The 113,222-nt window shown below is 66.4% G+C and carries 108 protein-coding genes and 1 pseudogene (1 of these 109 running past the window's edge); 64 read left to right on the top strand and 45 right to left on the bottom strand.

Annotated elements, in window-relative coordinates; translation table 11 throughout:
- Positions 1 to 263, bottom strand: partial view of a DUF3088 family protein gene (locus tag A7X12_RS13910; RefSeq protein ID WP_064312176.1) — the 5' portion only. Its footprint begins 49 nt before the window's first position; the window shows 263 of its 312 coding nt (coding positions 1-263); the start codon lies at positions 261 to 263; its stop codon lies beyond the left edge, outside the window.
- On the bottom strand, positions 260 to 781 hold the full coding sequence (locus A7X12_RS13905; RefSeq protein ID WP_064312175.1) for a nuclear transport factor 2 family protein: 522 nt from the start codon (positions 779 to 781) through the stop codon (positions 260 to 262). The genes A7X12_RS13910 and A7X12_RS13905 overlap by 4 nt, the downstream gene beginning before the upstream one ends.
- 101 nt (positions 782 to 882) lie before the next feature.
- Here A7X12_RS13905 and A7X12_RS13900 point away from each other — a divergent pair, with 101 nt between their 5' ends.
- Positions 883 to 1,254 (top strand): endonuclease domain-containing protein, encoded by a 372-nt coding sequence (locus A7X12_RS13900; RefSeq protein ID WP_064312174.1) that lies wholly within the window; start codon positions 883 to 885, stop codon positions 1,252 to 1,254.
- A gap of 116 nt (positions 1,255 to 1,370) precedes the next feature.
- On the opposite strand, the gene A7X12_RS13895 is transcribed toward A7X12_RS13900, so the two are convergent.
- From A7X12_RS13895 to A7X12_RS13845, 11 genes are all read right to left on the bottom strand, one after another.
- Positions 1,371 to 2,972 (bottom strand): carboxyl transferase domain-containing protein, encoded by a 1,602-nt coding sequence (locus A7X12_RS13895; protein WP_064312173.1) that lies wholly within the window; start codon positions 2,970 to 2,972, stop codon positions 1,371 to 1,373.
- Positions 2,973 to 3,105: 133 nt separating this feature from the next.
- Positions 3,106 to 4,260, bottom strand: coding sequence for an isovaleryl-CoA dehydrogenase (locus A7X12_RS13890; protein WP_064312172.1), 1,155 nt, complete (start codon positions 4,258 to 4,260; stop codon positions 3,106 to 3,108).
- A complete protein-coding gene (locus tag A7X12_RS13885; RefSeq protein ID WP_064312171.1) occupies positions 4,257 to 4,625 on the bottom strand; it encodes a Rieske (2Fe-2S) protein in 369 nt (122 codons plus the stop codon). Before A7X12_RS13885 ends, A7X12_RS13890 begins: the two co-directional genes overlap by 4 nt.
- A 157-nt stretch (positions 4,626 to 4,782) precedes the next feature.
- Entirely contained in the window at positions 4,783 to 6,060 is a 1,278-nt protein-coding gene (gene hmgA / locus A7X12_RS13880; RefSeq protein ID WP_064312170.1) for a homogentisate 1,2-dioxygenase, read from the bottom strand.
- A 124-nt stretch (positions 6,061 to 6,184) separates the two neighbouring features.
- On the bottom strand, positions 6,185 to 7,225 hold the full coding sequence (hppD, locus tag A7X12_RS13875; RefSeq protein WP_064312169.1) for a 4-hydroxyphenylpyruvate dioxygenase: 1,041 nt from the start codon (positions 7,223 to 7,225) through the stop codon (positions 6,185 to 6,187).
- Between the two features lie 51 nt (positions 7,226 to 7,276).
- Positions 7,277 to 8,626, bottom strand: a complete 1,350-nt coding sequence (locus A7X12_RS13870; protein WP_064312168.1) for an FAD/NAD(P)-binding protein — start codon at positions 8,624 to 8,626, stop codon at positions 7,277 to 7,279.
- A 25-nt stretch (positions 8,627 to 8,651) separates the two neighbouring features.
- Positions 8,652 to 8,918, bottom strand: a complete 267-nt coding sequence (locus A7X12_RS13865) for a DUF6356 family protein (protein ID WP_064312167.1) — start codon at positions 8,916 to 8,918, stop codon at positions 8,652 to 8,654.
- Positions 8,919 to 9,038: 120 nt separating this feature from the next.
- Positions 9,039 to 9,908, bottom strand: coding sequence for an NAD(P)-dependent oxidoreductase (locus tag A7X12_RS13860; protein ID WP_064312166.1), 870 nt, complete (start codon positions 9,906 to 9,908; stop codon positions 9,039 to 9,041).
- A gap of 58 nt (positions 9,909 to 9,966) precedes the next feature.
- Positions 9,967 to 12,513, bottom strand: coding sequence for a bifunctional lysylphosphatidylglycerol flippase/synthetase MprF (mprF, locus tag A7X12_RS13855; protein WP_232318508.1), 2,547 nt, complete (start codon positions 12,511 to 12,513; stop codon positions 9,967 to 9,969).
- Between the two features lie 142 nt (positions 12,514 to 12,655).
- Positions 12,656 to 13,372 (bottom strand): virulence factor, encoded by a 717-nt coding sequence (locus A7X12_RS13850; protein ID WP_232318507.1) that lies wholly within the window; start codon positions 13,370 to 13,372, stop codon positions 12,656 to 12,658.
- A gap of 124 nt (positions 13,373 to 13,496) precedes the next feature.
- Positions 13,497 to 14,549 carry a potassium channel family protein gene (locus A7X12_RS13845; RefSeq protein ID WP_332308544.1) on the bottom strand — a complete coding sequence of 351 codons (1,053 nt, stop codon included), beginning with the start codon at positions 14,547 to 14,549 and terminating at the stop codon, positions 13,497 to 13,499.
- A 145-nt stretch (positions 14,550 to 14,694) separates the two neighbouring features.
- Here A7X12_RS13845 and A7X12_RS13840 point away from each other — a divergent pair, with 145 nt between their 5' ends.
- The 29 genes from A7X12_RS13840 (at position 14,695) to A7X12_RS13705 (ending at position 44,106) form a co-directional block, all read left to right on the top strand.
- Positions 14,695 to 15,687, top strand: a complete 993-nt coding sequence (locus A7X12_RS13840; RefSeq protein ID WP_064312163.1) for a L,D-transpeptidase family protein — start codon at positions 14,695 to 14,697, stop codon at positions 15,685 to 15,687.
- Positions 15,688 to 15,691: 4 nt separating this feature from the next.
- Entirely contained in the window at positions 15,692 to 16,267 is a 576-nt protein-coding gene (locus A7X12_RS13835) for a M23 family metallopeptidase (RefSeq protein ID WP_064312162.1), read from the top strand.
- Between the two features lie 40 nt (positions 16,268 to 16,307).
- Positions 16,308 to 16,871: an elongation factor P gene (gene efp, locus A7X12_RS13830; protein ID WP_064312161.1), complete on the top strand. Its 564-nt coding sequence runs from the start codon at positions 16,308 to 16,310 to the stop codon at positions 16,869 to 16,871.
- Between the two features lie 119 nt (positions 16,872 to 16,990).
- The gene (locus A7X12_RS13825; RefSeq protein WP_064312160.1) at positions 16,991 to 17,806 is read left to right on the top strand and encodes an inositol monophosphatase family protein; all 816 of its coding nucleotides are present in this window, start codon (positions 16,991 to 16,993) and stop codon (positions 17,804 to 17,806) included.
- A 127-nt stretch (positions 17,807 to 17,933) separates the two neighbouring features.
- Positions 17,934 to 20,402, top strand: a complete 2,469-nt coding sequence (locus A7X12_RS13820; protein WP_064312159.1) for a methyl-accepting chemotaxis protein — start codon at positions 17,934 to 17,936, stop codon at positions 20,400 to 20,402.
- A 2-nt stretch (positions 20,403 to 20,404) separates the two neighbouring features.
- Entirely contained in the window at positions 20,405 to 21,811 is a 1,407-nt protein-coding gene (locus tag A7X12_RS13815) for a chemotaxis protein CheW (RefSeq protein WP_064312158.1), read from the top strand.
- A 129-nt stretch (positions 21,812 to 21,940) separates the two neighbouring features.
- Positions 21,941 to 22,315 (top strand): NADH-quinone oxidoreductase subunit A, encoded by a 375-nt coding sequence (locus tag A7X12_RS13810; RefSeq protein WP_064312157.1) that lies wholly within the window; start codon positions 21,941 to 21,943, stop codon positions 22,313 to 22,315.
- Positions 22,306 to 22,845 (top strand): NuoB/complex I 20 kDa subunit family protein, encoded by a 540-nt coding sequence (locus A7X12_RS13805; protein ID WP_064312156.1) that lies wholly within the window; start codon positions 22,306 to 22,308, stop codon positions 22,843 to 22,845. The genes A7X12_RS13810 and A7X12_RS13805 overlap by 10 nt, the downstream gene beginning before the upstream one ends.
- Positions 22,842 to 23,672 carry an NADH-quinone oxidoreductase subunit C gene (locus A7X12_RS13800; RefSeq protein WP_064312155.1) on the top strand — a complete coding sequence of 277 codons (831 nt, stop codon included), beginning with the start codon at positions 22,842 to 22,844 and terminating at the stop codon, positions 23,670 to 23,672. The genes A7X12_RS13805 and A7X12_RS13800 overlap by 4 nt, the downstream gene beginning before the upstream one ends.
- Positions 23,672 to 24,901, top strand: a complete 1,230-nt coding sequence (locus A7X12_RS13795) for an NADH-quinone oxidoreductase subunit D (protein WP_064312154.1) — start codon at positions 23,672 to 23,674, stop codon at positions 24,899 to 24,901. The genes A7X12_RS13800 and A7X12_RS13795 overlap by 1 nt, the downstream gene beginning before the upstream one ends.
- Positions 24,898 to 25,236, top strand: a complete 339-nt coding sequence (locus tag A7X12_RS13790) for a nuclear transport factor 2 family protein (protein WP_064312153.1) — start codon at positions 24,898 to 24,900, stop codon at positions 25,234 to 25,236. Before A7X12_RS13795 ends, A7X12_RS13790 begins: the two co-directional genes overlap by 4 nt.
- A complete protein-coding gene (locus tag A7X12_RS13785; RefSeq protein WP_064312152.1) occupies positions 25,236 to 25,904 on the top strand; it encodes a complex I 24 kDa subunit family protein in 669 nt (222 codons plus the stop codon). Before A7X12_RS13790 ends, A7X12_RS13785 begins: the two co-directional genes overlap by 1 nt.
- Positions 25,904 to 26,071, top strand: coding sequence for a hypothetical protein (locus tag A7X12_RS25585; RefSeq protein ID WP_157105594.1), 168 nt, complete (start codon positions 25,904 to 25,906; stop codon positions 26,069 to 26,071). The genes A7X12_RS13785 and A7X12_RS25585 overlap by 1 nt, the downstream gene beginning before the upstream one ends.
- Before the next feature lies 1 nt (position 26,072).
- Positions 26,073 to 27,377 (top strand): NADH-quinone oxidoreductase subunit NuoF, encoded by a 1,305-nt coding sequence (nuoF, locus tag A7X12_RS13780; RefSeq protein WP_064312151.1) that lies wholly within the window; start codon positions 26,073 to 26,075, stop codon positions 27,375 to 27,377.
- Complete coding sequence (nuoG, locus tag A7X12_RS13775) at positions 27,377 to 29,395, top strand: NADH-quinone oxidoreductase subunit NuoG (RefSeq protein ID WP_064312150.1); 2,019 nt, start codon at positions 27,377 to 27,379, stop codon at positions 29,393 to 29,395. The genes nuoF and nuoG overlap by 1 nt, the downstream gene beginning before the upstream one ends.
- Positions 29,392 to 30,441 carry an NADH-quinone oxidoreductase subunit NuoH gene (gene nuoH, locus A7X12_RS13770; RefSeq protein ID WP_064312149.1) on the top strand — a complete coding sequence of 350 codons (1,050 nt, stop codon included), beginning with the start codon at positions 29,392 to 29,394 and terminating at the stop codon, positions 30,439 to 30,441. The genes nuoG and nuoH overlap by 4 nt, the downstream gene beginning before the upstream one ends.
- The gene (gene nuoI / locus A7X12_RS13765) at positions 30,438 to 30,923 is read left to right on the top strand and encodes an NADH-quinone oxidoreductase subunit NuoI (protein WP_010545143.1); all 486 of its coding nucleotides are present in this window, start codon (positions 30,438 to 30,440) and stop codon (positions 30,921 to 30,923) included. The genes nuoH and nuoI overlap by 4 nt, the downstream gene beginning before the upstream one ends.
- 33 nt (positions 30,924 to 30,956) lie before the next feature.
- Complete coding sequence (locus A7X12_RS13760; protein WP_064312148.1) at positions 30,957 to 31,568, top strand: NADH-quinone oxidoreductase subunit J; 612 nt, start codon at positions 30,957 to 30,959, stop codon at positions 31,566 to 31,568.
- Positions 31,565 to 31,870: an NADH-quinone oxidoreductase subunit NuoK gene (gene nuoK / locus A7X12_RS13755; protein WP_064312147.1), complete on the top strand. Its 306-nt coding sequence runs from the start codon at positions 31,565 to 31,567 to the stop codon at positions 31,868 to 31,870. The genes A7X12_RS13760 and nuoK overlap by 4 nt, the downstream gene beginning before the upstream one ends.
- Positions 31,870 to 33,942, top strand: a complete 2,073-nt coding sequence (gene nuoL, locus A7X12_RS13750) for an NADH-quinone oxidoreductase subunit L (protein ID WP_064312146.1) — start codon at positions 31,870 to 31,872, stop codon at positions 33,940 to 33,942. Before nuoK ends, nuoL begins: the two co-directional genes overlap by 1 nt.
- A gap of 7 nt (positions 33,943 to 33,949) precedes the next feature.
- Entirely contained in the window at positions 33,950 to 35,515 is a 1,566-nt protein-coding gene (locus tag A7X12_RS13745) for an NADH-quinone oxidoreductase subunit M (RefSeq protein WP_064312145.1), read from the top strand.
- Positions 35,515 to 36,972, top strand: coding sequence for an NADH-quinone oxidoreductase subunit NuoN (gene nuoN, locus A7X12_RS13740; protein ID WP_064312144.1), 1,458 nt, complete (start codon positions 35,515 to 35,517; stop codon positions 36,970 to 36,972). The genes A7X12_RS13745 and nuoN overlap by 1 nt, the downstream gene beginning before the upstream one ends.
- A 5-nt stretch (positions 36,973 to 36,977) precedes the next feature.
- Positions 36,978 to 37,673, top strand: a complete 696-nt coding sequence (locus tag A7X12_RS13735; RefSeq protein ID WP_064312143.1) for a biotin--[acetyl-CoA-carboxylase] ligase — start codon at positions 36,978 to 36,980, stop codon at positions 37,671 to 37,673.
- An 18-nt stretch (positions 37,674 to 37,691) separates the two neighbouring features.
- Positions 37,692 to 38,474: a type III pantothenate kinase gene (locus A7X12_RS13730; protein ID WP_064312142.1), complete on the top strand. Its 783-nt coding sequence runs from the start codon at positions 37,692 to 37,694 to the stop codon at positions 38,472 to 38,474.
- Positions 38,475 to 40,112 carry a ribonuclease J gene (locus A7X12_RS13725; protein WP_064312141.1) on the top strand — a complete coding sequence of 546 codons (1,638 nt, stop codon included), beginning with the start codon at positions 38,475 to 38,477 and terminating at the stop codon, positions 40,110 to 40,112.
- Positions 40,113 to 40,121: 9 nt separating this feature from the next.
- Entirely contained in the window at positions 40,122 to 40,382 is a 261-nt protein-coding gene (locus tag A7X12_RS13720) for a DUF1467 family protein (protein ID WP_064312140.1), read from the top strand.
- Between the two features lie 60 nt (positions 40,383 to 40,442).
- Positions 40,443 to 40,628, top strand: a complete 186-nt coding sequence (locus A7X12_RS13715; RefSeq protein ID WP_064312139.1) for a hypothetical protein — start codon at positions 40,443 to 40,445, stop codon at positions 40,626 to 40,628.
- A gap of 106 nt (positions 40,629 to 40,734) precedes the next feature.
- On the top strand, positions 40,735 to 42,291 hold the full coding sequence (locus tag A7X12_RS13710) for an alkaline phosphatase D family protein (RefSeq protein ID WP_064312138.1): 1,557 nt from the start codon (positions 40,735 to 40,737) through the stop codon (positions 42,289 to 42,291).
- A 12-nt stretch (positions 42,292 to 42,303) separates the two neighbouring features.
- On the top strand, positions 42,304 to 44,106 hold the full coding sequence (locus tag A7X12_RS13705) for an adenylyl cyclase (protein ID WP_084445437.1): 1,803 nt from the start codon (positions 42,304 to 42,306) through the stop codon (positions 44,104 to 44,106).
- Here A7X12_RS13705 and A7X12_RS13700 read toward each other — a convergent pair.
- Positions 44,097 to 45,323 (bottom strand): MFS transporter, encoded by a 1,227-nt coding sequence (locus A7X12_RS13700; protein ID WP_064312137.1) that lies wholly within the window; start codon positions 45,321 to 45,323, stop codon positions 44,097 to 44,099. The genes A7X12_RS13705 and A7X12_RS13700 overlap by 10 nt on opposite strands.
- Before the next feature lie 235 nt (positions 45,324 to 45,558).
- On the opposite strand from A7X12_RS13700, the gene A7X12_RS13695 reads away from it, so the two are divergent.
- From A7X12_RS13695 to A7X12_RS13680, 4 genes are all read left to right on the top strand, one after another.
- Positions 45,559 to 48,549, top strand: coding sequence for a TonB-dependent receptor (locus A7X12_RS13695; RefSeq protein ID WP_064312136.1), 2,991 nt, complete (start codon positions 45,559 to 45,561; stop codon positions 48,547 to 48,549).
- 91 nt (positions 48,550 to 48,640) lie between these two features.
- Positions 48,641 to 49,375, top strand: coding sequence for a SapC family protein (locus tag A7X12_RS13690; protein WP_064312135.1), 735 nt, complete (start codon positions 48,641 to 48,643; stop codon positions 49,373 to 49,375).
- The gene (locus A7X12_RS13685; protein ID WP_064312134.1) at positions 49,368 to 50,399 is read left to right on the top strand and encodes a cupin-like domain-containing protein; all 1,032 of its coding nucleotides are present in this window, start codon (positions 49,368 to 49,370) and stop codon (positions 50,397 to 50,399) included. The genes A7X12_RS13690 and A7X12_RS13685 overlap by 8 nt, the downstream gene beginning before the upstream one ends.
- Before the next feature lie 28 nt (positions 50,400 to 50,427).
- The gene (locus A7X12_RS13680; RefSeq protein ID WP_064312133.1) at positions 50,428 to 51,483 is read left to right on the top strand and encodes a LacI family DNA-binding transcriptional regulator; all 1,056 of its coding nucleotides are present in this window, start codon (positions 50,428 to 50,430) and stop codon (positions 51,481 to 51,483) included.
- Between the two features lie 4 nt (positions 51,484 to 51,487).
- On the opposite strand, the gene A7X12_RS13675 is transcribed toward A7X12_RS13680, so the two are convergent.
- A complete protein-coding gene (locus A7X12_RS13675; protein ID WP_064312132.1) occupies positions 51,488 to 53,776 on the bottom strand; it encodes a hypothetical protein in 2,289 nt (762 codons plus the stop codon).
- Between the two features lie 91 nt (positions 53,777 to 53,867).
- Here A7X12_RS13675 and A7X12_RS13670 point away from each other — a divergent pair, with 91 nt between their 5' ends.
- Positions 53,868 to 54,161: a hypothetical protein gene (locus A7X12_RS13670; protein WP_064312131.1), complete on the top strand. Its 294-nt coding sequence runs from the start codon at positions 53,868 to 53,870 to the stop codon at positions 54,159 to 54,161.
- Between the two features lie 7 nt (positions 54,162 to 54,168).
- Here A7X12_RS13670 and A7X12_RS13665 read toward each other — a convergent pair whose 3' ends face one another.
- The 8 genes from A7X12_RS13665 to A7X12_RS13630 form a co-directional block, all read right to left on the bottom strand.
- Positions 54,169 to 54,867 (bottom strand): immunity protein Imm33 domain-containing protein, encoded by a 699-nt coding sequence (locus tag A7X12_RS13665; RefSeq protein WP_064312130.1) that lies wholly within the window; start codon positions 54,865 to 54,867, stop codon positions 54,169 to 54,171.
- Positions 54,864 to 56,042: a vWA domain-containing protein gene (locus A7X12_RS13660; RefSeq protein WP_064312129.1), complete on the bottom strand. Its 1,179-nt coding sequence runs from the start codon at positions 56,040 to 56,042 to the stop codon at positions 54,864 to 54,866. Before A7X12_RS13660 ends, A7X12_RS13665 begins: the two co-directional genes overlap by 4 nt.
- 74 nt (positions 56,043 to 56,116) lie before the next feature.
- On the bottom strand, positions 56,117 to 56,959 hold the full coding sequence (locus A7X12_RS13655; protein ID WP_064312128.1) for an AAA family ATPase: 843 nt from the start codon (positions 56,957 to 56,959) through the stop codon (positions 56,117 to 56,119).
- A 57-nt stretch (positions 56,960 to 57,016) separates the two neighbouring features.
- Positions 57,017 to 57,682: a DUF6975 family protein gene (locus A7X12_RS13650; protein ID WP_064312229.1), complete on the bottom strand. Its 666-nt coding sequence runs from the start codon at positions 57,680 to 57,682 to the stop codon at positions 57,017 to 57,019.
- Between the two features lie 204 nt (positions 57,683 to 57,886).
- The gene (rpoD, locus tag A7X12_RS13645; protein ID WP_064312127.1) at positions 57,887 to 59,917 is read right to left on the bottom strand and encodes an RNA polymerase sigma factor RpoD; all 2,031 of its coding nucleotides are present in this window, start codon (positions 59,915 to 59,917) and stop codon (positions 57,887 to 57,889) included.
- Positions 59,918 to 59,959: 42 nt separating this feature from the next.
- Positions 59,960 to 61,855, bottom strand: a complete 1,896-nt coding sequence (dnaG, locus tag A7X12_RS13640; RefSeq protein ID WP_064312126.1) for a DNA primase — start codon at positions 61,853 to 61,855, stop codon at positions 59,960 to 59,962.
- Positions 61,855 to 62,325, bottom strand: a complete 471-nt coding sequence (locus A7X12_RS13635; RefSeq protein WP_084445435.1) for an endonuclease domain-containing protein — start codon at positions 62,323 to 62,325, stop codon at positions 61,855 to 61,857. Before A7X12_RS13635 ends, dnaG begins: the two co-directional genes overlap by 1 nt.
- Before the next feature lie 63 nt (positions 62,326 to 62,388).
- On the bottom strand, positions 62,389 to 62,841 hold the full coding sequence (locus A7X12_RS13630) for a GatB/YqeY domain-containing protein (RefSeq protein WP_064312124.1): 453 nt from the start codon (positions 62,839 to 62,841) through the stop codon (positions 62,389 to 62,391).
- A 141-nt stretch (positions 62,842 to 62,982) separates the two neighbouring features.
- Here A7X12_RS13630 and carA point away from each other — a divergent pair, with 141 nt between their 5' ends.
- The 5 genes from carA to A7X12_RS13605 all read left to right on the top strand — a co-directional run bounded on the left by carA (position 62,983) and on the right by A7X12_RS13605 (position 69,332).
- Entirely contained in the window at positions 62,983 to 64,248 is a 1,266-nt protein-coding gene (gene carA, locus A7X12_RS13625; protein WP_064312123.1) for a glutamine-hydrolyzing carbamoyl-phosphate synthase small subunit, read from the top strand.
- Positions 64,245 to 64,607 carry a ribonuclease E inhibitor RraB gene (locus A7X12_RS13620; protein ID WP_064312122.1) on the top strand — a complete coding sequence of 121 codons (363 nt, stop codon included), beginning with the start codon at positions 64,245 to 64,247 and terminating at the stop codon, positions 64,605 to 64,607. The genes carA and A7X12_RS13620 overlap by 4 nt, the downstream gene beginning before the upstream one ends.
- Positions 64,607 to 67,936, top strand: a complete 3,330-nt coding sequence (gene carB / locus A7X12_RS13615) for a carbamoyl-phosphate synthase large subunit (protein WP_064312121.1) — start codon at positions 64,607 to 64,609, stop codon at positions 67,934 to 67,936. Before A7X12_RS13620 ends, carB begins: the two co-directional genes overlap by 1 nt.
- A gap of 284 nt (positions 67,937 to 68,220) precedes the next feature.
- Positions 68,221 to 68,697, top strand: a complete 477-nt coding sequence (gene greA, locus A7X12_RS13610; protein ID WP_064312228.1) for a transcription elongation factor GreA — start codon at positions 68,221 to 68,223, stop codon at positions 68,695 to 68,697.
- An 8-nt stretch (positions 68,698 to 68,705) separates the two neighbouring features.
- On the top strand, positions 68,706 to 69,332 hold the full coding sequence (locus tag A7X12_RS13605; RefSeq protein WP_064312120.1) for a rhomboid family intramembrane serine protease: 627 nt from the start codon (positions 68,706 to 68,708) through the stop codon (positions 69,330 to 69,332).
- Between the two features lie 211 nt (positions 69,333 to 69,543).
- On the opposite strand, the gene A7X12_RS13600 is transcribed toward A7X12_RS13605, so the two are convergent.
- Positions 69,544 to 72,156 (bottom strand): M1 family metallopeptidase, encoded by a 2,613-nt coding sequence (locus tag A7X12_RS13600; protein ID WP_064312119.1) that lies wholly within the window; start codon positions 72,154 to 72,156, stop codon positions 69,544 to 69,546.
- Positions 72,157 to 72,294: 138 nt separating this feature from the next.
- On the opposite strand from A7X12_RS13600, the gene A7X12_RS13595 reads away from it, so the two are divergent.
- Positions 72,295 to 73,518, top strand: a complete 1,224-nt coding sequence (locus A7X12_RS13595) for an SGNH/GDSL hydrolase family protein (RefSeq protein WP_064312118.1) — start codon at positions 72,295 to 72,297, stop codon at positions 73,516 to 73,518.
- A gap of 75 nt (positions 73,519 to 73,593) precedes the next feature.
- A pseudogene (locus A7X12_RS13590) lies at positions 73,594 to 73,932 on the top strand (DUF3470 domain-containing protein); the annotation flags it as partial.
- A 132-nt stretch (positions 73,933 to 74,064) separates the two neighbouring features.
- Here the strand turns inward: A7X12_RS13590 and A7X12_RS13585 are convergent.
- On the bottom strand, positions 74,065 to 75,135 hold the full coding sequence (locus tag A7X12_RS13585; protein ID WP_064312116.1) for a PA0069 family radical SAM protein: 1,071 nt from the start codon (positions 75,133 to 75,135) through the stop codon (positions 74,065 to 74,067).
- Positions 75,136 to 75,191: 56 nt separating this feature from the next.
- On the opposite strand from A7X12_RS13585, the gene A7X12_RS13580 reads away from it, so the two are divergent.
- Positions 75,192 to 75,527 (top strand): VOC family protein, encoded by a 336-nt coding sequence (locus A7X12_RS13580; protein ID WP_064312227.1) that lies wholly within the window; start codon positions 75,192 to 75,194, stop codon positions 75,525 to 75,527.
- A gap of 138 nt (positions 75,528 to 75,665) precedes the next feature.
- Here the strand turns inward: A7X12_RS13580 and moaB are convergent, their stop codons facing one another.
- From moaB to A7X12_RS13565, 3 genes are read right to left on the bottom strand one after another with little or no spacing between them, the layout of a single operon-like run.
- Positions 75,666 to 76,193, bottom strand: a complete 528-nt coding sequence (gene moaB / locus A7X12_RS13575; RefSeq protein WP_064312115.1) for a molybdenum cofactor biosynthesis protein B — start codon at positions 76,191 to 76,193, stop codon at positions 75,666 to 75,668.
- A complete protein-coding gene (locus A7X12_RS13570; protein WP_064312114.1) occupies positions 76,183 to 78,099 on the bottom strand; it encodes a lytic transglycosylase domain-containing protein in 1,917 nt (638 codons plus the stop codon). The genes moaB and A7X12_RS13570 overlap by 11 nt, the downstream gene beginning before the upstream one ends.
- A complete protein-coding gene (locus A7X12_RS13565) occupies positions 78,096 to 78,827 on the bottom strand; it encodes a uracil-DNA glycosylase family protein (protein WP_232318506.1) in 732 nt (243 codons plus the stop codon). The genes A7X12_RS13570 and A7X12_RS13565 overlap by 4 nt, the downstream gene beginning before the upstream one ends.
- 125 nt (positions 78,828 to 78,952) lie before the next feature.
- Between A7X12_RS13565 and A7X12_RS13560 the strand changes: the two genes are divergently transcribed.
- The 9 genes from A7X12_RS13560 (at position 78,953) to A7X12_RS13520 (ending at position 89,283) form a co-directional block, all read left to right on the top strand.
- The gene (locus A7X12_RS13560; RefSeq protein WP_064312112.1) at positions 78,953 to 80,605 is read left to right on the top strand and encodes an electron transfer flavoprotein-ubiquinone oxidoreductase; all 1,653 of its coding nucleotides are present in this window, start codon (positions 78,953 to 78,955) and stop codon (positions 80,603 to 80,605) included.
- Positions 80,580 to 82,166 carry a tetratricopeptide repeat protein gene (locus A7X12_RS13555; protein WP_232318505.1) on the top strand — a complete coding sequence of 529 codons (1,587 nt, stop codon included), beginning with the start codon at positions 80,580 to 80,582 and terminating at the stop codon, positions 82,164 to 82,166. The genes A7X12_RS13560 and A7X12_RS13555 overlap by 26 nt, the downstream gene beginning before the upstream one ends.
- Before the next feature lie 18 nt (positions 82,167 to 82,184).
- A complete protein-coding gene (locus tag A7X12_RS13550; protein WP_064312111.1) occupies positions 82,185 to 83,021 on the top strand; it encodes a 4-(cytidine 5'-diphospho)-2-C-methyl-D-erythritol kinase in 837 nt (278 codons plus the stop codon).
- 157 nt (positions 83,022 to 83,178) lie between these two features.
- A complete protein-coding gene (locus A7X12_RS13545) occupies positions 83,179 to 83,913 on the top strand; it encodes an enoyl-CoA hydratase/isomerase family protein (protein WP_064312110.1) in 735 nt (244 codons plus the stop codon).
- Positions 83,910 to 84,641, top strand: a complete 732-nt coding sequence (locus tag A7X12_RS13540) for an N-formylglutamate amidohydrolase (protein ID WP_064312109.1) — start codon at positions 83,910 to 83,912, stop codon at positions 84,639 to 84,641. The genes A7X12_RS13545 and A7X12_RS13540 overlap by 4 nt, the downstream gene beginning before the upstream one ends.
- Positions 84,642 to 84,652: 11 nt before the next feature.
- A complete protein-coding gene (gene ilvD / locus A7X12_RS13535; protein WP_064312108.1) occupies positions 84,653 to 86,374 on the top strand; it encodes a dihydroxy-acid dehydratase in 1,722 nt (573 codons plus the stop codon).
- Positions 86,375 to 86,480: 106 nt separating this feature from the next.
- On the top strand, positions 86,481 to 86,696 hold the full coding sequence (locus tag A7X12_RS25145; RefSeq protein WP_232318504.1) for a hypothetical protein: 216 nt from the start codon (positions 86,481 to 86,483) through the stop codon (positions 86,694 to 86,696).
- Positions 86,693 to 88,096 (top strand): bifunctional ADP-dependent NAD(P)H-hydrate dehydratase/NAD(P)H-hydrate epimerase, encoded by a 1,404-nt coding sequence (locus tag A7X12_RS13525; protein WP_064312106.1) that lies wholly within the window; start codon positions 86,693 to 86,695, stop codon positions 88,094 to 88,096. The genes A7X12_RS25145 and A7X12_RS13525 overlap by 4 nt, the downstream gene beginning before the upstream one ends.
- A complete protein-coding gene (locus tag A7X12_RS13520) occupies positions 88,093 to 89,283 on the top strand; it encodes a class I SAM-dependent RNA methyltransferase (protein WP_198162033.1) in 1,191 nt (396 codons plus the stop codon). The genes A7X12_RS13525 and A7X12_RS13520 overlap by 4 nt, the downstream gene beginning before the upstream one ends.
- Here the strand turns inward: A7X12_RS13520 and truA are convergent.
- Both truA and fmt read right to left on the bottom strand, forming a co-directional pair.
- Positions 89,273 to 90,019 carry a tRNA pseudouridine(38-40) synthase TruA gene (gene truA / locus A7X12_RS13515; protein ID WP_064312104.1) on the bottom strand — a complete coding sequence of 249 codons (747 nt, stop codon included), beginning with the start codon at positions 90,017 to 90,019 and terminating at the stop codon, positions 89,273 to 89,275. The genes A7X12_RS13520 and truA overlap by 11 nt on opposite strands.
- The gene (fmt, locus tag A7X12_RS13510) at positions 90,016 to 90,918 is read right to left on the bottom strand and encodes a methionyl-tRNA formyltransferase (protein WP_064312103.1); all 903 of its coding nucleotides are present in this window, start codon (positions 90,916 to 90,918) and stop codon (positions 90,016 to 90,018) included. The genes truA and fmt overlap by 4 nt, the downstream gene beginning before the upstream one ends.
- Positions 90,919 to 90,971: 53 nt before the next feature.
- Between fmt and recR the strand changes: the two genes are divergently transcribed.
- The 4 genes from recR (at position 90,972) to A7X12_RS13490 (ending at position 94,537) form a co-directional block, all read left to right on the top strand.
- On the top strand, positions 90,972 to 91,568 hold the full coding sequence (recR, locus tag A7X12_RS13505) for a recombination mediator RecR (protein ID WP_064312102.1): 597 nt from the start codon (positions 90,972 to 90,974) through the stop codon (positions 91,566 to 91,568).
- 31 nt (positions 91,569 to 91,599) lie between these two features.
- Positions 91,600 to 92,124 (top strand): peptide deformylase, encoded by a 525-nt coding sequence (gene def / locus A7X12_RS13500; protein ID WP_064312101.1) that lies wholly within the window; start codon positions 91,600 to 91,602, stop codon positions 92,122 to 92,124.
- 253 nt (positions 92,125 to 92,377) lie between these two features.
- A complete protein-coding gene (locus tag A7X12_RS13495) occupies positions 92,378 to 93,781 on the top strand; it encodes a DNA recombination protein RmuC (RefSeq protein ID WP_198162032.1) in 1,404 nt (467 codons plus the stop codon).
- 6 nt (positions 93,782 to 93,787) lie between these two features.
- Entirely contained in the window at positions 93,788 to 94,537 is a 750-nt protein-coding gene (locus tag A7X12_RS13490; protein ID WP_064312100.1) for an AAA family ATPase, read from the top strand.
- A 55-nt stretch (positions 94,538 to 94,592) separates the two neighbouring features.
- Here the strand turns inward: A7X12_RS13490 and A7X12_RS13485 are convergent, their stop codons facing one another.
- From A7X12_RS13485 to A7X12_RS13455, 7 genes are all read right to left on the bottom strand, one after another.
- A complete protein-coding gene (locus tag A7X12_RS13485; RefSeq protein WP_064312099.1) occupies positions 94,593 to 95,096 on the bottom strand; it encodes an META domain-containing protein in 504 nt (167 codons plus the stop codon).
- The gene (locus A7X12_RS13480; RefSeq protein WP_064312098.1) at positions 95,065 to 95,868 is read right to left on the bottom strand and encodes a TrmH family RNA methyltransferase; all 804 of its coding nucleotides are present in this window, start codon (positions 95,866 to 95,868) and stop codon (positions 95,065 to 95,067) included. Before A7X12_RS13480 ends, A7X12_RS13485 begins: the two co-directional genes overlap by 32 nt.
- Before the next feature lie 159 nt (positions 95,869 to 96,027).
- On the bottom strand, positions 96,028 to 96,300 hold the full coding sequence (locus A7X12_RS13475) for an HPr family phosphocarrier protein (RefSeq protein ID WP_064312097.1): 273 nt from the start codon (positions 96,298 to 96,300) through the stop codon (positions 96,028 to 96,030).
- Positions 96,297 to 96,701, bottom strand: coding sequence for a PTS sugar transporter subunit IIA (locus A7X12_RS13470; RefSeq protein ID WP_064312096.1), 405 nt, complete (start codon positions 96,699 to 96,701; stop codon positions 96,297 to 96,299). Before A7X12_RS13470 ends, A7X12_RS13475 begins: the two co-directional genes overlap by 4 nt.
- A gap of 1 nt (position 96,702) precedes the next feature.
- Entirely contained in the window at positions 96,703 to 97,635 is a 933-nt protein-coding gene (gene rapZ / locus A7X12_RS13465; RefSeq protein ID WP_064312224.1) for an RNase adapter RapZ, read from the bottom strand.
- Between the two features lie 38 nt (positions 97,636 to 97,673).
- Positions 97,674 to 99,248, bottom strand: coding sequence for a sensor histidine kinase (locus tag A7X12_RS13460; protein WP_064312095.1), 1,575 nt, complete (start codon positions 99,246 to 99,248; stop codon positions 97,674 to 97,676).
- Entirely contained in the window at positions 99,217 to 99,927 is a 711-nt protein-coding gene (locus A7X12_RS13455) for a response regulator transcription factor (RefSeq protein WP_064312094.1), read from the bottom strand. Before A7X12_RS13455 ends, A7X12_RS13460 begins: the two co-directional genes overlap by 32 nt.
- Before the next feature lie 201 nt (positions 99,928 to 100,128).
- On the opposite strand from A7X12_RS13455, the gene A7X12_RS13450 reads away from it, so the two are divergent.
- Both A7X12_RS13450 and A7X12_RS13445 read left to right on the top strand, forming a co-directional pair.
- Positions 100,129 to 101,736 (top strand): phosphoenolpyruvate carboxykinase, encoded by a 1,608-nt coding sequence (locus A7X12_RS13450; RefSeq protein WP_064312223.1) that lies wholly within the window; start codon positions 100,129 to 100,131, stop codon positions 101,734 to 101,736.
- Between the two features lie 68 nt (positions 101,737 to 101,804).
- Positions 101,805 to 102,185 (top strand): hypothetical protein, encoded by a 381-nt coding sequence (locus tag A7X12_RS13445; protein WP_232318503.1) that lies wholly within the window; start codon positions 101,805 to 101,807, stop codon positions 102,183 to 102,185.
- 36 nt (positions 102,186 to 102,221) lie between these two features.
- On the opposite strand, the gene A7X12_RS13440 is transcribed toward A7X12_RS13445, so the two are convergent.
- The 5 genes from A7X12_RS13440 to A7X12_RS13420 all read right to left on the bottom strand — a co-directional run bounded on the left by A7X12_RS13440 (position 102,222) and on the right by A7X12_RS13420 (position 104,119).
- The gene (locus A7X12_RS13440; protein ID WP_064312092.1) at positions 102,222 to 102,449 is read right to left on the bottom strand and encodes a DUF4170 domain-containing protein; all 228 of its coding nucleotides are present in this window, start codon (positions 102,447 to 102,449) and stop codon (positions 102,222 to 102,224) included.
- 74 nt (positions 102,450 to 102,523) lie between these two features.
- Complete coding sequence (locus A7X12_RS13435) at positions 102,524 to 102,829, bottom strand: hypothetical protein (protein ID WP_064312091.1); 306 nt, start codon at positions 102,827 to 102,829, stop codon at positions 102,524 to 102,526.
- A 4-nt stretch (positions 102,830 to 102,833) separates the two neighbouring features.
- On the bottom strand, positions 102,834 to 103,163 hold the full coding sequence (locus A7X12_RS13430; protein ID WP_064312090.1) for a DUF3618 domain-containing protein: 330 nt from the start codon (positions 103,161 to 103,163) through the stop codon (positions 102,834 to 102,836).
- Positions 103,160 to 103,501 (bottom strand): phage holin family protein, encoded by a 342-nt coding sequence (locus tag A7X12_RS13425; RefSeq protein WP_064312089.1) that lies wholly within the window; start codon positions 103,499 to 103,501, stop codon positions 103,160 to 103,162. Before A7X12_RS13425 ends, A7X12_RS13430 begins: the two co-directional genes overlap by 4 nt.
- 18 nt (positions 103,502 to 103,519) lie before the next feature.
- Positions 103,520 to 104,119 carry a hypothetical protein gene (locus A7X12_RS13420; RefSeq protein ID WP_064312088.1) on the bottom strand — a complete coding sequence of 200 codons (600 nt, stop codon included), beginning with the start codon at positions 104,117 to 104,119 and terminating at the stop codon, positions 103,520 to 103,522.
- A gap of 113 nt (positions 104,120 to 104,232) precedes the next feature.
- On the opposite strand from A7X12_RS13420, the gene eno reads away from it, so the two are divergent.
- The 4 genes from eno (at position 104,233) to A7X12_RS13400 (ending at position 108,474) form a co-directional block, all read left to right on the top strand.
- On the top strand, positions 104,233 to 105,513 hold the full coding sequence (eno, locus tag A7X12_RS13415) for a phosphopyruvate hydratase (RefSeq protein WP_064312087.1): 1,281 nt from the start codon (positions 104,233 to 104,235) through the stop codon (positions 105,511 to 105,513).
- A 75-nt stretch (positions 105,514 to 105,588) separates the two neighbouring features.
- Positions 105,589 to 105,891 carry an FtsB family cell division protein gene (locus tag A7X12_RS13410; RefSeq protein WP_064312222.1) on the top strand — a complete coding sequence of 101 codons (303 nt, stop codon included), beginning with the start codon at positions 105,589 to 105,591 and terminating at the stop codon, positions 105,889 to 105,891.
- 146 nt (positions 105,892 to 106,037) lie between these two features.
- Positions 106,038 to 107,087 (top strand): pyruvate dehydrogenase (acetyl-transferring) E1 component subunit alpha, encoded by a 1,050-nt coding sequence (pdhA, locus tag A7X12_RS13405; protein WP_064312086.1) that lies wholly within the window; start codon positions 106,038 to 106,040, stop codon positions 107,085 to 107,087.
- A 1-nt stretch (position 107,088) separates the two neighbouring features.
- Positions 107,089 to 108,474 carry a pyruvate dehydrogenase complex E1 component subunit beta gene (locus tag A7X12_RS13400; RefSeq protein WP_064312085.1) on the top strand — a complete coding sequence of 462 codons (1,386 nt, stop codon included), beginning with the start codon at positions 107,089 to 107,091 and terminating at the stop codon, positions 108,472 to 108,474.
- 60 nt (positions 108,475 to 108,534) lie between these two features.
- Here the strand turns inward: A7X12_RS13400 and A7X12_RS13395 are convergent, their stop codons facing one another.
- The 3 genes from A7X12_RS13395 to A7X12_RS13385 are packed head-to-tail and all read right to left on the bottom strand — an operon-like array spanning position 108,535 to position 111,787.
- Positions 108,535 to 109,296 (bottom strand): TadE/TadG family type IV pilus assembly protein, encoded by a 762-nt coding sequence (locus A7X12_RS13395; RefSeq protein ID WP_064312084.1) that lies wholly within the window; start codon positions 109,294 to 109,296, stop codon positions 108,535 to 108,537.
- Positions 109,293 to 109,865: a TadE/TadG family type IV pilus assembly protein gene (locus tag A7X12_RS13390; RefSeq protein ID WP_064312083.1), complete on the bottom strand. Its 573-nt coding sequence runs from the start codon at positions 109,863 to 109,865 to the stop codon at positions 109,293 to 109,295. The genes A7X12_RS13395 and A7X12_RS13390 overlap by 4 nt, the downstream gene beginning before the upstream one ends.
- On the bottom strand, positions 109,862 to 111,787 hold the full coding sequence (locus A7X12_RS13385) for a TadE/TadG family type IV pilus assembly protein (protein ID WP_084445430.1): 1,926 nt from the start codon (positions 111,785 to 111,787) through the stop codon (positions 109,862 to 109,864). Before A7X12_RS13385 ends, A7X12_RS13390 begins: the two co-directional genes overlap by 4 nt.
- A gap of 75 nt (positions 111,788 to 111,862) precedes the next feature.
- On the opposite strand from A7X12_RS13385, the gene A7X12_RS13380 reads away from it, so the two are divergent.
- Both A7X12_RS13380 and A7X12_RS13375 read left to right on the top strand, forming a co-directional pair.
- Positions 111,863 to 112,543: a squalene/phytoene synthase family protein gene (locus tag A7X12_RS13380; protein WP_064312082.1), complete on the top strand. Its 681-nt coding sequence runs from the start codon at positions 111,863 to 111,865 to the stop codon at positions 112,541 to 112,543.
- A 57-nt stretch (positions 112,544 to 112,600) separates the two neighbouring features.
- On the top strand, positions 112,601 to 113,092 hold the full coding sequence (locus A7X12_RS13375; RefSeq protein ID WP_064312081.1) for an EF-hand domain-containing protein: 492 nt from the start codon (positions 112,601 to 112,603) through the stop codon (positions 113,090 to 113,092).
- The last annotated feature ends 130 nt before the right edge of the window (positions 113,093 to 113,222 follow it).

Below are 113,222 nucleotides of genomic sequence, written 5' to 3'. Positions count from 1 at the left end.
ACGCTCTCGATGTCGTTCGCGAACCCACCCTCGGCGAAGGCGAGCGCGGGCAGGTTCTGGTTCGCTTCGCCCAGCCGATCGACCACCGCCGCGCGGGGGCGAGGCCAGGGGACGCGGACCACCTCGATGTTCGCGGCGCGCTCCGGGAAGGCGGCGAGCAGGCCCTCCACGGTGATGCAGTCCTTGCAGTAGAAGCGGCGCTCGCCGCCATAGGCCGGGTCGGCCCAGTCGGTGTCGAGGACGAACAGCGTGTCGCGGCTCATTCGGCACATCCCGTGGTGCGCGAGGTCCAGGTGAGGCTGGCGACCTTCCAGGCGCCGTTCTCACGCACCAGGCTGACATGATCGGTGCCGCAATGATGGACCTTGCCGTTCAGCCGGAACACATAGGGCGCCCAGACCATCGCGAGATCGCCGTCGATCTCGATCGCAGGGCCAGAGATACGCTCGTCGAACGTCTCGGGGCCGGGCTGGAAGCGGGCGAGCAGTTCGGCATTGGTCAGGGTGCGGACGGTGCTGGGTCCACCGGCGGCTTCGGTGACGATCGTTGCGCTCGCGCTCGGGAGGAGGACGGCGCCGATCGCCGCGGTATCGCGCGTGTTGATCCCGCCCAGCAGCTTGTCGACCGTCGCGAGCACCGCGCGTTCGTCGCTGCCGTCCGGCGGGGCGAGCGGGTTGGCGGGCGGCAGCTTGCTCGGGGAGGGCGTGCTGTGCGTGGGGTTGGCGGCGGGCGGGGGCAGGCCGGCGGTCTGCACGGTGAGGGCGAGGAGGGTGAGGAGCATGGGGTCAGCCTTCAGCGATCAGATCCTCCCCCAGCTTGCTGGGGGAGGGGGACCATGCGTAGCATGGTGGAGGGGCGCGCGAAGCGCGAAAGGGGGCAGCGATGCTCAAGGGCAACGGCAGATCGTATCGGCGAGCGAAGCGCTTGCGGCGGGAGATGACGCTGCCGGAGGTGCTGCTGTGGCAAGCAGTGCGCGGGCGCGACGGCGAAAAATGGCGCAAGCAGCATCCGGCCGGGCCGTATATACTCGACTTCTACTGCGATGCGGTGCGGCTGTGCGTCGAGATTGACGGCGAGATGCATGCGCACGGCACTGCGCCTGCCGCGGATGCGCGACGGGATGCGTGGCTCGCCGCCGAGGGGGTGGCGACGCTGCGGATACCGGCGGTGGAGGTGCTGAACAACCTCGACGGCCTCGTCATGTGGATCGGCGAGGTCGTGGCCGAACGGCGCAGGGATATCCGCGGGGGTTAGGGCGCGGCGCAAGGCTTCCGCCGCCTGCGGCGCCGGCCCCTCCACCACCGGCCTGCGGCCGGCGGTCCCCCTCCCCCAGCAGGGCTGGGGGAGGATCTTGGGATGCGCTTCCCCGCTCACATCCGGAACACGCCGAACTGCGGCCGCGCGGGGATCGGCGCGTTGAGCGTCGCCGCCAGCGCGAGGCCGAGTACGTCGCGGGTCTGCGCCGGATCGATGATGCCATCGTCCCACAGCCGCGCGGTGGCGTGCCAGGGATTGCCCTCGTCCTCGTACTTCTGCCGGATCGGCGCCTTGAAGGCCTCGGCTTCCTCGGGCGACCAGCGATCGGCGTCCCGATGGACCGTGGCCAGGACGCTCGCCGCCTGCTCGCCGCCCATCACGCTGATCCGGCTGTTGGGCCAGCTGAACAGGAAGCGGGGCGAATAGGCCCGGCCGCACATGCCGTAATTGCCCGCGCCGAAGCTGCCGCCGATCAGGATGGTGAGCTTGGGCACCGTCGCCGTCGCTACTGCCGTCACCAGCTTTGCGCCATGTTTCGCAATGCCTTCTGCCTCATACTTGCCGCCGACCATGAAGCCGGAGATGTTCTGGAGGAACAGCAGCGGAATGCGCCGCTGGCATGCCAGCTCGATGAAATGCGCACCCTTCTGCGCGCTTTCCGAGAAGAGCACGCCGTTATTGGCGAGGATCGCGACGGGCATGCCCCAGATATGCGCGAAGCCGCAGACCAGCGAGCTGCCGTAGAGCGCCTTGAATTCGTGGAACTCGGAGCCGTCGACCAGCCGCGCGATCACCTCGTGCACGTCGTACGGCGCGCGGACGTCGGTGGGGAGGATGCCGTACAGCTCCTCGGGCGCGTATTTCGGCGGGCGCGGGTCCTTCAGCGCGACATCCGGCACACGATCAGCGGGGAGGTGGCTGACGATGTCGCGGACGATGGTCAGCGCATGTTCGTCATTCTCGGCGAGGTGATCGACCACGCCCGAGCGGCGGGCATGAAGGTCGCCGCCGCCCAGGTCCTCGGCGCTGATCTCCTCGCCCGTCGCCGCCTTCACCAGCGGCGGGCCGGCGAGGAAGATGGTGCCCTGGTTGCGGACGATCACGCTCTCGTCGGACATGGCGGGCACATAGGCGCCGCCGGCGGTGCAACTGCCCATGACGCAGGCGATCTGCGGGATGCCCTGCGCCGACATGTTGGCCTGGTTGAAGAAGATGCGGCCGAAATGCTCCTTGTCCGGGAACACATCCGCCTGGTGCGGCAGATTGGCGCCGCCGCTGTCGACCAGATAGATGCAGGGCAGACGATTGGCCTCGGCGATCTCCTGCGCGCGGAGATGCTTCTTCACCGTCATCGGGTAATAGGTGCCGCCCTTCACGGTGGCGTCGTTGCAGACGATCATCACCATGCGGCCCGAGACGCGGCCGATGCCGGCGATCACGCCCGCGCCGGGGACTTCGCCGTCATACAGGTCGCAGGCGGCAAGCTGGCCGATTTCGAGAAAGGGGCTGCCCGGATCGAGCAGCCGCTCGACCCGCTCACGGGGGAGCAGCTTGCCGCGCGCGACATGCTTGGCGCGGGCGGACTCGCTGCCGCCGAGCGCCGCCTGTGCGACATCGGCGCGGAGCTTCTCGGCCAGCGCGCGGTGATGCGCGGCCTGGGCGCGGAACGGGTCGCTGTCCGGGTTGACGGCGGTGGGAAGGATAGGGGCGGTCATGCCTACTAGCCCCTCCCCTTCAGGGGAGGGGTTGGGGTGGGGAATGAGCTGGGAGCGAGTCCGGCGTTGGGGGAGCAGTGTCCCACCCCAACCCCTCCCCTGAAGGGGAGGGGCTTAAGAAGAAGTGCGCCCATCACGCCGCCCCCAGCAATTCGCGGCCGATCAGCATGCGGCGGATTTCGTTGGTGCCCGCACCGATGTCGAGCAGCTTGGCGTCGCGCAGGAAGCGCTCGACCGGCCAGTCCCTGGTATAGCCGGCGCCGCCCAGCGCCTGCACCGCCTCGCCGGCGACGCGGAAGGCGTTCTCGCTCGCCAGCAGGATCGCGCCCGCCGCATCGAAGCGCGTCGTCTTGCCCGCATCGCAGCTGCGCGCCACCGCATAGACATAGGCCCGGGCAGAATTGAGCGCGACATACATGTCGGCGATCTTGGCCTGCATCAGCTGGAAGCTGCCGATCGCCTGGCCGAACTGCTTGCGCTCGCGCAGGTACGGCAGGACCACGTCGAGGCACGCCTGCATGATGCCCAGCTGGATGCCGGCGAGCACGGTGCGCTCATAGTCGAGCCCGCTCATCAGCACCGCGACGCCGCCGTTGAGCGGCCCCATCACGTTGGCCTCGGGCACTTCGCAATCGGTGAACACCAGTTCCGACGTGGGAGAGCCGCGCATGCCCATCTTGTCGATCTTCTGGCCGATCGCGAAGCCGGGCATGTCCTTCTCGATCAGGAACGTCGTGATGCCGCGCGACCCTTCGCCCGTCTTCGCATAGACGACGAGGGTATCGGCGTAGGCCGCGTTGGTGATCCAGAATTTGGTGCCGTTGAGCACATAGCCGCCCTGCACCTTCTCGGCCTTGAGCTTCATCGAGACCACGTCCGATCCCGCGCCGGCCTCGGACATCGCCAGGCTGCCGACATGCTCGCCCGAGATCAGCTTGGGGAGGTACTTGGCCTTCTGGTCTTCATTGCCCCAGCGGGCGATCTGGTTGACGCAGAGGTTCGAATGCGCGCCGTAGCTGAGGCCGATCGAGGCCGAGGCGCGGGCGACTTCCTCGCAGGCGATGACATGTTCGAGATAGCCGAGGCCAAGGCCGCCATCGGCCTCCGGCACGGTGATGCCGTGCAGGCCCAGCTCGCCCATCGCCGCCCAGAGTTCATCGCGCGGGAACCAGTCCTCGGCGTCGATCCGCGCGGCGAGGGGGGCGATCTTGTCGCGGGCGAAGCGCGCGGTGGTGTCGCGGATCATGTCGGCGGAATCGCCGAGGGCGAAGTCGAAGTCCGGGGTCATTCTGTGTCCTCTCCAACGGTCACGATCATGCCGTCGATTGTTGTCACGGGCCATGGAAGCAGTCGCGCGCCGACGCAAGGGCCGCCGACGCACCGGCCCTCCTCCACGGTGTAGAGCGCGCCGTGCCAGCTGCACTGGATATGGCTGGCATCGGGGGTGAGATAGGCGTCGAGCGCTTGGCTGAGCGGTACCGGCATGTGGGCGCAGCGATCGACATAGCCGAAGACACGGCCGCCCTTGCGCACGACAAAGCCGTGGAAGCGGCCGGCGCGCATCTCCAGCACGAAGTTGCGCGCGGTGCCGTCGGGGATCAGATCGAGCGGGCCCAGCGTCACGCCGGCGGGGGTGGCGGTGAGGCGTTCCATCAGATCCTCCCCGGAACGGGGAGGGGGACCATCGCGCCAGCGATGGTGGAGGGGCCGCCGGCGAAGAACGGGGTGTGCCACCGCCGCCCCTCCACCCCGCACCCGCGGTGCGCGGTCCCCCTCCCCCAGCAGGCTGGGGGAGGATTTCCAGGATAGATCACGGCAACTGTGCCTTGGGGAAGCCTTCCCAGACCGCGTCATAGTCCGGCTGGGCGTGGGCGAGCGCATGCTCGGTCGGGCGATAGGGCCAGCAGGTCTCGACCATGAACGCCATGGTACCGTCGATCCTGTGCGGCTTGAGTTCGGCATTCGTCGCGCCGCGCCAGCTGGCGACGTCGGGGCCGTGGCCGGCCATCAGATTGTGGAGCGACAGGCCGCCGGGGGCGAAGCCTTCCGCCTTGGCGTCGTATGCGCCGTGGATCAGCCCCATCGCCTCGCTCATCACGTTGCGGTGGAACCAGGGCGGGCGGAACGTGTCCTCGGCCACCATCCAGCGCGGCGGGAAGATCACGAAATCGGCGTTCGCGCGGCCCGCGACGGTGCTGGGCGAGGTGAGGATGGTGAAGATCGACGGGTCGGGATGATCGAAGCTGACCGTGTTGATCGTGTTGAACCGGGCGAGATCGTAGCGATAGGGCGCAAGGTTGCCATGCCACGCCACCACGTCGAGCGGGCTGTGGGGCAGGGTGGTTATCCACAGACTTGCCAACGACTTCTGCACAAGCTGGAACACTTCGTCGCGGTCCTCGAACCAGGCGGCGGGCGTCTCGAAATCGCGGGGGTTGGCGAGGCCGTTGGCGCCGATGGGGCCAAGATCGGGCAGGCGGAAGGGTGCGCCGTAATTCTCGGCGACATAGCCGGTGGCGGCACCCTCGGGCAGCAGCACGCGGAAGCGCACGCCGCGGGGGATCACCGCGATGTGGCCGGGAGCGATGTCGATGCGGCCGAGTTCGGTCAGCAGCGCGAGCGCGCCGGCCTGCGGGATGAACAGCAGTTCGCCGTCGGCATTGACGAAGGCGCGATTGTCCATGTCGCGATCGGCGGCGTAGCGGTGGACGACCACGCCCTCCAGATCGGCCGGATCGCGGGTGGCGAGCATCGTCTCCATGCCGTCGATCCAGTCGACGGGCGCGGTGGGGCGAGCGATGGGGTTCCAGCGCAGCCGATTGGGCGCGAGCGGCGTGTGCGGCGTGTGCGGCGTGAACAAGGGGGCGCCGTCATAGGGCCGGTAAGGCGGATGCTCGGCGCTCGGGCGCAGGCGGTAGAGCCAGGCGCGCCGGTTCTCGGCGCGCGGCGCGGTGAAGGCGGTGCCGGAAAGCTGCTCGGCATAGAGGCCATAGGGCGGGCGCTGCGGGCTGTTGCGGCCGATCGGCAATGCGCCGGGCACCGCTTCGGTGGAGACGTGGTTGCCGAAGCCGGGGAAATACTGGGTCACGTGGCGCGTCCTCTCCAGCGCGTCTCCCCTTTTGGATCAGGACGGGGAGGGGGCGTTCGGTGGGGCCGGGGTATGCCACATGTTCCTGCGGCGGCACCCCCGGCTCTCTCCCTCTCCGAACGTGTCAGGCGTCGACCTTGATGACGCCGCGGCGGATCTGGTCGAGCTCGATGCTCTCGAACAGCGCCTGGAAATTGCCGTTGCCGAAGCCTTCGTTGCCCTTGCGCTGGATGATCTCGAAGAAGATCGGGCCGAACATGTTTTCGGTGAAGATCTGGAGCAGGATGCCCTCATCGTTCTCCACCGAACCGTCGATCAGGATGCGGTTCTTGCGCAGCCGCTCGAGATCCTCGCCATGCCCGGGGACACGCTTGTCGACCAGTTCGTAATAGGTCTCGATCGTGTCCTGCAGGCGCACGCCACGGGCGCGCAGACGCTCCACCGTGTCGTAGATGTCGTCGGTGGTGAGGGCGAGGTGCTGGATGCCTTCGCCCTTATATTCGCGGAGGAATTCCTCGATCTGGCTGTTGTCGTCCTGGCTCTCGTTGAGCGGGATGCGGATCGCCTTGTCGGGCGCGATCATCGCCTGGCTGAACAGGCCGGTCGCCTTACCCTTGATGTCGAAATACTTCTGCTCCTCGAAGCCGAAGAGCGTCCGGTAGAATTCGCTCCACACCCGCATCTGGCCGCGGCGGACATTGTGGGTGAGGTGGTCGAGCAGGTCGAGCCCGACGCTGTTCGCCGCCTCGGCGTCGCGCCAGCCGGGGAACTCGGCCCAGTCCGCGTAGAGATCGATCTCGTCCTGGATGAAATAGAGATAGGAGCCGCCGATGCCCTGGATGACGGTGTCGTCCTCGTCGGTCGGCTTGGCACCGTGGGCGAGCGCCCATTCCATCGCCTTGTTCGGGTCCGCCACGCGGAACGCCATCGCGCTGGCCGAGGGGCCATGCTCACCACGGAAGGCGGCCACACGACCGGCGTCGTCGCGGTTGAGCATCAGGTTGATGCGTCCCTGCTTATATCTTGTAATATTCTTGCGCGGGTGACGATGGGTGGGGACGAAGCCCAGCTGCTCGAACTGACGCGCCATCGCGTCCGGATCGGGCGAGGTGAACTCGACGAACTCGAAGCCGTTGAGGCCGAGCGGATTGGCGGTATCGGTCATGGACGACCTGATACCGCACTTCCCGATTTAGTGTCAAATGTTACCAGTTCGTCATAAACCCTCGCCGCCTACCCAATGGGCGTTCGACAGGCGGCGGGCGACGGCCCAGGTCTGGGTGCGAATGTCCGGTACCGCGACGATTTCCCAGAAGGCGCCGCGGGTCATCGGGCCCAGCGCGTAGAGATTCGCGTTGGCGCGGCCGTCGGCGGCGATGGTCTGGCCCTGGTTGTCGACATCAATGCCGATATGGGCAGCATCGGGCCGGATCACACCGCGTGCGGCGAGGCGCTGCAGGAGGGGCTCGCGCGAGCGGGCGAGGTCGCCGAGCGGGCCGGTGCAGTTGACGATACGCTGGGCGCGAATCGTTTTCGACGCGTCCTGCCCACGCGGGCGGAGGGTGACGGCGATGCCGTCCGGTCCCTCGGCAAAGCCCAGCGTCTTCGCGGCGACCACTTCGAGCTGCCCGCGATTGATCAGCGCCTGGAGCCGGGCATCCACCTCGGGAGCAAGGCGGTGCCGGTGAACGTCCCACCAGGGCCGGAGGTGGCGGAGGAAGCGTGCGCGCTCGTCCTCACCGGCATTGGCCCACATCGGCTGGGTGAAGGGGCGAAGCTCGTCGACCGCGTTGCGCCAGCCGACCAGCGCCGCGCGTTCGCGGACGGCGCGCACCAGCGCGGAGGCGCGCGTGCAGGGGCGCTCGCGGATCTTGTCCCAGTCCTGGCCGGCAGCGTGGGCGCGCGGCAGCAGGCCGCGCCGCGAGACCGCGACGATCTTGCCGCCAAATCCGCGCGCTTCCAGCAGCAGCGCGACGTCGACCATGGTGAGGCCGGTGCCGATCACCAGGACCGTATCGCTGTCCGAGAGCCCCTCGGGTACGCTCGGGTCCCAGGGGTCGCCCTTGTAGCGGGCGCTCGATAGCGTTGCGGGATCAAGCCCTGGCGGATCGTGCGGCGGCAGGTTGCCGACCGCGAGCACCGCCGCATCGGCGCGCAGCGTGCCGTCGGAGAGCTGCAATGTCACGCCCGCCGCATCGAAGGTCGCGTCCTGCACGTCGCCGCGAACGAGGCGCAGCCGGTCGGGATAACGCGCCAGCGTATGGTCGAGCATTTCGCGGAGATATTCGCCGTAGACCCGTCTCGGCACGAAGCTGGCGGCGGCATTCGCCACGCCACGCCCTTCGAGCCAGCGGACAAGATGGGCCGGATCGTCCGGGAAGGCGCTCATGTTCGCGGCGCGGACGTTGAGCAGGTGGGACGGGTGGGCTGCGCCATAGGCGAGCCCGGTGCCCGCCACCGGCGCGCGCTCGATCAGCGTCGCGCGCGGGCCTTCATGGCGGATGAGGTTGATGGCCTGGAGCGTGCCCGAAAAGCCCGCGCCGATGATGGCGACGTGTTCGATCATGGTTGCGGCTCCCCCGATGCCGGCGTCAGATTTCGTAGTCGAGCTGCCACTCGGGCTGTTGGAAGGCGGGCTTCTGCTCGGCGAAGGCGGGCTGGCGCGCCTTCATCTGGGCGTAGAGCCGCTTCACCGAGTCGCTGGCCGTTCGTACGAACAGGAACGGCAGCACGGCATGGACGAGGCATGCGGCGCCCCCGGCGATCATCGTCACGCCGAAACGCGCCGCCGTGGCGGCATGCTCGCCATAGCTTTCGCCGACGCTGCGCGGGTGCGAAAGGAAAAGCCTATCGATCATGTGGGAAATGTACGCGGGATCGGGCCGGGGGGGAAGGGCATCCGTCCCGAATCCCTCTCCCCCTGTGGGAGGGGGGTACGCCCGGTGTTCCCCTCCCGGTTGCGGGAGGGGCGCACGAGTTCAGAGCTTGGCGATTGTCTCCGCAAGCGCGGTCACGTCGACGTCGCTGCCCTCCGTGGCGACCGTCTCGGTAAGATGCGCGCGGACCAGGTCGAGCAGCGGCAGCTTTGCGCCGACCGCTTCGGCGGCCTCGGCGGCGAGGCGCATGTCCTTCAGGCCGAGCGGCGCGGCAAAGCCGGCGGGGCGGTGGCGGCGCTCGGCGATCGGCGGGCCATAGACCTTGTGGATCGCGCCGTCGAAGATCGTGCCGGCGAATACCTCCAGCATCTTTTCGCGGGCGACGCCGCCCTTCTCGCCGAGCGACATCGCCTCGCCATAGGCCTCGACCGTGGCCATGATCATGAAGTTGCCGGCGAGCTTGACGAGGTTCGCCGCCGACGGCTTGTCGCCCATCGGAAAGGTGATGCGCCCGAGCGCATCAAGGATCGGCGCGGCGGCCTCGATCGCTTCCGGCGCCCCGGCGGCGACGACGGCGAGCTTGCCCTGCGCGGCGACCGGCGGGCGACCGAAGACCGGCGCCGAGACGAACCGGTGGCCTGCCTCGCCATGGAGCTGGGCCAGCTTGTCGGCCGTAGCGACCGCGATGGTGCTGTGGGAGAGATGCAGCGCGCCCGGCGCCATGCCCGCGAGGATGCCGTCCTCGCCCGTGAGGATCGCTTCCAGCGCGGCATCATCCGCCACCATGGTCAGCACGGCCTGCGCGCCGTCGGCGGCTTCGCGGGGGGTGCGGGCAAGGCGCGCGCCGCGTTCGGTGAGGGCGGCAGCCTTGTCGGGCGAGCGGTTCCAGACGGTGAGCGTGTGTCCGGCATCGAGCAGCGCGCCCGCCATGCCGATTCCCATCTGTCCGAGCCCGAGAAATGCGAGGTCCATGCGTGTCTCCCTGAATTGCGGTGCAGCATGTGGGGTGCGAACCCCAGAACCCAATAGGCTATCCGCCGATCAGCACTGCCGCGTCGATCAGTGCCCGCGGCACCGAGACGCCCGGCGTGGTGCCGATATAACGCGGCACCCAGCGCGGGCCGAATTTCTGCTTGAAGGCGCGCAGGCCGGAAAAGCCGTAAATTCGTTCGCCATGGCCGTAGACGGCAGCGCCCAGCCGCGACCAGATCGGCGCCAGGGGACCAGGCTTGAGGCCGGAGAGCGGGGCCATGCCGAGGTTGAACCGATCGAAACCCTGCGCCGCGCCATATTGCAGCAGCCGGACGAACAGCAGGTCCATTGCGCCATAGGGCGTATCTGGCAGATGGCGCATCAGATCGACGGAAATCTCCTCGCGATTGGGGGTCTCCCAGATGTTGGCGAAGGCGACGATTCGCCCCTCCAGCCGAAGCACGGCGCAATCGAAGCGCGAAAGATAGTCTGGATCGAAGCGACCCAGGCTGAAGCGTTTTTCCGCGCCCGGCTTGTCCGCAAGCCAGGTGTCGGAGACGTGCTGCAGTTCCGCGAGCAGGGCAGGGATCTCCGCTGCGGGAATGACTTCGAACGCCAGTCCTTCGCTGGTTGCGCGCTTTACCGAGTAGCGCAGCGACTTGAACGGGCCGCCTTTCAGGTCATAGCCCTGCCGGAGATCCACCACCGCCTCTTCGCCATATTTCAGTGGCTGGAGCCCCAACTCGACCACCAGCGGCAGCATCGCCGCGCTGACCTGGAAAAGGCAAAGCCGCCCGCGCGCAGCGTCGCAGCGGCGGCGGATCTCCCAGATCAGCTCCGACCAGGCCTCTTCCGGGCCGACGGGGTCTCCCATCACGATCCAGGTGCGGCCCTGCACCCGATACATCAGGAAGGCATCGCCCGAGGTGGACACCAGAAAGTCCTTGTCCCCGGTATAGGCAAGCATTGCGTCGGCGCGGCTGGACACGGCGATCGCGCGCGAGGCTACGTCCGGATCGAGCGCCTGATGCTCGCGCACGCGCGGCGCGGCGGACATCAGGCGCCAGAATGCCCAGCCGATGAGCAGCATCGTTGCGCCCAGCGTGGCGCGGAGGAAGCGGGGCGCGTTGCCGCGCCAGGCGAAATCCCACCAGAGATCGTCCGAATAGGGCACGCGCTTATAGGCGAAGAAGCCGGCCCAGGCGCTCAGCAGGAGCGCGATCAGCGCGGCCGCCCACCACCAGCGCGCGACCGGCGCCGATCCGATGCCGGCGCTTCGATAGAAGCCGGGCCGGGCATATTGCAAAAGCCCGGCCACGATCAGCAATACCGTCGCTTCCTCGTAATCGATGCCCTTGGCGATCGAGAAGATCGCGCCCGCCAGCAGCAGCAGCCGCGCGGCGTAGAAACCGCTCTTCAGCCGGGCCTGCACGGCGGGAGCGATCAGCAGCAGCGCGGTGCCGACCAGACTCGCCGCGAAGTGCGAACCTTCGACGAAGGGCAGCGGCAGAATGCCGTGCAGCGGATGCATGCGGCCATGCGCGGGCGGCAGCGCGCCGGAGACGAGCAGCACCAGCCCGCCGCCGAACACCAGCAGCGCGAGCAGTGGGGGTACCAGCGCCTGGCCGATACGGTGCGCGATGCCCAGCCCGGCCGCGATCGGATGGCGCAGACGCCGGCCCTCGATCCCGACGAGCAGCGCGCCGGCCACCAACAGCGGGAGAAGATAGTAGATCACGCGATAGAGGAGCAGCGCCGCGAAAAGGTCGCTCCGGCCGAGCGGCACCAGCGCGAGCATCACCGCTTCGAACACGCCGATGCCGCCGGGCACATGGGTGATCAGCGCGATGACGATGGCAACGGCATAGGCGAGGAAAAAGCTGCCGATCAGCGCCGGATCGGCATGCGGCACCAGCACGAACAGCGCCCCCGAAGCGCAGGCGAGATCGAGCGCGGCGATTCCGATTTGGCCTGCCATCAGCGGCACGGGCGGTAGCGGCAGACTGGCCGCGCCAAGCCGGAGTTCGTTGTGGCCGCGCGCGCGCAGCACGAACAATGCGGCGAAGGCGAGCGCGACCACGCCGCCCGCGCCGTGCAGCAGCGGCAGCGGCAGCATCTGGCCGAACAGGATCAACGGATGCTGGGCGACGAGCAGCGCCACCGCGGTCACCGCGAATACCCCGCCCCAGAAAGTACCGCTGGCGATCAGCGTAACCCGCGCGACGTCCGCGAAATCCAGCCCGGCGGCGCCATACGCCCGCAGGCGCGCCGTGCCGCCGGTGAGCAGGGACAGGCCGAGGTTATGGCTGATCGTGTAGCTGGTGAACGAGGCCAGCGCGGCTGTCCGCCAGGGCAGGCGATGGCCGATCGCGCGCACGGCGAACCAGTCGTACAAGGTGAGCGCGCAATACGAGGCGGAGGTGAGGCCGATCGCGATCGCGAGCCGCGCGCCGTCGATCTGATGAAGCGCGTGGCGCACGTCGCGCAGGCGGACCTCGCTGAGGATCGTTCGCACGGCTTCGAAGCCAAGCAGGGTAACCGCCAGTGCGAGCAGCGCGAGGATGAGGCGGCGTCGGGCATCGAGCCAGGCACGGAGACCGGCCACCGGCCTCGTCTCCTCCTCCGGCGCCATCATATCGTCCACCTGTATCCAGCTCCCCGCCGACCCCTGCCATTCGCGGCGTCGATGGCCCCGCCTTTATCGCCGCGACCTGCGGGGAGCAATCAACCGCCCGAGGCCAGCGCCATTATGGCGCAGGCGCGTCCAAATGCGTGCCGAGCACGGGTGCCAGGGCGGCGAACACGGTGCGCACCAGCAGGTCGTGATCCATCCGCAGATAATGGCCGCCGGGCAGCGTGATCCGCCGCACATTGGGCGCGAGCAGGGTGGGGCATAGGCTGTCGGTCTCGTCTTCGCCGCGAATGCAGGTGACGGGCAGCCAGTCGAGCGACCGGGCGGCGGCAGCATCTGCGTCCGGCTCGCCGATATAGGCGAAGCCCAGCGGATCGGCCCGGAAATAGGCGGTGGCGCCCGGCACCACGAGAACCAGTGCCGCGACCCTGGCGCGCAGCTGCGGCGGGAGGGCGGCGACGCCGACACGCGCCATATCCGCGCCGAAGGACTGGCCGATCACCACCACTTTGCCCGCGCCCGATCGGCGTTGCGCCTCCCGGATGGCGTCGGCGAGCATCGCCTCCACCTCCGCATGGGTCTTGCGCCGGGCGAAGGCGGTCGAGCTTGCAATGGCGTAGACGGGCACGCCGGCGCCCGCCAGCGCCTCTACGACATAGGAGCCCATGCCGTAGCGGATGCCCATGTCACCGGAGAGGAACACGGCCGCCACGGGTGGCGCACCGGGACGTTCGGGCATGCCGTAGAGATGGACGGGGTCGCGGTCGAGAAAGCCTGCACTCCAGTAGACGGCGAAGGCGAGGGCGAGGAGGAGGGCGGCGAGGGCTGCCACCCACCGTTTCCAGGCGATGCGAGCGTCTCGGAAGGAGTAGGCAGGGGTCGCCATGCAAAGCCCTTAGTCGGAGGAAGCTGAAGCTGGGGTGAAGCGGGAAAGTCTGAGAAGCGGACCCGTTCCTTCAGAACTTGTTGCGTCCGGCGCGGACTTGCTGGCGCGTCGTGAAGAGCGCTCGCGCGCCTGCCGCCACGTCGCGCATGACGACCACGGCCTTGTCGCCTGCCTCCAGCCGCTCGTCGCGCGCGGGGCGGGGGATCGAACGGCCGTCGGCACGGTCGATCTGGACGATGAATACGCTGCCTTCGGCGCGGCGCTCGGCCTCCTCTACGGTCAGACCGGCCATGGTCGCGCCCCTGGCGACTTCGATCAGTTCCACCTCCAGTCCCAGCGCGCCGAGCTCGCGGCGGAGCCGCGCGAGCTGCTCTTCGCCGTGCACCTCCTGGCGGTGCGGATAGAGGATCATCCGCGCCATCGCCTCCGCGCCGATATGGGTCGGGAACACGACGCGGTTGGCGCCCGCGTGGATCAGCTTCCGCTCGGTGGTCGGTGCCTCGCCGCGGGCGATGATTTCCAGCCCGGCGTTGAGGTTGCGCGCGCTGAGCGTGATGAAGACGTTGGCGGCATCGTCCGGCAACACGGTGGCAAGCGCACGGGCGCGCTGGATGCCGGCGGCGATCAGCACCTCTTCCTCCGTGGCGTCGCCGGCGAGGGTGCACAGTCCGGCCGCCTCGGCCTCGGCACGACGTTCGGGCCCGCGCTCGATCACCACCACCGGCACCGCGGCGCGGCTAAGGTCGCGGGCGAGCATCACGCCGATCCGGCCATAGCCGCAGATCACGACATGGTCCGAAAGCTTGTCGATCCGGCTCTGCATGCGGGTTGCTCCGAAAATACTCTGCAATTGCAGGACGGTGAAGAACTGGACGAGCGCGCTGGTGAGCAGGATCATGCCGGTGCAGCCCAGCACCATCGTCCCCATGGTCAGCGCATGGAGATAGGGGGTGTCGATCGGGCGGACCTCGCCATAGCCGACGGTGTAGATCGTCAGCACGACCATGTAGCTCGCATCGGCGAAGCTCCAGCCGGCGGCCATGTAGCCGATCGTGGCGGCGACAGCGACGGCGAGCACGAACAGCAGGATCGAAACCAGGTTGCGCACGGGCGAGCCGAGCACTTGTTCCGCTTCTGAAAGAATCCCCCGCATCGCGTTGATAAGGGCACGGGAGGCGGCACTTGTCCATCGGGCTTTCCCCGATCCGCAACCGCAACCGTGGCGCGAACGTTTAGCATGGATCTGGTGAAGGATCGGGAGAGACTGTGTGCGGAAATGGGTATTCGGAACTGCCGTGTTGCTCGCCGCCCCCGCACTGGCGCAGACTCCCGCCCCAAAGCCATCGATCGATCTCAACATCCTTCACGCGCAGGTGATCCTCGACCATCTCGGCTTCGGGCCGGGCATTCTCGACGGTCGCGCGGGGCAGTCGCTGACGGCGGCGGTGCGCGGGCTGCAGGAAGCGCGCGGGTTGAAGGTGACCGGCGTAATCGATCCGGCGACGCTCGCGGTGCTGCACCAGTATCGCGCGCTGCGGCCGGTTCGAATCCTGGCCGTAGGCGCAGAGACGATGCAGGGGCCGTTCGTCGATCCGATCCCGAAGGATCTAGGCCAGCAGGGCAAGCTCAAGGCGCTCGGCTATCGCAACCCGCTCGAGAAGCTGGCCGAGATGTTCCACACCACGCCGGAGGTAATCGGTGCGCTCAACCCCGGCGTGACGACCATCAAGGCCGGCACGATGCTGCGGCTGCCCAACGCGCTGCCGGGCTCGCGGGCCTATCCGGCCGAGTGGAAGCCCGAATGGCGCCAGACCCTCAACATGCTCAACGTCGATCCGCGCCAGCCCCAGGCGGATCACATCGTCGTCGACAAGTCCGAGGGTGTGCTCAAGGTTTTTGGCGCAGGCAACCGGCTGGTCGCGCAGTTCAGCGCGACGATGGGCAGCGAGCATGATCCGCTGCCGATCGGGAGCTGGAAAATCAACGGCGTCGATACCAATCCCAAGTTTCACTACAACCCGAAGCTGTTTTGGGATGCCAAGAAGGGCGACGATCCCGCGATGTTGCCGCCGGGGCCGAACGGGCCGGTGGGCGTGGTCTGGATCGATCTTTCCAAGGAGCATTACGGCATCCACGGCACGCCCGAGCCGCAGACCATCGGCCGGACGGAGAGCCATGGCTGCATCCGCCTGACCAACTGGGATGCAGCGCGCGTTGCCCTGATGGTGAAGCCGGGCACGCCGGCGCGCTTCCGGGAATAGCCCCATGCGGCGTATGGGCCTGATCGCAGGGCTGGTCGCGGTGGCGCTGGTGGCGCTGCTGGTGTCGCGCGTCCGCTTCGTGCCGGCCGGGCAGGCGCCGCGAGTCGAGACCGCCGGCCCGCCGCCGGCCGTGCCGATGGCCTCCGGGCTGGTCATTCCAGTCCAGGGCGTCCCCGCGTCCGCGCTCCACAGCAACTGGGGCGAGCCGCGCGGCGACGGCACGCGCGCGCATCACGCGATCGACATCCTCGCAGCCAAGGGAACGCCGGTGCTCGCCGCCGCCGCCGGCACGGTCGAGAAGCAGTTCGAGAGCGATCTCGGCGGCCACACGCTCTATATCCGGACGGCCGATGGCGGTACGGTGCACTATTACGCCCATCTCGATACGATCGGTGTTTCCGAGGGCACGGCCGTGCGCCAGGGCCAGCCGATCGCCACCGTCGGCACCAGCGGCAGCGCCGATGGCGGGGCGCCGCATCTCCATTTCGAGGTGAAGCGGATGGCACCCGGCGAGCGCTGGTGGGAGGGGGCCAACGTCGACCCCTATCCGCTGCTTGCGGGAAAGCCCGGGCGGAGCTAAAGGGCCCCGCTCAGCTCTTTCTCACATACAGGCACGATCCATGAAGATCAGCGGCGTGGACATCCGTCCCGGCAACATCATCGAATATGAAGGCGGCATCTGGCGCGCCGTCAAGATTCAGCACACCCAGCCCGGCAAGGGCGGTGCCTATATGCAGGTCGAACTCAAGAACCTGCGCGACGGCCGCAAGAACAATGTCCGCTTCCGCTCGGCCGAGACCGTGGAGCGCGTGCGCCTCGACACCAAGGATTTCCAGTTCCTGTATCCGGAAGGCGACATGCTCGTGTTCATGGACAAGGAAACCTACGACCAGACGACGCTGCCGCGCGACCTGCTCGGCGAGGCCGCGGCCTTCCTGCAGGACGGCATGGACGTGGTCATGGAACTCTATGACGACGAGGCCATCAGCGTCCAGCTGCCCGACACGATCGAAGCCACGATCGTCGAGGCCGACGCGGTGGTGAAGGGCCAGACGGCCTCCTCCTCGTACAAGCCCGCCGTGCTCGACAATGGCGTGCGCGTGATGGTGCCGCCGCATATCGGCAGCGGCACGCGCATCGTCGTCGACGTGTACGAGCAGACCTACGTCCGGCGCGCGGACTGATCTGCCGGCTTCGGCCGATTTTATGCTAGGGAAGGGGACGGCAGGCCTGCGTCCCCTTTTCCCGTTTTCGGGTCAGGCCTTCCTAGTCCCCCGCAACAGCGGCAGGGAGAGAGATTGATATGGCAGCCTTTTCCGGCCTTCTCACCGTCATGGACCGTGCCGCACGCAAGGCGGCGCCCCGCCTGCGTCGCGACTTCAACGAGGTCACGCACCTCCAGGTCAGCCGCAAGGGCCCGGCCGATTTCGTGAGCATGGCCGACAAGCGCGCCGAGCAGACGCTGATCGAGGAACTGCGCAAGGCGCGGCCCGACTGGCGGATCCTGGCCGAAGAGGGCGGCGAACTGCCGGGCGATCCCGACAAGCCGCGCTTCATCGTCGACCCGCTCGACGGCACCACCAACTTCCTCCACGGCATCCCGCATTTCGCCATTGCGATCGCGGTCGAGGATCCGAACGGCAGCCAGGGCAAGCCCGAGATCACCCACGGCCTGGTCTACCAGCCGCTGACCGACGAGAGCTTCTGGGCCGAGAAGGGCCGCGGCGCCTGGCTGCAGGACCAGCGGCTGCGCGTCTCGGCGCGGCGCGATCTCTCGGAATCGCTGATCGCGACCGGCATTCCGTTCATGGGCCATGGCAACTTCGCCGAGTGGAGCCGCATCTTCGGTGCGGTGGCACCCGAAGTGGCGGGCATCCGCCGGCTGGGCTCGGCCGCGCTGGACCTCGCCTGGGTCGCCGCGGGCCGGTTCGACGGCTATTGGGAGTCGGACCTGAAGCCGTGGGACGTCGCGGCCGGCATGCTGCTCGTCAAGGAAGCGGGCGGCTTCGTCACCGACTATCGCGGGCAGGACATGGCGATGCAGCGCAACCAGTTCCTCGCCGCCAATGACGGGCTCCACTCGAAGCTCCACAAGCTGGTAGCCAACGCGCTGCGTTGAGGCTTTCCGTACGATTACGGATTGGGGAAATTAACTCTATTTCCCCGCCGTTTCCGAGGGTTTGCGCCCTATAAGTCCCTTAAAACGCTCACGGCTATCAGGCCGGGCGAAATAGGACGAACGGCGCATGAACATGGAAGCGGGTGGCCTGGGCAAGGGGCGGCGTGGAGAGGCATCGGACGAGGCGTTCTGCCACGATGTTGGCTCGGTGCTCGACCGCCTCTATGCGGTGGCCGAGTTCAGCCCGGACGGTACGCTTACCCGCGCCAACCAGCACTTCCTCGACGCGATGGGGTGCGTGCTGTCGACTGTGGTCGGGGAACACCATCGGTTCTTCTGCGACCAGGAATATGCGGCCAGTCCGGCCTATGCGGCCTTCTGGGACCGCCTGCGCGCCGGAGAGACCATCGAAGAGACGGCGCGGCGCAACGGCTGCGAGGGGAAGGATGCCTGGCTCGCCGGCCATTACGCGCCGGTCAAGGACGAACACGGCAGGGTGAAGAGTATCGTTCTGATCGCGCGCGACGTACGCGGCGCGCAGATCGAGGCGGCGCTGAACCGAAGTGTGCTCAACGCCTTCAGCCGCGCGACCGCGATGATCGAGTTCGATCTTTCGGGCCGCGTGCTCAGCGCCAACGAGAATTTCTGCGACCTGCTCGGCTACAAGGCCGAGGAAGTGGTGGGCCAGCATCACCGCATTTTCTGCACGGCCGACTATGCGCGCTCGCCTGCCTATCGCCAGTTCTGGGAGCGGCTGGGCCGCGGCGAATTTGACGGCGGGCTCTACAAGCGCGTTGCAAAGGACGGTTCCGAGCGGTGGATCCACGCGACGTACAATCCGATCCTCGATCATCAGGGCCTGCCCGTGAAGGTCGTCAAGTTCGCCATGGACGTGACCAAGCAGCAGGTCGAAAGCGCCGAAGCCGCGGGCAAGCTGGCGGCCATCGACCGCTCTACGGCGGTGATCGAGTTTGACACCAGCGGCCATGTCGTCGCGGTGAACGACATGTTCCTGCAAACCATGGGCTATGAGCGCAGCGAGCTGATCGGCAAGCATCACCGCACTTGCTGCGAACCCGCCTATGTAAAGACCGAGGACTATGCCAATTTCTGGCGTGCGCTTTCGGCGGGTGAGTTCCAGGCGGGCGTCTTCCCGCGGATCGGCAAGGACGGTCGTCGGGTCTGGATCCGGGCGACCTATAACCCGATCGTCGATGTCGACGGCAAGCTGATCAAGGTCGTGAAATACGCCTATGACATCACCGAGCAAAAGCTGCGCGCCGCGGACGCCGAGGGCAAAGTGGCGGCGATCAGCCGCGCGCAGGCGGTCATTGAATTCACGCCGGACGGCATGATCCTGGAAGCCAACGACAATTTCCTGACGGCGACAGGGTATCGTCGCGAGGACGTAATCGGCAAGCATCACAAGATGTTCTGCGATGCAGAGGTGATCAATTCTCAGGAATATGCCCGGTTTTGGACGGACCTGGCGCATGGCGAGCTCGCTGCCGGAGACTTTCGTCGACGGAACAAGGCGGGCGAGGAAATCTGGCTTAACGCGACGTATAATCCGATCTTCGACGGGCTGGGTAACGTCGTGAAAGTGGTCAAGTTTGCCACCGACATCACCGAGCGAAAGAAGGCGGCCATCGAGGGCAAGAGCCGTGCGCAGGCGGTGGACCGGAGCCTCGCCACGATCGAATTCAATCTCGACGGCGAAATACTGACCGCGAACGAGAATTTCCTGTCGACCATGGGGTATTCGCTGCGCGAGATCCAGGGCCGCCACCATTCGATGTTCTGCGATCCCGCGCATCTGAAATCGAAGGAATATGGCGACTTCTGGCGCGCTCTGAACAACGGCGAAGGTCGTTCGGGGCGCTTCCATCGCATCGGCAAATATGATCGCGACGTGTTTATCCAGGCGAGCTACTCGCCGGTCTTCGATCTGCAGGGCAATCCGTCGCGCGTGATCAAATATGCCTATGACGTCACCGAACAGGTGATGCTGGAGCGCAAGATCGCGGCGAAAACGGAGCAGATGCAGGCAGTTGTCGGCAGCCTTTCGGACGCCATACAAACCATCAGCGAGGGTGCGCACAGTGCGACCGCTCTTGCCAGCGAAACGCAGGCCGCTGCGGATCGCGGCACCAGCGCGATCGAAGGAACGATCGAATCGATGGAGTTGATGGCGGCCTCGTCCAAGAAGATTGCCAGCATCGTCGACGTGATCGGCGATCTCGCCGGCCAGACCAACCTGCTCGCCTTCAACGCCGCGATCGAAGCGGCGCGCGCCGGAGAGCACGGCGTCGGCTTCTCGATCGTCGCAGAGGAAGTCCGCAAGCTCGCCGAGCGCAGTGCGTCCGCGGCGGAGGAGATCAACCGTCTGATCGGCGAGTCCAGCGAGCGGGTTTCGCAAGGCACCGATCGCTCACGATCGGCACGGGACGCGTTCGAGGCGATCGCCGGCTGCGTGGACAAGACCACGGGCGCCATCTCGGGCATCGCGGTATCGGTCGGTGCGCAGCGCGAAACCTCCCGCCAGGTGGTCGCGATGATCGACGAACTCGCGACCTCCACCCACAGCGTGATCTGACCATGGCGGGGGGATTCGAGCCGGGCGCGTCGGTCGTCGAGGGGGTGCGCCGGCATCTCGATGTCGGGCTGTTGCGCCTCTGCGGCATCGAACTGGCGGTGCCGGTCGACTGGGTCCGCGAGGTGGTGCCGTGCCCGGCGGCGGTCGGCCCCTGTTTCGGCACCCATCCGGCCCTCATCGGCTCGATCGGCGTGCGCGGCGACGTGATTCCGGTCGTGGACGTCAGTGTGCTCCTCGGGTTTTCCGACCGCACGGGCCGCGGCGGCACGATTGTCGTGCTGCGTCGGGACGACGTATTGCTGGGCCTGCGGGTCGATACCGTATCGGGCCTGTATCGGGTGCCTGTCTCCGCGGTTCGCGAGCTGGTGGATTCGTGCGGAACGGCGCGACTTGTCGACCGGGCCTTTGTGCGTGAGGAGCATCTGGTCGGCATCCTCGATCCCGCGACGCTGTTCGCGTTGCCCGGCCTCCCCCTGGTTCGCTGCCAGGCGCGTGACGAAGACGGTGCTGCGCTAACCCGCGCGCAGCCGTTTGTCCTGGTGACCGTGGCGGGCGTGCAGATCGCCATCGACAGCCAGTTGGTGGAAAGCACCGCGCCCGCCGTCAGCCTGCGACGCTGCGCGGTGCCGGCGCCGGGTTGGGCGCGCTCCGTCAATTATCTTGGACGCGACGTCCGGGTGTTCGACCAGCTCGCCACCCTGGGACTGGACGGCGTAACGCCGGACGATTCGCAGGGGCCGGTCATCCTGTTGCGGATCGCGCCGAACCAGTTGGTCGGCTGGCATGTCGAAAGCGTCCGAAGCGTCGCGCGCATCGCCGCCGACAAGCTGGGCCCGCTTCCGGCGGGGCTTGCGGCGCGCGCGTCGCTGTTCGCGGGTATCGCCACCGATCGCGATGGCGGGCAGAATCTGGTATTGGACAGTGACGCGGTCCGTCGCGACGCGTCGATCCGGGCCATGGCGGCACTTTGTCGCCAATCCGCTCAGAACCCGGAGCGGTCGCTCGCTGCCGAGCGCGGAAGCGCCGACGTTACCAGCGCCTTCCTGATCTTCGACACCGGCGAGCGCCTGCTGGCGACCCCGCTCGATGCGATCCGCGAAGTCGTGCCGTTCCATGGGCTTTCCTCGCGAGTCGAGGATTATTCGGGGCTTTGCGGCCTCAGCGATCACCGCGGCGCCCCGGTATCGGTCTATGCGGTGGAGCCGGGCGGGGATCCCGAAGCGGCCAAACTGCTGATCATCGCGCGCGACGAGGAGGGGCAGGGGCCACGCGGCTTCCTCGCCCAGCGTCTCGCGACGATCATCAACGCGCCCGCCCTGCCTGTCCCTGGGGGCAGCCCGGGCGCGCGTTTCGTGCCCGCCACGATCGAAGGAACGGCGCATTCCATCCGAATTCATACGCTTGGGTAAAGCCCCGCCGGACATGTTCAGCGCGGCTTAACAATTGCGAATGATTCTCACCGGTTCCAGGCCTTGCCGCACCGGGATCATGGTCCTAGAAGCCCCCCAAGATTCCGCAGTCGCGAGAAGAGAAGGCCATTGGTCGACCTGTCACAATATCTGCCGATCCTGATATTCCTCGGGATCGCCCTGTTGCTCTCGGGCACGTTCGTGTTCCTGCCGATGCTCGTGTCGCGCCTCACCGGCACGAACAAGCCGTCGCCGGAAAAGCTCACCGAATATGAGTGCGGCTTCCCCGCCTTCGAGGATTCACGCAGCCAGTTTGACGTGCGCTTCTACCTGGTCGCGATTCTGTTCATCGTGTTCGATCTGGAAGCTGCCTTCCTGTACCCCTGGGCGGTGAGCGTCTTCAAACTCGGTTGGACCGCCTGGTTCTCGATGATGATCTTTGTCGCTGAGCTTCTGCTCGGCCTAATTTATGCCTGGAAGAAGGGAGCCCTGGAATGGGAGTAGAGCTTTCGTCGGCGCCCCCGGCCGGTACGCTCCCGGACGTCGGCTTCCTGAACGACATCAATGCCGAGATTTCGGACAAGGGTTTCCTGGTCACCTCCACCGAGGAGCTGTTCCAGTGGGCCCGTACCGGCTCGCTGTGGTGGATGACCTTCGGCCTCGCGTGCTGCGCGGTGGAGATGATCCACGTCAACATGCCGCGCTACGACATGGAGCGGTTCGGCGCCGCCCCGCGCGCTTCCCCGCGCCAGTCGGACGTGATGATCGTCGCGGGCACGCTGTGCAACAAGATGGCTCCGGCGCTGCGCCGGGTCTATGACCAGATGTCGGAACCGAAATACGTGATTTCGATGGGCAGCTGCGCCAATGGCGGCGGCTATTATCACTATAGCTACAGCGTCGTTCGCGGCTGCGATCGCGTGGTGCCTGTGGACATCTATGTCCCAGGCTGCCCGCCGACCGCCGAGGCATTGCTCTATGGCGTGATGCAGCTGCAGCGGAAGATCCGCCGCATCGGGAGCCTGGACCGGTGAGGGCGCCGGCTCCCCGCTATGCCGCAAATGACGGCGTGATCGAGGCGGCCAAGGCTGCGCTCGGTGGCATGCTGGTCGAGGCGAAGGACGCCGTGGGCGAAGTGTCGCTCACCGTCGTCCGCGAGAAGCTGTGCGACGCGATGATCGCGTTGCGCGACACGCCGGGCCTGGAATACCAGCAGCTCAGCGAGATCGCCGGTGTCGATTATCCGCAGCGCGCGGAGCGCTTCGATGTCGTCTACCAGCTGCTTTCGTTCACCCGGAATCACCGTATCCGCGTCCGCGTCACCACCGACGAGGAAAAGCCGGTGCCGAGCGTGACGGGCATCTGGCCGGTCGCCGGCTGGCTCGAGCGCGAGACGTACGACATGTACGGCGTGCTGTTCGAGGGCAATGACGACCTCCGTCGCATCCTCACCGATTACGGTTTCCAGGGCCATCCGCTGCGCAAGGACTTCCCGATGACCGGGTATGTCGAAGTCCGCTATTCGGAAGAGGCGAAGCGCGTGGTCTATGAGCCGGTCAGCCTGGCGCAGGACTTCCGTAACTTCGACTTCATGAGCCCGTGGGAAGGCGCCAAGTACGTCCTCCCGGGCGACGAGAAGGCGCCGCAGCCGGAGGCAAAGGGTGCGCCGACGCCGGCCACTGCCGCGCAGGGTGCCAAGGCCGATTCGGCGCCCGCTGCGAGCCAGGCTGCGCAGGGCAAGGACACCAAGACCAGCGAGAACACGGCCCAGACCGGCGCCGGTCAGCCGCATCCGGGCAACCAGCCCGGCGAGAAGCCCAAGGATCCGGATGTCCCGGCCAAGGGCGAGGGGCAGAAGTGATGACCGATACCGCAGTCAAGATCCCCGAGCGCGAGATCGACCCGGCGACGGGCGATACCTCGATCGCGAACTATACGATCAACTTCGGCCCGCAGCATCCCGCGGCGCACGGCGTGCTCCGTCTCGTCACCGAACTGGACGGCGAGATCATCGAGCGCATCGATCCGCATGTCGGCCTGCTGCATCGCGGCACCGAGAAGCTGATCGAGTACAAGACCTACACCCAGGCGCTGCCCTATTTCGATCGCTTCGATTACTGCTCGCCGCTGGCGATGGAGCACAGCTATGTGCTCGCGGTCGAGAAGCTGCTCGATCTCGAGGTGCCGCTGCGCGGCCAGTATCTGCGCGTGCTGTTCGCCGAGCTGACCCGCATCTGCAATCACATGCTGAACCTGGGTTCGCACGTCATGGACGTCGGCGCGATGACGCCGAACCTGTGGATGTTCGAGATCCGCGAGGACTGCCTGAACTTCTTCGAGCGGGCCTCGGGTGCGCGCATGCACTCGAACTATTACCGCGTCGGCGGGGTTCGCCAGGACGTGCCGGTCAAGCTGCTGAACGACATCGCGGAATGGCTCGACACGCGCCTGCCGCGGCTGTTCGGCGACGCGATCAGCCTGGTCGCCGAGAACCGCATCTTCAAGCAGCGCAACGTCGACATCGCGACGGTGAGCCGCGAGGACGCGATCAAATGGGGCTTCTCCGGCCCGATGATCCGCGCCGCCGGCATCCCCTGGGATATCCGCCGTTCGCAGCCGTACGATGTGTACGATCGCGTCGACTTCGAGATTCCCGTCGGCACCCGCGGCGACTGCTATGATCGCTTCATGGTCCGCGTCGAGGAAGTCTATCAGTCGGCCCGCATCATCAAGCAGTGCATCCAGGACATGCCGGAAGGCCCGGTCCTGACGCTCGACCGCAAGGTCGGTGCGCCCAAGCGCGGCGAGATGAAGCAGTCGATGGAAGCGCTGATCCATCACTTCAAGCTCTTCACCGAAGGCTATCACGTGCCGGCGGGCGAAGTGTATGTCGCGACCGAAAGCCCCAAGGGCGAGTTCGGCGTGTATCTGGTCTCGGACGGCACCAACAAGCCGTATCGCTGCAAGGTGCGCCCGACCGCGTTCAGCCACCTGCAGGCGATGGACTTCATGTCCAAGGGGCACATGCTCGCCGACATCACCGCCATCCTGGGCGCCATGGATATCGTGTTCGGGGAGTGCGACCGGTGAGCGCGGATCGTATCGCCACCACGCATGCAATGATCGCGCGCTATAACGCGCAGGATGCCGACGGCTATGTCGAACTGATGACCGAAGGCGCCTGCGAGGCGACCTATCGCGGCGCCGTGCTGCGCGAGGGCCGCGAAGGCGTGCGGTCGGGCCTCAAAGCGATGTTCGCCGAGTTTCCGAACAACCGCGCCGACATCCTGTCCTCTTATGCGCTCGGCGAGACCGTCGTGCTGCACGAGAAGGTGTCGCGCTCGCCCGAGGCCGAGCCCTTCGAGGTGATGTCCATTTATACGTTCTCCGACGACAAGGTCGATCGGGTGGAGTTTATCCGCTGATGGCTGACGCACCCCAACTCCCCGACGAAGCGGAAGTCCGCGCGCGCTGGGGCAACTTCGCTTGGACGCCGGCCAATGCCGAAAAGGCCCGCGAGATCATGGCGCGCTATCCGGCGGGTCGCCAGATGTCGTGCACGATCCCGTTCCTCGACCTGGCGCAGCGCCAGGTGGGTGCCGAGACGAACACGCAGGGCTGGCTTCCGGTTCCGGTGATCGAGTTCGTCGCCCGCGAACTGGACATGCCCTATATCCGCGTGTTCGAGGTCGCGACCTTCTACACCATGTTCAATCTGGTGCCGGTCGGCCGCTACCATGTGCAGGTCTGCGGCACGACGCCGTGCATGCTGCGCGGGTCGGACGACGTGATGGCCGCGTGCAAGTCGCGCGGGCTGAAGAAGGGCCACACCACCGCGGACGGGCTGTTCACGCTCACCGAGGTCGAGTGCATGGGCAATTGTTCGTCGGCGCCGATGGTGCAGATCAACGACGACAATTTCGAAGATCTCGATTTCGATCGCACGCTCGCGATCCTCGACGCGCTGGCCAAGGGCGAGAGCCCCAAGACCGGCACGCAGGAGCCGGGCCGCCACACGGTCGAGCCGCTGGGCGGGCCGACCTCGCTCACCGCGATGGTGAACGAGAACCATGACTATCGGGGCGAATGGTGATGCGGGGCAACAGCCTCATCGTCACCATCCTGGCCATCATCGGCGGCATCGTCGTGCTCGGCTGGGTGCTCAAGCTTGCATTTAACTTGATCGGGACGGTGGTCCTGATCGGTCTGGCCGTAGTCTTCTATCTGTTCGTACAGAAGCTGGTCGGGAAGGGACGCTAAGGTGCTTCAGGACAAGGACCGCATCTTCACCAATCTCTACGGCTACCAGTCGTGGCATCTCGATGCCGCGCGGGCGCGTGGGGCGTGGGACAACACGAAGGCGCTGCTGGATCTGGGGCCGGACACGATCATCGACCGCATCAAGGCCTCGGGCCTGCGCGGGCGTGGCGGCGCCGGCTTCCCGACGGGCATGAAGTGGAGCTTCATGCCGAAGAACCCGACGCCCGAGCGTCCGAGCTTCCTCGTCATCAACGCCGACGAGTCCGAGCCGGGTTCGTGCAAGGACCGCGAGATCATCCGCCACGATCCGCACCTGCTGATCGAAGGCGCGCTGGTCGCGGGCTTCGCGATGCGGGCGCGCGCCGCGTACATCTACATCCGCGGCGAATATATCCGCGAGGCCGAGACGCTGTTCGCGGCGGTCGCCGAGGCCTATGCCGCCGGCCTGCTGGGCAAGAATGCCTGCGGTTCGGGCTATGACTTCGACGTCTTCGTCCATCGCGGCGCCGGCGCCTATATCTGCGGCGAAGAGACCGCGATGATCGAGAGCCTCGAAGGCAAGAAGGGCCAGCCGCGCCTCAAGCCGCCGTTCCCGGCGGGTGCGGGCCTCTATGGCTGCCCGACCACGGTCAACAACGTCGAATCGATCGCGGTCGCCCCGACGATCCTGCGTCGCAGCCCCGAATGGTTCGCCAGCTTCGGCCGTGAGAACAACAAGGGCACCAAGCTCTTCCAGATCAGCGGCCATGTCGAAAAGCCCTGCGTCGTCGAAGAGGCGATGAGCATCACCTTCCGCGAGCTGATCGAGAAGCATTGCGGCGGCATTCGCGGTGGCTGGGACAATCTGCTGGCGGTGATTCCCGGCGGTTCGTCGGTGCCGCTGGTGCCGGCCGCCGAGATCATGGACGTGCCGATGGACTTCGACGGTCTCAAGGCGGTCGGTTCGGGCCTCGGCACCGCGGCGGTGATCGTCATGGACAAGTCGACCGACATCGTCCGCGCGATCAGCCGTCTCAGCTACTTCTACAAGCATGAGAGCTGCGGCCAGTGCACGCCGTGCCGCGAAGGCACCGGCTGGATGTGGCGCGTGATGGAGCGGCTGCGCACCGGTGACGCCGACATCAGCGAGATCGACACGCTGCACCAGGTGACCAAGCAGGTCGAAGGCCACACCATCTGCGCGCTCGGCGACGCGGCGGCGTGGCCGATCCAGGGCCTGATCAAGCATTTCCGCCCGGAAATGGAGCGCCGTATCAACGAGCGCCGTTCGGGCGGCATCGAAACCATGCAAGAGGCGGCAGAGTAATGCCCAAGCTCAAGGTTGACGGAATCGAAGTCGAGGTGCCGCAGGGCGCCACCGTGCTCCAGGCCTGCGAGGCCGCGGGCAAGGAGATTCCGCGTTTCTGCTATCATGAACGGCTGAGCATCGCCGGCAATTGCCGCATGTGCCTGGTCGAGGTGAAGCCCGGGCCCCCCAAGCCGCAGGCCAGCTGTGCGCTGCCGGCCGCCGAGGGGCAGGAGATCCGCACCGACAGCCCGATGGTGAAGGCTGCGCGGGAAGGCGTGATGGAATTTCTGCTGATCAACCACCCGCTCGATTGCCCGATCTGCGATCAGGGCGGCGAGTGCGATCTGCAGGACCAGTCGGTCGCCTATGGTCGTGGCCAGTCGCGCTATGAGGAAAACAAGCGCGCGGTCACCGAGAAATATATGGGCCCCATCATCAAGACGGTGATGACCCGCTGCATCCAGTGCACCCGCTGCGTCCGCTTCGGCGAGGAAGTGGCCGGCGTGGAGGATATCGGCGCGATCTATCGCGGCGAGAACATGCAGATCACGACCTATCTCGAAAAGGCATTCAAGAGCGAGCTTTCGGGCAATGTCGCGGACCTGTGCCCGGTCGGCGCGCTGACCCACAAGCCGGTTGCGTTCGAATATCGCCCCTGGGAGCTCAAGCGGAACCTGTCGATCGACGTCATGGACGCGGTCGGCACCAATATCCGCCTCGACAGCCGCGGCCGCCAGGTGATGCGCGTCCTGCCGCGGATCAACGAGGACGTGAACGAGGAGTGGGCGCACGACAAGACCCGCTACCATGTCGACGCGCTGGTCCGTCGCCGTCTCGACCGCCCGTTCGTCCGCAAGAACGGCAAGCTGGTCCCGGCGACCTGGGAAGAAGCGTTCGACGCCGTGGCAGCGGTGGCCGCCAATGCCGGCTCGAGCGTAGCGGCGATCGCCGGCGATCTTCTCGATGCCGAGACCATGTATGCCGCCAAGGCGCTGGTGAAGGCGTTCGGTTCGGACCTGCTCGAAGGCCGCCAGACCGGCATGGCCTATGACACGTCGAGCCTGTCGGCGGTGGCGTTCAACACCACCATCGCGGCGCTCGAAGACGCCGATGCGATCCTGCTGGTCGGCACCAACCTGCGCTGGGAAGCGCCGCTGGTGAACACCCGCGTGCGCAAGGCGATCAAGCGCGGCGCCAAGGTGTTCGCGATCGGGCCGCAGGTCGACCTGACCTACAAGGTCGAGTGGCTGGGCGACGATCTGGGGCTGCTCAACAGCCTGCCGGAAAATCTCGCCCAGGCGATCGATAATGCCAAGAAGCCGGCGCTGATCCTCGGCCCGGGCGCGCTCAAGAACGGCCATGGCGCCGCGCTCGCGATCGCGGGTGCCTTCCAGCGCGCCGCGACCGAGACCGAAGCGGCGTGGAACGGCTTCAACGTCGTCCACACCGCGGCGGCGCGGATGGCCGGCCTGATGCTCGGCTATGCGCAGAAGGGCGGCATTGCCGACATCGTCGCGGCCGCGCCGAAGCTCGCCTTCTTCCTGGGCGCCGACGAGGTGGACTTCTCGAAGTTCGCCAATAGCTTCAAGGTCTATATCGGCCATCATGGCGACCAGGGCGCGCATCATGCCGATGTGATCCTGCCGGGCGCCACCTATGCCGAGAAGCCGGGCACCTATGTGAACCTGGAAGGCCGCGTGCAGCGCGCCGATCGCGCGGTGTTCGCACCGGGCGAGGCGCGCGAGGACTGGACGATCCTGCGCGCGCTCTCCGAGAAGCTCGGCCGCACGCTGCCGTTCGACAGCTTCGACGAGCTGCGCGCAGGGATGGCGAGCGAGGTTCCGGCGCTCGGCCAGGAAGGTCTGGCCGCGTTCGCATGGAACCCGCCGTCGCTGGCTAGCCAGGCTTCGGGTCCGGTGACCTATCCGGTCGCCGACTTCTATCTCACCAACGCCATCTGCCGTGCGTCGCCGACGATGCAGCGCTGCTCGGCCGAACTTCTCCATGGCGAAGACTTCGCAGAGGCCGCAGAATGACCTCCTGGTTCACCTATCTCGGCCTGCCGTACGAGCTGGCCTGGACCGTCGCCACGGTTATCGACATCCTCGTCATCGCGCTGCCGGTGATGCTGGCCGTCGCGATGATCATCTACGCCGATCGCAAGATCTGGGCGGCGATGGCGCTGCGTCGCGGCCCGAACGTCGTCGGTCCGCTCGGCCTGATGCAGTCCTTCGCCGACGGCCTGAAGGTGTTCCTGCAGGAAACCATCGTGCCCTCGGGCGCGAACAAGGGCCTGTTCCTGCTCGCGCCGATCATCACCTTCACGGTCGCGCTGATCGTGTGGGCGGTGGTGCCGTTCCAGGCGGGCGTCGCGCTGTCGAACATCAATGTCGGCCTGCTCTATGTACTCGCGGCCTCGTCGCTGGGCGTGTACGGCATCATCCTCGCCGGCTGGTCGTCCAACTCGAAATATCCGTTCTACTCGGCGATCCGCGCGGCGGCGCAGATGGTGAGCTACGAAGTCTCGATCGGCTTCGTCATCATCTCGGTCGTGCTCTGGGCGGGCAGCTTCAACCTCGGCAGCATCGTCGAGGCGCAGAAGGGCTATTACGGCTTCGTCAACGGCAACTTCATCAACCCGCTGCTCTTCCCGATGGCGATCGTGTTCTTCATCTCGTCGCTCGCCGAGACGCAGCGCGCGCCGTTCGATCTGACCGAGGCGGAGTCGGAGCTGGTCGCGGGCTATCAGACCGAATATTCGTCGATGGCCTTCGCGCTCTACTGGCTAGGCGAGTACGCAAACGTCATCCTGATGTGCGCGCTCAACGCGACGCTGTTCTGGGGCGGCTATCTCCCGCCGTTCGACTGGGCGCCGCTCTATGCCGTGCCGGGCATTCTCTGGCTGTTCGCCAAGATGCTGTTCTTCTTCTTCTGCTTCAGCTGGGTGAAGGCCACCGTCCCGCGCTATCGCTATGACCAGCTGATGCGCCTGGGCTGGAAGATCTTCCTGCCGCTGTCGCTTCTCTTCGTCTTCCTCGTTTCCGGGTATCTCATGCTGACCCGGGTTGGAGTGCCCGCATGAGCGTCGCAAGTTTCGTCCGCACCTGGACTCTGTGGGAGTTCGTGAAGGCGCACGCCCTGACCTTGAAGTATTTCTTCAAGCCCAAGGCGACGATCAACTATCCGTACGAGAAGAACCCGCTCTCGCCCCGCTTCCGCGGCGAACATGCCCTGCGTCGCTATCCCAATGGGGAAGAGCGCTGCATCGCGTGCAAGCTGTGCGAGGCGGTGTGCCCGGCTCTGGCGATCACGATCGAGGCCGAACCGCGCGACGACGGCAGCCGCCGCACGACGCGCTACGACATCGACATGACCAAGTGCATCTATTGCGGCCTGTGCCAGGAAGCGTGCCCGGTCGATGCGATCGTCGAGGGGCCGAATTTCGAATTTTCCACCGAAACGCGTGAAGAGCTGATTTATCAAAAGGATAAGCTGCTCGCGAACGGCGATCGCTGGGAACGCGCCATCGCGGCGAACCTTGCCGCCGACGCGCCGTACCGTTAAGCGCCGCACCATTCAAAGGGGCCATCCGATTCCGTGATCCAGCTTCTCGCCTTTTACCTGTTCGCGATCATCGTGTGCGTCTCCGGCGCCTGCACGATCCTGTCGCGTAACCCGGTACATTCCGTCCTCTGGCTCATCCTGGCGTTCTTCAATGCCGCGGGCCTGATGGTGCTCGTGGGCGCCGAATTCATCGCCATGCTGCTGGTGATCGTCTATGTCGGCGCGGTCGCGGTGCTCTTCCTGTTCGTCGTGATGATGCTCGACATCGACTTCACCGAGCTCCGCGCGGGCGTGATGAAGTACGCCGCTGTCGGCGCGTTGCTTGCGCTGGCGCTGGTCGCCGAGATCATCGTCGCGGTCGGTGCCTGGAGCGCTGGCAAGCTTGCACTGGGGCGTCGTCTGGCGCCGGTGGAAGACGGCGTGCCGAACATCGAAGCGATCGGCCAGCTGCTCTACACGCGCTACCTGTTCGTGTTCGAAGGCGCCGGTCTGGTGCTGCTCGTCGCGATGATCGGTGCGATCGTGCTGACCTACCGCAAGCGCAGCGACGTGCGGCCGCAGAACATTGCGCGCCAGAACGCCCGCCGCGCCAAGGATGCCACCCGTAACATGAACCCGGCGGTCGGGCAGGGGATGGAGCTGTGATCTCGCTAACCCATTATCTGGTCGTCTCGGCGATCCTGTTCACCATGGGGGTGCTCGGCATCTTCATGAACCGGAAGAACCTGATCGTCATCCTGATGGCGATCGAGCTCATCCTGCTTGCCGTGAACCTCAATTTCGTCGCCTTCTCGTCGTTCCTGCACGACCTGGTGGGCCAGGTGTTCGCGATGTTCGTGCTGACCGTCGCCGCCGGTGAGGCCGCGATCGGCCTTGCGATCCTGGTCATCTATTTCCGCGGTCGCGGCACGATTTCGGTCGACGACGTCAATCGGATGAAGGGCTGATGTCGTCCATTCTGATCATCGTATTCCTGCCGCTCCTCGCGGCAGCCGTTGCGGGGCTCGTGAACAAGTCGTTCGGCGCCGCGCTGCCCAAGATCGTCACCACGGGCGCGCTGTTCGTGGCGTGCGGTCTTTCCTGGCCGATCTTCCTCTCGTACCTCAGCGGCTCGGCCGCGCCGACCGTCACCCCGGTGCTGCACTGGATGACCTCGGGCACGATGAGCTTCGCCTGGGAGCTGCGCGTCGACGCGCTGACCGCGGTGATGCTGGTGGTGGTCACCAGCGTCTCGGCGCTCGTCCACCTCTATAGCTGGGGCTATATGAGCGAGGAGCCGGACCAGCCGCGCTTCTTCGCGTACCTGAGCCTGTTCACCTTCGCGATGCTGATGCTCGTGACCGCGAACAACCTGGTGCAGATGTTCTTCGGCTGGGAAGGCGTGGGTCTCGCGTCCTACCTGCTGATCGGCTTCTGGTTCCGCAAGCCGAGCGCCAATGCCGCCGCGATCAAGGCCTTCGTGGTCAACCGCGTCGGCGACCTCGGTTTCATGCTTGGCATCTTCGGCGTGTTCCTGGTGTTCGGCACCGTCGATATCCCGACGATCCTGGCGGCGGCGCCGAACCATGCCGGTTCGACGATCGGCTTCCTCGGCCACCGCTTTGACACGATCACCGTGCTCTGCCTGCTGCTGTTCGTCGGCGCGATGGGCAAGTCGGCCCAGCTCGGCCTGCACACCTGGTTGCCGGACGCGATGGAAGGCCCGACCCCGGTGTCGGCGCTGATCCACGCCGCCACCATGGTGACCGCGGGCGTGTTCATGGTCTGCCGCATGTCGCCGCTGTTCGAGCAGAGCGCGGTCGCGATGCACGTCGTGATGGTGATCGGTGCCGCAACCTGCTTCTTCGCCGCCACCGTCGGGACGACGCAGACCGACATCAAGCGCGTGATCGCCTATTCGACCTGTTCGCAGCTCGGCTACATGTTCTTCGCCGCAGGCGTCGGCGCGTACGGCGCGGCGATGTTCCACCTGTTCACGCACGCCTTCTTCAAGGCGCTGCTGTTCCTCGGTGCCGGCTCGGTGATCCATGCGATGCACCACGAGCAGGACATGCGTTACTATGGCGGCCTCTGGAAGAAGATCCCGCTGACCTATACGGCGATGATGGCGGGAACGCTCGCGATCACCGGCGTCGGCATCCCCGCGCTGTTCGGCAATCCGGTGGCGTTCGGCTTTGCCGGCTTCCACTCGAAGGACGCGATCATCGAGGCGGCGTTCGCCTCGGGCAACACCGGCGTGTTCTGGGTCGGCGTGGTCGTCGCGCTGCTGACGAGCTTCTACTCGTGGCGCGTGGTGTTCCTGACCTTCCACGGCAAGCCGCGCTGGGCCGCTTCCGAGCACATCCAGCACGCAGTGCACGACGCGCACGGCCATGGTCATCATGACGAGCATGCGCACGCGCACGCCGCGCACGGCCATGACGATCATCATGCGCACGATCACGGCGACGGCACGGCGGGCTATCACCCGCACGAGAGCCCGCTGGTCATGCTGATCCCGCTGATCCTGCTGTCGATCGGTGCGGTTGCCGCAGGCTTCGTCTTCCACGGCGCGTTCATCGAACCGACCGCGGGCGAGACCTATTGGCACGGCGCGCTGGCCTTCAACGAGCACCTGATGCACGCGATGCACGAGGTGCCGGTGTGGGTGAAGCTCTCGGCCACGGTGGCAATGCTGCTGGGCCTGGGCACCGCGGTCTTCGCCTACATCGTTTCGCCGGGCTTCCCGGCGGCCTTCGCCGAGCAGGTGCGTCCGCTGTATCTGTTCCTGCTCAACAAGTGGTATTTCGACGAGCTCTACAATCTGCTCTTCGTGCGTCCCGCATTCGCCATCGGGCGGCTGTTCTGGAAGCGCGGCGACGAGCAGACGATCGACCGGTTCGGCCCCAATGGCGCGGCGCGCCTGGTGCAGATCGGCAGCGTAGGCGCCGTCAAGCTGCAATCGGGGTATCTCTACACCTATGCCTTCGTCATGCTGATCGGGCTCACGGCCGCGCTCACCTGGGTCATTGCGGGGTGATGGAAAAATGACCGGCTTCCCGATCCTTTCCGTCCTGCTAGCGATCCCTGCGGTCGCCGCAGTGCTCTGCCTCTTCGTGGGTGCCCAGGGCGCCCGCTGGACGGCACTCCTTGCGACGCTCGCCAATCTGGCGCTCGGTGCCTGGCTATGGACCCAGTTCCAGCATGGCGACGGTGCCCCGCAGTGGCAGTTCGTCGAGCATGTCACGCTGTTCAAGATGGGCGGCGTCGAGTTCTCCTGGGCGCTCGGCATCGACGGCTTCGCCTTCCTGCTGATCGAGCTCTCGCTGTTCCTGATGCCGATCTGCATCGGGGCCAGCTGGCTCTCGGTCACCAAGCGCGTGCCCGAGTATATGGCGGCGTTCCTCGCGACCGAAGTGCTGATGATCGGCACTTTCGCCGCGCAGGACCTGTTCCTGTTCTACGTCTTCTTCGAAGGCGGCCTGATCCCGATGTACCTGATCATCGGCATCTGGGGCGGCGTGAATCGCATCTACGCGTCGTACAAGTTCTTCCTGTACACGCTGCTCGGCTCGCTGCTGATGCTCATCGCGATGATCGCGATGGTGCTGAACACCGGCACGACCTCGATCCCGGTGCTGATGGCGCATGACTTCCCGGCCAACTGGCAGACCTGGCTGTGGCTGGCCTTCTTCGCCTCGTTCGCGGTGAAGATGCCGATGTGGCCGGTCCACACCTGGCTTCCCGACGCGCACGTGCAGGCGCCGACCGCAGGCTCGGTCATCCTGGCGGGCGTGCTGCTGAAGCTCGGCGGCTACGGCTTCCTGCGCTTTTCGCTGCCGATGTTCCCGGTCGCTTCGGTGCAGTTCATGTGGCTGGTGTTCGCGCTGTCCTGCGTCGCGGTGGTCTACACCTCGCTCGTCGCGCTGGTGCAGAGCGACATGAAGAAGCTGATCGCCTATTCGTCGGTCGCGCACATGGCGATCGTCACCATGGGCCTGTTCGCCTTCAACGCGAACGGTATCGACGGTGCGATGATGGTGATGCTGGGCCACGGTGTGGTCTCGGGCGCGCTGTTCCTGTGCGTCGGCATCATCTATGATCGCCTGCATACCCGCGAGATCGACCGGTACGGCGGCCTTGCGATCAACATGCCGCGCTACGCCGTGCTGTTCCTGCTGTTCACCATGGCCTCGATCGGCCTGCCGGGCACCAGCAACTTCGTCGGCGAGTTCTTCAGCCTCGCCGGTGTGTACCAGGTCTCGACCTGGACCGCGCTGATCGGCACCACCGGCATCATCCTCGGCGCCGCCTATATGCTCTACCTGTTCCGTCGGGTGGTGTGGGGCGACCTGACCAAGGACGATGTGAAGGCGATGCCGGATCTCGACGGTCGCGAAGTCGCGATGCTCGTCGCGCTGGCCGCCGTGGTGCTGTGGATGGGCGTGTACCCGACCAGCTTCACCGCACCGATGCGCGCCGACGTCGCGCGGCTGACGCAGCGCCTCGACAGCGCCGCGCACACCCTGTCGATCAGCGACTCCAAGCCCACGCCGGGTTCGCCGCAGGCGGCCCCCGCTCATGAAGCCTCCGCGCACGGGGAGGCGCACTGATGTCCTATTCCATGCAACTCCTCATGACGCTGCCCGAGCTGGTGCTCGCGGTCGGCTCGATCGTCCTGATGCTGGTCGCCGCCTGGGGTGGCCAGGCATCGACCAAGCTGGTGAGCTGGGCCTCGGTGGCGTTGCTCGCCGGCGCCGGCATTGCGCTTACCGGCCCGTCGTCGACCGGGGGTATCGCGTTCGGCGGCCTCTATCGTGCCGACGCCTTCGCGACCTTCGCCAAGGTGGTGATCTATGTCGCCGCAGCCGTGTCGATCCTGATCGCGCCGAAGTTCTTTCAGCGCACCTCGGGTGAGGATCTGCGTCCGGAATATCCGGTGCTGATCCTGCTCTCGACCGTGGGCATGGGCATGATGGTTTCGGCGGGCGATCTGCTGAGCCTGTATGTGGGCCTCGAGCTGCAGAGCCTTTCGGCCTATATCCTCGCCAGCTTCATGCGTCGGGATACGCGTTCGGCGGAAGCCGGGCTGAAGTATTTCGTGCTGGGCGCGCTCGCCTCGGGCATCCTGCTCTACGGCATCAGCCTGGTGTACGGTTTCGCCGGCACGACGCTGTTCGAAGGTATCGCTGGCGCCTATCATGCCGGCCTGGCCTCGCCCCAGCATACCGGTCTGCTCTTCGGTCTGGTGTTCGTGTTCGCCGGTCTTGCCTTCAAGATCTCGGCGGTGCCGTTCCACATGTGGACGCCGGACGTCTATGAGGGCGCGCCGACCCCGGTCACCATTTTCTTCGCGTCCGCGCCGAAGGTGGCTGCGGTGGCGATGGCAGTGCGTGTCGCGGTTGACGCGATGGGGCCGGCGATCTTCGAATGGCGCCAGATCGTGATCTTCGCCTCGCTCGCGTCGATCATCTTCGGTGCCGTGGCGGCCATCGGCCAGACCAACATCAAGCGCCTGCTTGCCTATTCGTCGATCAACAATGTCGGCTTCGCGCTGATCGGCCTTGCCGCCGGCGGCGAGGAAGGCGTGGCGAGCGTGCTCGTCTACATGGCGATCTACGTCGTGATGACGATCGGCAGCTTCCTCGTGGTGCTGCAGATGCGGGACGAGAAGGGCGAGTCCGTGGAGACCATCGCGAGCCTGGCCGGCATGTCGCGCACGCGACCGGGCCTGGCGCTGGCAATGGCGATCTTCATGTTCAGCCTCGCCGGCATCCCGCCGCTGCTCGGCTTCTTCGCCAAGCTGGGTGTGTTCATTGCGGCGATGCATTCGGGCCTGGTGGTGTTCGCGGCCGTCGGTGCGGCGGCGTCGACGATCGGTGCCTATTATTACCTGAAGATCGTCAAGACGATGTACTTCGACGAGCCGGCGCCTGCGTTTGGCGGCAAGACGGACCTGGTGGAAGGCGGCCTGATCGCGATCAGCGCGGTCGTCATCTCGCCGATCGGCTGGCTGGTGTTCGGTGCGCTCGGCACCTGGTCGCTGGTCGCGGCGAAGGCGCTGTTCTGATCCCTGTGATCCGGACCGTCGCCGAGACGGGGTCTACCAATGCCGACATCCTTTCCCTGGCGCTTTCGGGCGCCGGGGAAGGGCTGTGGCTCCGGGCCGAACGCCAGACCGCCGGCAAGGGCCGGCAGGGGCGTGCCTGGGTTTCGCCCTCGGGCAATCTCTACATTTCCACGCTTGTCCGGGTACGCCCGACCGACCCTTCGCCGGCAACGCTGGCGTTGCTGTCGGCGGTCGCCCTGGAAGAGGCGGTGCGCGCGTTCGGCATCGAGCCCATGCTCAAATGGCCGAACGACCTGCTGATCGGCGGCGCCAAGCTTTCGGGCATCCTGCTGGAGCGGGCAGGGGATGCGATCGCGGTCGGCATCGGCGTCAATCTGGCGGCAGCGCCCGAGGGGCTGGACCGTGCCGCGACCAGTCTCGCCGCACATGGGGTTGCCGTCACCCCCCCTATCTTTGCCGAGGTGCTCGCCGAGAGTTTCGGCCGCTGGCTGGAGCGCTGGCGGGGCGAGGGCATGTGGCCGGTGCGCGAGCGCTGGCTCGCCAAGGCGCATCCCGAGGGAACGGCGCTCACCGCCAGGCTCGCCGATGGCTCCAGCTTCGACGGGCTTTTCGGGGGGCTGGATTCGAGCGGCGCGCTGATCCTGCGCTTGGCCGATGGGACGACCCGTGCCATTCACGCGGGCGACGTGTTCCTGCTGTAACGAGAAGAGGGAAGGGCGATGCTGCTCGCGATCGACGCCGGCAATACCAATGTCGTGTTCGCGCTGGTCGACGGCGGCGAGATCCGCGCGCGCTGGCGCATCGCCACCGACCCGCGCCGCACCGCCGACGAATATGCCGTTTGGCTCAGCCAGCTGCTGGCACTGGAGGGGTTTGACCGAGGCGCGGTGACCGGGGTGATCATCGGCACCGTCGTGCCCCGCGCGCTCCACAATCTTCAGGTGCTCGCCAGCAAATATTTCAAGACCGAAGCGGTGATCGCGGGCAAGGGCAGCGCCGAATGGGGCTTTCCGCTGGACGTGGACGAGCCGCAGAACCTGGGTGCCGATCGCGCGCTCAACGTGCTTGCCGGGCATGCACGTCACGAAGGCGACCTGCTGATCATCGACTTCGGCACCGCCACCACCTTCGATGTCGTCGACTATCGCGGGGCGTACAAGGGCGGGATCATCGCGCCGGGCATCAACCTGTCGCTGGACGCGCTGGTAACGGCCGCCGCCAAGCTTCCCCGGATCGCCATTTCCGCACCCGAGACCGCCAGCGTGGTCGGCCGCAACACGGTCGATCAGATGCATATCGGCATTTATTGGGGCTATATCGCGATGATCGAGGGGCTGGTCGCGCGGCTCAAGGCCGAGGTGGGGCGCCCGTCCAAGGTTATTGCGACGGGTGGGCTGGCGATTCTCTTCGAAAAGCATACATCGGTGTTCGATACGATCGAGCCCGATCTTACCATTCAGGGCTTGGCGATGCTGTGGGAACGCAGCCAGCAAGGAAATTAAGTGACCCCAAGAAACGAACTGCTCTTCCTGGCCCTTGGCGGCTCGGGCGAGATTGGCATGAACGTCAATCTCTATGGCTGCGAGGGCAAATGGGTGATGGTCGATTGCGGCATCACCTTCGGCGATGCCAGCTACCCGGGCATCGACGTGATCCTGCCCGACCTCCAGTTCATCGAGGACCGGGTCGACGACCTGCTCGGCATCGTGCTGACGCACGGGCATGAGGACCATATCGGTGCGCTGCCCTATCTCGCGGCCGATCTCGGCGTACCGCTCTATGCGACGCCGTTCACCGCGGGCCTGATCCACGGCAAGCTGGCCGAGGAAGGCATCGAGGACCGGATCGAGCTCAACGTGGTCAAGGAAGAGGGTCCGTTCGACATCGGCCCGTTCACGATCACCTACACGCCGCTCGCCCACTCGATCCCCGAGGGCAATGCGGTGTTGATCGAGACGCCGTACGGCAAGGTGTTCCACACCGGCGACTGGAAACTCGACGAGGCGCCGTCGCTGGGCGGTTCGGCGACGGCCGAGGAACTGACGGCGATCGGCGACAAGGGCGTGCTCGCGCTGGTGTGCGACTCGACCAACGTGTTCAACCCCGAAGCCTCGGGCTCGGAAGCGGACGTGCGCACCGGGCTTGACCAGGTGGTCGCGGCCGCGAAGGGGCGCGTGCTCGTTACCACTTTCGCTTCGAACGCGGCGCGGCTGCAAACGCTGGGCGATGTGGCGCGCGACACCGGGCGCGAGCTTTGCGTCGCCGGACGTTCGCTGGATCGGATCATCCGCGTCGCCAAGGCGACCGGCTATCTGCGCGACTTCCCCGAACTGATCGACTTCGACAAGGCGATGACGCTGCCTGCTTCGCGCGTCCTGATCGTCGCCACCGGCGGCCAGGGTGAGCCGCGCGCCGCGCTCAACCGCATCGCCGAGGGCAGCCATGTGCTCAAGCTCCATCAGGGCGACCTGGTGGTGTTTTCCTCGCGCCAGATCCCGGGCAACGAGATCGCGATCGGCAAGATCATGAACACGCTCGCCGACAAGGGCGTCGACATCATCACCGATCGTCAGGCGTTCGTCCACGTCTCGGGGCACCCGGGGCGGCCCGAACTGGCCGAGATGTACAAGTGGATACGGCCCGAGATCATCGTGCCGGTGCACGGCGAGATCCGCCACATGCACGAGCAGGCCCGCTTCGCGCTGGAGCAGGGTGTACCCAAGGCAGTGAAGCAACAGAATGGCGAAATCATCCGCCTCGCGCCGGACGGCCCCGCGAAGATCGGCCATGCGCCGGTTGGCCGGTTGGTGCTCGATGGCGACGTAATCCTGCCTGCCGATGGCGCGACGATGGGCGAGCGGCGGCGGATCGCGCTGTACGGCCAGATGTCGGTCGCGGTGGCGATCGATCGCAAGGGCAAGCTGCTTGGCGCGCCGCAGATCCGCGTCCAGGGCGTGCCGGTGGAAGAGGACCGCGAGGACCTGATCGAGGCCGCTGCCGAGGCCGCCGCCGAGGCAGTCAGGAAAGACTGGCGTGATCGCGAGAAGCTGCGTGAGTCGCTGCGCCTTGCGGTACGGCGGGTCGCGGTGCGCTTCACCGGCAAGAAGCCGGTAGTGGACGTGCTGCTGATCGAGGCGTAACCTCTCCCCATGAAGTGGCAGTCGGCGCTCGCGATCTATACGCTCTTCTGGGCGATGTCGGTGTTCTTCGTGCTGCCCTTCGGGGTGCGGACCAGCGAGGAGGCGGGCGTGCCGCTCGTCCCCGGCCAGGCGCCGAGCGCGCCGCACAGCTTCAACCCGACCAAGATCGTGGTGCGCACCACCATCCTTTCGGCGGTGCTGTTCGCTGCGTTCTACCTCAACTATGTCTATGGCTGGGTGACGGCCGACATGCTCGACTGGACGCAGTAAGCATCAGCAAAACAAGCTTTTGTTGAGATACAGGCGTGTCCGGCCGCCTATAAGAGCCGGATGGAAGACCTGCGCCGCCACCACACCCAGATGCGCGCCGAGCTTGACGAACTCGAGCGGCTCAACCAGTCGCCCTGTTGCGACGACAAGGTCGTGACGGCGGTCCGCTACCGGCTCACCCGCGCCAGCAGCGCGCGACGGCGGGAAATAACGACGCTAGCTCCGCATTTCGCCGTCATTATGTGAACGTTCACATTTCTGTCATCTTCGCTTGCCATGCGCTGCAAATGCGGTTTGCATCCCTCCAGTGATGGAAGCGGGCGCCTGCCGCACGGCGCGAGGGAGACAAAGGATGCACACGACACGACGCGAACTGTTGCTGGGGGCTGCAGGATCGCTGCTGGTGCTGGGCACGCCGGGCATCCTGCGCGCCCAGCAGATATTCCGGGCCTATCCCTTCACGCTGGGCATCGCGGCCGGCGACGCGTCCGCGGACGGGTTTGTGTTGTGGACGCGGCTCGCACCCGAGCCGCTGGAGCCGCATGGCGGCATGCCGATGGCGCCCATCGCTGTGGAATGGGAAGTCGGCGCCGACCCCGGCTTCAAGACGGTCGCCGCGAAGGGCGAAGCACTGGCCCGGCCCGAACTGGGCCATTCGGTGCATGTCGAGGTGGCGGGGCTCCAGCCCGATCGGCCCTATTGGTATCGCTTCATCTGCGGCCGCGAACGCTCGATGCGTGGCCGGGTCAAGACGCTGCCCGCTGCCGGCGCGTCGGTGGAGAAGGCGCGGTTCCTTGTCGCCGGGTGCCAGCATTACGAGCAGGGGCTGTACACCGCCTATGCCCATGCCGCGCGCGAAGAGGCCGACTTCCTCTTTCACTATGGCGATTACATCTACGAGGGCCGCGCAAGCCCGGTGGCGTTCGATTATGGCGGCAATCCCAGGAAGTTCATCCGCGCGCATGTCGGGGAGGAGCCGTTCAGCCTCGACGATTATCGCCGCCGCTATGCCCAGTACAAGACCGACCCGGACCTTCAGGCCGCGCATGCCGCGACCGGCTGGTACGCGACCTTCGACGATCATGAGATCCAGAACAACTGGGTCGGCGACCGCGACCAGAACGGCACGCCGCCCGAGGCCTTCCTGCTCCGCCGCGCCGCCGCCTTCCAGGCCTGGTACGAGCATATGCCGGTGCGCAGCACCTCGATCCCCAAGGGCGATTCGATTCAGGCCTATCGCCGCGCCCGTTTCGGCGACCTGCTCGACCTGCACCTGCTAGACACCCGCCAGTTCCGCACCGACCAGCCCTGCGACGACGGGTTCAAGGCGAAGTGCGCGGGCTGGGATGCCGCCGATGCGCAGGTGCTGGGCAGCACCCAGGAAGCATGGCTCGGCCGCAATCTCGCCGAGGGCAAGGCACGCTGGAACGCCGTCGCCCAGCAGGTGATGATGATGCCGCTCGATCGCCGCATGGGCGACGAGCCGGCGCCGATCCGCAACATGGACAGTTGGGGCGGCTATGATCGCCCCCGCGAGCGGCTGTTCTCGAAATTCGCCGGCCACGGCAACGTCGTGGTGCTGACCGGCGACGAGCACCAGAACTATGCCGGCGAGCTGCGCACCCGCGGCGGGCAGGGCGAGGCGGTGGCGGTGGAGTTCGTCTCCACCTCGATCAGCTCGGGCGGCGACGGCGCCGACGTGCGGGCGGGCAGCGACAAGATTCTCGGGCACAATCCCTACCTCAAATATATGAACGACCGCCGCGGCTATCTGCTGTGCGAGGTCACGCGGAATGAGTGGCAGGCGCGGTTCCGCACGGTGGATCAGGTGACCGATCCGGGCGCGCCGGTGAAGACGGCGCGCACCGCTATCGTGTCGCATGGCCGGGCCCAGCTCGATTTCGCCTGACGGGGACGCTGGTTGAACGACAGGGAGCGGGGCGGTCCCCCCGATGCAGGCCGGCGCGCGGCGGTCCGTCGTGTGGGCGACATCGGGCTTATCGCGGCGGCAATCGCTTCGGGGGCGCCGCTGACGGCGGATGCGGAGGTGCGGATGGAGCCGGAAATGGTGCCCGATTTCGGGCCGAACGTGCTGGTAATCGATCCTTCGATGCCCGCGCCGGCGATCCAGGCGCGGATCGATGCGATCTTCGCGCAGCAGGAGGCGGCGCATTTCACGGACCGGCGCTTTGCTATTCTGTTCCGGCCCGGGCGGTACGCGGTCGATGTGCGGGTGGGCTTTTTCACCCAGGTGCTGGGGCTTGGCGAAATGCCCGGGGACGTGACGATCGACGGCCCTGTCCGCGTCGATGCGGAGTGGCTGAAGGGCGATGCGCTGGCCAATTTCTGGCGCGGTGCGGAAAACCTGACGGTGCGCCCACCGGAAGGGTGGAATCGTTGGGCCGTATCGCAGGCAGCGCCGTATCGGCGCATCCAGATGTTCGGCGATCTGCTGCTCGACGATGGTGGGTCTTCAAGCGGCGGCTTCCTCGCCGATTGCCGGATCGAGGGCGTGATCCGCGCCGGTAGCCAGCAGCAATGGTATAGCCGCAGCAGCCGGATCGGCGGCTGGCGGGGCGTGAACTGGAACATGATGTTCCAGGGCGTTGACGGTGCGCCGGCGACAAGTTTCCCGCATCCTGCGGTGACGAGCTTGCTGCGCGTGCCGCTGCTGCGGGAAAAACCGTTCCTGCAGGTGGACGGGGCGGGCCATTGGTCCGTCTTCATGCCCGCGCTCCGCCGTGACGGCGTAGGACCCAGCTGGGGAGAGCGCGGCACGAGCGGAAGTGCCGTGCCGCTCGCCCATTTCTTCCTTGCGCGACCGGACATGGATGCGGCGACGCTCAACGCCGCGCTGGATCGGGGGCAGCATCTGCTGTTCACGCCCGGCGTCTACCGGCTTGATGCGCCGATCCGGGTGCGGAGCGCCAATCGCGTGCTGCTCGGTATCGGCCTGGCAACGTTGCAGGCAGTGGCGGGCACGGCGGTGCTGGAAGTGGACGATGTTCCCGGCGTCACGGTCGCAGGCCTGATGATCGACGCGGGTGCCGAGCGCTCGCCGGTGCTGATGCAGGTCGGGCCGCGCGGCTGTGCGGGCGATCACCGCCACAACCCCGTGCTGCTGGCGGACCTGTTCTTCCGTGTCGGCGGCGTCGAGACAGGCAAGGTCGAGACGTGCCTGGAGATCAACGGCCACCACGTTCTTGCCGACCATCTGTGGATCTGGCGTGCGGATCACGGCGATGTCGACGGCACCCGCGTTCACGTTGGCTGGGACGAGAGCACCGGCGATCACGGACTGGTCGTCAACGGCGACGACGTGACGGCCTATGCGCTGTTCGTCGAGCATTTCCAGCGCTACCAGACCTGGTGGCGCGGCGAACGCGGGCGGACCTATTTCTACCAGAACGAGCTGCCGTACGACCCGCCCGTCCAGTCCGCCTGGATGGCCGGCGCGACGCGCGGCTGGGCCGCCTATAAGGTGGACGACCGGGTGCGCGAGCATGAGGCTGTGGCGCTGGGCATCTATGTCTATTTCCGCACCAACCCGCAGATTGTGCTGGAAAGCGCGATCGAGGCGCCGGGGCGGCCGGGCGTGCGCTTTCGGCATGTGACCACCATGTCGCTGGGCGGCGGGGTGGGTACGATCGAGCATCTGGTCAATGACAAGGGCCCGGCAGCGCGGCCCGGTGCTTCGATGCAGCGGTTGCTCGCTTATCCCTGAGCACCGGCGGATGGTTCCCGCACGCTGAGCATCACCAGCCCGCCGGCAAGGGTGAGGCCGGACAACAGGAACAGCAAGGGCGCGAAGCTCCCCGGGGTTGCGACGATCCAGGCGATGCCGGTGCCGACCAGCGCGGGCAGCGTGTTGGTGAGGTTCAGAATGCCGAGATCGCGCCCCCGATGCCGTTCGCTCGGCAATTCCTGCATCCAGAAGGCGCCATGCAGCGCCATGAACAGCTGCGCGCCGACGGCATAGATCAGGAACCCTGCCACCGCGATCGGCCGGGCATCTGCAAGTCCCATCACCAGCAGGCCGCCGGCGGTGACTGCGGCGGCGCCCAGCAGGAACGGCTTTCGCCGCGCCATCCGGTCGGAAAGCCTGCCGAGCAGCAAGGTGCAGGGCAGCGGCAGCAGATATGCGAGGACCAGCGTGCGCCCGACAAAGTCCGCTGCTTCGGCAGCATTCTGCCGGGGCGGGAGGTCGGCGAAATAATAATATAGGTAGAGGGTCAGCCCGTTGCCCGCCGCCTGAAGCAGGAGTCGCGCGACCCAGGCGGCAGCCAGGTTGCGGCGCGCCAGGCTGCGGGCGAGGGGCGGGGGCTGGGAAGGGAGCCTGCGCGCGGCGGAGAAGGCGAGCGGCGCGATCAGAAGCGCGATCGCGAGCGAGAGCAGGCCGAGCCGCCCGGTTTCGGTCATCCCCGGCAGCTTCACCAACGCCCAGGCGGTGGCCGCGCCGATCGGATTGGCCAGGGCAAGCAGGCCGCCGGTAAAGCCCTTTTGCGCGTCTGGTATTTCGTCCGCCATCAGCGCGAGCAACGGCGCAAGCACGGCATTGGCGGCGCATTGCACGGCCACGACGGCGATCAGCACCCCCACCGGCGATTGTGCGCGGGCGAACAGCGCATAGGCGACAGCCAGCCCGACGATACCGAGCAGCAACCAGCCTCGTCGGCCCCGGCCGCGCAGGTGCGACCGGTCGCTCAGCCAGCCGAAGCCGATATTGGCTGCGATGGCGGCGATCGTTCCGATGGCGGCGACCAATGTGAACAGGTTCAGTCGATCCGCGCCGGCGACGGCTTCCACCTTGATCGGCAGGAATACCGTGAACAGCGGGAGATACCCGATGGTGCCGCCCGCGTTCGCGAGCGCGAAAAGCAGCAGGAAGCGCCAGTTCCGCGCGGCGCTCTCGGTTGTTACGGGGGGCGTCGGCGCGATCATGCGCGCCTGCGGATACGGCTTTCAGCCCGCCATGCCAACGTCGTTCCTACCTATTCGGGGCGGCAGGAGGCTTGCGGCGCGTTGTGCGTCCATCGCCACAAATAATGACAGTTTAGAGAACGATATCAGCGCTAAATGCTACGAAAATGTGACTTGTTGACCCCGATACGAATGTTTGTATGTGAACGTTCACATCATGGCATTCCATGATTCATGCACATTGCGGGGAGCCGATATGACACGTGAACATGCAGGGAAGTCGACGCTTTGGCGTGCGGGGATCTCGTCCCTGGCGCTGCTGGCGATGCCGGGGATCGCTGCGGCGCAGGATGCGACCGGCGCGCCCGAGGTGGAAGCCAATGGCGATATCGTCGTGACCGGGGGCATTCGCGCATCCCTGCGCGAATCGCTTGCGCTGAAGCGGGATGCACAGGGCGTGGTCGACGGCATCACCGCAGAGGACATGGGCAAGTTTCCGGACACCAATCTCGCCGAATCGCTTCAGCGCATCACCGGCGTCTCGATCGACCGCTCGATCGGCGAGGGTTCGACGGTTACCGTGCGTGGCTTCGGCCCCAACTACAACCTGGTGACACTCAGCGGCCGCCAGATGCCCACGTCGACGCTCGACGGCGGCGCAACCGCGCCGACCTCGCGCCTGTTCGACTTCGCCAATCTTTCGTCCGACGGCATCGCCGTGGTCGAGGTCTACAAGACCGGCAGGGCCGATATCGAGTCCGGCGGCATCGGCTCCACGATCAACATTCGTACGCCGCGGCCGCTCGACAAGCCGGGTCTGCACGGCAGCGTCGCCGTCTCGGGCATGTACGACAGCTCGGGCAACAAGCGCACCACGCCGATCACCCCCGAGGTCTCCGGCATCGTCAGCGACAGCTTCCTCGACGATCGCATCGGCATCCTGCTCACGGGCACCTACCAAAAGCGCAAGGCGGGCAACAACGAGGCCTATGTCGGCTGGAAGAACGGCCGCACCGGATCCGACAAGGCGGGCGAGCTCGCCCAGCCGGGCGATCCGCGCTACGCCAATATCACCAACCGCCCGACCGGTGATCAGATCTATACCGTGCCGCAGAATGCCGGGATCGGCATCAACGACATCGAGCGCGAGCGGATCAACGGCCAGGCGGTGCTGCAGTTCAAACCGTCCGACGCGCTGACCGGCACGATCGACTACACCTATTCGCGCAACCGGGTGACCGTGCGCAGCAACAGCATCGGCGTCTATTTCAACAACAACGACACGGTCAGCAGCTGGACCGGCGGCGCGGTGGCGAGCCCGATCTTCTACACCGAGCGGTTCAAGGCGAGCGAGGGCAAGGACGTCTCCTACGTCAGCAACCTGAGCGCCAACCAGAGCGAAAACAATTCGATCGGGGGCAATCTGCAGTGGAAGCCGGAGGGTGCCTTCTCGTTCGAGGTGGACGGCCATCATTCCCTTGCGCGTTCTGCGCCGACCAACAAATACGGTACCAGCACGTCGGTCAGCACCGCCATCTTCGGTGCGGCCAGCCAGACGATTGATTTCACCCATTACATGCCGGTGCTGTCGATCCAGATGCAGCCGGGCATCGATCTCCTCGACGCCTCGCGCATCCAGGCGACCGGCAATTCCTTCCGCAACGGCCTGTTCCGCGACCGGATCAACCAGGTCCAGTTCAAGGGCCGTTACGAACATGGCGGGCTGCTCGACAGTGTCGACTTCGGCATCTCCTATGTCGATAACAAGGTGCGCTCCGCCTATGGCTATCTGCAGAACAATACCTGGGGCGGCGCGGGTCCGGCGTCCGACCTGCCGGACAGCCTCTTCTCGATCGCGACCATTCCGGACAAATATCCGGGCCTGAAGACCGACGGCAGCCTGCTCATCCAGAAGATCTTCACGAAGAACTTCGAGAGCCTCGTCGGCTCGCTGGAGAACCTCTACAAGATGTGCTCCAAGCCGCAGAGCGGCACGCCGCTCGGGCCCGACACGTGCCTGGCGCGATATACGGTCGATCGGAACATCCAGGAAAAGACGCTCGCGCCGTATCTCCAGGCGAATGTGAAGTTCGACGCCTTCGGTCGTCCGGCACATTTCTATGCCGGCCTACGCTATGAGAAGACCTGGGTCGACAGCGCCGCGCTGGTACCGGTGGCGACCGGCACCAAATGGGTCTCGGCGAACGAACTCAACGTCGTTTATTCGGGCAAGAGCGATTACACGACGCTCAGCGGCGCCTATCAGAACTGGCTGCCGTCGTTCGACTTCGACATCTCGCCGCTCAAGAACGTCAAGCTGCGTGCGTCCTACGGCCACACCATCGCGCGGGCCGACTATGGCAGCCTGCAGGGCGGCCAGACGATCGATTCGCTGTTCCGGGTCGACGGCGGCACCGGCAGCCAGGGCAATCCGGGCCTGCTGCCGTACAAGTCGAAGAACATCGATTTCTCCGCCGAGTGGTACTACCAGCCCGAGAGCTACATTTCGGTCGGCTATTTCCACAAGTCGGTGGTGAACTTCATCGGTACCGGCCAGGTAAAGCGTCCGGTATTCGGCCTGACCAACCCGGCGGATGGCCCCCGGTATCGCGCGGCCGTGGCGGCGCTCGGCGCGGCGGCGACGTCGAACGACATCCGCCAGTACATCTTCAAGAATTATCCGAACTCGGTGGTGATCACCGGCGGTACCCCGGGCGCCTATACCGGCGACATTCTGGGCCTGCCGGAGGACGCGCCGGTGCAGTTCACCGTCAACACGCCGGTCAACAACGATCAGACCGCCAACGTGCACGGCTGGGAATTCGCCATCCAGCACGGCTTCTGGGACACCGGCCTGGGGATGATCCTCAACTACACGATCGTCGACGGCGACGTGCACTACAAGAACAACGTGCCCGCAACGGTGAACCAGTTTGCACTGGTAGGCCTGAGCGACACGGCGAACGTCATCGGCTATTACGACAAGAACGGTATCCAGGCGCGTGTCGCGTATAACTGGCGCGCGGAGTTCCTGTCGGGTGCGGGATCCAATCCGAGCTACACCGAAGCCTATGGCCAGATCGACGCCAGCGCGAGCTGGGAAGTGCGGCCGCGCACCTCGCTGTTCTTCGAGGGCATCAATCTCACCGGCCAGGGACGGCGTGCGCACCAGCGGACGGATCGTTACGTGACCGTCACCGCGCCGGGCTATGCCCGCTACACGGTGGGCTTGCGCTACCGTTTCTGACGATACCGGCCTTGGGGAGACTATACCCCAAGGCCCTTCCGCCCCGCCGCGCGACGTGCCAACGCCGCCGGTGGGGCAAGGGGGACTTCGCATGACCGATCACCAGCTCGTGACCGCGGAGGCGCATCGCGCGATCCGGATCGACCGGCGCCGGGGAGCCGCGCTTGGCGACGCTGTCCAGCTCTGTCTCGTCGTGCCGGACGAGTTCCGCCAGGTGCAGAATGCCTATCCGATTCTGTTCCAGCGCAACGCTGCCCGCGACGGCTTCCAGGCGGTGGCCCTGTTCGGCTTCGCGCCGGAGGACAATCTCTATCTCGACGGGGACCGCTGGGATGCGCCGTATCTGCCGCTGGCGATGGCGACCCGGCCGTTCCTGATCGGCCCGCCACCGGCTGGAGGCGAGGTGCCGCAACTGCACCTCGATGCCGCTAGCCCGCGCGTGCTGGTGCCGGGCGCAGCGGGCTATGACGCCGCTTCCCCGTTGTTCGACGCCGGCGATGTACCGAGCAACTATCTGGCTGCCGTGCTCGACGGGCTGGGCAGGCTTGACCGCGGCTATCGCGCCGCACCCGATTTCTTCGACGCGCTCGAACGACATGACCTGATCGAGCCGGTGTCGATCCGCTTCGACGATGGCGCGGGGAATGCCCGGCAGATCGTCGACTTCCACGGTATCCATGAGGAGCGTTTCGCCGCGCTCGACGGGCAGGCGCTCGGCGATTTGCATCGGGACGGGCATCTTCTGCCGATCACCATGGCACTGGCATCGCTCGCGAACCTGGCGCCGCTGATCGCCCGGCAGCAGCGCGGGACAGCCGATGCCTGATCCGGCCGATCTGTTCGACGGGCTGCGGCCGGTGGCGGAGATCGCGGTTGCGGACTGCTGGGCGCTCGACGCGGCGCTGACGCGCAGCGACAATCCCTTCGTGGTTCGCGGCCTCGTGGCCGACTGGCCGCTCGTCGCAGCGGGCGTGAAGGGTGCGACAGTGGCGCGCGCCTATCTCGCCGGCTTCGCCCGCGACACCGATTGCACTTATGCCGAAGGAGTGCCCGGGGCCGGCGCCCGCATCTTCTACGATGCCGACATGGCGATGAACCACCGTACCCGCCGCGGCCGCATCGATGCCATCCTTGCGGCGATGGAAGCGGACGAAGGGCAGGCGGATGCACCGCTGCGCTACATCGCCTCAACCGATGTGCCGCGCTTCTTCCCCGGGCTGGCCGAGGCGAACCGGGTGCCGCTCACCCCCCGCCAAGGGCTGGCCGCGACGATCTGGATCGGCACCGCTACCCGCGTCGCGGCGCATTGCGACGAGCCGGACAACCTCGTCTGCACCGCGGTGGGGCATCGCCGCTTCACGCTGTTCCCGCCGGACCAGTTCGCCAATCTCTATCCCGGGCCGCTCGACAACACGCCCGGCGGCCGCGCGATCAGCATGGTCGACTTTCACGCGCCCGATTTTTCGCGCTTTCCGCGATTTCGCGAAGCGCTCCGCCACGCCCGGACGGTGGTGCTGGCGCCGGGCGATGCGCTGCGCATCCCCAGCCTGTGGTGGCACCATGTCGAGGCGCTCGACCAATTCAACGTCATGATCAACTATTGGTGGCGTACACGCGCGGTCTGGCTCGCCGAGCCGCACGATGCGTTGCTGGCGGCGCTGCTCGCGATCCGGGACCTTCCGCCCGCCGAACGCGCGCATTGGCGCAGCGTCTTCGATCATTATGTCTTCGACCCCGGCGACGAGGTGACCGCGCACATCCCGCAGGGCGGGCGGGGCATTCTCGATCCCCTGACACCCGAAACCGCAGGGCAGCTGCGCGCCTATCTGTTGCGGCAATTGAACCGCTGAGCAAAGAAGATGCAGGAGAGGAATTCGCATGTCTCGTAGGCGCCAGTCCGTGACGATTCGCCATGTCGCGGCCGATGCCGGTGTCTCGCTGCAGACGGTGAGCCGGGTCATCAACAAGGAGCCCGGCGTGCGGCCGGAGATGCTCCACCGGGTGCAGGCATCGATCGCCAAGCTCGGCTATGTACCGTCCCTCGCGGCACAGCGGATGAGCGGATCGCGCTCCTACCTGATCCTGGCGCTGAACGATCGGGAGCGGACCATCGCCGATTGGCGCGCGCGCGAGGGGCGCGATTGGGTGGACCAGATGCTGCTGGGCGGCATGCTGGCCTGTGCGGCGCACGGCTATCGCATGATCGTCGAACTGGTCGACACCCAGAGCGACCAGATTGAGCGCGAGATCAGCGCCGCGATCGCCGCGCTTCAGCCGGACGGGGCGATCCTTACCCCGCCGCATTCGCAGAACCCCGTGATCCTGCGCCTGCTTGCCGACAAGGGCATCGAGATCGCACGGATCGGGTCGGTTGCCGAGGGGCCGGGGCATATGCTGGTGCAGGATGATCGCGGCAGCGCGCGGCTGGCGACCGAGCATCTGCTGGCGCTTGGCCATCGCCGCATCGGCTTCATCGCGGGACCCGACGAATATGAGCTAAGCGCATGGCGGGTCGAAGGCTGGCGTGCGGCGATGGCGGCGGCGGGGCTCTCCTCCGAGGGACTGCTGGAGAAGGGGGATTTCTCCTACGACATGGGGCTGGTCGCCGCGCGAACCCTGTTCGACCGTGCCGAGGTGACGGCGGTGATCGCCGCCAACGACCAGACTGCCTTGGCGACGCTGGCGGCAGTGCGGGGGCGGGGACTGAGCGTGCCCGAGGACGTATCGCTGATCAGCTTCGACGATACGCCGATCGTGCGGTTCGCGACCCCGGCCTTCACCGCCATCTCCCAGCCGATCGCCGATATCACGGCCAAGGCGGTGGAACGGATCATCGACGCGTGCGCCGGCCGTGCAGCGGCATCGGCCGAACCGGTGGTGCTGCCCTCGACCCTGATCGTCCGCGAATCGACCCGCCGCCCGCCGACGCGGTGACAGGTCAGCTGCGCAGGCGTTCGATCGCCTGGGCCAGCGCCACATAGAGCTTGCCCGCATCCGAGGAGAGCAGGGTCACCGCCAGGGGATTGCCTTCCCGCAGGCCGAGAACCTGGCGCAGCATGGTCTCGAAATCATGGACATAGCGGTGGACGTTGTCGCGGAACGTGTCGTCGTGCTCGTAGAGCCGGTGGATCTCGCGCGCTTCGTGCGGGGCCAGTAGCCGAACAGCGCGCCGGGTGAACACCCCGCGATCGCCCTTCAGATAGGCGCCCCAGGCCCCGTCGGTCACTTCGGTCGAGAAGGTCTTGGCGATGTCGATCGAGGTAGAGTGCAGGGCGTCGATCAGCAGCGCCATGCGATGCGCGAAGCCGTCGCTTTCGGCGCGTTCCTGCGCGTCCTGCGCCTCGGCGATGCGCGCTTCGGCGAGGCGGTTGGCGTCTTCCAGCACGGTCATCTGGGCCCGAAGATGCTCGGCCGCACGCGCCGCAGCGCCGATGGCCGCATCGGCCGCTCGGGAAAGGGTGTCGACCTGCTGGCGAACGGAAATCTCGACTGCCCGCTCGATCGCGGTGTCGGTCGCATCCTGCAGCACGCGATCGACGGCCGGCACGATGCCGTCGATGGCTTCGCGCGCATGATCGGCCGCCTTGTTGGCGCTGTCCCGCACCCGCAACAGGGTCTCGAGCAGCTCGGGCGCCGCTTCGCGCGTGAAGCTGTTCGCATGTTCGATCGCGCCGTCCACTGCCCGGCTGAGCGTCTCGGCCTGTTCCGCGGCCGTGGCCAGCGTCTCCGCCAGGGCGGCGCGGCCGCGCTCCAGGGCTGCCTGTTGCCGGGTGACCGAGCTGGCGATGCCTTCCACCGCGTCATGCGTCGCCTCGGCTGCGGTGACGAGCCCGAGCAGTTCCGGCTTGGAGGCGGCAATGCGCTTGCGGGTCGCGTCGATCCGCGCATCGAGCCGTTCGAGCGCACCGGGCATGGTTTCGTCCAGTTCGCGGGCGGCGGCGTCGAGTGCCGTCAGCAGCTCCTCGCCGGTAGCGATCACGCCGCGCGCTGTGGTTTCGCCCGTACGCATCGATTCGGTCATGCCGTCCATCGACTGGTGCAGGCCGTGGATCGCGCTTGCCAGCGCTTCGGTGCGACGCGTGCCGGCGGCATGAAGCACCTCCAGCTCCTGGTCGAACGCTGTCGCGCCGTCGGAGAGGCGGGCGAACAACGCGTCGCTGCGGCGCTGCTCCTCGCTCAACCGCGCGGAGATGCGGATGATGGCATCCTCGATCATCGCCATCCGCTGCGCCATCAAGGCGCTGCTGTCCTCGCTTGCGCGTTCGAGCGCGGCCTGGTTGGCACCCAGCATCGCCAGCATCGCATCGCCCTGCGCGGCGATGCCCTGGCGCGACTGGTCGACCGCGGCGGCGGCGCGATCGAGCACCGCGTCCACTTGCGCGGACATCTGGTCGGTAACCTGCTCCAGCCGGCTGCTGGCGGCTTCGCTGGTCGCTTCCATGCGGGAGATATGCGCGGCGAGCCGCTCGGCGGCACCGCCGGCGATCCGGTCGGCCTCGCGGCCGCGATCGGCGAGCACGCTGAGCTGGATGTCGAGGGCCGCGGCCGCCTGGGCGGCCTGCAGGCCCGCGGCGTCGACCCGCTCGGCAAGACCCCGCATCTCGTCATGCGCCCTGGGCAGCGACGAGAGGATGACGGCAACGCTCTGCTCGGCCCCGCTGGTCACAGCACTCAGCCGCTGGGTGCTCGCGACGATCGTCTCAGCCTGGCGGCTCGCGCTCGCCGCGGCGTTGGCGAGGCGCTCGGCCGCGGCATCGCTGAGCACCGACAGGCTGGTTTCCTGCTCGGCGAGCGCATGCCGCTGGGCGACAAGACGATCGGTTAGCGTGGCGGTCCGCATCTCCAGATGTTCCGCTTCCTCGCGCATGGTGCGGGCGGTGTCGGCAAAGCGGCGGGCCTCGCTGGTGCTGGTGCGAACGGCGATCAGATAGAGCAGCGCCACCACGGCGCCTGGTATGCACACGGATGCGAGCAGCTGCACCCGCTGAAAGTCGCTGAGCGGTTCGTACCAGGCGGGCATGGCGAGCGAGGCCATGCCATAGGTCGCACCAACCCCGGCGATGATCGCCACCAGCGGCGCAATCCATGCCGCTGGGGCGCCGTGCGTATGTGCCGGGAGCGCCTCGGCCATGGGATCGTCGATCACCAGGCTCTCCGCCAAAGCCGGCGGCTCGGCAGGCAGGGTTTCGGTACGTGCGGCGGATTCAGCGGTGGAGCCCCCAGTCATCGCTGCACTCTACCAGTTTTGCCGCGCGGACCAAGGGCAGGATAGCAGCTTGGCAACGAACGATTAACGATTGTGGCGATAGGCCGGCGGCATGGCCTATGATCCTGGTGCAATCGATACGAGCTTGGCAGCCGCCGTGGGCGACGACCCCGCGCTCATCGCCGAGCTTCGCGACGCGTTCCTGGAGAGCGTGCACCGTTCGGTGGACATGATGAAATCGTCCAAGGGCGCCGAGGAATGGGCCGGGGCTGCCCTGCGCCTGCAAAGCCTGGCGGGCAGCTTCGGCGCGACCAGCCTGATGGGATTGGCCGAGGAAGCATTTCGACGCAGCGCCGGGGATGGCGCGCTGCTGCGACGGATCGACAAGGCGGTCGAACGGCTTTGACCTTCCCTCAGTCCGCTGCCGCGGACTCCGGTTCGAACCGGCCATTTTCCCAGTTCCGCACATAGGCCGAACCGGTAGGCGCATCGATCAGGTGCACCCAGCTGTCGTCGATGTTGAGCACTCGCCCGAGGGGCACGCATTCAATTTCGCGTGCGCCGATCACGTCGTCCTCCAGGCCGCGGTAATCGCCGCGGATCCGCCAGCCGCTGTCCGGCTCGTCCCCGGCCGCCGGCGGGAGGGGAAGCTCGCGGTACAGATAGTGGACCGCCGCCCCGTCCTCTAGCACGCAACTATCGACCAGGCAGCACGCCTCATAATGGCGGCGTGCGGGGGCCGAAGGCGGTCGAACCGCGCGGTTCTCACCCCACCGCAGATCGATCACGTCGCCGCGCCGGAAGGCGATCTCGCGCCCCGGGCGCAGCTGCGGCATATCGATCGGGGCGTTGTCCAGCCGTCCCCACAGCCGGTCGCCATCGGCGCGCACGATCTCCACCCACATTCGCTCGGCCGCATATTCACGGGAGGGCGGCGTCGACTGGAAGATCAGCTTGGCGAGGTCGCCGGGGCGCAGCGCCAGCACCTCATTCTCGCTGGGCAGGAAAAAGGTGTAGGGCGCGGCCTCGGCCATCGGCCTGGGGTCGGTGATCGTGTAGGAGCCGAACAGACGCCGGCGCCAACGGTAGAGCATGTCGCGGATCGTACTCATCGCTTCCGACTCAACTCGCGCATCGCTGCATCGATCCCTGCAATCGTCAGGGGAAACATGCGATCGCGCATCAGGCTGCGGATCATCGTCACCGAATGGGAATAACCCCATTGTGCCTCGGGCAGCACATTGAGCCAGACGGTAGCCGGGTAGGCATCTACCACCCGCTGCAGCCAGATGGCACCCGGCTCTTCGTTCATATGCTCGACCGAGCCGCCCGCATGGCTGATCTCATAGGGACTCATCGAGGCGTCCCCGACAAAGATCACTTTGTACTCCTGGCCGTATTTGTGGAGGATGTCGGCGGTCCGGATACGTTCGGCGACGCGGCGGCGATTGTCCTTCCACACGCCTTCGTACAGGCAGTTGTGAAAGTAGAAGAATTCCAGGTTCTTGAACGCGCTGGTCGCGGCAGAGAAGAGCTCCTCGCACAGCTTCACGAACGGATCCATCGACCCGCCGACATCGAGAAACAGCAGCAGCTTCACCGCGTTGTGCCGCTCCGGCCGCATCTTCACGTCCAGCCAGCCCTGGCGAGCCGTGCCGGCGACCGTGCCGTCGATGTCCAGTTCCTCCGCCGCCCCCTCCCGCGCGAAGCGCCGGAGACGACGCAGCGCGACCTTGATGTTGCGGGTGCCGAGCTCGCGCGTGGAATCGAGATTGCGGAAGTCGCGCGCCTCCCAGACCTTCACCGCGCGCTGGTGCTTGCTCTCCCCGCCGATGCGTACGCCTTCAGGATTGTAGCCGCCATTGCCGAAGGGAGAGGTGCCCCCGGTGCCGATCCACTTGCTGCCGCCCTGGTGGCGCTCGTGCTGCTCGGCAAGGCGCTGCTGGAGCGTCTCCATCAGCTTTTCCCAAGAGCCGAGCGCCTCGATCGCCGCCTTTTCCGCTTCCGTCAGATATTTCTCGGCGACCGCGCGAAGCCATTCCTCCGGAATGTCGGCCGGCGCGACGCCGTAGCTCGTCGCAATGCCCCGGAAGACCTTGGCGAAGACCTGGTCGAACCGGTCGAGCAGGCCCTCGTCCTTCACATAGGTGGCGCGGGCGAGGAAATAGAAGGCTTCGGGCGTCGGCTCGATCACCTGCGCGTCCAGCGCTTCGAGCAGCAGCAGATGTTCCTTCAAGCTGGCGGGAATGCCGGCTGCGCGCAATTCGTCCAGGAAGGCGAGGAACATGGGGCTAGAATACGCCGCAGGACAAAGCAGCGTCCACTACGTTGACCGCCTTAGGGGATCGACCGGCCGCATACTCATTTCTGCCGCCGCGCCATGAAGGCGAGCCGCTCGAACAGCATCACGTCCTGCTCGTTCTTGAGCAGCGCACCATGGAGCGGGGGGATCGCCTTGGTGGGATCGCGGGACTGGAGCACTTCCAGCGGCATCTCCTCATGGAGCAGCAGCTTGAGCCAGTCGAGCAACTCGCTGGTCGACGGTTTCTTCTTGATGCCGGGAACTTCGCGGATCTCGTAGAAAAGGTCCATCGCGCGGCTGACCAGCAGCTTCTGAATGCCGGGGAAGTGGACGTCGACGATCGCCTGCATCGTATCGCGGTCCGGGAACTTGATGTAATGGAAAAAGCAGCGGCGCAGGAACGCGTCCGGCAGCTCCTTCTCGTTGTTCGAGGTGATCACGACGATCGGGCGCTCGACCGCGCGGACATTCTCGCCGGTTTCATAAACATGGAATTCCATGCGATCGAGTTCCTGAAGCAGGTCGTTCGGAAACTCGATATCCGCCTTGTCGATCTCGTCGATCAGCAGCACGGGCAGGGTGGGGCTGGTGAACGCCTCCCACAACTTGCCCTTGCGGATATAGTTGCCGATGTCGTGGACGCGGGGATCGCCGAGCTGGCCGTCGCGCAGCCTTGCGACCGCGTCATACTCGTACAGGCCCTGCTGGGCCTTGGTCGTCGACTTGACGTTCCATTCGATCAACGGCGCGCCCACCGTCTTGGCGATTTCGGTTGCGAGTACCGTCTTGCCGGTGCCGGGCTCCCCCTTGACCAGCAATGGGCGTCGCAATGTAACGGCGGCGTTGACCGCGACCTTCAGGTCCGCGGTCGCGACATAGCTTTGGGTGCCTTCGAAGCGCATGGCGGCAAGGTGGGACGAAAGGTGGCAGGTTGCAACCCGCCTCGCCATGGGCTCCCGTCAGGCGCGGCTGCGGGCGCTCGTCCGTGCTTCCAGCAGATCCCACAGCCCGCGATGCTGGGCGAAGACTTGCTGCGCGCCGAACAGCATCGCGCGTTCGTGCGCGGCCTCCCGCGCCAGGGCGTCGACGACGCTGACGGTCTCTTCCGGGATGGGGAGACGGGCGGGAAGCGGGTCGAGGCCGAAACAGGCGGCGGCGCGGTCGAGAACGGCGCGGATCGCTACCCAGTCGATCGCCAGCGCCAGCGCCGCGCCGGTTGCGCAGCCCGCTCGATCGGACTGGGCGAGCATGTCCAGCGCATGGCGCTGCGCGGCTGCGGCGGCTTCGCTTTCCGCATGGCCCGGAGTGCTGGGCAATGGGCCCGCGGCGGCGACGAGCCGGGCGAGATTGGCGCGCTCGACGACAAAGGCTTCGGCGCCGGCTTCCAGCCAGTCACATTCGACAGGGCGACGTCCATGCGCGGCGGCATAGTCGATCAACCCGGGATGGCGGCCATGCAGCCGGGCAATGTGGTGCACGGCATCCGCAAGATCGCGGAGCGGCAGCGAGCCTGTGCGGAGCTGATGCAGATGCGGATGTCGAGCGCTGCCATCGGTATCCGCAAGCGCGCCCATCGGGCCCCATGCGCCCGACAAATGCTCAATAGGTGCGGTATCCAAGAGCATGACCTTCCTCATCTGGACAGTACCGGTCCGTAACCGGCCGGTCCGAAGGAGATCGCATAGGGAAAATACCGAAGCGCGTAGAAAGATGGTTACGTCGAAATTAATCTTGAAAGACGCAGATTGCGCTTCCCACGCGACACCGCATAACGAAAAACGGCCCCGGCGGGTGCCGGAGCCGTTGTATATCGTCGCTATCGTAAAGGCTTACTGATCGAGGAAGCTGCGCATCTTGCGGCTGCGGCTCGGGTGCTTCAGCTTGCGGAGCGCCTTGGCCTCGATCTGGCGGATGCGTTCGCGCGTCACCGAGAATTGCTGGCCGACTTCTTCCAGCGTGTGATCGGTGTTCATCCCGATGCCGAAGCGCATGCGCAGCACGCGCTCCTCGCGCGGGGTAAGGCTCGCCAGGACGCGGGTGACCGTTTCCTTGAGGTTTGCCTGGATCGCCGCGTCGACCGGGATGATCGCGTTCTTGTCCTCGATGAAGTCGCCGAGATGGCTGTCTTCCTCGTCGCCAATCGGCGTCTCGAGGGAGATCGGCTCCTTGGCGATCTTCATCACCTTGCGCACCTTCTCGAGCGGCATGCTCAGGCGCTCGGCCATTTCCTCCGGCGTGGGCTCGCGGCCCTGCTCGTGGAGGAACTGGCGGCTGGTGCGCACCAGCTTGTTGATCGTCTCGATCATGTGCACCGGGATACGGATGGTGCGCGCCTGATCGGCGATCGAGCGGGTGATCGCCTGGCGGATCCACCAGGTCGCATAGGTGCTGAACTTGTAGCCGCGGCGATATTCGAACTTATCCACCGCCTTCATCAGGCCGATATTGCCCTCCTGGATGAGATCCAGGAACTGCAGGCCGCGATTGGTGTATTTCTTGGCGATCGAGATCACGAGGCGGAGATTGGCCTCGACCATCTCCTTCTTCGCGATACGCGCCTCGCGCTCGCCCTTCTGCACCATGTTGACGATGCGGCGGAACTCGGTGAGCGTCATGCCCGTCTGCTGGGCGATCTCGCTCATCTCCGTGCGGATACGGTCGACCGAGCTGCTCTCGTTCTCGACGAACGCCTTCCACTTCTTGTCGACACCGACCACGGTCGGCAGCCAGTTCTCGTCCAGCTCGTGATCGACATAGCGGTCGAGGAAGTCCTTGCGGCTTACCTTGTGGCGCTCGGCCAGACGCAGCATCTGGCCGCCCAGCGCGGTGAGGCGCCGGTTGAAGCTGTACAGCTGGTCGACGAGATACTCGATCTTCGCCTGGTGGAACTGGACGCTTTCCACCTCGGCGGTCAGCTCCTCGCGCAGCTTGTTGTACTTCTTCTCCTCGGCAGCCGGGAATTCCCCGCCGGCCGACATGGTGTCCAGCCGCTGCTGCTGCACCTTCCCGAACTTCTTGTAGATCGCGGTGATGTTCGCGAACTTCTCGAGCGCCTGCGGCTTGAGCTGCTCTTCCATCTGGGCGAGCGAGAGGGTGTTGTCCTCTTCCTCGTCGTCCGAAGGGCGGCGCGCGCGGCGCTCGGTCATCTCGTCGTCCTCGTCGTCCGAGACGACCTCTTCGGGCTCTTCCTCCTCCTTGAAGGTCGGGCCGGTGCTGGATTCGCTGATCTCGCCGTTATCGTCCTCGGCGCCCTCGACCTGCTCGGCCGACGGGCCCTTGGAGAGCATCGCGTCGAGATCGAGGATCTCGCGCAGCTGCATCGTGCCTTCGTTGAGCGCAGTCGACCAGCCGATGATCGCATTGAACGTGATCGGCGACTCGCAGAGCCCCAGGATCATCGTGTCGCGGCCGGCCTCGATGCGCTTGGCGATCGCAATTTCGCCCTCGCGGCTGAGCAGCTCGACGGCGCCCATCTCGCGCAGGTACATGCGCACCGGATCGTCGGTGCGATCGACGGTTTCCTTCTTCTTCGCGATCTCGAAGGCAGGCGCGGAATCGTCGCTCGTGTCGGCGCTTTCCGCATCGTCGGCCGAATCGTCCTCGGACTCGGCGTCCTCGCCGGCGTCCTCGTTCTCGACGACGTTGATGCCCATGTCGTTGAGCGCGGCCATCACGTCCTCGATCTGCTCGGAGGACATCTGGTCCTGCGGCAGCATCTCGTTGAGCTGGTCGACGGTGATGTAGCCGCGCTTTTTCGCACGCGCGACCAGCTTCTTGATCGAACCTTCGTTCAGATCGATCAGCGGCGCGTCACTCGTGTCTGCCGTGTCCGTGACGTCTGCCATGTTCGCCTTCGCCATCAAATCCCTCGAAACTCAGATGGCGGCAATTTTACACCGCCTCTATTCCTCAAAAACATCGTCTTCCGCAAGCATCAGATTGGCAAGCCGATCCAAAAGCTCCTGCCGCTGCCGTGAAAGCGCCACCTGCCGGCCGAACGCTTCCTCTGTGCCGTCGCGCATCAGCGCAGCGGTTGCCTCGGCGAGCGCCACATCGACGGCGGGCTGCGCCGCCATCACCGCGATCGCCTCGCCCAGATCCTCGCGCGCCTTCGTCACGTCGGCCGCGGGCCGCGTGAAGGAGAAGGGGAGCGTGTCTGCGCGAAGCAGTTCGCTTGCCACTGAATCGAAACCGGACCGCGCCAATATGGTGAGGAAATCCTCGCTATCAAGTTGACGAAGTTGCGGGTTGGTGAGGGCAACCTCGACAACGGCTTCGAATAGCCGCCCGAGCGCCCCCGACGCACTACGCAGACTCCCCAGTATTTCCATGTGGCGGGCGATCTCGACGGGGTGGCGGATCAGCCCGGCGAGCACGGCGCGTGCCAGGATGGGATCGAGCCCGCTCGCCTGGACGCCCTTGATCAAATGCGAGGGCGGGGCCTCGGGCGGCTGCCAGCCGCCGCGGGCGTTGCGGGTGCCGCGCTGCTGCGGTCGGGCGGGGGCGGGGCCGCGCTGGTCGCGGCGGAACTCGCGCGGGCCGCGGCCGAACTGCTGGTCGGCACGCGCGCGGAATTCCGCGATATATTCGTGCTTTACGTTCGGGTCTTGGATCTGCTCGGCGAGCTCGCTGAGACGACGCTTCAGGCCGGCGCGCTGCTCGGGCGTGTCGAGCGGGCCGGCGGCGACCTCGCTCGTCCAGAGCCGATCGACCAGCGGCTCGGGGCGGCCAAGCAGCGCCTCGAACGCGGCCGGTCCCTGTGTGCGGACGAGGTCGTCCGGGTCCAGCCCCTGCGGCAGCGTAACGAACGCGAGGCTGCGGCCGGGCGCGAGCATCGGCAGCGCGCGGTGGGCGGCGCGCAGCGCAGCCTTCTGCCCGGCGCTGTCGCCGTCGAAGCAGAGCAGGGGCACTTCGGAAAGCCGCCACAGCCGTTCGAGCTGGTGTTCGGTCAGCGCGGTGCCTAACGGCGCCACGACCTCGCCGAACCCTGCCTGGGCGAGGGCGATCACGTCCATATAGCCCTCGACGGCGATCACGCGGTCGGCCTTGCGCGCGGCGGCCTGGGCGCGATCGAGATTGTAGAGCGTGCGGCCCTTGTCGAACAGCGGGGTCTCGGGCGAGTTGAGATATTTCGGCTCGCCCTCGCCGATGATGCGGCCGCCGAACGCGATGGTGCGACCGCGCACGTCGCGGATCGGAATCATCAGCCGGCCGCGGAAACGGTCATAGGGCTCCTTGCCCTCGACGGCGATCAGCATGCCGGATTCGACCAGCATCGCATCGCCGTAGGATTTCAGCGCTTCCTTGAGCTTGCCGCGCGAATCGGGGGCGAAGCCGAGGCCGAAGCTGCGGGCGGTCTCGGGCGTGATGCCGCGGCGCTGGAGCACGGCGCGCGCCTCGGCGCCCTCGATGCCGTTCAGGCGGTCGCTGAACCAGGTCGCCGCGTCGCCCATCAGCTCGTGCAGGCCACGCGCGCGCTCGGCCTTTTCGGCGGCGCGGCGGTCCTGCTCGGGCATGTCGAGCCCGGCGGCCTGCGCCAGTTCCTTCACCGCATCGATGAACGGCAGGCCGCGCTGGTCGGTCATCCAGCGGATCGCATCGCCATGCGCGCCGCAGCCGAAGCAATGGTAGAAGCCCTTGTCGTCGTTGACGTAGAAGCTGGGGGTCTTCTCGTTGTGGAACGGGCAGCAGGCGCGGAACTCCTTGCCCGCGCGCTGCAGCTTCACCGACTTGGCGATCAGCGTGGACAGCGTGGTGCGGGTGCGCAGTTCATCGAGAAAGGCGGGGGTGAGGGACATTACCTGCTCACCCGGGGGGGCTTGGGCAGCCCATCCCCCAACCCCTCCCGCAAGCGGAAGGGGTGCGCAGGCTGCGACGCTTCGGCTCCATCGCACCCCTCCCGCTTGCGGGAGGGGGTGGGGGAGGGGCGTTCACCACCGGATCCTGTCTGTCGCGCGGGCCGCGCCGTCGCCGTCGTCTCGATCACGCGCTCGATCTCGGCGACTACCCCGTCCAGATTCCCCAGCACATCGTTGTTCCAGAACCGCACCACGCGATACCCCTTCGCCTCCAGATATCGCGTTCGTCGCGCGTCGTCGGCGGCATTCACCGACTGTTGCCCGCCATCCACCTCAACCAAGGGCGGGACCTTCACCTGCCGGTTGAACCGGACCCCGCCAACCTTTCGCGCGCTCAGCACCTGCCACAGCGCCAGTTCGGCGTCGGTGGGGTTGTTTCGCATGTGGCGGGCGTGTGTGCCTAGTTCCATTCCCTCCCCCGGCCCCCTCCCGCGTGCGGGAGGGGGAGCGCAGAGCGGACCCCCTTGTCCATCCTACGACAGCGCCGCCTTCACCAGCGCGCTCGCCTTGCTCATGTCGAGCTGCGCCGCGTGGCGGCTCTTCAGCTCGGCCATCACCCGGCCCATGTCCTTCATGCCCGACGCGCCCAGCTCGGCCTTGATCGCCTCGATCGCCGCCGTCGTCTCCGCCTCGCTCATCTGCTGCGGCAGGAAACGCTCGATCACCACCACTTCTGCCGCCTCGGCGTCGGCGAGTTCCTGCCGTCCGCCCTTCACATACATCTCGATCGATTCGCGGCGCTGCTTGACCATCTTCTGCAGCACCTCGACGACCAGCACGTCGTCGTCCTCCGGCGCCTTGCCGGTGCGCGCCTCGATGTCGCGGTTCTTGATCGCGCTCTGGATCAGGCGGATCGTGGCGGTCGACGCCTTGTCCCCGCCCTTCATGGCAGTCACCAGCGCAGCCTTGATGTCGTCGCGAATCATCGTTTCTCTCGATCTTTTTACGGTAAGCCGGGAACCATAGCGGAGGCCCGGAAAACTTAACAGATTGACGCTGCGGCCATCGGGGTCTAGCGGGCGGCCCTTAGCAACATCGCAAACCCAAAGCAGGAGTGCCCGCCCCAAATGGCCGACGCCAAACCCTTGTCCATGCCCGTTGGAGCCACGGGCGTTCTGGTTCTGGCGAGCGGCGAGATATTGTGGGGTCGAGGATTCGGTGCCGAAGGCGATGCCGTCGGCGAGGTGTGTTTCCACACCGCGATGACCGGCTATCAGGAGATCATGACCGATCCGAGCTTCGCCGGTCAGATCATCAATTTCACCTTCCCGCACATCGGCAATGTCGGCGCCAATCCCGACGACATCGAGGCCGATGACCCGCACGCGCTGGGCATGATCGTCCGCCAGGACGTGACCGAGCCGTCGAACTTCCGCAGCACCGAGCATCTCGATGCCTGGATGGCGAAGCACAAGCGGATCGGCCTGTCGGGCATCGACACCCGCGCGCTCACCCGCCGCATCCGGCTGGGCGGTGCGCCGAACGGCGTGATCGCGCACTCCAAGGAAGGCAAGTTCGACCTCGACGCGCTGCTCGAAAAGGCGCGCGCCTGGCCGGGGCTGGAGGGCATGGACCTCGCCATCACCGTCTCGTGCGAGACGCATTTCGGCTGGGAAGGCGGCGTGTGGAAGCTGGGGGCAGGGTATGACCAATCAAAGCCCCTCCCCTTCAGGGGAGGGGTTGGGGTGGGGGACTTCGCCTCGGCCGAATCGCCAGCGGATCCGTCAGGCCCCACCCCCAACCCCTCCCCTGAAGGGGAGGGGCTTAAGAAGCGCCCGCAGGTCGTCGCGATCGACTATGGCTCGAAGCGCAACATCTTCCGTAACCTGGTGCAGGCCGGCGCGGACGTGACCGTGCTGCCCGCCACCGCGACCTTCGAGCAGGTGATGGCGTTCAATCCGGACGGCTTCTTCCTCTCCAACGGCCCGGGTGATCCCGCCGCGACCGGCGAATATGCCGTGCCGGTGATCCGCCAGCTGCTGGAGACCGGCAAGCCGCTGTTCGGCATCTGCCTCGGCCACCAGCTGCTCGGCCTCGCGGTGGGTGCGCAGACCACCAAGATGTTCCAGGGCCATCGCGGCGCCAACCATCCGGTCAAGCGGCTGGAAGACGGCGCGGTGGAGATCACCAGCATGAACCACGGCTTCGCCGTCGAGCGCGAGAGCCTGCCGGCCAATGCCCGCGAGACGCATGTGTCGCTGTTCGACGGCTCCAACGCCGGCATCGAACTCACCGACCGCCCGGCGTTCAGCGTGCAATACCATCCCGAGGCCAGCCCGGGCCCGCAGGACAGCCTCTATCTGTTCGAGCGGTTCGTGGGGATGATGGCGTGAACCTGCCGCCGTTCGATCCCGCCCGCTTCGACGAAGAATGGGCGCAGGATCAGGACGTGCTGCAGAATCTCGCTGCCAACGGCGACAACCCGGCGATTGCCCGCCCCGTGGACGTCAGCTTCCACGGCTCGGGCAAGGCGCTCGCCGCGCTTGAAGAGGCTGCGGAAGACCTGGGTTTCACCGTCCTCGGCGACGAACGAAGCGAAGATGGGAGCCTCTGGCTCTTCCTTGAACGTGAACAACGCACCGACGAAGCATCGATACGCGCTCTGACCGAGCTCTGCCTGCGGATAGAGACGTATTTCGGCCTGGAATATGACGGCTGGGGCTGCGTCGCAGAAACTGGAATGAAACACTGATGCCCAAGCGCACCGACATCTCCTCCATCCTCGTCATCGGCGCGGGCCCGATCGTCATCGGTCAGGCGTGCGAGTTCGATTATTCGGGCACGCAGGCGATCAAGGCCCTGAAGGAAGAGGGCTATCGCATCGTCCTGGTCAATTCGAACCCGGCGACGATCATGACCGATCCCGAGCTGGCCGACGCGACCTATATCGAGCCGATCACGCCCGCGGTCGTCGCCAAGATCATCGAGAAGGAGCGGCCCGACGCCGTCCTGCCGACGATGGGCGGCCAGACCGCGCTCAACACCGCGCTCGCGCTGTTCCGCGACGGCACGCTGGAGAAGTTCGGCGTGACGATGATCGGCGCAGATGCCGATGCGATCGACAAGGCCGAGGACCGGCTGAAGTTCAAGGACGCGATGACCAAGATCGGGCTCGAAAGCGCCCGCTCGGCGATCGCGCATACCGAGGCCGAGGCGCTGACCGCGCTCGACTATGTCGGCCTGCCGGCGATCATCCGCCCCAGCTTCACCATGGGCGGCTCGGGCGGCGGCATCGCCTATAATCGCGAGGAATTCATCGCGATCGTGCGCTCGGGCCTCGACCTGTCGCCGACCACCGAGGTGCTGATCGAGGAGTCGCTGCTCGGCTGGAAGGAATATGAGATGGAGGTCGTCCGGGATCGGAACGACAATGCCATCATCGTCTGCTCGATCGAGAATATCGATCCGATGGGCACGCACACCGGCGATTCGATCACCGTCGCGCCGGCGCTGACGCTGACCGACAAGGAATACCAGATCATGCGCAACGCATCGATCGCGTGTCTCCGGGAGATCGGCGTCGAGACCGGCGGTTCGAACGTGCAGTTCGCGGTCAACCCGAAGGACGGTCGCCTGATCGTGATCGAGATGAACCCGCGCGTCAGCCGCTCCTCGGCGCTGGCCTCCAAGGCGACCGGCTTCCCGATCGCCAAGGTCGCGGCCAAGCTGGCGGTGGGCTATACGCTCGACGAGATCGACAACGACATCACCGGCGCCACCCCGGCGAGCTTCGAGCCGACGATCGATTACGTCGTCACCAAGATCCCGCGCTTCGCCTTCGAGAAGTTCAAGGGCGCCGAGGCGGTGCTGGGCACGGCGATGAAGTCGGTCGGCGAAGTGATGGCGATCGGCCGCTCGATCCACGAATCGATCCAGAAGGCGCTGCGCGGGCTGGAAACCGGCCTCAGCGGCTTCAACGATGTCGACCGGCTGGTCGGCGCGCCGCGCGACGTGATCGAAGCGGCGCTGACCGTCCGCTCGCCCGACCGGCTGCTGATCGCCGCCCAGGCGATGCGCGAGGGCTTCAGCGTCAAGGACGTGCAGCGTTTCACCAGCTACGACCCCTGGTTCCTCGAGCGGATCGCCGAGATCCTCGACGCCGAGAAGGATGTCGCGACAAACGGCCTGCCGCAGGACGCAGCCGGCATGCGCCGCCTCAAGGCGATGGGCTTCAGCGACAAGCGGCTGGCCTATCTGGCGCTCAAGTCGGTCAACCTGCGCGCGGGCAGCGAAGTCATGGCGCGCAGCTCGGGCCTGATCGGCGAGATCGCCAACGCCATCTCCGGCGGTGTGACCGAGGCCGAGGTGCGCAAGCTGCGCCACCGGCTGGGCGTGCGGCCGGTGTTCAAGCGGATCGACACCTGCGCGGCCGAGTTCGAGGCGAAGACGCCGTACATGTACTCGACCTATGAGGCGCCGAGCTTCGGCGAGCCCGAGAACGAGGCCGAGCCGAGCGAGCGCCGCAAGATCGTGATCCTCGGCGGCGGCCCGAACCGGATCGGGCAGGGCATCGAGTTCGACTATTGCTGCTGCCATGCCTGCTTCGCGCTGGCCGACGCGGGCTATGAGACGATCATGGTCAACTGCAACCCGGAGACGGTGAGCACCGACTATGACACCTCGGACCGGCTCTATTTCGAGCCGCTGACCGCCGAGGACGTGCTCGAGATCCTCGAGGTCGAGAAGTCGAAGGGCGAGCTGGTCGGCGTGATCGTCCAGTTCGGCGGCCAGACCCCGCTCAACCTCGCCAAGGCGCTGGAGGATGCGGGCATCCCGATCCTCGGCACCAGCCCCGACGCGATCGACCTGGCCGAGGATCGCGAGCGCTTCGCCGATCTCGTCGCCAAGCTGGGCCTCAAGCAGCCCGCCAACGGCATCGCGCGCAGCCGCGACGAGGCGGTGCGCGTGGCCGAGCGGATCGGCTATCCGGTGCTGATGCGGCCGAGCTATGTGCTGGGCGGCCGGGCGATGGAGATCGTCGACAGCCTCCAGCAGCTCGACGACTATATCCAGACCGCGGTGCAGGTCTCGGGCGACTCGCCGGTGCTGATCGACCAGTATCTGCGCGACGCGATCGAGGTGGACGTGGACGCGATCGCCGACGGCACCGATGTGGTGGTGGCCGGCGTGCTCCAGCATATCGAGGAAGCCGGCGTCCATTCGGGCGACAGCGCCTGCTCGATCCCGCCCTACAGCCTGCCGGCCGACATCATCGCCGAGATCGAGCGCCAGACCGTCGCGCTGGCGCGGGCGCTCAAGGTCAAGGGGCTGATGAACATCCAGTTCGCGGTCAAGGACGGCGAAGTCTATCTGATCGAGGTCAACCCGCGCGCCAGCCGCACGGTGCCGTTCGTCGCCAAGGCCATCGGTGCGCCGATCGCCAAGATCGCCAGCCGGGTGATGGCGGGCGAGAAGCTGGCGAACCTGCCGGTGATCGATCGCGACATCGATTATATCGCGGTGAAGGAAGCGGTGTTCCCGTGGGCGCGCTTCCCCGGCGTCGATCCGGTGCTCTCGCCCGAGATGAAGTCGACCGGCGAGGTGATGGGGATCGACAAGGACTTCGCCACCGCCTTCGCCAAGTCGCAGCTGGGCGCCGGTACGATCCTGCCCGATGGCGGCACGGTGTTCGTCAGCGTCAAGCAGGGCGACAAGGCGGTGGTGCTGCCGGGGGTGAAGATCCTCGCCGATCTCGGCTTCAGGATCATCGCGACCAGCGGCACCGCCGAGTTCCTCGCCGCCGAGGGCATCGCGGTGGAGACGGTGAACAAGGTGGCGCAGGGCCGCCCCCACATCGTCGACCGCATCCAGGACGGCGACGTCGCGCTGATCTTCAACACCACCGAAGGCTGGCAGTCGCTGAAGGACTCGATGAGCATCCGCGCCTCGGCGCTGGCGCAGAAGGTGCCGTATTTCACCACGGCGCCGGGCAGCGTCGCGGCGGCGCGGGCGATTGCGGCGATGCGGAGCAACCCGATCGAGGTGCAGCCGATCCAGGCCTATTTCGCCTCGCGGGGGTGAGGGGTCGAACCTAAGCCCCTCCTCCTTGGAGGAGGGGTTGGGGGTGGAGGGATTCCAGAACGTTGGTCGGTCTCTGTGAGACTCAACCCCACCCCAACCCCTCCCCTAAAGGGGAGGGGCTTAGTTGGCTAAATCTTGCGTTTTCCGCCCCCCGCCTTGATGTTTTTCGTGCTCCGACTTACTATTCGCGTTCGCACAATGGATTTCCCCAACCGATGTAAGTGTGCGGACGTCGTTTTTGGGCGACGGTCGGTACCGGGGGTGTATTGAAGGACAAGGGCGTTATGGCGACCGTCGAGAAGATGCCGATGCTGGCGGAAGGCTATCAGAAGCTCAACGAGGAGTTGAAGCGGCTGAAGGCCGAGCGGCCGCTGATCGTGGACGCGATCGAGGAAGCGCGCGCCCATGGCGATCTTTCGGAAAACGCCGAATATCATGCCGCCAAGGAGCGGCAGGGCCAGGTCGAGGCGACCATCGCCGACATCGAGGACAAGCTGAGCCGCGCCCAGATCATCGATCCCAAGGAGCTCTCGGGCGACAAGGTCGTATTCGGCGCGACCGTGACGCTGCTCGACGAGGACGACAAGCCGGTGACCTACCAGATCGTCGGCCAGACCGAGGCGGATGCCAGCAAGGGCCGCATCTCGTACAACTCGCCGATCGGCCGCGCGCTGATCGGCCGCAAGGTGGACGAAGAGGTCGAGGTTTCGGTGCCGGCGGGCGATCGCTATTATCTGGTATCGAAGGTCGAGTTCATCTGAGCCCTGCCATGCCGAAGTTCAGCGCCACGACGGTGATCGTCGCCGTCACGGTGGCGGTGAGCCTGATCGCCAATTTCGCGCCCAACGCGGTGCAGATTCAATATGCGGCGGGGTTTATCCCCGCCCGGGTCTCGGGCGGGCTGATCCTGTCGGGGCCGGTGGTTACGGTCTGGTTGACACCGCTCAGCTCGGCGCTCATCCATGGCGGCCTCTCCCATCTCGGCATGAACATGCTGATGCTGGCGTTCACCGGCAAGGAAACGGAGCGCGCCATCGGCGCCAAGGGCTTGGTGGCGCTCTATCTCATCGGCGCTTACGCGGCGTGCGGCGCCCAGTGGCTGGCAGGTCCGATGGCGACCGTGCCCATGATCGGCGCAAGCGGCGCAAGTTCTGCGGTGGTCGGCGCCTATTCGCTTCTCTATGGCCGCCAGCGCGCAAAGGCGGTCGGTCCGATTCCTGCGCAGGTGGTTCATATCGCCTGGCTGGCGGCTGCCTGGGTCGGTGTGAACCTGCTGATGGGCTTTGCCTTCCTCCAGGGCGGCGTTTCCGTCGCAATCTGGGCGCATATCGGCGGCTTCCTGATAGGGCTGGCGCTTGCCCGTCCGATGCTTCTCTGGCGCTGGCGTCACGCCTGAGAGGCGTATTTAAGCCCCTCTCCACAATATCGGACGATTGCGTAAGCGGGCTGGTTAGGACGCCCAGGGGCATCGCTGGTCGCCGAAAGTGGGGCTGTCGCGGGCGCTTTACCGCGCCGATATTTGCCCTAGCGCCGCCAGCGTTGCAGGAAACCGACGGCGGCTGCCCACAGAATCCAAGGGGAGGCCGCTGGCCTCCCCCCGACGCTACTCACTTTCCAGCGATAATCGCCGCGCTCACTTCGCCGGCCTTGGCATCGCGGAAACGCGCGCAGGTGCGGATCGTCTCGATCGCCCGATCGAGATTGAGCGTGCTTCCCTTGGTGGTCGGCCGCAGCTTGGCATCCACCGCATCGGCCTGTGCTTTCGAGCACAGCGCGCCGAACATCTGCGCCGCACGACCCGAGAAGACGCCCCCGCCGCCGCCATTCTTCACGAAATCGTCGAAATGGGCGATCATGAAATCGCTGGCGAGATCACGGGTGTAAGGCGATTTCAGGAAGCCGGCGACGGTGAACAGGCGCTGGCGGGCGTCGACGCGCGGGTCCTTGAAGTCGTTCAGGAACCAGCGTGCAACATCGGGATTGTTCGACGCGGTGATGCCCTGGCCGAGCGCCTGGAACAGCGCAGGCTTGCCAACACTCTTTGCCAGCAGTTGCTGTGCGAAGGGCACGCCGCGCTCGCTGAGCGCGATGCCCGCCGCCATGCCGCGCCAAGCCGGGTCGAGCGCCTTCTCCTCGCCTGCCACGAAGGCGTCGAATGCCGTGAGGAGCTTGCCGCGGGTCGCTGTATCCTGTCCCGCCACCGCGACGAGGCTGACGAGGTCCCGGCGCAGTTCCTGCTGATCGGCTCCCTCCTTGGCATAGGCATCGGCTGCGGGGTCAAAGCCTAGCTTGGCGAGCATCGGTCCATAGAGCTCGACGAACAGCTTGCGGTAGGCCGGCAGTGCGTCTGCGGAGATCAGGCCTCTCTTCTCCAGGTCGCGCAGGCGATGGGCATTGTCGAATACGATCTTGGTCGAGGGATGGTTGGCCGCCGCGCGCGTGAGGGCAATGGTGCGGGTGACGGGACTGCGGCCGGCATAGAAGCTCGCCCAGGTGCTGTCGTCGACCGCAATGGCCTCGGCCGCGGGCAGGCTGGGGGTGGCGGCGATCAGCGCATCCCAATCCGCCGGATCCAGCTCGAAGCGGTAATAGCCCCAGCCGCCGGCATTGGGGACGAGCGCGCCGCTGCCTTTGGCGGAGACGGTCATGCTCGGCTTGTCGAGCAGCGTGCAGCCCTTCACGTCGCCCTGGCGGAGGCAGAGCGGCACCAGCCACTGCTCGGCCGGCAGGTTGGCGCCGAAGAAGCCGTAACGCGACTGGGTGGCCGTGAGGGCATTCCCCTCGCGATGCAGCGTCACCAGCGGCACGCCCTGCTGATCGACAAAGCTCTTGAGCGCGCCCAGCACGCGTGGATCGTGCGCGGCATCGGCCAGTGAGGCGAAGAACTGGTCGGTGCTGGCATTGCCATAGGCATGGCGCTTCATGTGGAGCCGAACGCCTTCGCGGAAAGCGTCGTCGCCCATGTACGCCGCGATCATCGCCACGACCTGTCCACCCTTGCCGTAGGTGATCTGGTCGAAGGCGGCGTCGATGTCGCCATCGTTCTGGATCGGCTGGTGGATCGGACGGCCAGCGGCGAGCGCGTCGAGGTCCATGGCCTCGAAGCCTTCCTCGATGGCGTTGAGCTCGATGTGCAGGCCCGGGCGCCATTCATTGCCGATGCGATAACCCATCCAGTTGGCGAAGCTTTCGTTCAGCCAGATGTCGTCCCACCAGGCGGGCGTCACCAGATCGCCGAACCACTGGTGCGCCAGCTCGTGCGCGACGACCATGCCGAATTCCTGCTTGCGCTCGCTCGAATCCTTCTCGGTGAGGAACAGGATGCCGTCGCCATAGATGTCCGCGCCAGCATTCTCCATCGCGCCCGGCATGATCGGCGAGCCGATCTGATCGAGCTTGGGGAAGGGGAAGGACTGGCCGAAATAGTTTTCGAGCAGCGACACGATCTTGCCGGATTCGTCGCGCGCGAAGGCAAGCTCGCCGGCATTGGGCTTGGTGCCGACCACGCCCAGCTTCATGGGCGTGCTACGCTGCGGGGTTGGCGGGATCATGGTGGACGTGGTGGCGAACGGGCCGGTGACGAGCGCGACGAGGTAGGTTGGCAGCGGCTTGGTCGGCGCGAACTGGTGGCGAACCAGCGGGCCGGCCTTGCTGGTGCCGGCTTCGGGCGCATTGCTGACTGCAGTAAAGCCGGGCTTGGTCGTAATCGAAACGGTGAAGGGAGTCTTGTAGCCGGGCTGGTCGAAGGACGGGAAGGCGGCGCGCGCCTCGATCGATTCAAACTGGGTCCAGCTGTACCAGGCGTCGTCGACCTTCACATGGTAGAGGCCCTGCGTGCCGGTACCGAACGCCGCGTCGTAATCGAACACCAAAGTGAGGCGGCCAGGGGGCAGGGGCTTGCCGAAGTCCAGCTGCGCGAGGCCGGTGGGGCTCTTCTGGGTGAAGGTCGCGGTGAAGGATTTGCCGCCGCTGCGCGCAACCGCCTTGGCAATATGCAAACCGCGACCATGCATCCAGATGCTGCTGGCCGGCGTCTTCAGGTCGACGTCGATTTCCGTATGGCCATTGAACCGATCCTGATCGGGCAGGATAGTGAAATCGAGCCGATAGGCGACGGGGGTAGCTGCATCGGGCAGCTTGCCGGTGGGCTGGGCGGCTGTCTGGGCGAAGGCGGCGATGGGGAGGAGCAAGGCAGAGGAAGCGAAGAGAAGCGCGCGCATCGGGTGTCCTTGGTCGATGAAGGCGATTGCTTAGGTCTCCAGCTGCCTTGCCGCAATAGCACAGCGCGAGGGTGGAAACGGTTGCTCCGTGGCACTTCGAGACTATGGTACCGCTATCAACGTTTTGGGAGAGGTTGCATGGCAAAGATGCTGCGATGGGTCGCGGTGGGGCTGCTCGCGGCGGCGACGGCGCAGGCAACGCCGATGGATCGCTGGACGACCACGTGGTGGACCTCGCAGTTGGCGCTCGACGCACAAAATGCGTTGCCAGCGGCCGATCTTGCGGATGCGACGCTACGGCAGATCGTTCGCCTGCAGGCGCCCGCGACGCAGATGCGCGTCCGCTTTTCCAATCGCTTCGGAAGCGCACCGCTAGCCATTGATGGTGCGACGATCGCCCGCGCGGTGGATGCGGCGAGCCCGCGCATCGACACGACGACGTTGCGAACCTTGCGCTTCGGCGGCGCGACCGCGGTGATCATTCCGGCCGGCGCGGATTATTGGAGCGACCCTGTCGCGTTGAAAAGCGCTGGCGGTTCAGACTTGGCGATCTCCATCCATTTCGTTCAGGCGCCCGCGCAGCAGACCGGCCATCCGGGCTCGCGCGCGACGTCCTATCTGGTGCATGGCAGTCACGGCGGCGATGCGGACCTGACAGGGGCAAAGACGTTCGACCACTGGTTTCAGATTGCCGGTATCGAGGCGGTGGCCCCCAAGGCGCGCGCGATCGTCGCGTTCGGGGATTCGATCACCGATGGCTATGGCGTGAAGCCCAACACCAATGCCCGCTGGACCGACGCGCTCCAGCGCCGGCTGCGCGCGGCGCCGGGGATGGGCGAGGTTGCGGTGCTCAACGCGGGCATCGGCGGCAACCGGCTGCTCAACGACGGGCTGGGGCCGAACGCGCTTGCTCGCTTCGACCATGACGTGATCAGCCAGCCGGGCGTGACGCACCTGATCGTGCTGGAAGGCGTGAACGACCTCGGCACGCTGACCCGTGACGCGCCGGTTCCGGCCGAAGCCCATGCCGCGCTGGTGGTGCGGATGATCGACGCCTATCGACAGATCGTCGCGCGCGCGCATGCCCGCGGCATCAAGGCGATCGGCGCAACGATCATGCCCTATGCGGGTTCGGGCTATTATCATCCCGATGCGCAGAACGAGGCCGACCGGCAGGCGGTCAATCGCTGGATCCGCACGCCCGGCAATTTCGACGCGGTAATCGATTTCGACGCGGCGATGCGCGACCCTGCGGACCCAAAGCGGCTGCGCAAGGACTATGACAGCGGCGACGGGCTGCATCCCTCGGTTGCGGGCTATGCCGCGATGGCGGGGGCGGTGCCCTTGGCGCTGCTGCGCTAGCCAGGGCTGCTTGCCGAACCGGCGTGGCGTGGTGCAACCTCCTCATCCTAGGGCGAGAAGAGGGGCGGTTGCACCATGACCGGGGTGATCACGGATGCCTGCATCAAGTGCAAGTACATGGATTGCGTGGAAGTCTGCCCGGTCGACGCCTTTTATGAAGGTGATACGATGCTGGTGATCAATCCGCGCGAATGCGTGGATTGCGGTTGTTGCATCGAGGCCTGTCCGATCGATGCGATCGTGTTCGACAACGAGCCGCGTGCCGCGCCTTGGCTGGAACTCAACGCCACCTATTCCGAGATCTGGCCCAACGTCACCATCAAGGCCGGCCAGACACCTGCGGACGCGGCGGACTTCCACCACGTCGCCGACAAATATCCGCGCTATTTTTCGGCCAATCCCGGATCGGGCGACCCGGACGATCGCGTTGCCGCTGTGCGTGCGGCGTGTGGCTATTGCCGCCGCGAGACGCTGCTGGATCACTGGAGAAAGACTATCCGGCGCTGGTTCGGAGCGACGGGCTAAGGTCTCTCTGCTACCCTGCCGCTAGAATAGCTCCCCCTGCGGCCCGGCGGGCGGGCGAAACAGGTCGGTGCGCAGCCGCATCCGCTCGCCGTCGAGACCGTAGCGCTTTACGGCGCGATTGAAGCGCGTGCGCAGCAGTTCGGCCCAGGGACCCTGGCCGCGCATCCGGGCGAAGAAGCCGGGATCATTGTCCTTGCCGCCGCGGATCGACTGGATCGTCGCCATCACCTTGCCCGCGCGATCGGGGAAATGCGCGTCGAGCCAGGCGCGGAACAGCGGGGCGACTTCCCAAGGCAGCCGCACCGGCAGGAAGAAGGCGCCGCGCGCGCCCGCTTCCGCCGCGCGCTCAAGGATATGCTCCATCTCGTGATCGGTGACGTGCGGAATCACCGGCGACATCGAGACGAACACGGGCACACCCGCATCGGTGAGCGTGCGGATCGCCGCCAGCCGGCGCTCGGGATGCGGCGCGCGGGGCTCCACCGTCATCGCGATCCTGGGGTCGAGCGAGGTGACCGACAGCATCACCGCCGCCAGCCCCTGCGCCGCCATCGCCGCGAGCAGGTCGAGGTCCTTGACCACGCGGTTGGACTTTGTGGTGATCGTCACCGGATGACGGCATTCGGCGAGCAGTTCCAGGCAGCCGCGGGTGATCCGCCAGGTCGATTCGATCGGCTGATAAGGATCGGTGTTGGTGCCGAAGGCGATCGGCTTGCAGACATAGCCGCGCCTGGCCAGTTCGGCGCGCAGCAGATCGGGCGCGGTCGGCTTGGCGAACAGCTTGCTCTCGAAGTCGAGGCCGGGGGAGAGATCGAGATAGGCGTGGCTTGGCCGCGCGAAGCAGTAGATGCAGCCATGCTCGCAGCCGCGATAGGGGTTCACCGATTGCTCGAAGCTGATATCGGGCGACTGGTTGCGGCTGATGATCGTGCGCGGCGTTTCGACCGTTACCGTGGTGCGGAGCGGCGGCGGGGTGCCGTCGATCGCTTCCTGCGCGTCGAGCCAGTCGCCGTCCGCCTCGCGAGCGGGGAGATTGAAGCGCGCGCTCGCGTCGTTGAACGTGGCGCCGCGAACGGGGCGACTCTTTGCCATTGCGCGATGCTAGGCTGCTCGGTAGAACGAAGCAAGAACATTGAGGGGAATGGATGATGGCGCGGCTGAACTATCTCGAACTGCCTGCGGGCGACGTCGGCGTGCTCAAGGGCTTCTATGGCGCGGTGTTCGACTGGCAGTTCACCGATTTCGGGCCGAGCTATGCCGCGACGATGAGCGGCGATACGGACGTTGGGCTCGATGGCGATGCGCAGGGGCGGACGCAGCTGTTGCCGGTAATCGCGGTGGACGATCTGGAGGCGACGCTGGCGGCGGTGCAAGCTGCAGGCGGCACGGTGACGGTGCCGATCTTCAGCTTTCCCGGCGGGCGGCGGTTTCACTTCCGCGATCCGCAGGGGCATGAGCTCGCGGCGTGGGTGATGGTGGATTGAAGTGTGGAGGGTGATCGCCGCACCCGTGCCCTTGCGGCAGCAGGGGCCAGGGTAGGATAGGACGTCGCTCGTGGCCCTGGGCCCCTGCTTTTGCAGGGGCACGATCAGAACAAGGGCACGGCTGGAGGCGGGAGCGGCTTACCGTTCCTGCAGCCGCCCCATCAGCTCGACGAAGTTGCAGGGCTTGTGGCGGATGTCGAGCTGGGTGGCGAGGATGCCGTCCCAAGCGTCGGTGACCGCGCCGGTCGATCCCGGCAGCGCGAAGATATAGGTGCCGCGGGCGACTCCGGCGGTGGCGCGCGACTGAATCGTCGAGGTGCCGATCTTCGCATAGCTTAGCCAGCGGAACAGCTCGCCGAAGCCGGGGATCTCCTTGTCCCACACCCGCGCCAGCGCCTCAGGCGTGACGTCGCGGCCGGTCACGCCGGTGCCGCCGGTGGCGAGGATCACCTCGACGCCCGGTGCCGCGATCCAGGCTTCGAACTGTGCCGCGATGGTATCGACATCGTCGCGCAGGATCGCGCGGTCGCTGAGTAGGTGGCCCGCCTCGGTCAGTCGTTCGACCAGCCGGTCCCCCGAGCGATCCTCCGCCAGCGTGCGGGTGTCGGAGACGGTGAGGACGGCGATGCGGACGGGGCGGAAGGCGATGCTCTCGTCAATTGCCACGCGCGACCTCGTTCGGCAGCTTGGCGGCGCTGATCGCAACGGTGGCGCCGGTGGCGGGCAGCTGGAACTGCTGCTGGATCGGCGAAGGTTCCACCGGCTGCGGCGCCGGGAAGGTCAGCGCAGGTGCGCGCCGGGTCTTGAGCTTGAGGGCCTTGGCCCCGGCCATGCCCGGGAACCGCGGCCACATGCCCGCGGCGAGCGCTACGCGGCTCGGCGAAGGCTTGCCGTCGTGCAACTCGTACATCCAGTAATTGCGCAGCACCGTCACGACATAGCCGCGCGTTTCCCAATAGGGGATGCTCTCGATATAGAGCAGCGGGTCGCCGCCGTCGCGCGAGGCCTGATTCCAGGCGTCGACCGGGCTGGGCCCGGCATTATACGCCGCGATCACCTTGGGCAGCAGGCCCTGCGTCTGCGGCATGTCGCGCAGCTGCTCGAGATAGGACTGGCCGATCTCCATGTTGACCGAGGGCTTGGTCAGGTCGCTGGCGGCATAGGTCACGCCGCGCCGGCGGCCCACGTCGATAGCGGCGCCCGTCTTCACCTGCATGAGGCCCATCGCACCCGCCGCGCTACGGACCTCGGTGCGAAAGCTCGATTCCTGCAGCGTATGCGCAAATACCAGCGAGCGGTCGACGCGCCAGCCGCCATCGGGCGACCAGTTCGGCACCGGATAGCGCGCCTCGACGATCGGCTTGGCGCCAGCAGGGCCGTTATGCGCAAGCCACAGCTCGGTCTGGGGCAGGCTCAGTTCGGCAGCGAGGCGGGTCAGCGCACCATGATCGTCCGGCGTGCAGAATTTTGCTTGGTGTCGAAGCACCTGGTCGGCGAGCGAGGTTTCTCCGATTTCCGACAGCGCGGCGGCGACGCGGATGTTCGGCCGGCGCTCGAGTGCGGCCCAGTCCTTGCTGACCAACCGGTCGCCCTCGAGACGCTGTTCCTCGAGGCCGAGGCTGGAGCGGGCGAGCAGGCCGTAGAAGGTCTCGCCATATTGGCTGGCGGCGCGCAGCTTGGCAGCGACGCGATCGGGGCGGCCGCACGCCATTTCGGCGCGCGAGCCCCAGAACAGCCCGGCGGCCCGCAGCTCGGTATCGCTGGCGCGAGTGGCGACGCGTTCGAAAGCCGCGGTAGCGCCGGCGCAATCCTGCTGGCGCCACGCGGCGAGGCCATCGGCCCAATCGGCCTGCGCGGCCCATTCGCCCAGGCCCTGCTCGGCCTTGGCCGCCATGCGGCGGGCATTGGCGTCGTCACCGGCGACATAATAGATCCAGGCGACCTTCTGCTGCCATTCGGTCAGCGCCTCGGGCGTCAACTCGTTGGCGAAGCGCGCCACCACCGCCTCGGCGGCGGGGCCGTTGTCCGCTTTCACATAGGGCGACATAAGGATGGCGACTTCGGTCGCGGCATTGTCGCTGCGGACCGAGCGGGCGCGCTTGCGGATCGGCGCGCCGTCGAACCAGATCAGCCGCTGGGCGACCGGCAGCGTCGGCAGGTCGCTCACGCCGCGCGTCTTGGCAAGGCGGGCGAGCTGTTCGGCCTGGGGTAGCTCCGGCGCTTCGGTGATGAGCGCGACCAGCTGGTCGGCCTCGACGCGCGGCGAGCCCTTGGCGGTGTAGAGCTGGGCGCGGGCGATCGCGTGGAGCGGGCCCGGCTTCATCGAGTCGAGCTTGATCTGGGCGTCCGCCCAACGGCCATTGCGAATGGCATCGAAGACGAAGCGGTAATCGGCGCGCTGATCGGCATCTAGCTGCGGCGGGATGCCGTCGCCCTTATGCTTGGCGGCAGCGGGGGTAGGGGCGTCCTCGTCGATGACCATGGGGCCGGTGTCGTCGGGCAACGCGGCCAAGGCCGGCGTGGCGATCGGCGCCGTCATCAGCGTGGCGGCAAGCAGGATGCGCAAGGTCAAAGGCTCGGTCCCCGGCTCAGCAGCAACAGATGTTTCCAGGTTTCGCTCTTGGCGGCCGGTCGCTCGATCAATGAGCGCGGATGGTAGGTCGCCACCACCTGGGTATTGGCTTCGTAGCGGTTAACGTCGTGCAAACGAAGTTCCGGCGGCCAGGCTTCCGCCCCGAGAACCGCACGGGTCGCCGCATGGCCGAGCAGCAGCAGCTTCTTTGGCCGGACGAACGACAGGAATTGGCTCGCGAGTTCGACGAGTGTCGATGCAGCATTGGTCGGCATCTGGCCGGTCAAGGGGCGCGCGAAGCAAAGCGGCACGAGCTGCACCGAGTCGCGTGACAGGCCCACTGCTGCGAGCATTCGGTCGAGCAGGGCGCCGGCCGGGCCGCCCCAAAGCGTATCGCTGTCTTCGGGTTCGGGCATATCGATCAAAATAGTCCAGACTGCGTCCGGCACGATCGCAGGCGCTACGAACGGCCTGTGCCAGCCTGCTTCGGGCGCTGCGTCGCCGGTGCGCCAAGCGACGAATTCCTGGAATGTCTGCGGAAACGCTGCGGGCAGGGGCGCCGCTACGGCAGGCTCGGGCTGCGGCGCAGTGCGGTGCGGCGCGGGCTTGGCGAACCAGTCGCGCACTTCGTCCTCGACAAGCACGTCGACCCCGGCGGAATCCCACCATTCGAGTGCGCTTGCGAGCGACCTGTGCCAGCTATTGTCTGGTTCTGCCCCCATACCCATTCTTTGAATCCCAGTTGACGGCGGGGTCAATCTGGCTTCATCGCCGGATAGACGGAACGTTGCGCGGGCACGACGACAGGTGGCCGCAAGGGCCGTGTTAGTACGAAGGACTTAGGGGAACAAGGATGAGCGAACGGGAGTCGATGCCCTATGACGTCGTGATCGTCGGCGCGGGGCCTGCCGGTCTTTCCGCGGCGATCCGGCTCAAGCAGCTGGCGAACGAGGCGGGTGCCGAGCTCTCGGTGTGCGTGCTGGAGAAGGGCTCCGAGGTCGGCGCGCATATCCTGTCGGGCGCGGTCGTCGATCCGAAGTCGCTCGACGAGCTGCTGCCGAACTGGCGCGACGATGGCTGCCCGCTGGCGCGCACGCCGGTGACCGAGAACCATCACTGGGTCCTGAGTGAGAAGGGCAAGTCCGCCTATCCGGAGTTTCTTACCCCGCCCTATCTGCACAACAAGGGCACCTACACGGGCAGCCTGGGAAATCTCTGCCGCTGGATGGCGGAGAAGGCCGGCGAGCTCGGCGTGGAGATTTTCCCGGGCTTCGCCGCCGCAGAGGTGCTCTACAACGAAGACGGCAGCGTGAAGGGCGTCGCCACGGGCGACATGGGCGTAGCCAAGGACGGCGAGCACAAGCCGGACTATCAGCCTGGTCTGGAGATCCACGCCAAATACACCTTCCTGTCCGAGGGCTGCCGCGGACACCTGTCCAAGCAGATGATCCGCCAATTCGAGCTGGACGCCGAGAGCCAGCCGCAGGTGTATGGCATCGGCATCAAGGAGCTGTGGGACATCGACCCCGCCAAGCACGCGCCGGGCCGGGTGATCCACACCCAGGGCTGGCCGCTGACTGACGGCAGCAACGGCGGGGGGTTCATCTATCATCAGGCGGACGGCCAGGTCGCGATCGGCTTCGTCGTCTGGCTGGGGTACAAGAACCCATGGCTGTCGCCCTTCCAGGAAATGCAACGCTGGAAGACGCATCCGGAGATCGCCGAACTCCTGAAGGGTGCGAAGCGCGTGTCTTACGGCGCGCGGGCAATCTCCGACGGCGGCTGGCAGTCGGTGCCGAAGCTGGTTGCGCCGGGCCTTGCGCTGATCGGCGACAGTGCCGGCTTCCTCAACGTACCGCGGATCAAGGGCACGCATACCGCGATGAAGAGCGGGATGATGGCGGCCGAGGCGGCCTTCGCGGCAATCCAGGCCGGTCGTTCGAGCGACGCACTAACCGCCTATCCGGAAGCCTATGAGGCGAGCTGGGTCTACAAGGAACTCCGCGGCGTCCGCAACGTGGCGCCTTTGGTCAAGAAGTTCGGCGACACGTGGGGCACGCTGCTAGCGGGCGCGGCGATGTGGAGCGAGCATCTCGGTCTGCGCTGGCCGCTGACGATGAAGCATAAGCCCGACAATGAGGGGCTGCTCCGTGCCGACCAAGCGCCGAAGATCGACTATCCCAAGCCCGACGGCGTACTCACCTTCGATCGGCTCTCCTCGGTCTTCGTCTCGAATACCAACCATGAGGAGGACCAGCCGGTCCATCTGACGCTGAAGGACAAGGATATTCCGATTGGGTACAATCTGCCGATGTACGCCGAGCCTGCGCAGCGTTATTGTCCCGCGGGTGTGTATGAGGTCGTAGGGGAAGGCGATGATCTGCGTTTCCAGATCAACGCGCAGAATTGCGTGCACTGCAAGACCTGCGACATCAAGGATCCTACCCAAAACATCAACTGGGTGGTGCCCGAAGGTGGCGGTGGTCCCAATTATCCGAACATGTAGCGCCGGTTTCGCGCTGCTGCTGGCCCTTCCTGCAGCGGCGCAGACGGCCGACCTTACCGACTATGTCCGCGCCCGTGCCGCCGATGCTTCGGGGGCGGCCGCGATTGCAGCGCAGGGCTATGGCCGGGCGCTGACGGTGGCGCCCGACGATCCGGTAATTGCGCTTCGTGCCTATCGCCAGGCGCTGATGGCCGGCGACGTACCGCTCGTGACCCGCGCAGCGGCGGTAATGGAGAAGGCGGGCGCCCCCCCACCCGATGCCGCGCTGGTCGACATGACCGTCGCGCTCGCGGCGGGTGATCAGCCCCGTGCAGCCGATGCCGTGAAGCGGCTGAAGGGTACCCCGTTCGATTTCCTTATGCCCATCTTCGCCGCGTGGCTGGCGCAGGCGCGCGGGCTGGACGGTGTTGCCGTACTCGACCGCGCCGATATGGGTGCGCTCGCCCGCCGTTATGCTGCCACGCAGCGGGCGCTGCTGCTGATGGCGCAGGGCAAGGACGACTCCGCCGCGCTGGCGGCGATGGCGGCGCTGGCCGGCGACGGCGACGAGGACGCTCGGATCGACCTCGCAACGGTGCGCGGCCGGGAAGGCGGCCGCTTTCTGCTGGATGCCGCCGGGCCCGAACTGGAGGCGGTGGCGCGAACCCTGGGGCCGGCGCGGCCGGTAACGATCAGCTACGGCATTTCCCGCCTGTTTCGCGCCATGGCGAGCGATCTGGGGGGCGACCGCATGGCGGTGCTGACTATCGTGCTCAGCCGCTGCGCGCTGATCCTCGACCCCAACGAGCAGCGCTCGCGCATCCTGCTGGCCCAGGCGCTGCATGGCGCGGGCGCGGAGGACCTCGCGCTGCAGACGCTGGCGGCTGTCCCCAAGGATAGTCCGTTCGCCCGTCGTGCCGCCGGGGTGCGAATCTCGGTGTTCCGCGATTCTGGTCGCGCGGAAGCAGCGCTGGCTGACGCCAAGGCGCTTGCCGAGGATCGCCGGGCAACACCGATGGAAGTGGAGCGCTATGCCGAACTTCTGAACGATACCGGCCGCCACGATGCCGCGGCCCGGGTCTATGGCGAGGCGCTGCGGCGCGGCGGCGAGGGGAGCGCCGATCTGCATCTCGATCATGGCCTGGCGCTGGAGCAGGCGGGGCGCTGGGACCAGGCCTTGCCAGAGCTCCGAAGGGCGGCCGAGCTTGCACCGAACCGCGTCGAGGCGCTTCGGACGCTGGGCGTTGCGCTGATCGAGCATGGCGGAGACGCGGGGGAAGCGGTGCGCCTGCTCGAACGCGCCCGGAGGATCGCGCCCCAGGACGCAGAGGTCGCTGACGCGCTGGGCTGGGCCTATGTTCGGCAGGGCGATGTAGTGCGCGGGGTTCCGCTGCTGGAGGCGGCGACACGAAACGATCCTGCCGGCACTGCCGCAAACGAGCATCTGGGCGACGCCTATTGGCAGTTGGGTCGCGCGTTCGAGGCGCGGTATGCTTGGCGTGCCGCAGCGGTTCATGCTGCGCCGGCCGATGCCGCGCGTATCGCCCGCAAGCTGAACGAGGGGCTGACGGGCGCCTCGTGATCGCGCTAGTGGGGCTCGATGCCAGACCTTCGCACCGTCATCGAGCCTGCGCGCGCCAAGCTCAACCTCGCGCTTCATGTCCGCTGTCGCCGACCGGACGGCTATCATGAGCTGGAGACGCTGTTCGCCTTTGTCGAGTACGGTGACAGCGTGCAGGTGACGCCAGCGGAGGCGGATTGCTTCCGCCTTACGGGGCCGTTTGCTGAGATATTGGCGGGGGAGGGCGACAATCTCGTCACCCATGCTGCGGCACGGTTCCGCGACGTCTTCGGTGGCGGCGCGCATGGCATCGTGCTGGAGAAGTACTTGCCGGTCGCATCCGGCATCGGGGGGGGCTCTGCCGACGCCGCTGCCACCCTACGCGCGCTGGCGACGCTTCACGACGTGGATCTTCTCGACCCGCGCCTGTTCGCGATTGCCGACAGCCTCGGTTCCGACGTGCCCGCCTGTTTGCTCGGCCGAACAGCACTGGGGCAGGGGCGTGGCGAGCAGCTGGCGCCGCTGGAGGGTCTGACAGGCATGCCGGTACTGTTGGTCAATCCGGGCGTCGGTGTTTCCACGGCCGCGGTGTTCAACGCCTGGGACGGCGTAGACCGCGGGCCGATCGGCGCGGGCGACCTGCTGTCGATGGCACAAGCGGGCCGCAACGATCTTGAGCTTCCCGCTCGAGGGATCGCGCCCGAAATCGATGCGGTGCTGGCGGTGCTTGGCAAGCAAGCTGGGGTGTGCCTCGCCCGGATGTCGGGATCGGGGGCAACCTGCTTCGCACTGTTTGACTCTGATGCCGCACGGGACGCCGCCGCGACGGCATTGGCGCGACCCGGCTGGTGGTTGGCCGCGACCCACCTTGTGTGAGACGGTAAGCGAATCTTTACCGTTTTGAGACACATAGGTTTCGGCGGATCTGACGCAGCGCGAACGTCCGCCCTTGGCCCGCGGGTGCGCTCCCTTGCCGGAGTCCACCCGCGCGCCATCGCGTGACTTGGCTGCTGGGATCGGGCACAGCCTCCTCATGATCGAAGTTCGTTGGGATGGGCCGATCGCCACGATCGCGCTCGCACGGGGATCAGCGCGCAACGCCGTGCGAATCGCCGGTTGGGAGCAACTCGCCGCGGCGGTTGCCGGCTTGGGTGCGGCGCGCGCGGTGATCCTGCTATCGGACATGCCGGGAACCTTCTCGGCCGGCGCCGATATCGGCGAATTTCCAGGCCTTCAGGCGAATCCCGCGGAGCGGACCCGCTTCCGGCGCGCCATGCGCGGTGGGATCGAAGCGCTCGCGGCGCTGCCGATGCCGGTGCTGGCGGCGATCGACGGTGGCTGCTTCGGCGCTGCAGTGGCACTGATCCTAGCGACTGATCTGCGTATCGCAGGGGACGCCGCGCAGTTCGCGGTTCCGCCGGCGCGCCTGGGGCTCGGCTATCCGCGCGAGGATGTCGTCCGGCTGGCGGCGCAGATTGGACATGGGCAGGCGAGTGCGCTGCTGTTCACCGGTGAGACCGTCGATGCCGATGCCGCGGCACGTCTTGGCTTGGTCGAGCGCCGTTCGCCCGACGCCGCGGCCGCGGCGGCCACACTGGCGGAACGGATAGCGAGCAACGCGCCCGCTGCGATCCGCCAACTGAAGCGGGCGCTTCGCCATCCCTCGGACCTCGGGCTCGATACTGCCTTCGACGCAGCCTTTGGCGGTACCGAACTCGCCGAAGGACTGGCGGCGTTTCATGCGCGTCGTCCGCCGGTGTTCGCGTGAGCGTGGCGGAACAGCTGCCGGGCGCTGCCAGCGATGTGCTCCTGCTGTGCGATCATGCATCGAACGCAGTGCCGCCGGATATCGACCTGGGGATCGACCCCGCGCTGCTGAATTTGCACATCGGCGTGGATATTGGTGCTGCCGACGTGACGCGGGCCCTGTCGGCGCGTCTCGGCGCGCCGGGCATCCTCGCCACGGTATCGCGGCTGGTGATCGATCTTCATCGCGAACCCGACCACGCTGGCCTGATTCCCGCGACGAGTGACGGCCATCGCATTCCCGGTAACGCGGATGCGGACCGGCGCGCGCGTATCGCCCGCTTTCACGCGCCCTATCACCGGTTGTTGCGCGACCAGGTCCGGCGCCAGCGACCCCGACTGATCCTGTCGATTCACAGCTTCACCCCGCGACTTGAGCAAGGCGGCATCGAGCGCCCTTGGGAAATCGGCATCCTCTACAATCGCGATGCACGCGCTGCCCGTCCGGCGGTGGCGTGGTTGCGGGGCCTAGGGCTGGCGACCGGGGATAACGAGCCTTATTCCGGGCGCCTGCTGAACGCGACGCTGAATCGCCATGCCGAAGCGCAAGGCATTCCCTCGATCGCGATCGAAATCCGCAATGACCTTATTCGCGACGATGTTGGTGTGCAGCGATGGGCGGAGAGGCTAGAGGCACTTACGCTTTTTCTGCGCAACACTCTTGCGCGAAAGGGTGTTCTCGCGACATAGGCTTGCGCGCCATGACCAACCGATTCGATAAATCCAAGCTCCCCAGCCGCCATGTTTCCGTGGGGCCTGAGCGCGCACCGCACCGCAGCTATTACTATGCCATGGGTATCCCGGAAGAGGATATCGCCAAGCCGTTCGTCGCCGTGGCGAGCGCGGGCAACGATAGTGCCCCTTGCAACACCACCCTGGATTTTCAGGCCGATGCGGCCCGTCAGGGCGTGATCGCCAATGGTGGCATGCCGCGCCGCTTCAACACGATCACGGTGACCGACGGCATCGCCATGGGCCATCAGGGGATGAAGTCCTCGCTGGTCAGTCGCGAAGTGATCGCCGATTCGGTCGAACTCAGTGTGCGCGGTCACTGCTATGACGCGCTGGTCGCCTTTGCCGGCTGCGACAAGTCGCTGCCGGGCATGATGATGGCGATGCTGCGTCTCAACATCCCATCGATCTTCGTCTATGGTGGCTCGATCCTGCCGGGCCGTTTCGAGGACCGCGACGTCACCGTTGTCGACGTGTTCGAGGCTGTGGGCAAGTTCGCCGCCGGCAACTGCCCGCTCAAGGATCTTACCGCACTCGAAAAGGTCGCCTGTCCGGGACACGGCGCTTGTGGCGGCCAGTTCACCGCCAACACCATGGCCTGTGTGGGTGAAGCAATGGGATTGTCGTTGCCGAACAGCAACATGGTCCCGGCACCGTATAAGAGCCGCGAAGAGATCGCAATTGCCGCCGGCGCGCAGGTTATGAACCTGCTCGAGATGAACCTGCGGCCGCGCGATATCGCCACGCGCGCCGCCTTCATCAACGCCGCCCGCGTCGTGGCGGCGACCGGGGGGTCGACCAACGCCGCGCTCCACCTGCCGGCAATGGCAAATGAAGCGGGTATCGACTTCGATCTGCACGATGTAGCCGAGGCATTTAAATCAACCCCTTACATCGCTGACCTCAAGCCTGGCGGTACGTATGTCGCCAAGGACATGCATGCGGCAGGCGGTGTCTACATGCTGATGAAGACGATGCTGGCGAATGGCCTGCTCGACGGCAGCTGCATGACGGTGACGGGCAAGACGCTCGGCGAGAACATCGATCAGGTCACCTGGAACCCCGACCAGAAGGTGATCTACGACGTGAAGACGCCGATCACCCCCACGGGCGGCGTCGTGGGCCTGCGCGGTTCGCTCGCGCCCGAAGGGGCGATCGTGAAGGTGGCGGGCATGCATCGGCTTCAGTTCACCGGTCCGGCGCGGGTGTTCGACTGCGAGGAGGATGCCTTCCAGGCGGTGGAGAATCGCCAGATCAACGAGGGCGAGGTCATCATCATCCGCTATGAGGGGCCGAAGGGCGGCCCGGGCATGCGCGAAATGTTGTCGACCACCGCGGCGCTTTACGGGCTCGGCATGGGTGAGAAGGTGGCGCTGATTACCGATGGCCGCTTTTCGGGCGGTACGCGGGGCTTCTGCATCGGCCATGTCGGCCCAGAAGCGGCCGAGGGCGGTCCGATCGCGCTGGTCGAGGACGGCGATTCCATCCACATCGACGCCGAAGCGGGCACGATCGATCTCGACGTCCCGGAAGACGTTCTGGCCGAGCGTCGCGCGCGGTGGCGGCCGCGGGTGAACGATTACCAGTCAGGGGCGCTCTATCGCTATTCGCAGAATGTCGGTCCGGCCTACCAGGGCGCGGTCACGCACCCAGGTGCCAAGGCCGAGCGGCATGTTTACGCGGATATCTAGCCTCTTGCTCTTACTGCCTGTCGCGAGCTGCGGTGCCGATCGGGCTCCGCAGCTCGCGCATCAAGCAGGGGAGACGATTGCGTGCGGGCCTGTCGGGGAAACCCTCTTGCCGGTCTGCACGGCTGAACGCGATGGTGATGGACTGCTGATCCTCCGCCACCCTGATGGCGGCTTTCGCCGCCTCCGGATCGACGGTAATTCGCTTTCCGCCGCGGACGGCGCCGAGCCTGCCATGGTCCGGCGTCACGGCGGCGAGGTCGAACTGACCATTGGCGGCATGCGCTATCGCCTGAACGGGAAGGGCGCTACAGCAGGGGGATGATCCCGCCCGGCGCTCCGATCCTCACCGCTGACGCGATGCGTGCCGCCGAAGAGGCGATGTTCGCACGCGGTGTCTCGCAGGACGAACTGATGGAGCGCGCAGGCGCGGCAATTGCCCGCGAGGCAATCCGCTTCGCCATGGGGCGGCCCGTACTGGTGCTCGCAGGCCCCGGAAACAATGGCGGGGATGCCTATGTTGTTGCTCGGGTTTTGCGAAAGGCGGGGCTCGATGTGCTGGTCGCAGCATCGGGTGCGCCGAAGCCGGGCGCAGCCGAGCGAATGCATGCGCGCTGGGACGGGCCGACCACGTCACTCTACGGCGCCCCGGTCCGGCCGGTCGTGATCGATGGCTTGTTCGGCATCGGCGTTACCCGCCCTGTCGACCGTAGCATTGGGGCGGTGCTGGGCGAATTGGTGCGTGGTGCCGATTTTACGCTGGCGATCGATCTTCCCTCCGGCATGGATACCGACAGCGGCGCGGAATTGGGCGCACCGCGCGGCGTGAATGCCACCGTGGCGCTGGGTGCGCTCAAACCAGCGCATGTGCTAAACGACGGTCTCTCGCGATGTGGGCATGTGCTGCTTGCGGATATTGGCATTGCGACAGACGGGGCGTGGCGCACGGTGGTGCGGCCGGTTTTGGACACGCCTGGGCCACAGAGCCACAAATATAGCCGCGGGTTGGTAGCCGTGGTGGAAGGGGCGATGCCAGGCGCCGGTCGTCTTGCGGCGCGAGCGGCGATGGCGAGCGGCGCTGGCTATGTCATGTTGGCAGGGCCAGATCCGGCGGGCCCTGCGCCCGATGCGCTGGTTCGCCGAACGATCGACGATGCGGACGACCTTGCCGATTTTCTTGCAGGTGACCGGATCGACGCCATCGTGCTCGGTCCTGGCCTCGGCCGCGACCGGCGCGCCGAGACATTTTTGCGTGCCGGGCTCGCGGCGGAAAAACCGATCGTGCTGGACGGCGACGCGCTCAGCCTGCTCGGCACCGGCGCGGCGACTGCGCTGGCGGCACGGGAAGCACCGGTCTGGATCACCCCGCATGAAGGCGAGTTCGACCGGATGTTCAACGGCTCGGGCAGCAAGATAGGACGTACGCTTGAGGCTGCCGCTGCAAGCGGTGCGACGGTGATCCACAAGGGCGGCGACACGGTGATCGCCGGGCCGGACGGTAGCGTTCGCGTACTTGCCGGGGCCTCGCCCTGGCTGTCCACGGCGGGTACCGGCGATGTCCTCGCAGGTGTGCTGGGGGCGCAGATAGGGCGGGGCGGCAGCGGTGTCGATCCGGCGGCGGCGGCGGTATGGCTGCACGGCCGCGCGGCGCAGCTTGCAGGCCCGGCATTTTTCGCCGATCAGCTCGTCGCTCAACTGGCGGAAGCGTGTTCGGAATGTCTGTGAGCGAAGTCGAAGTGGTGCGTGTCGCCGCACGGGGCGATGGGGTGACCAGCGACGGCCGGCATTTTCCTTTCACCGCACCGGGTGACTGGGTCGGCGAGAATGGCGCGATCCGCTTCGGCCCGCACCATCAGGCACCGCCTTGCCGGCATTTCCCGGAATGCGGCGGTTGCCAGCTCCAGCATCTTGACGATGCCGTGTGGAGCCGCTTCCTTGCCGAACGCGTGCGCACCGCACTTGCAGCGCAAGGGCTGGAGACGGAAATCCGCACGCCGCTGCTTTCGCCGCCGCGCACCCGCCGCCGGGCAACACTCCATGCCGAGCGACGCGGCAAGCAGGTGCGGATCGGCTTCACCGAGGCGGGCAGCCACAAGCTGATCGACCTAGGCGAATGCCATGTCCTCGCGCCTGAACTGTTCGCGCTGCTGGCGCCGCTCCGCCGGCTCTTCGCAACGCTCCTTCCTGATGCGCGGCGGGTGAACGTGCATCTCGCCTTGAGCGACCAGGGGCGCGACGTGTTGGTCGAAGGCATCGATCCGGAGGGGCTGGCCGCGGCCGAGGCGATCACGGCCTTTGCCGAGGCCGAGAAGCTGGCGCGGTTTGCGATCGACGAGGGCTTCGGCCCCACCGCGCGCTGGGAGCCGGTGCCGGTAACGATCACGCTGGGCGGTGTCGCCGTGCCGCTGCCGAGCGGAAGCTTCCTGCAAGCGACTCCGGAGGGGGAGGCGGCGTTGATCGCGGCCGTGCGCAAGATCGTCGGCGAGGCGCGCACCGTGGCGGATCTGTTCGCCGGGCTCGGCACCTTCACCTTCGCGCTGGACAAGGCGCGCGTTTATGCGGGCGAGGCCGCGCGCGACGCGATCCTGTCGCTAAAGGCCGCAGCGGGCGCGGCGGGGCGGCAGGTCTTCGGCGATCATCGTGACCTGTTCCGTCGGCCGGTGACGACCGCGGAGCTGGACCGGTTCGATGTGGTGGTGCTCGATCCCCCGCGCGCCGGCGCACGGGAACAGGTGGGCGAACTGTCCGCCTCCAAGGCTTCGCTTGTCGCGTATGTATCCTGTAATCCCAGTACGTTCGCGCGCGATGCAGAGATTTTATGCGAAGGTGGTTACCGGTTGGAATGGGTACAGCCGGTGGGGCAGTTCCGCTGGTCGACGCATGTTGAACTGGCGGCGAAGTTCAGTCGCTAGGATATTCTGCGCGGAGGAAAAACAACCCGTCCGGGGGTGCATTGAGTCCGAGCGTGGTTCGGTCTTGCGCTTCCAGCGCATCGCGGACGTCCTCCGGTATCCATTTGCCTTGGCCTACCAGTGACAAGCAGCCGACCATCGAGCGTACCTGATGGTGCAGGAACGAACGCGCCGAGGCGAACACGCTGATCCGTTCGCCCGATGCCACGACGTCGAGCCGATCGAGGGTGCGCACCGGGCTTTCGGCCTGGCAATGGGCCGAGCGGAAGGTGGTGAAGTCGTGGCGACCGACCAGATAGGTAGCTGCTTTCTGCATTGCAGCGACGTCCAATAGTCCGGAGAGCCGCCAGGCCAGTCCCTTTTCCCATGTCAGCGGTGCGCGACGGGTTATGATCCGATATTCGTAATGACGGCTAAGGCACGAGAAACGCGCGTGCCAATCGTCCGAAACTTCCTCACAGGCGAGGATCGCCACCGGGTTGGGCCGGATGCGGGCGTTGAGCGCCTCCATCAGCCGGAACGGGGCGATCGGCTTGGCGATGTCCAGATGCGCGCGCATGCCGAGGCCGTGCACGCCCGCATCGGTCCGGCCCGCCGCATGGACCACCACATCTTCGCCGGTCACCGCATAAGCGGCATCCTCGATCGCCTGCTGCACGCTCGGGCCGTGATCCTGGCGCTGCCAGCCCATGAACGGGCGGCCGTCGAACTCCACCGTGAGCGCGAAGCGCGTCAAAGCTGGGTTCCCGCCGGGATGGGGAAGCCACGCAGCAGCTCGCCGACCGTCATCACGCCGCGACCGGCGCGCTGGATCGAGGTCGGTCGGATCGCGCCTTCGCCGCAATGGATCAGCAGGTCTTCGCCCACCGTGCCGGCCGGGCCATGCGCGTCGACCAGATCGGCGGCATGGACGCGGAAGCGTTCGCCGTTCAGTTCGAAGAACGCGCCCGGTGCCGGGTTGAACGCGCGTACCGCCCGCTCAACCTCGACCGCGCTGCGGGTGAAGTCCAACCGCGCCTCGGCCTTGTCGATCTTGGCGGCATAGGTGATGCCTTCCTCGGGCTGGGCGACGGCCGGGTAGGCGTCGAAGTCCGCCAGCACCTGCACCATCAGTCGCGCACCCATCGTGCTCAGCTCGGCGCGGAGATCGCCGGCGGTCTTGCGATCGATCGGCGTGCGCCCTTCCAGTCGCACGGGGCCGGTATCGAGCCCCGCTTCCATCTGCATGATGCCGACGCCGGTCTCGGCATCGCCGGCTAGGGTCGCGCGCTCGATCGGGGCGGCGCCGCGCCAGCGCGGGAGCAGTGAGCCATGAACGTTGAGGCATCCAAGCCGTGGCGCGGCCAGCACTGTCTTGGGCAGGATCAGGCCGTACGCCGCAACCACCGCGACATCGGCGTCGAGCGCCGCCAGTGCTGCCTGCTCCTCGGGACCCTTGAGGCTGAGCGGCGTGCGCACCGCGATCCCCAGTGCCTCGGCGCGGGCATGGACCGGGGAGGGGGTCAGCGCCTTGCCGCGCCGACCGCCGGGGCGGGGCGGTTGGCTATAGGCGGCGGCGATGTCGTGCCCGGCCTCGACCAAAGCGTCGAGGACGGGAACCGCGAATTCGGGAGTGCCCATGAACAGGATGCGCATGTGTCCCCCTCAACCGCTTGGCAGGCGCGCATGCAAGCCCCTATGTGACGCATATGGCCTCTCCCGAAATCGAAGCGCTGACCCAGGCCCTGTCGCGGCTGCCCGGTTTCGGGCCGCGATCGGCGCGGCGGGCAGTGCTCCACCTGCTCAAGAAGCGCGAGACGACGCTCGACCCGCTGCTCGCGGCGCTCAGCGCGGTGAGCCAGAAACTCACCACCTGCCACATCTGCGGCAATGTCGACACGCACGACCCTTGCGCGATCTGCGCCGATCCGCGACGCGACGACCGTTCGCTGTGCGTGGTGGAGGAAGTCGCCGACCTCTGGGCACTCGATCGCGCGCGGCTGTTCCCCGGCCGCTTCCATGTGCTCGGCGGCAAGCTTTCCGCGCTCGACGGGGTGCGGCCCGAGGACTTGCGCATCGACGCGCTGGTCCGACGCGTCGGCGCGGGCGGCATCGACGAGGTGGTCCTTGCGATGAACGCCACGCTCGAGGGGCAGACCACCGCGCACTATGTTTCCGAACGGCTGGAGGCCTTTCCGATCCGCGTCACCCAGCTCGCCCACGGCCTGCCGGTGGGAGGCGAACTCGATTATCTCGACGAGGGCACGCTGGCCCAGGCGCTCCGCGCACGCCGCCCGGTTGCTTGACGCTCACGCCCCGCTCTCCTAAATTTAGGCGATGGCCATCCTCCCCATCGTCGAAGTACCCGATCCGCGTCTGCGTCTCGTCTCCACCCCTGTCGAGGCGGTCGATGACGACATTCGCACGCTGATCGGCGACATGTTCGACACGATGTACGATGCGCCGGGCATCGGCCTCGCCGCGATCCAGGTGGGCGTGCCCAAGCGGCTGATCGTGATGGACCTGCAGGAGGAAGAGGACGAGGAAGGCAAGCCGATCCGGCACCCGCGCGTCTTCATCAACCCCGAGATCCATGAGCCGGCCGAGGAATATTCGGTCTATACCGAGGGCTGCCTGTCCGTCCCCGACCAGTTCGCCGATGTCGAGCGCCCCGCGCGCTGCCGGGTGACCTGGCTGGACGAGAAGGGCGAGCAGCATGACGAGCTGTTCGAGGGCCTGCTCGCCACCTGCATCCAGCACGAGATGGACCATCTGGAGGGCATCGTGTTCCTCGACCATCTCTCGCGCCTCAAGCGCGACATGCTGCTGAAGAAGCTCAACAAGGCGCGCAAGGCGGCCTGAGGGCTCGTCGCACACCCCCAAACTGCCGTCATCCCGGCGAAAGCCGGGTTCCATTCGCCACTCCGTTTCGGCTTGAGCCGTGACGGGGACCCCAATGGATTCCGGCTTCGCCGGAATGACGATGCGTGGGTAACGGCGCCCCGCCACTTATCCACCAAACCCTCTCCCGCGCACGCCCAACCGACCGCACCCGCCCTTGCGGCCCCGTCCGCGCACGGGTAAGTTCGCGTCCTGTTCCCCGGGAGATTTGGCGTTGGATCCGTTCGTCGTTGCCTTTGTGATGGTTGCCCTGGTCGTGGGCGTGGTGGTCGGCTGGCTGATCGGCGCGCGCGGCACGAGCGAGGCGCGGGCCGAGAGCGCCCGGCGCGAGGCCGATTTCAAGGCCGCGATCACCGATCTCGCCATGGCCGAGGAACGCGTCGCCCAGCTCCCCCGCCTGCGCGAGGAAGCCGCGATGCTCCGCAACGAGCGCGACGCCGCCCGCATCGAGCTGGCCGAGCTCAAGGCCAAGGCCGGCGCCTTCGAGGAGCGGCTCACCGAGTTCGTCAACGCGCGCGAGATGATGGCCGGCCAGTTCCGCGAATCCGCCGCCAAGATGCTCGACGAGACGCAGCGCGCCTTTCTCGAGCGCGCCGAGGCGCGCTTCCACCAGGCGGGCGAGAAGAACGAAGAGCGGCTGCGCACGCTGCTCCAGCCGATCGACACCACGCTCAAGCGCTATGAGGAAGGGCTGCACCGCGTCGAGAAGGACCGCAACGACAGCTATGGCCAGCTGCGCGAGGCGATCAGCGCCGTGCAGGCCGGGCTGGGCGAGACCCGCGCGGAAACCTCCAAGCTGGTCAACGCGCTGCGCGCCGCGCCCAAGACGCGCGGCCGCTGGGGCGAGCAGCAGTTCCGCAACCTGATCGAGATCGCCGGGCTTTCCGGCCATGTCGATTTCGCGGCGGAAGTCTCGGTCACCACCGAGGACGGGATGCTGCGGCCGGACTTCATCATCCGCCTGCCGGGCGACCAGCAGCTGATCGTCGACGTGAAGTGCGTGCTCGACGGCTATCTCCAGGCGGCCGAGGCGACCAGCGCCGAGGAGCGCACCGCGGCGCTGAAGGCCCATGCGAAAGCGATGAGCACCCATGCCGACGCGCTGTCGCGCAAGGCCTATTGGGCGCAGTTCGAAAAGGCGCCCGATTTCGTGATCATGTACATCCCCGGCGACAATTTCCTGTCGAGCGCGCTGGAAGTGGACATGGAGCTGTGGGAGCGCGCGGCGCGCAACCGGGTGATCATCGCTGGCCCCTCGGCCTTCCTGCCGCTCGCCCGCACCGTTGCGGCGATGTGGCGCCAGCAGAAGCTGACCGAGGACGCCCGCGAAGTCGGCAAGCTGGGCAAGGAACTGTACGAGCGGCTGGCGACGGCGGCGAGCCACCTCAAGCGCGTCGGCGGCGGGCTGAACAGCGCGGTGGAGAATTACAACAAGTTCGTCGCGAGCTTCGAAGGCCGGGTGATGGTCTCCGCGCGGCGCTTCCAGGCGCTCAACGTGGATACCGGCAACAGCGCGCTGGACGCGATCGACACGGTCGACGTGATCGCGCGGGCGCCGACGGCGGAACTGCCGGCGCCGGGTGAGGGCGAGGTGGAGGAAGCGGCTGCGGCGGAGTGAGGAGGCATGGTGCGGTATCGACACACGAAGCTCCCGCCGCCCTATCTCAAGCGCGTCTGGCTGGACGGCGAAGCCGAGATCGATCGTAGTGCCTATCCCTGGTGCATGCCGCTGTTCCGGGGCGACTTCTCGCTCGAATTTGACATGCCCGTCACCATCATTGCGGGCGAGAACGGCGTCGGGAAGTCGACGCTGTTAGAGGCCATCGCCGTGCTCGCCGGCTTCGATGAGGCCGGCGGCGGCCCCGGCCATCGTGCGGTCGATCATAGTCGTGCGCTGGAGAGCAGCGGCGGCGCGCTTGTCTCGGCGCTCAAGGCGAGCTGGTTGCCCAAGATCGGTCAGGGCTGGTTCTTTCGCGCAGAAAGCTTCTTTTCCGTTGCCCGGTATCTCGATGACGCGGGCAGCCGCTCGGCTGACTTTCTCTCGCATTCGCATGGGGAAGGGTTTCTTCGCCTGTTTGAGGAGCGTTGCGCTCGGCCGGGGCTTTTTCTGTTCGACGAGCCCGAGTCCGCACTATCGCCCTTACGGCAGTTCGATTTCCTCAGGCTGCTTCGGCGGATTCAGGCGGCGGGGCAGGCGCAAGTCATCATGGCGACGCACTCGCCGATCCTGATGGCGCTGCCTGAGGCGCGGCTGTTGGGGATGGGCAAATTCGGTATCGACCCGGTGGAGCTGGAAGACACGCCACACTTCCGCATCCAGCGCCAATTTGCTTTCGATCCGCATGGCATGGTGCGCGATATGTTGGAGGAGTGAATTGCCGATTATCCCGGGTGACGACCTTCAGCCGGTAATGGAAGTTGCTTACTGGTCACCCCGCCGCCCGCACCAGCACCAGCGTCTTCCCCTCCCGCCCGGTCAGCAGCAGCCGGCCGCGATGGCTCTGGCGGACCGCCAGGCGTTGGTCGAGCAGGGCGAGCAGGGCCTTTTCTTGGGCGTTCAGCGCCGCCGAGCAGGCGCGGCGGGTGGTGATCACGCCGCCGGTGGTGAGATACCCCCGCTCCACCCGGTAATTGCCGCCCAGCGCGTTGCAGCCGGTATAGCCGCTGATCCGCAGCCCCTCCAGCTTCAGCCGCGCGCGGCTGCCGGGGACGGTCGGGTGCCCGTCGACCCCGGTCACGCGCCAGTCGCCGAGCAGCAGCTGCTCCTCTGCGTCGAGCGGGGGCGTCCCGGCGCGGGGCTGCTCGCGGACCGTCGGCGGCCCGGGCGCCTGCGCGGCGGCGGGGAGGGCGCCGCCGAGGCCGCACGCCAGCGCGAGGACTGCGGCGACCCGGCGTGCCAGCTCAAGCGTTCCGGAACTGGTTGCGTACTTCATAGGCCATCACCGCCGTTGCCACTGCCGCATTGAGGCTGTCCGCCTTGCCGAGCATGGGGATCTTTACCAGCAAATCGCAGGCGGCTTCCATATGCGGCGGCATGCCCTGCGCCTCGTTGCCGGTGAGCAGGAAGGTCGGCGCGGCGTAGCGCGGGGCCTGATAGTCGTGATCCGTATCGAGGCTGAGGCCGACAAGCTGGCCGGGGCCGGCGCGCAGCCAGGGCTCGAATTCCTCCCAGCGGGCGCGGGCGACCGGCACGGTGAACAGGGCACCCATGCTCGCGCGCACCGCCTCGACCGAGAAGGGATCGACGCAGTCGTCGAGCAGGATCAGCCCGCCGGCGCCCACCGCGTCGCCGGTGCGCAGGATGGTGCCGAGATTGCCGGGATCGCGCAGCCGCTCGGCGACCAGCCAGAGCGGCGCGGTGCTGCGGTCGATCGCGGCGAGGTCCAGCGCGAACTCCGGGTAGACGCCGACGACCGCGCCCGGATTGTCCTTGCCGGAGAGCTTGGAGAGGATGTCGGCATTGGTCTCGATCGCCTCGCCGCCCTGGGCCTCGGTGGCGGTGACCAGGGCGACGACCAGCGGGTGGCGAGCGGTCTCGGCGGTGTAGAACAGATAGTCGGGGATCCGGCCGGCCTCGCGCGCTTCGGTGAGGATGCGCAGGCCCTCGGCGAGGAACAGCCCCTCTTCGCGGCGGTGGCGCTTGTCACGCAGGTTGCGGATGCGCTTGATGAGAGGGTTGGAATAGGCGGTGATTTCGCGTGGCATCCGCGCGCTATAGGGCGGGATGGGGGCGGGGGCTACTATCTAGCCCCTCCTCTTTGGAGGAGGGGTTGGGGGTGGAGGGATTCCAGAACCGCGGTTGGTCTCGGTGAGACACTGCCCCACCCCAAACCCCTCCCCTGAAGGGGAGGGGCTTAGCGCCCGCTATTCCTCGTTGAACCGCGCTTCGACCAGCTCGACCAGCGCCTGCACCGCGCCCTCGGCGCCGTCGCCTTCGGCCCAGATCGTGATCGTGTCGCCCTTCGCCGCCCCGAGCATCATCAGGTCGAGGATCGAGGTGCCGGCGGCGCTGTTGCCGTCCTTCTCGACGGTGAGTTCGCAGGGCTGGGTGCTGGCGAGCGTGACGAACGCCATGCTGGCGCGGGCATGGAGGCCGCGGCGATTCTCGATCAGAACCTCGCGCGACACCCGGCTCATTGCGGCGGCCCCAGCATTTCCGACGCGACCGTCACGTACTTGCGGCCGGCGTCGCGCGCGGCGAGCACCGCGTCGGTGACGGACATGGTCTTGCGAGCGCTGCCCAGGCGGATCAGCATCGGCAGGCTGATGCCGGCGATCACCTCGACCTTGCCCGCCTTCATCAGCGAGATCGCGAGATTGGAGGGGGTGCCGCCGAACAGGTCGCTCAGCACGATCACGCCTTCGCCCGAATCGACCGCGCCGATGGCGCTGGCGATGTCGGCGCGGCGGCCTTCCATGTCATCCTCGGGGCCGATGCAGATCGCGGCGACCTGCTCCTGCTTCCCCACCACATGTTCCATCGCGACGACGAACTCCTCGGCGAGTCGTCCGTGCGTCACGAGCACCAACCCGATCATTCTATTCTCCGCCCCTAGCCATGGACACCGGCGCCCCCTCCAGGGAGTCCTGTGGCGCGGTCTGCAAATCTCTGTGCGTCACCGTGGGCGAAAATCCTTCGTCGCGCAACCGGCGGGCCATCCGTTCGGCGACATGCACCGATCGATGCCGTCCGCCGGTGCAGCCGAAAGCGATCGTCACATAGGCCTTTCCCTCCGCCTGGTAGCGGGGGAGGAGCAGCAGCAACAGCGACTCGATCTGCGCCATGGCAGCATCATAGGCCGGGTCGGCTTCGATATAGGCGGAGACGTCGGCGTCGAGTCCCGTGCCGGGACGGAGCTGCGGATCCCAGTGCGGATTGCGCAGGAAGCGCATGTCGAGGACCAGGTCCGCATCGCGCGGCAACCCGCGAGAGAAGCCGAACGAGGTGACGCTGAAGGTCGTCTTGCCGCCGTCGGCCGAGAAGATGCCGCGGATCGTCTGCGAAAGCTGGTTGGCCTTCATGTCGGTGGTGTCGATCAGCCGGTTGGACCAGCGGCGCAGGGGCCCGAGCAACTCGCGCTCGCGGGCGATGCCGTCCTCCGCGGGCCGGTCCTGCGCCAGCGGGTGGCGGCGGCGGGTCTCGGAGAAGCGGCGGAGGAGTTCGGCGCCGGTGCATTCGAGGAACAGCGTGCCGACGTCGAGGCCCTGGTCCTCGCGCAGCTTCTTGATGCGCTGGACGATGCTCTCGGCATCGAAGCCGCGGGTCTGGGTGCCGAGGCCGAGTGCCAGCGGGCGCTCGTCATCTCCGCCGTCCGCGCCCGGCGCGGTGTCGAGCAGGCGGTTGAGGAGCAGCAAGGGCAGGTTGTCCACCACCTCCCAGCCGAGATCCTCGAGCGTGCGGAGCACGGTGGACTTGCCCGCGCCGGACATGCCGGTGACGAGCAGGATATGTTTGGGGCGACGCCGTTGCATGTTATTCTCGCTTCGCGCGGTCGGATCGCCGGGGTCGTTCATGCGCGGGCCGCCAGCGGCAGCCGGACCACGAACCGTGCGCCCTGCGATCGATCCTCCCGCGATTCCACCATGATGCTTCCCTGATGGCCTTCGACGATGGTGCGGGCAATGGCAAGCCCAAGCCCGGAATGCTGACCGAACGCTTCGCTGGATGGGCGCACGGAATGGAAGCGGCGGAAGATCGCCTCGCGCGCTTCTTCAGGCACGCCGGGGCCCTCGTCCTCCACCCGGATGGCAAGCGTGTCGTCCTCCTGCTCGGCGGAGATTGCGATCATGCCGCCAGGAGGTGAAAAGGACAGCGCGTTCTCGATCAGATTTTCGAAGACGCGTTCGAGACGCGTTGGATCCCCCATCACTTCCATCGACAGGCCCTGCGGTCGATCGAATCGAAGGCGGATTTCCTCCGGAACCCCGCGCGTCTCGCGCTGTCCGATCAGCGCGGCGATCAGGTCGCCTACGTCGAACGCCTCGAAGGTCGTGCGGCTGAGCTGCGCGTCGATGCGCGACGCTTCCGAAATGTCGGTGATCAGCCGATCGAGCCGGTGGATGTCATCCCGGACGATGGCGAGCAGCTGGTCGCGCAGGTCCGGATCCTTGACGTTCGACAGGCCCTCGACGGCAGAGCGGAGGGAGGCGAGGGGATTTTTCAGCTCATGCGTGACGTCGGCCGCGAAGGTTTCTGTCGCGTCGATGCGCGCCCGAAGCGCGCCGCTCATGTCGGAAAGCGCGCGGGCAAGCATCCCGATCTCGTCGCGGCGTTCGGGCAGGCGGGGCACCACCACCTCGCGGGCGCGCCCGAGGCGGACGCGGATGGCGGCCAGCGCGAGCCGCCGCAGCGGGCGGACGATCGTGCGGGCGAGGAACAGCGAGAGCAGCACCGAGACCAGCGAGACGATTCCGAGCACCACGCCCAGTCGATAGCGCTCCAGCCGCACCGTCTGGGTGATATCGCGCGCGTTGAACGCGGTCATCACCACGCCGAGGCCGGTAATCGGTGCGGCGGCGGTGATGACGGGCGTGCGATCCGGCGCCCGCCAGACGCTGGCGGCGGCGGCATGGGTCTCCAGCGCGGTGCGCACGTCGGGCCATTCGAGACCGGCATCGCGTGGCCGCTCGCGATAAAGCGGCGCGCGATCGGCGCCAGCGACCTTGTCGATAACCGCGTCAAGGAAGCGCGCAATCGTCTGGCCGACGGGGTCCTTGTCCGGATCGCGCAGCAGCAGGTTGCGCAGGCCCAGTTCGCGGCTGTCGCTGAGCAGCTTGCCCTGGGGATCATAGAGGCGGATGCGCGTGCCCATGTCGCGAGCGAGGCTCAGCACCAGCAGGTCGCGGCGTTTCTCGGTGGCGGAGGCCAGCGCCTGGGCGATCAACCGCACCTCGCGGCTGGTCTGCTCGACGCGGCTGTCGACGATCCGGCTGCGATAGCTGTCGAGGTAGAAGAAGCCGCCGCACAGCAGCGCCAGCGCGAAGATGTTGACCGCCAGGATCCGCGGCGTGAGGCTGACCCGGCCCGACCATCGCAGCGCCAGGTCGCGCTCGTCATTCATCCGAGAATCGGTAGCCCGCGCCATAGAGCGTCTCGATCGCGTCGAACTCCGGGTCTACCTGCCGGAACTTGCGGCGGACGCGCTTGATGTGGCTGTCGATCGTGCGGTCGTCGACATAGATGTCGTCCTGATAGGCCGCGTCCATCAGCTGGTTGCGTGTCTTGACGATGCCCGGCCGCTGGGCGAGCGTCTCGAGGATCAGGAACTCGGTGACCGTCAGCGTGACGTTGACGCCGCCCCAGGTGACCTTGTGCCGCGCCGGGTCCATGCTCAGGCGGCCGCGCTCCAGGGCTTCGGCAGGCTCGGCAGGCGCGGCGCCCTCGGCAACCGGCAGCGCGGGCTCGGTGCGGCGCAGGATCGCGCGGATGCGGGCGATCAGCAGCCGCTGCGAGAAGGGCTTGGCGATATAGTCGTCGGCGCCCATCGCCAGGCCCAGCGCCTCGTCGAGCTCATCGTCCTTGCTGGTGAGGAAGATCACCGGGATCTGGCTCTTCTCGCGCAGGCGGCGGAGCAACTCCAGCCCGTCCATCTTGGGCATCTTGATGTCGAGCACCGCTAGTTCGGGCGGGTTCTCGATCAACGCCTTGAGCGCGCTTTCGCCGTCCGAATAGACGCGGGTCAGAAAGCCCTCGGTCTGGAGGGCGATCGATACCGAAGTGAGGATGTTGCGGTCGTCATCGACCAGCGCGATCGTGGCGGTCATCCGGCTACCCGGGGCTGGCGCAAAATCAGCATCGACACCCGTTAGACCAAAGTTTCTTCCGCCTCAACCGACCGACAACGCTTACCCGGATTGACCCTCTCAAGAAGCACGTGCGAGGACTGATTCGCAATAAAGTTGCACCTGTGGCAAATCATCTGGTTTGTCATACAAATGGTTCAACAATAAAGTTTGGAGGCTTGGGTGGAAGAACGTCAATCGCGCCTTGGACTTGGCGAACAGGGCATCATTACGTCGGCGGTTCTCCACTGGAACCTGATTACCGCGCCGTTGGTCGAGCACGCGATCCGGCGCGGGGAGGGGAGCTTGGCCGCCGAGGGTCCTCTGGTGGTTGCGACGGGAAAGCATACTGGCAGATCTGCCAAGGACAAATTCATCGTCCGCGATGCCGAAACCGAGAACAGCGTGTGGTGGGGCAAGACCAACCAGGCGATGTCGCCCGATCATTTCGCCGCGATCAAAGCGGATTTCCTTGCCGAACTGGGCAAGCGTGAGGAGCTGTTCGTGCAGGATCTCTATGGCGGATCCCAGCCCGAACATCGCGTAAAGGTGCGTGTTATCAACGAGCTGGCGTGGCACAATCTGTTCATCCGCACGCTGCTGGTCCGCCCTGAGGCGGAGGCGCTGGCGAGTTTCGTTCCCGAGTACACGATCATCGACCTGCCGAGCTTCCGCGCGGATCCCGCGCGTCATGGTACGCGCGGCGAGACCGTGGTCGCCGTCAACTTCACGGACAAGCTGATCCTGATCGGCGGCACGGCCTATGCCGGCGAGATGAAGAAGAGCGTGTTCGGCCTGCTCAACTATCTGCTCCCCGAGCAGGGCATCATGCCGATGCATTGCTCGGCCAATATCGGGCCCAGGGGCGACACGGCGATTTTCTTCGGCTTGTCGGGCACCGGCAAGACGACGCTGTCGGCCGATGCCAGCCGCACGCTGATCGGCGACGACGAGCATGGCTGGTCGGACACGGCCGTATTCAACTTCGAGGGCGGCTGCTACGCCAAGATGATCCGGCTCTCGCCCGAGGCCGAGCCTGAGATCTTCGCCACCACCAAGCGGTTCGGCACGGTGCTGGAAAATGTGGTGATGGACCCGGTCACCCGTACGCTTGACCTCGAGGATGCGACGCTCGCCGAGAACAGCCGCGGCTCCTACCCGATCGACTTCATCCCCAATGCCTCGGCTGATAATCTCGGGCCGGTGCCGAAGAACATGATCTTCCTCACCGCCGATGCCTATGGCGTGTTGCCGCCGATCGCACGGCTGACCCCCGAACAGGCGATGTACCATTTCCTCTCGGGATATACCGCGCGCGTGGCGGGTACCGAGATCGGCGTGACCGAGCCCGAGGCGACCTTTTCCACCTGCTTCGGCGCCCCCTTCATGCCCCGGCATCCCTCGGTTTATGGCAATTTGCTCAAGAAGCGGATCGCCGAGGGCAATGTCGACTGCTGGCTGGTCAACACCGGCTGGACCGGCGGTAAATATGGCGTCGGCCATCGCATGCCGATCAAGGCGACCCGTGCGTTGCTGAATGCCGCGCTGGATGGAAGCCTCAATGCGGCCGAGTTCCGCGTCGATCCCTATTTCGGCTTTGAGGTGCCCGTGGCGGTGCCGGGTGTCGACACGGCGATTCTCGACCCGCGCGAGACGTGGCCGGACAAGGCGGACTATGATGCGACCGCCGAACGTCTGGTCGACCAGTTCGTGGAGAATTTCGCGCAGTTCGAGGACCATGTCGAAGCCGGCGTGCGCGCTGCCGCGCCCAAAGCAAGGGCGCTCGCCTGAGCGACGCGGCGGACTTTCCGCCGCGGTGCTTCGGCAGCGCCGCGGCGATCGTCCGGATCGGGGAGGGGTTGCTCGCCTGCACCCTGCCGCGCGCGGACTGGACGCACGAGGCGCATCTCGCGGCGTGCTGCTATCTGCTCAGCGAGCGCGGCGACCTGGATGTCGATGCCGAGATCGGCGGCATCATCCGGCGCTTCAACGAGAGCGTCGGGGGCGTCAACGACGATAGCAGCGGCTATCACGAGACCATCACACGCGCCTATGTGGCCGGCGTGCGGCTGTATCTGGCGGAAACGCCCGAGGGCGACTTGCTGGCGCGGGTGAATGGGCTGCTGGCGTCGCCGATCGGTCGACGCGACTGGCCACTGCGCTTCTACAGCCGGGAGCGGCTGTTCTCCGTGGCGGCGCGGAAAGACTTCATCGACCCTGATTTGGCGCCGCTGCCATAAGCACCCCTCCCGCGGACGGGAGGGGAAGCCTGGATGTCACGCCTTGCCGGCTTCGACGTCCGGATCGAGCATACGGTGCAGGTGCACCACGACGTACCGCATCTCGGCATCGTCGACGGTGCGCTGCGCGGCGGCGCGCCATGCCTTTTCGGCGCTTGCATAATCGGGAAAGATGCCGACCACGTCGAGCTTCGAGGGGTCGATGAAATCGAGGGTCGTCGGATCGGCAACGCGGCCGCCGAAGACCAGATGAAGCTTGCTCATTGCGCCTCCTGGGGGTGGGGATGCTGCAGCCCTTACCGGCACTGCAGCATCGCACTCAACCCCTTATAGGCCGCTCAGCGCTTGGCCGTCGCGTCCTTGGCCGCGTCGATCACGGTGCCGAACAACGCCGAGACGCGCTCCTTGGTGGCGTCGCTGTTGGGGATCAGCGACTCGATCTGCTCGCGACCGCTCTCCTTCGCGGCGTGCACGGCGGCAGCGGCGCCGTCGGCCAGCTTGCGACCGAGCGGCTCGAGCGCAGCCCGTTCGCGATCGAAGCGCGGCAGCAGCATGCCGATCAATACGCCCACCGCGACTCCGCCGGCGAGCAGCAGCGCGGGGTTTTCGGTGAGGCGCGATCCGGTTTCGGTTTCGGTGCTCATGGCATCATCCTTCTGTGCTGTCTGATTTTTCCGAACCCTTGGTGGGTCCCTCGGTTTCGTCTTTGCCCTTGCGGAAGATGTCCACGATCCAGCCGCGCGCCAGCACCAGGCCGATGCCGCTCGTCACCGCTGCGGTGAGCCACGGGCGGGTGCGAACGGCCTCGGTGCCCTCGCGGGCGATGGTGGTGACGGTCTGCCGCGCATTGTCCATCGCCTCGTGCGCGATGTTGCGCGGCTTGAGCCGTTCCTGGACGGTGCCGACGGTCGCCATCAGCTTGTCGCGAGCCGCCCTGGCGCGCGCCCGGGCGGCGTCGGGATCGCGTGGTACTGTCATGCTTCCGCTCCCATCGCCTTGCGAATGCCGCGCGCTGCCGCCCAGCCGAGCAGCGCGGCGACGAGGAGGCTGACGCCGACGACGATCAGAGTCGCCCAGCCGGGGCCGACCAACGTCGCCAGCGTCAGGATGGCACCGACGATCAGGCCGATCGCTGCGGCCAGTGCAAGCGCGAGGGCAAGGACCGCGGCGATCGCCGCGCCCTTGACCTCGGCCACCTTGGCCCGGGCAACCGCCTTGACATAATCGACCTCGGCGCGGGCATAATCCTTGGCGTCTTCGGTGAGCTGGCCGATCAGCTCACCGATGCCGGCGTCTTCCGTTCGGGGGGCGTCCATGCCCTGTGCTGTCCGTCCTTAGCTCTGGGGCGTGCCGGACGAAGCCGACGTGCCGTTGCCGAAGCCAGCAGGCTCGGCCTTGGGGGCGTCGGTCGACGGCGCACCGGCGGTGGGGGCTGCCGCCACGGACGTGCCCGATGCCTCAATGCCCGACTTGATCACCCGTGCCAGCACGAAGCCAAGCGCCGCCGCGGTTCCGACAGCGATTGCCGGGCTCTTCTTGACGAATTCGGTCGCCTCATCGAGCAGCTCGTTCACTTCCTTGCCGCGCAGCGAGTCCGCGAAGCCGGCGATGCCGTCCGCGGCGGTACGGGCATATTGGCCATACTGCTCGCCCAGCTTGGCATCGACATCGCCCGCAGCCGTCCGCATCATTTCGGCGACTTCGTCGAGTGCGCTGGTCGCGCGTTCCTTGCCGGTGCCGGCGAAGCCCAGGATGTGCTCCTTGGCCTGATCGGCATATTTGGCGGCTTCCTCGCGAATCGTGTCGGAGGCGTTGCGGGTAAAGCTGGCGCCGTCGGCGCCGGTCCCGCCCTCGGTGCCGCCGCTTGCCGCGCCGGTCGCACCCATGTTGCCTGCGAGCGGATCGCTCGAAATGCTGGTCGTTTCGTCTGTCATGATCAAAAACCCTCCATGCTCGTCGAAACAACAACGGCCCCGTTTGCGAGTTCCCTTGCGAACCGCTAGAGGCACCGCGCGCCTCATTCCAGATATGTTACGGAGACCATGACGTGACCGCAATCATCGACGTCCACGCCCGCCAGATTCTCGACAGCCGTGGCAACCCCACGGTGGAAGTGGATGTCCTGCTGGACGACGGCAGCTTCGGCCGCGCCGCCGTGCCGTCGGGCGCCTCCACCGGTGCTCACGAGGCAGTGGAAAAGCGCGACGGCGACAAGTCCCGCTGGATGGGCAAGGGCGTCGAAGGCGCCGTCGATGCGGTGAACGGTGAGATTGCCGAGGCAGTTGTCGGCCTTGACGCCGAAGACCAGGCCGATCTCGACCGCACCATGATCGAGCTCGACGGCACCGCCAACAAGGGTCGCCTCGGCGCCAACGCCATTCTCGGCGTCAGCCTCGCCGCCGCCAAAGCTGCCGCCGATGCGCGCGGGCTGCCGCTCTATCGCTATGTCGGCGGCGTCAACGCGCACGTCCTGCCGGTGCCGATGATGAACATCATCAACGGCGGCGAGCATGCCGACAACCCGATCGACTTCCAGGAATTCATGATCGTGCCGGTCGGCGCCGAGAACATCGTCGAAGCGGTGCGCTGCGGCTCGGAAATCTTCCACACCCTGAAGAAGAAGCTGCACGAGAAGGGCCTGGCGACCGGCGTGGGCGACGAGGGCGGCTTCGCGCCGAACATCGCGTCGACCACCGAAGCGCTGGACTTCATCATGCGCAGCATCGAAGCCGCCGGCTACACACCCGGCGACGACGTGATGCTCGCGCTCGACTGTGCCGCCACCGAATATTTCAAGGATGGCGCCTACAAGATGGTGGGCGAGGGCAAGACGCTCTCTTCGGCCGAGAACGCCGCATTCCTGGCGGATCTCGCCGCGCGCTACCCGATCTTCTCGATCGAGGACGGCATGGCCGAGGACGATTGGGAAGGCTGGAAGGCGCTGACCGACCTGCTCGGCGGCAAGGTCCAGCTGGTCGGCGACGATCTGTTCGTCACCAACCCGCAGCGCCTGCAACGCGGCATCGAGGGCGGCTATGCCAACTCGCTGCTGGTGAAGGTCAACCAGATCGGCACGCTGACCGAGACGCTGGAAGCGGTGAGCATGGCGCAGCGCGCTTCCTACACTGCTGTGATGTCGCACCGTTCGGGCGAGACCGAGGACGCGACGATCGCCGATCTCGCGGTCGCCACCAACTGCGGCCAGATCAAGACCGGCAGCCTCGCGCGCTCGGACCGGCTCGCAAAGTACAATCAGCTCATCCGCATCGAGGAAGAGCTGGGCGATGCGGCCGTCTATGCCGGCCGTTCGGTCCTGCGCCGCGGCTGACCCTAGGTAGGAGCCGCAATCTTGCTAAGAGCCGAAGGATCAGCGAAAAACACGGGCATGAAGCGCGCTTCGCCCATGTCTACGCTGCTGCGCCGCGCGGGGCTTCCCGCCGCGGCGCTGATCGCCATCGGCTTTTTTGGCTATAACGCGGTTCTGGGGCCCAACGGGATCGTCGCCGTCAAGGAAGTACAGCACGAACTTTCCGCCAAGCAGCGCGAATATGCGGTGCTCGACAGGAAGCGTGCCGAACTCAAGAACCGAGTCGACCTGCTCGACCCGAAGCACGGCGCCGATCCCGATATGGTCGACGAGCTTGCCCGCAAGCAGCTGAACGTCGTCCGCCCCGACGAAGTGATCATCCCGCTCGACAAGAAGTGAGCGCCGTAGCGGCACCTGTTGCCAGCCACGGCGGAGCGCCTTAGGGCGGATGAACGTGGTCCGAACCCGCGCGTTGGTTGCAAGCCTTGCGAAAACGCGCGTATAGGCACCCGCCTTTCCCCTCCCCGGATGAGGAATATCTGATCGTGGCCAAAGCACCGGCACGCAACGCACCGACCCCACCCGCCGTACCGAATCGCGAGCGGCCCAGCGAACCGGAACGGTTCAACGCCTCGAAGGAACAGCTGCTCGAATTCTATCGCCAGATGCTGCTGATCCGCCGCTTCGAAGAGAAGGCGGGCCAGCTCTACGGCCTCGGCTTCATCGGCGGCTTCTGCCACCTCTACATCGGCCAGGAAGCCGTTGCGGTCGGCCTGCAGTCGGCGCTGGACGGCGAGAAGGACTCGGTGATCACCGGCTATCGCGACCATGGCCACATGCTCGCCTACGGCATCGATCCCAAGGTGATCATGGCCGAGCTGACCGGCCGCGGCGCGGGTATCTCGCGCGGCAAGGGCGGCTCGATGCACATGTTCTCCACCGAGAAGAAGTTCTACGGCGGCCATGGCATCGTCGGCGCGCAGGTCTCGCTCGGCACGGGCCTCGCCTTCGCACACAAGTATAACGAGGATGGCGGTGTCGCCATGGCCTATTTCGGCGACGGCGCCGCGAACCAGGGCCAGGTGTACGAATCGTTCAACATGGCCGAGCTGTGGAAGCTTCCGATCATCTACGTGATCGAGAACAACCAGTACGCCATGGGCACCAGCGTCAACCGCTCCTCGGCCGAAGACCAGCTGTACAAGCGCGGCGAGAGCTTCCGCATCCCCGGCATCCAGGTGGACGGCATGGACGTGCTCGCCTGCCGCGGCGCGGCGGAAGAGGCGCTCGCCTGGGTGCGCGCCGGCAAGGGCCCGATCATCCTCGAGATGAAGACCTATCGCTATCGCGGCCACTCGATGTCGGATCCGGCCAAGTATCGCAGCCGCGAGGAAGTCCAGTCGGTTCGCGACAAGTCGGATCCGATCGAGGCGGTGAAGCGCGAATTGGAAGGCTTTGGCGTCAAGGAAGACGAGCTGAAGACGCTCGAGGCCGAGATCCGCAAGATCGTGAACGAATCGGCGGACTTCGCCGAACAGACGCCGGAGCCCGATCCGGCCGAACTCTATACCGACGTGCTGGTGGAGACCTACTGAGATGGCGATCGAACTCAAGATGCCGGCACTCTCGCCGACCATGGAAGAGGGCACGCTCGCCAAGTGGCTCGTCAAGGAAGGCGATGTCGTGAAGTCCGGCGACATCCTCGCCGAGATCGAGACCGACAAGGCGACGATGGAATTCGAAGCCGTCGACGAAGGCACGATCGCCAAGATCCTGGTCGCCGAGGGCACGGATAACGTGAAGGTCGGTACCGTGATCGCGATGATCGCGGGCGAGGGCGAGGACGCATCCTCGGCCGCCGCCGCACCGGCCCCCGCCAGCCAGCAGGCCGAGCCGACCCCGCCGCCGGCCGACAAGGCGCCCGAAACCGGCACCGCCCAGCTGACCGCTGCGGTCGAAAAGACCCGTCCGGCCGATCCGGACGTGCCCGCCGGCACCGAGATGGTGAAGACTACGGTCCGCGAAGCACTGCGCGACGCGATGGCCGAGGAAATGCGCACCGATCCGCGCATCTTCGTGATGGGCGAGGAAGTCGCCGAGTATCAGGGCGCCTACAAGGTGACCCAGGGACTGCTCGACGAATTCGGCCCGAAGCGCGTCATCGACACGCCGATCACCGAATACGGCTTTGCCGGCGTCGGCACCGGTGCGGCGATGGGCGGCCTGAAGCCGATCATCGAGTTCATGACGTTCAACTTCGCCATGCAGGCGATCGACCACATCATCAACTCGGCGGCCAAGACCAACTACATGTCCGGCGGCCAGATGCGCTGCCCGATCGTGTTCCGCGGTCCCAACGGGGCGGCCAGCCGCGTCGGCGCGCAGCACAGCCAGAACTATGGCCCCTGGTATGCCAGCGTCCCCGGCCTTATCGTGATCGCGCCCTATGACGCGGCCGATGCCAAGGGCCTGCTCAAGGCGGCGATCCGTTCGGAAGATCCGGTCGTGTTCCTCGAGAACGAGCTGATGTACGGCCGCAGCTTCGACGTGCCGAAGCTCGATGACTATGTCCTGCCGATCGGCAAGGCCCGCATCATGCGCGAGGGCAAGGACGTGACGCTGGTCAGCTACTCGATCGGCGTCGGCGTCTCGCTCGAAGCCGCCGAGAAGCTGGCAGCCGAGGGCATCGATGCCGAGGTGATCGACCTGCGCACGCTGCGCCCGCTCGACAAGCAGACCGTGCTGGAGAGCCTGAAGAAGACCAACCGCATTGTGGTGGTCGAGGAAGGCTGGCCGGTCTGCTCGATCGCGTCGGAAGTCGCCGCGTTCGTGATGGAAGAGGGCTTTGACGACCTCGACGCGCCGGTGCTGCGCGTGACCAACGAGGACGTGCCGCTGCCCTACGCCGCGAACCTGGAGAAGCTGGCTCTGGTGAATGCCGACAAGGTGGTCGCCACGGTGAAGAAGGTCACCTATCGCTGACCTTCGGCTGGCGAGCGAAAAAGAGGCCCGTCCGACACCATGTCGGGCGGGCCTTTTTCGTCAGGCGGGGTAGAAGTCGCAGGTCGATCGGTTCGTCGGCGGTGTGGTGATGGGATTGTAGACCTGGGTGTAATCCCGGTTGTCGCGAACCACGAACGAGGCGACGGAACGCAGCACCTTGCTCCTCGTGAACCAACCGTCACCGACAAGCGGCGTGTACCGATAGTTGATCTCGACGAACATCACGCCTGAATTGTCGGGTGCCTTCACCTGCGCATTGATCTCGCCCATGCCGTCGGGCGCTGGCGAGCCAGGATGCTGCGCGCTGTCGTCTCCCGAGGTGAGGGTGTTGATGCCGGCCTTGGGATCGTAGGCCGAATTGGCATCATAGGCGTTGCTCATCGAGGAGACCACCGTTCGGCCATAATGCGAGTCATAGTCGGCGCCGCGCATCGCGCCGATGCAGCGCTGCCAGTGGATGCGCTGGGTGCTGCCCGACGCTTCGAGGCTGGACAATATGATCCGGCCGTTGGTCGTAAGGTCGAACGGCGCGCCCTGCTGCTTGGCGGCGAGCAATACGTCATTGATGTCGACTTCGCGCAACTGGGTCACGCCGGTACCTGTGAAATTCCCGACGCGGCTGGCATTGTCCGCCAGCGCCAGCGCGATCTGGCTGAGGCGCTGGTTGGTGATCGCATAGTTGGTGAGTTCTGCAGCCCATAGCCCGGCGGTCAGCACGACAGGCAGGCCGATCGCGAATTCGATCAGCGCGGCGCCGGACCGGGCCGCAGCCAGGCGGCCGAATAGGGCGGGCATGTTCATGTGCACAGCAGCTCCCGCTTGGGAATCATCTGGGTATTGTAGGGCTGATTCTTGAACCGGGTGGAGGCATTCAGCACGACCTGATTGCTCCAGCCGATCAGGCCGGCCACCGGGAACAGCCGCGTGTACGTGACCGTCACCTTGTAGACGGTCACATCACTGGCGCCGCCCTGGCCGGCGCGGCCGGGATCCAGGTCCCATTGCTTGTTGCCGTTGATGTCCGTGTAGCATTCGCCGGGGTCGCGCTTGCCGTTGCCGTTGGTATCGATGAAGTCTTCCGGCTTGATGAGCGTAAAGCTGGAATAGAAAAGTCTATTGGTGCTGACGGTAGCGTTGCCCGCCACCTGCCGAATTGCCCCACTCACCCGGTTGTCGATCGCACTAGTATTGGCGGACTCGATCGTGGAATCTCGCGCCGCCTTCTGGAGCGCGCCCTCCAGCACTGCCTGCACATAGGCCTGGTAGCTGATGTCCATCAACCCCATCAGCAGCATCATCAGCACGGGCAACAGGATCGCGAATTCGATCACCGTCGCACCCTGTCGATCGCGGAGCAGCGCGCGCATCATCGCGAAATCCGCAACATCGCCACGCGCTTGGCGATCGTCTGGAAGGCGGCATTGAGCGATGCGTTGTCGGCAGCGTAGAAGGCCTGGCCGGGCGAGGCGCAGCTGGTCAGCTGGTTGGTCAGCGTCTGGCCGAATGCGACCACGAAGATCAGGATGTTCCGGTTCTTGGCCGCCGTGCAGGCAGCCGCGAAGCGGGCATAATGGTTGTTGAGCTGCGTGGTGTCCTGACAGCCCGATTTGTATCCGGAGTTGGTAACACGCTGATCGTAATTCTCGATGCCGTACATCCCATACAGACAGGTATAGGGTTGCATGTCGCCGTCGGTCATGAAGACGATGTAGCGCTGCGGAGGATTGCGGCCGGGCCAGGCAGCGGTATCGCCTGCGAAAATACCATTGGGCGAAAGCAGGCGCGTGCCCCAGATCATGCCGACGTCATGATAGGTGCCCCCCTGCGGCACGAAATCCGGAGCGGTCACGTAATTGGTCACGTCCGCTTGCGTCATGACCTTGAGGCGCTGCACCGGCTTCCCGCAAACCGTCCACCCGGCGGAGATATTTTGGGGGGCGTTCATCGCGGTATAGGTGCCGCGCTGCGCGGTGCTGGTCGTATCGCCAAGCGCATCGCTGTTGTTCAGGTCTGCATCGATGCTCGTGTAGCTGCCGCGATAATACACCACATCCGGCCACATCGGTCGCCATCGCGTATCGTCGTCGCCGGCATTCGGCACGAGATCCGGGTTGAGATCGTACGGCAGATTGGCGGGGTCGAACGTGCTGAGCGGCCTGGTCAGGCGCTCTTCAAGGCAGCCAGCCCATTTCGACATGGCGCCGGTGACCTTGCTCGGGTCCGGCACCGGTACGCCCAGCTTGTACTGGCTCGTGTCGAGCTTGCGCTTTGTATAGGTCCAGTACGGGCGAACCTGCTGGTTTTTGGTCGCGCACGTGCCGACATTGCTGTTGTTGTTATTCGGCGTCCAGGTGGGCGTGGTGACCATCGCCGCACCCGCCGTGGTGTAGCCGGTGGCGGGGCTTCGGCTGGCGTAAGTGTCGCATTTCGCCTTGCTGACATTGGCATAGCTCGGCCCGGCCGTGCTGCTTCCATAGTTGGCGTCGCCCTTGAGTACACGACTGTTGTACGACCATTGATCGACGATGTAACTTGGCGAAACGCCCACGACCGCCTTGCCGGCGTTGACCGTGGAAGAATAGGGCACGAACCCGTATCGCAGGTGCGTGGAAGGATCGACGGAAGCCGCAAGTGTCGTGTAGAAATTCATGACAGCCTGGCGCAGCGCGGACAGTTTCGAATTGGGCTGTTCTTGCGTGTAATAGCCATTCGGCCCCAACACGACGGCGGCGCCGCAGCTGTTCGTGCCGCTGCTTGCCGGGCACGCCATCGAGCCCGTCGTATCCAGCACGAACATGATATCGGTATCGGCGACGTCATAGCGTGCCTCGCAGGTGACCGTCAGCGTCTGGTCACCAAAGCCCATCATGCTCGTCAGCGTCATCGGGACCACTGCGGTGGCGGTGCCCGAGACCTGGTTGTCGCTGGTCTTGGCAGGCGTGAAGACCGGTCGGCCCTTGGTGCCGAACAGCCCGGTGCGGAAGTTATTGTCGAAGAAGTTGAGCGCGCGGTTGCGCGCGGTCTCGTCCAGCGTCGGATCGCTGGTCGACAGCATGAAGCGCCGGCCCGCCAGCGCCCCGGCGTCGCATGCCTGCTGCAACCGGTTCTTGACCATGTAGAGCCGCGCCGTGTCGATGGCGGATCCGGCGATGAACAGCAGCGGCACCAAGGCGATCGCCATCATCGCCAGCGTGTTGCCGGCGACGTTGCGCCGAAGGCGCGCGAACAGGCCGGTCCGGTGGTTCCGCTCGGAGAAGCAGCGTTGGAGTCGCTCGAGAAGCAGTATGCGCATGGTGATCGATCGAAACCCTCGCGCGGCGCGGTGACACCCCTTCCGCCGCCGAATGCTAGGCCATAGAGGGAAGGGGTGAACGCTTCGCTAAACACCCCGCCCGAAGATCCTGAACGCGCACTGATCCTGGCCTATGCGCCGGCCGCCGGCCGCCCTGCGCTGGCCGCCTTGCTGGCGCTGGACGAGGCGCTGGCGCAGCTGCTGCGCACCACGAGCCAGCCCGCCGTAGGCCAGTTGCGACTCGCCTGGTGGCGGGAGGCGCTGGCGAAGCTGGACAGCGCGCCACCGCCCGCCGAGCCCGTGCTGCAGGGCCTCGCCGCGAACCTGTTGCCGCTCGGCGTCTCTGGCGCATCGCTGGTGCCGATCGTCCATGGTTGGGAAGTGCTGGTCGAAGAAGAGGCACTCGATGGCCTGGCGCTGGCCCGCTACGCGGCCGGGCGAGGGAGCCTGTTCGTGGCGGCCGGCGCCGCACTGGGAGCTCAGGGCGATCCCCTCGCTACGGGTGGCGAGGGCTGGGCGCTCGCGGATCTCGCTAGGCATCTCGGTGACGGCGACGAGGCAGATGCCGCCAGGGCAGCCGCCCGGCCGCGGTTGATCGACGCGCTCGACAGGCGCTGGAGCCGGAACGGGCGTGCCTTGGGTGCGCTCGCCCATCGAGCGCGGTTGGACCTCGATCTCCCTCCTGACATGCCTTCGCCGATCGGCGCGCCGAAGCGGGTCGCCCGCTTGCTATGGCATCGTCTTTCCGGTCGATAGGGCTTGGCTGCACGTCCTTGAAGGGATAGTCTGATGCGTCCTTCGGGGGAGGGGTGCATGTGGCGATATGCGGTCGGCGCCGGGGCGGCGCTGTTGCTGGCGTTTGGGGGATTTCTACTATTTCAGCACGGACCCGCGAGGGCGCCGTTGGCGGCCGTCTTGCAGCCGGCACCCGCTGCCGCCGGCGCCGTCGCTCCGTTGCCCGAGGTCGCACCGGAAGCCGACGCCAAGACCCGCGAGCAGAAGCGATTCGACCGCTATGACAAGGATCGCAATGAGGCGGTGAGCCGCGACGAGTATTTCACCGCCAGGCACAAGGCGTTTGCCAAACTCGATACCAATGGCGACGGCCGATTGAGCTTCGAGGAATGGGCGGCGAAATCGATCACGAAGTTCACGGGGGCAGATTCCGACAAATCCGGGGCGCTGACCCGCGCCGAATTTGCGACGACCGCGCCGAAGCGGCGGCCGCCGGGATCGCGGTGCGCCTGTGGTAGACCCGCACCTGCGCCGACCCCTGTGCCCAGAGACGGGGACGACGAGAACTAGAAGCCTTAGCGCGGATCGACATTCGGGATTCCCAAACGAGCGGATCGCTGATTCATAGGCATCCGTGTTGAGACGCGGAGCAAGTGATGGCGGTGAAGCGGTACGAACTGAACGATGCGCAATGGCAAAG

Origin of the sequence: Sphingomonas sp. TDK1 (assembly GCF_001650735.1) — a bacterium.
Lineage (GTDB): Bacteria > Pseudomonadota > Alphaproteobacteria > Sphingomonadales > Sphingomonadaceae > Sphingomonas.
Note: the sequence above shows the minus strand (reverse complement) of the source record. Positions and strands in the feature narration are given on the sequence as shown.

What these genes read in the sequence shown, in the direction of transcription:
- A7X12_RS13835 (WP_064312162.1), top strand. Translation starts at nt 15,692, where the DNA reads ATGCGGCGTATGGGCCTGATCGCAGGGCTGGTCGCGGTGGCGCTGGTG.
- rpoD (WP_064312127.1), bottom strand. Translation starts at nt 59,917, where the DNA reads ATGGCGAAGGCGAACATGGCAGACGTCACGGACACGGCAGACACGAGT.
- A7X12_RS13410 (WP_064312222.1), top strand. Translation starts at nt 105,589, where the DNA reads ATGTCTACGCTGCTGCGCCGCGCGGGGCTTCCCGCCGCGGCGCTGATC.
- nuoG (WP_064312150.1), top strand. Translation starts at nt 27,377, where the DNA reads ATGCCCAAGCTCAAGGTTGACGGAATCGAAGTCGAGGTGCCGCAGGGC.
- A7X12_RS13890 (WP_064312172.1), bottom strand. Translation starts at nt 4,260, where the DNA reads ATGACCCCGGACTTCGACTTCGCCCTCGGCGATTCCGCCGACATGATC.
- fmt (WP_064312103.1), bottom strand. Translation starts at nt 90,918, where the DNA reads ATGCGCATCCTGTTCATGGGCACTCCCGAATTCGCGGTTCCCGTCCTC.
- A7X12_RS13870 (WP_064312168.1), bottom strand. Translation starts at nt 8,626, where the DNA reads ATGATCGAACACGTCGCCATCATCGGCGCGGGCTTTTCGGGCACGCTC.
- A7X12_RS13665 (WP_064312130.1), bottom strand. Translation starts at nt 54,867, where the DNA reads ATGAGTACGATCCGCGACATGCTCTACCGTTGGCGCCGGCGTCTGTTC.
- A7X12_RS13655 (WP_064312128.1), bottom strand. Translation starts at nt 56,959, where the DNA reads ATGCGCTTCGAAGGCACCCAAAGCTATGTCGCGACCGCGGACCTGAAG.
- recR (WP_064312102.1), top strand. Translation starts at nt 90,972, where the DNA reads ATGGCCTCTCCCGAAATCGAAGCGCTGACCCAGGCCCTGTCGCGGCTG.
- A7X12_RS13580 (WP_064312227.1), top strand. Translation starts at nt 75,192, where the DNA reads ATGGCGCGGCTGAACTATCTCGAACTGCCTGCGGGCGACGTCGGCGTG.
- A7X12_RS13685 (WP_064312134.1), top strand. Translation starts at nt 49,368, where the DNA reads ATGCCTGATCCGGCCGATCTGTTCGACGGGCTGCGGCCGGTGGCGGAG.
- A7X12_RS13525 (WP_064312106.1), top strand. Translation starts at nt 86,693, where the DNA reads ATGATCCCGCCCGGCGCTCCGATCCTCACCGCTGACGCGATGCGTGCC.
- A7X12_RS13595 (WP_064312118.1), top strand. Translation starts at nt 72,295, where the DNA reads ATGGCAAAGATGCTGCGATGGGTCGCGGTGGGGCTGCTCGCGGCGGCG.
- A7X12_RS13720 (WP_064312140.1), top strand. Translation starts at nt 40,122, where the DNA reads ATGAAGTGGCAGTCGGCGCTCGCGATCTATACGCTCTTCTGGGCGATG.
- A7X12_RS13560 (WP_064312112.1), top strand. Translation starts at nt 78,953, where the DNA reads ATGAGCGAACGGGAGTCGATGCCCTATGACGTCGTGATCGTCGGCGCG.
- greA (WP_064312228.1), top strand. Translation starts at nt 68,221, where the DNA reads ATGGCGACCGTCGAGAAGATGCCGATGCTGGCGGAAGGCTATCAGAAG.
- A7X12_RS13455 (WP_064312094.1), bottom strand. Translation starts at nt 99,927, where the DNA reads ATGACCGCCACGATCGCGCTGGTCGATGACGACCGCAACATCCTCACT.
- A7X12_RS13460 (WP_064312095.1), bottom strand. Translation starts at nt 99,248, where the DNA reads ATGGCGCGGGCTACCGATTCTCGGATGAATGACGAGCGCGACCTGGCG.
- A7X12_RS13400 (WP_064312085.1), top strand. Translation starts at nt 107,089, where the DNA reads ATGGCGATCGAACTCAAGATGCCGGCACTCTCGCCGACCATGGAAGAG.
- A7X12_RS13885 (WP_064312171.1), bottom strand. Translation starts at nt 4,625, where the DNA reads ATGGAACGCCTCACCGCCACCCCCGCCGGCGTGACGCTGGGCCCGCTC.
- carB (WP_064312121.1), top strand. Translation starts at nt 64,607, where the DNA reads ATGCCCAAGCGCACCGACATCTCCTCCATCCTCGTCATCGGCGCGGGC.
- A7X12_RS13585 (WP_064312116.1), bottom strand. Translation starts at nt 75,135, where the DNA reads ATGGCAAAGAGTCGCCCCGTTCGCGGCGCCACGTTCAACGACGCGAGC.
- A7X12_RS13475 (WP_064312097.1), bottom strand. Translation starts at nt 96,300, where the DNA reads ATGAGCCGGGTGTCGCGCGAGGTTCTGATCGAGAATCGCCGCGGCCTC.
- A7X12_RS13480 (WP_064312098.1), bottom strand. Translation starts at nt 95,868, where the DNA reads ATGCCACGCGAAATCACCGCCTATTCCAACCCTCTCATCAAGCGCATC.
- A7X12_RS13820 (WP_064312159.1), top strand. Translation starts at nt 17,934, where the DNA reads ATGAACATGGAAGCGGGTGGCCTGGGCAAGGGGCGGCGTGGAGAGGCA.
- A7X12_RS13430 (WP_064312090.1), bottom strand. Translation starts at nt 103,163, where the DNA reads ATGACAGTACCACGCGATCCCGACGCCGCCCGGGCGCGCGCCAGGGCG.
- A7X12_RS13470 (WP_064312096.1), bottom strand. Translation starts at nt 96,701, where the DNA reads ATGATCGGGTTGGTGCTCGTGACGCACGGACGACTCGCCGAGGAGTTC.
- A7X12_RS13695 (WP_064312136.1), top strand. Translation starts at nt 45,559, where the DNA reads ATGACACGTGAACATGCAGGGAAGTCGACGCTTTGGCGTGCGGGGATC.
- A7X12_RS13630 (WP_064312124.1), bottom strand. Translation starts at nt 62,841, where the DNA reads ATGATTCGCGACGACATCAAGGCTGCGCTGGTGACTGCCATGAAGGGC.
- nuoH (WP_064312149.1), top strand. Translation starts at nt 29,392, where the DNA reads ATGACCTCCTGGTTCACCTATCTCGGCCTGCCGTACGAGCTGGCCTGG.
- A7X12_RS13660 (WP_064312129.1), bottom strand. Translation starts at nt 56,042, where the DNA reads ATGTTCCTCGCCTTCCTGGACGAATTGCGCGCAGCCGGCATTCCCGCC.
- dnaG (WP_064312126.1), bottom strand. Translation starts at nt 61,855, where the DNA reads ATGTCCCTCACCCCCGCCTTTCTCGATGAACTGCGCACCCGCACCACG.
- hppD (WP_064312169.1), bottom strand. Translation starts at nt 7,225, where the DNA reads ATGACCGATACCGCCAATCCGCTCGGCCTCAACGGCTTCGAGTTCGTC.
- def (WP_064312101.1), top strand. Translation starts at nt 91,600, where the DNA reads ATGGCCATCCTCCCCATCGTCGAAGTACCCGATCCGCGTCTGCGTCTC.
- nuoN (WP_064312144.1), top strand. Translation starts at nt 35,515, where the DNA reads ATGTCCTATTCCATGCAACTCCTCATGACGCTGCCCGAGCTGGTGCTC.
- A7X12_RS13490 (WP_064312100.1), top strand. Translation starts at nt 93,788, where the DNA reads ATGGTGCGGTATCGACACACGAAGCTCCCGCCGCCCTATCTCAAGCGC.
- A7X12_RS13690 (WP_064312135.1), top strand. Translation starts at nt 48,641, where the DNA reads ATGACCGATCACCAGCTCGTGACCGCGGAGGCGCATCGCGCGATCCGG.
- A7X12_RS13700 (WP_064312137.1), bottom strand. Translation starts at nt 45,323, where the DNA reads ATGATCGCGCCGACGCCCCCCGTAACAACCGAGAGCGCCGCGCGGAAC.
- A7X12_RS13710 (WP_064312138.1), top strand. Translation starts at nt 40,735, where the DNA reads ATGCACACGACACGACGCGAACTGTTGCTGGGGGCTGCAGGATCGCTG.
- A7X12_RS13650 (WP_064312229.1), bottom strand. Translation starts at nt 57,682, where the DNA reads ATGCTCTTGGATACCGCACCTATTGAGCATTTGTCGGGCGCATGGGGC.
- A7X12_RS13395 (WP_064312084.1), bottom strand. Translation starts at nt 109,296, where the DNA reads ATGAACATGCCCGCCCTATTCGGCCGCCTGGCTGCGGCCCGGTCCGGC.
- A7X12_RS13565 (WP_232318506.1), bottom strand. Translation starts at nt 78,827, where the DNA reads ATGGGTATGGGGGCAGAACCAGACAATAGCTGGCACAGGTCGCTCGCA.
- A7X12_RS13635 (WP_084445435.1), bottom strand. Translation starts at nt 62,325, where the DNA reads ATGGAACTAGGCACACACGCCCGCCACATGCGAAACAACCCCACCGAC.
- A7X12_RS13390 (WP_064312083.1), bottom strand. Translation starts at nt 109,865, where the DNA reads ATGATGCGCGCGCTGCTCCGCGATCGACAGGGTGCGACGGTGATCGAA.
- A7X12_RS13795 (WP_064312154.1), top strand. Translation starts at nt 23,672, where the DNA reads ATGACCGATACCGCAGTCAAGATCCCCGAGCGCGAGATCGACCCGGCG.
- A7X12_RS13905 (WP_064312175.1), bottom strand. Translation starts at nt 781, where the DNA reads ATGCTCCTCACCCTCCTCGCCCTCACCGTGCAGACCGCCGGCCTGCCC.
- A7X12_RS13435 (WP_064312091.1), bottom strand. Translation starts at nt 102,829, where the DNA reads ATGAGCACCGAAACCGAAACCGGATCGCGCCTCACCGAAAACCCCGCG.
- A7X12_RS13440 (WP_064312092.1), bottom strand. Translation starts at nt 102,449, where the DNA reads ATGAGCAAGCTTCATCTGGTCTTCGGCGGCCGCGTTGCCGATCCGACG.
- A7X12_RS13375 (WP_064312081.1), top strand. Translation starts at nt 112,601, where the DNA reads ATGTGGCGATATGCGGTCGGCGCCGGGGCGGCGCTGTTGCTGGCGTTT.
- A7X12_RS13715 (WP_064312139.1), top strand. Translation starts at nt 40,443, where the DNA reads ATGGAAGACCTGCGCCGCCACCACACCCAGATGCGCGCCGAGCTTGAC.
- A7X12_RS13385 (WP_084445430.1), bottom strand. Translation starts at nt 111,787, where the DNA reads ATGCGCATACTGCTTCTCGAGCGACTCCAACGCTGCTTCTCCGAGCGG.
- nuoL (WP_064312146.1), top strand. Translation starts at nt 31,870, where the DNA reads ATGTCGTCCATTCTGATCATCGTATTCCTGCCGCTCCTCGCGGCAGCC.
- A7X12_RS13785 (WP_064312152.1), top strand. Translation starts at nt 25,236, where the DNA reads ATGGCTGACGCACCCCAACTCCCCGACGAAGCGGAAGTCCGCGCGCGC.
- A7X12_RS25585 (WP_157105594.1), top strand. Translation starts at nt 25,904, where the DNA reads ATGCGGGGCAACAGCCTCATCGTCACCATCCTGGCCATCATCGGCGGC.
- A7X12_RS13605 (WP_064312120.1), top strand. Translation starts at nt 68,706, where the DNA reads ATGCCGAAGTTCAGCGCCACGACGGTGATCGTCGCCGTCACGGTGGCG.
- A7X12_RS13420 (WP_064312088.1), bottom strand. Translation starts at nt 104,119, where the DNA reads ATGACAGACGAAACGACCAGCATTTCGAGCGATCCGCTCGCAGGCAAC.
- A7X12_RS13485 (WP_064312099.1), bottom strand. Translation starts at nt 95,096, where the DNA reads ATGAAGTACGCAACCAGTTCCGGAACGCTTGAGCTGGCACGCCGGGTC.
- nuoI (WP_010545143.1), top strand. Translation starts at nt 30,438, where the DNA reads ATGAGCGTCGCAAGTTTCGTCCGCACCTGGACTCTGTGGGAGTTCGTG.
- carA (WP_064312123.1), top strand. Translation starts at nt 62,983, where the DNA reads ATGGCCGACGCCAAACCCTTGTCCATGCCCGTTGGAGCCACGGGCGTT.
- rapZ (WP_064312224.1), bottom strand. Translation starts at nt 97,635, where the DNA reads ATGCAACGGCGTCGCCCCAAACATATCCTGCTCGTCACCGGCATGTCC.
- efp (WP_064312161.1), top strand. Translation starts at nt 16,308, where the DNA reads ATGAAGATCAGCGGCGTGGACATCCGTCCCGGCAACATCATCGAATAT.
- A7X12_RS13425 (WP_064312089.1), bottom strand. Translation starts at nt 103,501, where the DNA reads ATGGACGCCCCCCGAACGGAAGACGCCGGCATCGGTGAGCTGATCGGC.
- A7X12_RS13730 (WP_064312142.1), top strand. Translation starts at nt 37,692, where the DNA reads ATGCTGCTCGCGATCGACGCCGGCAATACCAATGTCGTGTTCGCGCTG.
- A7X12_RS13550 (WP_064312111.1), top strand. Translation starts at nt 82,185, where the DNA reads ATGCCAGACCTTCGCACCGTCATCGAGCCTGCGCGCGCCAAGCTCAAC.
- A7X12_RS13895 (WP_064312173.1), bottom strand. Translation starts at nt 2,972, where the DNA reads ATGACCGCCCCTATCCTTCCCACCGCCGTCAACCCGGACAGCGACCCG.
- A7X12_RS13545 (WP_064312110.1), top strand. Translation starts at nt 83,179, where the DNA reads ATGATCGAAGTTCGTTGGGATGGGCCGATCGCCACGATCGCGCTCGCA.
- A7X12_RS13680 (WP_064312133.1), top strand. Translation starts at nt 50,428, where the DNA reads ATGTCTCGTAGGCGCCAGTCCGTGACGATTCGCCATGTCGCGGCCGAT.
- A7X12_RS13745 (WP_064312145.1), top strand. Translation starts at nt 33,950, where the DNA reads ATGACCGGCTTCCCGATCCTTTCCGTCCTGCTAGCGATCCCTGCGGTC.
- A7X12_RS13900 (WP_064312174.1), top strand. Translation starts at nt 883, where the DNA reads ATGCTCAAGGGCAACGGCAGATCGTATCGGCGAGCGAAGCGCTTGCGG.
- A7X12_RS13825 (WP_064312160.1), top strand. Translation starts at nt 16,991, where the DNA reads ATGGCAGCCTTTTCCGGCCTTCTCACCGTCATGGACCGTGCCGCACGC.
- A7X12_RS13805 (WP_064312156.1), top strand. Translation starts at nt 22,306, where the DNA reads ATGGGAGTAGAGCTTTCGTCGGCGCCCCCGGCCGGTACGCTCCCGGAC.
- A7X12_RS13815 (WP_064312158.1), top strand. Translation starts at nt 20,405, where the DNA reads ATGGCGGGGGGATTCGAGCCGGGCGCGTCGGTCGTCGAGGGGGTGCGC.
- ilvD (WP_064312108.1), top strand. Translation starts at nt 84,653, where the DNA reads ATGACCAACCGATTCGATAAATCCAAGCTCCCCAGCCGCCATGTTTCC.
- A7X12_RS13600 (WP_064312119.1), bottom strand. Translation starts at nt 72,156, where the DNA reads ATGCGCGCGCTTCTCTTCGCTTCCTCTGCCTTGCTCCTCCCCATCGCC.
- A7X12_RS13860 (WP_064312166.1), bottom strand. Translation starts at nt 9,908, where the DNA reads ATGGACCTCGCATTTCTCGGGCTCGGACAGATGGGAATCGGCATGGCG.
- A7X12_RS13865 (WP_064312167.1), bottom strand. Translation starts at nt 8,918, where the DNA reads ATGATCGATAGGCTTTTCCTTTCGCACCCGCGCAGCGTCGGCGAAAGC.
- A7X12_RS13670 (WP_064312131.1), top strand. Translation starts at nt 53,868, where the DNA reads ATGGCCTATGATCCTGGTGCAATCGATACGAGCTTGGCAGCCGCCGTG.
- A7X12_RS13675 (WP_064312132.1), bottom strand. Translation starts at nt 53,776, where the DNA reads ATGACTGGGGGCTCCACCGCTGAATCCGCCGCACGTACCGAAACCCTG.